This window comes from Bradyrhizobium sp. USDA 4541, from assembly GCF_024171085.1.
In the GTDB taxonomy this organism is placed as follows: Bacteria; Pseudomonadota; Alphaproteobacteria; order Rhizobiales; family Xanthobacteraceae; genus Bradyrhizobium; species Bradyrhizobium australafricanum.
Genome location: NZ_JALJZF010000001.1, coordinates 8,889,741 through 9,005,083, shown reverse-complemented (window position 1 = coordinate 9,005,083; position 115,343 = coordinate 8,889,741). Strand labels below are relative to the sequence as shown.

The 115,343-nt window shown below is 62.9% G+C and carries 91 protein-coding genes, 1 tRNA gene and 13 pseudogenes (1 of these 105 only partly in view); 68 read left to right on the top strand and 37 right to left on the bottom strand.

All coding sequences use genetic code 11. The features are described 5' to 3' along the window. A pseudogene (locus J2R80_RS42470) lies at positions 1-1,150 on the top strand (acyl-CoA synthetase); it begins 460 nt to the left of the window's first position. Positions 1,151-1,333: 183 nt separating this feature from the next. Here J2R80_RS42470 and J2R80_RS42465 read toward each other — a convergent pair. Genes J2R80_RS42465 through J2R80_RS42450 form a run of 4 tightly spaced genes read right to left on the bottom strand, consistent with a single transcriptional unit; the run spans position 1,334 to position 3,113 of the window. Beyond that, a complete protein-coding gene (locus J2R80_RS42465; RefSeq protein ID WP_057018078.1) occupies positions 1,334-1,849 on the bottom strand; it encodes an SRPBCC family protein in 516 nt (171 codons plus the stop codon). Positions 1,850-1,881: 32 nt separating this feature from the next. Next, positions 1,882-2,349: an SRPBCC family protein gene (locus tag J2R80_RS42460; RefSeq protein WP_057018077.1), complete on the bottom strand. Its 468-nt coding sequence runs from the start codon at positions 2,347-2,349 to the stop codon at positions 1,882-1,884. Next, positions 2,342-2,806 carry an SRPBCC family protein gene (locus tag J2R80_RS42455; RefSeq protein ID WP_229191368.1) on the bottom strand — a complete coding sequence of 155 codons (465 nt, stop codon included), beginning with the start codon at positions 2,804-2,806 and terminating at the stop codon, positions 2,342-2,344. The genes J2R80_RS42460 and J2R80_RS42455 overlap by 8 nt, the downstream gene beginning before the upstream one ends. Then, positions 2,799-3,113, bottom strand: coding sequence for a helix-turn-helix transcriptional regulator (locus tag J2R80_RS42450; protein ID WP_253640918.1), 315 nt, complete (start codon positions 3,111-3,113; stop codon positions 2,799-2,801). Before J2R80_RS42450 ends, J2R80_RS42455 begins: the two co-directional genes overlap by 8 nt. Before the next feature lie 120 nt (positions 3,114-3,233). Between J2R80_RS42450 and J2R80_RS42445 the strand changes: the two genes are divergently transcribed. The 4 genes from J2R80_RS42445 (at position 3,234) to J2R80_RS42430 (ending at position 8,022) form a co-directional block, all read left to right on the top strand. Continuing rightward, a complete protein-coding gene (locus J2R80_RS42445) occupies positions 3,234-4,673 on the top strand; it encodes an LVIVD repeat-containing protein (RefSeq protein ID WP_375162642.1) in 1,440 nt (479 codons plus the stop codon). 7 nt (positions 4,674-4,680) lie between these two features. Beyond that, on the top strand, positions 4,681-5,223 hold the full coding sequence (locus J2R80_RS42440; protein ID WP_253640916.1) for a hypothetical protein: 543 nt from the start codon (positions 4,681-4,683) through the stop codon (positions 5,221-5,223). Between the two features lie 244 nt (positions 5,224-5,467). After that, complete coding sequence (locus J2R80_RS42435; protein ID WP_028333127.1) at positions 5,468-6,085, top strand: LysE family translocator; 618 nt, start codon at positions 5,468-5,470, stop codon at positions 6,083-6,085. Positions 6,086-6,249: 164 nt separating this feature from the next. Continuing rightward, the gene (locus tag J2R80_RS42430) at positions 6,250-8,022 is read left to right on the top strand and encodes an adenylate/guanylate cyclase domain-containing protein (protein WP_253640915.1); all 1,773 of its coding nucleotides are present in this window, start codon (positions 6,250-6,252) and stop codon (positions 8,020-8,022) included. A gap of 64 nt (positions 8,023-8,086) precedes the next feature. On the opposite strand, the gene J2R80_RS42425 is transcribed toward J2R80_RS42430, so the two are convergent. The 3 genes from J2R80_RS42425 to J2R80_RS42415 are packed head-to-tail and all read right to left on the bottom strand — an operon-like array spanning position 8,087 to position 12,371. Next, positions 8,087-9,010, bottom strand: a complete 924-nt coding sequence (locus tag J2R80_RS42425) for a xanthine dehydrogenase family protein subunit M (protein ID WP_057018074.1) — start codon at positions 9,008-9,010, stop codon at positions 8,087-8,089. Continuing rightward, complete coding sequence (locus J2R80_RS42420; RefSeq protein ID WP_253640914.1) at positions 9,007-11,688, bottom strand: molybdopterin-dependent oxidoreductase; 2,682 nt, start codon at positions 11,686-11,688, stop codon at positions 9,007-9,009. Before J2R80_RS42420 ends, J2R80_RS42425 begins: the two co-directional genes overlap by 4 nt. Next, positions 11,685-12,371, bottom strand: coding sequence for a TetR/AcrR family transcriptional regulator (locus tag J2R80_RS42415; protein ID WP_253624861.1), 687 nt, complete (start codon positions 12,369-12,371; stop codon positions 11,685-11,687). The genes J2R80_RS42420 and J2R80_RS42415 overlap by 4 nt, the downstream gene beginning before the upstream one ends. A gap of 193 nt (positions 12,372-12,564) precedes the next feature. Between J2R80_RS42415 and J2R80_RS42410 the strand changes: the two genes are divergently transcribed. Further along, on the top strand, positions 12,565-12,798 hold the full coding sequence (locus tag J2R80_RS42410) for a DUF6894 family protein (RefSeq protein ID WP_028333132.1): 234 nt from the start codon (positions 12,565-12,567) through the stop codon (positions 12,796-12,798). Between the two features lie 9 nt (positions 12,799-12,807). Beyond that, positions 12,808-12,987 carry a hypothetical protein gene (locus J2R80_RS42405; protein ID WP_076827959.1) on the top strand — a complete coding sequence of 60 codons (180 nt, stop codon included), beginning with the start codon at positions 12,808-12,810 and terminating at the stop codon, positions 12,985-12,987. Between the two features lie 12 nt (positions 12,988-12,999). On the opposite strand, the pseudogene J2R80_RS42400 reads toward J2R80_RS42405, so the two are convergent. Beyond that, positions 13,000-13,931, bottom strand: a pseudogene (locus tag J2R80_RS42400) (helix-turn-helix domain-containing protein). A gap of 369 nt (positions 13,932-14,300) precedes the next feature. On the opposite strand from J2R80_RS42400, the gene J2R80_RS42395 reads away from it, so the two are divergent. The 6 genes from J2R80_RS42395 to J2R80_RS42370 all read left to right on the top strand — a co-directional run bounded on the left by J2R80_RS42395 (position 14,301) and on the right by J2R80_RS42370 (position 20,968). Next, entirely contained in the window at positions 14,301-15,251 is a 951-nt protein-coding gene (locus J2R80_RS42395) for a helix-turn-helix transcriptional regulator (RefSeq protein WP_253641112.1), read from the top strand. Positions 15,252-15,348: 97 nt separating this feature from the next. Continuing rightward, positions 15,349-15,684: a hypothetical protein gene (locus J2R80_RS42390; RefSeq protein ID WP_057018069.1), complete on the top strand. Its 336-nt coding sequence runs from the start codon at positions 15,349-15,351 to the stop codon at positions 15,682-15,684. 117 nt (positions 15,685-15,801) lie between these two features. After that, positions 15,802-17,007 carry an NAD(P)/FAD-dependent oxidoreductase gene (locus J2R80_RS42385; RefSeq protein WP_057018068.1) on the top strand — a complete coding sequence of 402 codons (1,206 nt, stop codon included), beginning with the start codon at positions 15,802-15,804 and terminating at the stop codon, positions 17,005-17,007. Between the two features lie 336 nt (positions 17,008-17,343). Then, a complete protein-coding gene (locus J2R80_RS42380) occupies positions 17,344-19,605 on the top strand; it encodes a TonB-dependent siderophore receptor (RefSeq protein WP_375162675.1) in 2,262 nt (753 codons plus the stop codon). A gap of 9 nt (positions 19,606-19,614) precedes the next feature. Then, positions 19,615-20,778, top strand: coding sequence for a PepSY domain-containing protein (locus tag J2R80_RS42375; RefSeq protein ID WP_256527908.1), 1,164 nt, complete (start codon positions 19,615-19,617; stop codon positions 20,776-20,778). Positions 20,779-20,785: 7 nt separating this feature from the next. Beyond that, positions 20,786-20,968, top strand: coding sequence for a hypothetical protein (locus tag J2R80_RS42370; protein WP_057018065.1), 183 nt, complete (start codon positions 20,786-20,788; stop codon positions 20,966-20,968). 191 nt (positions 20,969-21,159) lie between these two features. Here the strand turns inward: J2R80_RS42370 and J2R80_RS42365 are convergent, their stop codons facing one another. The 3 genes from J2R80_RS42365 to J2R80_RS42355 all read right to left on the bottom strand — a co-directional run bounded on the left by J2R80_RS42365 (position 21,160) and on the right by J2R80_RS42355 (position 25,033). Next, positions 21,160-22,899, bottom strand: a complete 1,740-nt coding sequence (locus tag J2R80_RS42365) for an adenylate/guanylate cyclase domain-containing protein (protein WP_253640911.1) — start codon at positions 22,897-22,899, stop codon at positions 21,160-21,162. Positions 22,900-23,027: 128 nt separating this feature from the next. Continuing rightward, on the bottom strand, positions 23,028-24,146 hold the full coding sequence (locus tag J2R80_RS42360) for an IS630 family transposase (RefSeq protein WP_141343495.1): 1,119 nt from the start codon (positions 24,144-24,146) through the stop codon (positions 23,028-23,030). An 89-nt stretch (positions 24,147-24,235) separates the two neighbouring features. Further along, positions 24,236-25,033 carry an N-formylglutamate amidohydrolase gene (locus tag J2R80_RS42355; protein WP_253640910.1) on the bottom strand — a complete coding sequence of 266 codons (798 nt, stop codon included), beginning with the start codon at positions 25,031-25,033 and terminating at the stop codon, positions 24,236-24,238. A gap of 104 nt (positions 25,034-25,137) precedes the next feature. Here J2R80_RS42355 and J2R80_RS42350 point away from each other — a divergent pair, with 104 nt between their 5' ends. The 3 genes from J2R80_RS42350 (at position 25,138) to J2R80_RS42340 (ending at position 27,360) form a co-directional block, all read left to right on the top strand. Then, on the top strand, positions 25,138-26,037 hold the full coding sequence (locus J2R80_RS42350) for a transglutaminase family protein (protein WP_168855223.1): 900 nt from the start codon (positions 25,138-25,140) through the stop codon (positions 26,035-26,037). Between the two features lie 2 nt (positions 26,038-26,039). Next, a complete protein-coding gene (locus tag J2R80_RS42345) occupies positions 26,040-26,852 on the top strand; it encodes a transglutaminase family protein (protein WP_229193082.1) in 813 nt (270 codons plus the stop codon). A 109-nt stretch (positions 26,853-26,961) separates the two neighbouring features. Continuing rightward, positions 26,962-27,360, top strand: coding sequence for a gamma-glutamylcyclotransferase (locus J2R80_RS42340; protein ID WP_057018063.1), 399 nt, complete (start codon positions 26,962-26,964; stop codon positions 27,358-27,360). A gap of 155 nt (positions 27,361-27,515) precedes the next feature. On the opposite strand, the gene J2R80_RS42335 is transcribed toward J2R80_RS42340, so the two are convergent. Beyond that, positions 27,516-28,070, bottom strand: a complete 555-nt coding sequence (locus J2R80_RS42335) for a chlorite dismutase family protein (RefSeq protein WP_076827947.1) — start codon at positions 28,068-28,070, stop codon at positions 27,516-27,518. 210 nt (positions 28,071-28,280) lie between these two features. Here J2R80_RS42335 and dnaG point away from each other — a divergent pair, with 210 nt between their 5' ends. After that, on the top strand, positions 28,281-30,302 hold the full coding sequence (gene dnaG / locus J2R80_RS42330) for a DNA primase (protein WP_253640909.1): 2,022 nt from the start codon (positions 28,281-28,283) through the stop codon (positions 30,300-30,302). A gap of 366 nt (positions 30,303-30,668) precedes the next feature. Continuing rightward, positions 30,669-32,801 carry an RNA polymerase sigma factor RpoD gene (rpoD, locus tag J2R80_RS42325; protein WP_225159702.1) on the top strand — a complete coding sequence of 711 codons (2,133 nt, stop codon included), beginning with the start codon at positions 30,669-30,671 and terminating at the stop codon, positions 32,799-32,801. Between the two features lie 159 nt (positions 32,802-32,960). Here rpoD and J2R80_RS42320 read toward each other — a convergent pair whose 3' ends face one another. Together J2R80_RS42320 and J2R80_RS42315 are read right to left on the bottom strand one after the other, a co-directional pair. Next, positions 32,961-33,197 carry a hypothetical protein gene (locus J2R80_RS42320; protein WP_026192271.1) on the bottom strand — a complete coding sequence of 79 codons (237 nt, stop codon included), beginning with the start codon at positions 33,195-33,197 and terminating at the stop codon, positions 32,961-32,963. A 174-nt stretch (positions 33,198-33,371) separates the two neighbouring features. Beyond that, positions 33,372-36,188: a CHAT domain-containing protein gene (locus J2R80_RS42315; RefSeq protein WP_253640908.1), complete on the bottom strand. Its 2,817-nt coding sequence runs from the start codon at positions 36,186-36,188 to the stop codon at positions 33,372-33,374. 517 nt (positions 36,189-36,705) lie between these two features. Here J2R80_RS42315 and J2R80_RS42310 point away from each other — a divergent pair. From J2R80_RS42310 to J2R80_RS42295, 4 genes are all read left to right on the top strand, one after another. Further along, entirely contained in the window at positions 36,706-37,116 is a 411-nt protein-coding gene (locus J2R80_RS42310) for an ester cyclase (protein ID WP_168855220.1), read from the top strand. Between the two features lie 168 nt (positions 37,117-37,284). Beyond that, the gene (locus tag J2R80_RS42305; RefSeq protein ID WP_253640907.1) at positions 37,285-38,091 is read left to right on the top strand and encodes a lytic transglycosylase domain-containing protein; all 807 of its coding nucleotides are present in this window, start codon (positions 37,285-37,287) and stop codon (positions 38,089-38,091) included. 13 nt (positions 38,092-38,104) lie between these two features. Beyond that, entirely contained in the window at positions 38,105-38,323 is a 219-nt protein-coding gene (locus tag J2R80_RS42300; RefSeq protein ID WP_253640906.1) for a hypothetical protein, read from the top strand. Between the two features lie 24 nt (positions 38,324-38,347). Then, positions 38,348-39,196, top strand: a complete 849-nt coding sequence (locus J2R80_RS42295; RefSeq protein WP_076827937.1) for an FRG domain-containing protein — start codon at positions 38,348-38,350, stop codon at positions 39,194-39,196. A 226-nt stretch (positions 39,197-39,422) separates the two neighbouring features. On the opposite strand, the gene J2R80_RS42290 is transcribed toward J2R80_RS42295, so the two are convergent. After that, positions 39,423-40,292: an SDR family oxidoreductase gene (locus tag J2R80_RS42290; RefSeq protein WP_057018056.1), complete on the bottom strand. Its 870-nt coding sequence runs from the start codon at positions 40,290-40,292 to the stop codon at positions 39,423-39,425. Positions 40,293-40,452: 160 nt separating this feature from the next. Here J2R80_RS42290 and J2R80_RS42285 point away from each other — a divergent pair, with 160 nt between their 5' ends. From J2R80_RS42285 to J2R80_RS42255, 7 genes and pseudogenes are all read left to right on the top strand, one after another. Continuing rightward, positions 40,453-40,857, top strand: coding sequence for a response regulator (locus J2R80_RS42285; protein WP_168855217.1), 405 nt, complete (start codon positions 40,453-40,455; stop codon positions 40,855-40,857). A gap of 114 nt (positions 40,858-40,971) precedes the next feature. Continuing rightward, the gene (locus tag J2R80_RS42280; protein ID WP_229189161.1) at positions 40,972-41,583 is read left to right on the top strand and encodes a LysE family translocator; all 612 of its coding nucleotides are present in this window, start codon (positions 40,972-40,974) and stop codon (positions 41,581-41,583) included. Between the two features lie 791 nt (positions 41,584-42,374). Next, entirely contained in the window at positions 42,375-43,580 is a 1,206-nt protein-coding gene (locus tag J2R80_RS42275; protein WP_168855216.1) for a GGDEF domain-containing protein, read from the top strand. A gap of 34 nt (positions 43,581-43,614) precedes the next feature. Further along, positions 43,615-44,235 carry a peptidoglycan recognition family protein gene (locus J2R80_RS42270; protein ID WP_057018053.1) on the top strand — a complete coding sequence of 207 codons (621 nt, stop codon included), beginning with the start codon at positions 43,615-43,617 and terminating at the stop codon, positions 44,233-44,235. 1,025 nt (positions 44,236-45,260) lie between these two features. Next, positions 45,261-45,842 (top strand): annotated as a pseudogene (locus J2R80_RS42265) (L,D-transpeptidase); the annotation flags it as partial. A gap of 90 nt (positions 45,843-45,932) precedes the next feature. Further along, complete coding sequence (locus tag J2R80_RS42260; protein WP_057015551.1) at positions 45,933-47,108, top strand: IS481 family transposase; 1,176 nt, start codon at positions 45,933-45,935, stop codon at positions 47,106-47,108. Beyond that, positions 47,071-47,409, top strand: coding sequence for a L,D-transpeptidase family protein (locus J2R80_RS42255; RefSeq protein WP_375162641.1), 339 nt, complete (start codon positions 47,071-47,073; stop codon positions 47,407-47,409). The genes J2R80_RS42260 and J2R80_RS42255 overlap by 38 nt, the downstream gene beginning before the upstream one ends. Positions 47,410-48,559: 1,150 nt before the next feature. Here J2R80_RS42255 and J2R80_RS42250 read toward each other — a convergent pair. The 5 genes from J2R80_RS42250 to J2R80_RS42230 all read right to left on the bottom strand — a co-directional run bounded on the left by J2R80_RS42250 (position 48,560) and on the right by J2R80_RS42230 (position 53,990). Further along, positions 48,560-49,372, bottom strand: a complete 813-nt coding sequence (locus tag J2R80_RS42250; RefSeq protein WP_253640905.1) for an aminoglycoside phosphotransferase family protein — start codon at positions 49,370-49,372, stop codon at positions 48,560-48,562. 178 nt (positions 49,373-49,550) lie between these two features. Further along, the gene (locus J2R80_RS42245; RefSeq protein WP_253640904.1) at positions 49,551-50,570 is read right to left on the bottom strand and encodes a hypothetical protein; all 1,020 of its coding nucleotides are present in this window, start codon (positions 50,568-50,570) and stop codon (positions 49,551-49,553) included. 430 nt (positions 50,571-51,000) lie between these two features. Beyond that, positions 51,001-51,408, bottom strand: coding sequence for a hypothetical protein (locus J2R80_RS42240; protein ID WP_253640903.1), 408 nt, complete (start codon positions 51,406-51,408; stop codon positions 51,001-51,003). 449 nt (positions 51,409-51,857) lie between these two features. Further along, positions 51,858-52,754, bottom strand: a complete 897-nt coding sequence (rpoH, locus tag J2R80_RS42235) for an RNA polymerase sigma factor RpoH (RefSeq protein WP_024581019.1) — start codon at positions 52,752-52,754, stop codon at positions 51,858-51,860. A 216-nt stretch (positions 52,755-52,970) separates the two neighbouring features. After that, positions 52,971-53,990: an RluA family pseudouridine synthase gene (locus J2R80_RS42230; protein WP_244435987.1), complete on the bottom strand. Its 1,020-nt coding sequence runs from the start codon at positions 53,988-53,990 to the stop codon at positions 52,971-52,973. 21 nt (positions 53,991-54,011) lie between these two features. On the opposite strand from J2R80_RS42230, the gene J2R80_RS42225 reads away from it, so the two are divergent. The 3 genes from J2R80_RS42225 to J2R80_RS42215 all read left to right on the top strand — a co-directional run bounded on the left by J2R80_RS42225 (position 54,012) and on the right by J2R80_RS42215 (position 56,919). Next, complete coding sequence (locus tag J2R80_RS42225; RefSeq protein WP_028333161.1) at positions 54,012-54,347, top strand: hypothetical protein; 336 nt, start codon at positions 54,012-54,014, stop codon at positions 54,345-54,347. 126 nt (positions 54,348-54,473) lie between these two features. Next, the gene (locus tag J2R80_RS42220; protein ID WP_057018048.1) at positions 54,474-55,121 is read left to right on the top strand and encodes a ubiquinol-cytochrome c reductase iron-sulfur subunit; all 648 of its coding nucleotides are present in this window, start codon (positions 54,474-54,476) and stop codon (positions 55,119-55,121) included. A gap of 67 nt (positions 55,122-55,188) precedes the next feature. After that, entirely contained in the window at positions 55,189-56,919 is a 1,731-nt protein-coding gene (locus J2R80_RS42215; RefSeq protein WP_038387773.1) for a methanol/ethanol family PQQ-dependent dehydrogenase, read from the top strand. Between the two features lie 178 nt (positions 56,920-57,097). On the opposite strand, the gene J2R80_RS42210 is transcribed toward J2R80_RS42215, so the two are convergent. The 3 genes from J2R80_RS42210 to J2R80_RS42200 are packed head-to-tail and all read right to left on the bottom strand — an operon-like array spanning position 57,098 to position 60,194. Next, a complete protein-coding gene (locus tag J2R80_RS42210) occupies positions 57,098-57,370 on the bottom strand; it encodes a hypothetical protein (protein WP_253640902.1) in 273 nt (90 codons plus the stop codon). Between the two features lie 54 nt (positions 57,371-57,424). Further along, the gene (locus tag J2R80_RS42205) at positions 57,425-59,740 is read right to left on the bottom strand and encodes a molybdopterin cofactor-binding domain-containing protein (RefSeq protein WP_225647995.1); all 2,316 of its coding nucleotides are present in this window, start codon (positions 59,738-59,740) and stop codon (positions 57,425-57,427) included. Between the two features lies 1 nt (position 59,741). Further along, positions 59,742-60,194 carry a (2Fe-2S)-binding protein gene (locus J2R80_RS42200; protein WP_028333166.1) on the bottom strand — a complete coding sequence of 151 codons (453 nt, stop codon included), beginning with the start codon at positions 60,192-60,194 and terminating at the stop codon, positions 59,742-59,744. A 585-nt stretch (positions 60,195-60,779) separates the two neighbouring features. Here J2R80_RS42200 and J2R80_RS42195 point away from each other — a divergent pair. Further along, positions 60,780-60,854: transfer RNA gene (locus tag J2R80_RS42195), tRNA-Glu, on the top strand. 189 nt (positions 60,855-61,043) lie between these two features. Here J2R80_RS42195 and J2R80_RS42190 read toward each other — a convergent pair. After that, positions 61,044-61,496, bottom strand: a pseudogene (locus J2R80_RS42190) (tyrosine-type recombinase/integrase); the annotation flags it as partial. 9 nt (positions 61,497-61,505) lie between these two features. On the opposite strand from J2R80_RS42190, the gene J2R80_RS42185 reads away from it, so the two are divergent. Continuing rightward, on the top strand, positions 61,506-61,772 hold the full coding sequence (locus J2R80_RS42185) for a hypothetical protein (RefSeq protein ID WP_253624834.1): 267 nt from the start codon (positions 61,506-61,508) through the stop codon (positions 61,770-61,772). A gap of 711 nt (positions 61,773-62,483) precedes the next feature. Here the strand turns inward: J2R80_RS42185 and J2R80_RS42180 are convergent. Further along, positions 62,484-62,816: a hypothetical protein gene (locus J2R80_RS42180; protein ID WP_253640901.1), complete on the bottom strand. Its 333-nt coding sequence runs from the start codon at positions 62,814-62,816 to the stop codon at positions 62,484-62,486. Between the two features lie 393 nt (positions 62,817-63,209). Between J2R80_RS42180 and J2R80_RS42175 the strand changes: the two genes are divergently transcribed. The 4 genes from J2R80_RS42175 (at position 63,210) to J2R80_RS42160 (ending at position 66,424) form a co-directional block, all read left to right on the top strand. Then, positions 63,210-63,416 carry a hypothetical protein gene (locus tag J2R80_RS42175; RefSeq protein ID WP_253640900.1) on the top strand — a complete coding sequence of 69 codons (207 nt, stop codon included), beginning with the start codon at positions 63,210-63,212 and terminating at the stop codon, positions 63,414-63,416. 700 nt (positions 63,417-64,116) lie between these two features. Then, on the top strand, positions 64,117-64,527 hold the full coding sequence (locus J2R80_RS42170) for a hypothetical protein (protein ID WP_253640899.1): 411 nt from the start codon (positions 64,117-64,119) through the stop codon (positions 64,525-64,527). Then, on the top strand, positions 64,496-66,088 hold the full coding sequence (locus J2R80_RS42165; RefSeq protein WP_253640898.1) for a methyl-accepting chemotaxis protein: 1,593 nt from the start codon (positions 64,496-64,498) through the stop codon (positions 66,086-66,088). The genes J2R80_RS42170 and J2R80_RS42165 overlap by 32 nt, the downstream gene beginning before the upstream one ends. 153 nt (positions 66,089-66,241) lie before the next feature. Further along, complete coding sequence (locus tag J2R80_RS42160; RefSeq protein ID WP_076827915.1) at positions 66,242-66,424, top strand: hypothetical protein; 183 nt, start codon at positions 66,242-66,244, stop codon at positions 66,422-66,424. Positions 66,425-66,643: 219 nt separating this feature from the next. Here the strand turns inward: J2R80_RS42160 and J2R80_RS42155 are convergent. Then, a pseudogene (locus J2R80_RS42155) lies at positions 66,644-66,771 on the bottom strand (DNA ligase); the annotation flags it as partial. Between the two features lie 184 nt (positions 66,772-66,955). Here J2R80_RS42155 and J2R80_RS42150 point away from each other — a divergent pair. Next, on the top strand, positions 66,956-67,147 hold the full coding sequence (locus J2R80_RS42150; RefSeq protein WP_253640897.1) for a DUF3606 domain-containing protein: 192 nt from the start codon (positions 66,956-66,958) through the stop codon (positions 67,145-67,147). A 4-nt stretch (positions 67,148-67,151) separates the two neighbouring features. On the opposite strand, the pseudogene J2R80_RS42145 reads toward J2R80_RS42150, so the two are convergent. Together J2R80_RS42145 and J2R80_RS42140 are read right to left on the bottom strand one after the other, a co-directional pair. Beyond that, a pseudogene (locus tag J2R80_RS42145) lies at positions 67,152-67,428 on the bottom strand (hypothetical protein). A 322-nt stretch (positions 67,429-67,750) separates the two neighbouring features. Further along, positions 67,751-67,882: pseudogene (locus tag J2R80_RS42140) on the bottom strand (phospholipase effector Tle1 domain-containing protein); the annotation flags it as partial. A 726-nt stretch (positions 67,883-68,608) separates the two neighbouring features. Between J2R80_RS42140 and J2R80_RS42135 the strand changes: the two are divergent. The 10 genes and pseudogenes from J2R80_RS42135 to J2R80_RS42095 all read left to right on the top strand — a co-directional run. Further along, the gene (locus J2R80_RS42135; protein WP_253640896.1) at positions 68,609-69,811 is read left to right on the top strand and encodes a cytochrome P450; all 1,203 of its coding nucleotides are present in this window, start codon (positions 68,609-68,611) and stop codon (positions 69,809-69,811) included. 94 nt (positions 69,812-69,905) lie between these two features. Beyond that, positions 69,906-71,195 (top strand): cytochrome P450, encoded by a 1,290-nt coding sequence (locus tag J2R80_RS42130; protein ID WP_253640895.1) that lies wholly within the window; start codon positions 69,906-69,908, stop codon positions 71,193-71,195. A gap of 1 nt (position 71,196) precedes the next feature. Continuing rightward, complete coding sequence (locus J2R80_RS42125) at positions 71,197-71,505, top strand: ferredoxin (RefSeq protein ID WP_076827908.1); 309 nt, start codon at positions 71,197-71,199, stop codon at positions 71,503-71,505. Continuing rightward, positions 71,492-72,337 (top strand): SDR family oxidoreductase, encoded by an 846-nt coding sequence (locus J2R80_RS42120; RefSeq protein ID WP_253641111.1) that lies wholly within the window; start codon positions 71,492-71,494, stop codon positions 72,335-72,337. Before J2R80_RS42125 ends, J2R80_RS42120 begins: the two co-directional genes overlap by 14 nt. Continuing rightward, positions 72,337-73,680: a cytochrome P450 gene (locus J2R80_RS42115; RefSeq protein WP_253640894.1), complete on the top strand. Its 1,344-nt coding sequence runs from the start codon at positions 72,337-72,339 to the stop codon at positions 73,678-73,680. Before J2R80_RS42120 ends, J2R80_RS42115 begins: the two co-directional genes overlap by 1 nt. Positions 73,681-73,813: 133 nt before the next feature. Beyond that, positions 73,814-74,812, top strand: coding sequence for a polyprenyl synthetase family protein (locus J2R80_RS42110; protein ID WP_253641110.1), 999 nt, complete (start codon positions 73,814-73,816; stop codon positions 74,810-74,812). Between the two features lie 280 nt (positions 74,813-75,092). Continuing rightward, a complete protein-coding gene (locus tag J2R80_RS42105) occupies positions 75,093-76,643 on the top strand; it encodes a hypothetical protein (RefSeq protein ID WP_253640893.1) in 1,551 nt (516 codons plus the stop codon). Then, positions 76,640-77,542: a hypothetical protein gene (locus J2R80_RS42100; RefSeq protein ID WP_253640892.1), complete on the top strand. Its 903-nt coding sequence runs from the start codon at positions 76,640-76,642 to the stop codon at positions 77,540-77,542. Before J2R80_RS42105 ends, J2R80_RS42100 begins: the two co-directional genes overlap by 4 nt. 19 nt (positions 77,543-77,561) lie before the next feature. Next, positions 77,562-77,714, top strand: a pseudogene (locus tag J2R80_RS43610) (type 2 isopentenyl-diphosphate Delta-isomerase); the annotation flags it as partial. Beyond that, positions 77,714-78,004, top strand: a pseudogene (locus tag J2R80_RS42095) (IS5/IS1182 family transposase); the annotation flags it as partial. The pseudogenes J2R80_RS43610 and J2R80_RS42095, both read left to right, overlap by 1 nt. Positions 78,005-78,423: 419 nt before the next feature. On the opposite strand, the gene J2R80_RS43920 reads toward J2R80_RS42095, so the two are convergent. Then, entirely contained in the window at positions 78,424-78,639 is a 216-nt protein-coding gene (locus J2R80_RS43920; RefSeq protein WP_375162640.1) for a hypothetical protein, read from the bottom strand. 29 nt (positions 78,640-78,668) lie between these two features. After that, complete coding sequence (hisN, locus tag J2R80_RS42090) at positions 78,669-79,460, bottom strand: histidinol-phosphatase (RefSeq protein ID WP_253640891.1); 792 nt, start codon at positions 79,458-79,460, stop codon at positions 78,669-78,671. An 822-nt stretch (positions 79,461-80,282) separates the two neighbouring features. On the opposite strand from hisN, the gene sfnG reads away from it, so the two are divergent. The 14 genes and pseudogenes from sfnG to J2R80_RS42025 all read left to right on the top strand — a co-directional run bounded on the left by sfnG (position 80,283) and on the right by J2R80_RS42025 (position 97,787). Continuing rightward, complete coding sequence (sfnG, locus tag J2R80_RS42085) at positions 80,283-81,383, top strand: dimethylsulfone monooxygenase SfnG (RefSeq protein ID WP_253640890.1); 1,101 nt, start codon at positions 80,283-80,285, stop codon at positions 81,381-81,383. A gap of 25 nt (positions 81,384-81,408) precedes the next feature. Beyond that, the gene (locus tag J2R80_RS42080; protein ID WP_375162639.1) at positions 81,409-82,317 is read left to right on the top strand and encodes an ABC transporter ATP-binding protein; all 909 of its coding nucleotides are present in this window, start codon (positions 81,409-81,411) and stop codon (positions 82,315-82,317) included. Continuing rightward, positions 82,317-83,207, top strand: a complete 891-nt coding sequence (locus J2R80_RS42075; protein ID WP_253640889.1) for a branched-chain amino acid ABC transporter permease — start codon at positions 82,317-82,319, stop codon at positions 83,205-83,207. The genes J2R80_RS42080 and J2R80_RS42075 overlap by 1 nt, the downstream gene beginning before the upstream one ends. A gap of 3 nt (positions 83,208-83,210) precedes the next feature. After that, positions 83,211-84,254: a branched-chain amino acid ABC transporter permease gene (locus J2R80_RS42070; protein WP_253640888.1), complete on the top strand. Its 1,044-nt coding sequence runs from the start codon at positions 83,211-83,213 to the stop codon at positions 84,252-84,254. Between the two features lie 26 nt (positions 84,255-84,280). After that, a complete protein-coding gene (locus J2R80_RS42065) occupies positions 84,281-85,612 on the top strand; it encodes an ABC transporter substrate-binding protein (protein WP_253640887.1) in 1,332 nt (443 codons plus the stop codon). Positions 85,613-85,673: 61 nt separating this feature from the next. Next, the gene (locus J2R80_RS42060; protein ID WP_253640886.1) at positions 85,674-86,462 is read left to right on the top strand and encodes an ABC transporter ATP-binding protein; all 789 of its coding nucleotides are present in this window, start codon (positions 85,674-85,676) and stop codon (positions 86,460-86,462) included. A gap of 22 nt (positions 86,463-86,484) precedes the next feature. Next, complete coding sequence (locus J2R80_RS42055; RefSeq protein ID WP_253640885.1) at positions 86,485-87,681, top strand: acyl-CoA dehydrogenase family protein; 1,197 nt, start codon at positions 86,485-86,487, stop codon at positions 87,679-87,681. Between the two features lie 2,294 nt (positions 87,682-89,975). Further along, the gene (locus J2R80_RS43395; protein ID WP_256527907.1) at positions 89,976-90,107 is read left to right on the top strand and encodes a hypothetical protein; all 132 of its coding nucleotides are present in this window, start codon (positions 89,976-89,978) and stop codon (positions 90,105-90,107) included. After that, a pseudogene (locus J2R80_RS42050) lies at positions 90,083-90,532 on the top strand (SOS response-associated peptidase family protein); the annotation flags it as partial. The gene J2R80_RS43395 and the pseudogene J2R80_RS42050, both read left to right, overlap by 25 nt. A gap of 78 nt (positions 90,533-90,610) precedes the next feature. Then, a complete protein-coding gene (locus J2R80_RS42045) occupies positions 90,611-91,204 on the top strand; it encodes a hypothetical protein (RefSeq protein ID WP_253640884.1) in 594 nt (197 codons plus the stop codon). 185 nt (positions 91,205-91,389) lie between these two features. Further along, positions 91,390-92,475: a hypothetical protein gene (locus J2R80_RS42040; RefSeq protein ID WP_253640883.1), complete on the top strand. Its 1,086-nt coding sequence runs from the start codon at positions 91,390-91,392 to the stop codon at positions 92,473-92,475. 479 nt (positions 92,476-92,954) lie between these two features. After that, positions 92,955-96,059, top strand: coding sequence for an efflux RND transporter permease subunit (locus J2R80_RS42035; RefSeq protein WP_253640882.1), 3,105 nt, complete (start codon positions 92,955-92,957; stop codon positions 96,057-96,059). Positions 96,060-96,292: 233 nt separating this feature from the next. Then, positions 96,293-96,520 carry a hypothetical protein gene (locus J2R80_RS42030; RefSeq protein WP_253640881.1) on the top strand — a complete coding sequence of 76 codons (228 nt, stop codon included), beginning with the start codon at positions 96,293-96,295 and terminating at the stop codon, positions 96,518-96,520. 346 nt (positions 96,521-96,866) lie between these two features. Then, positions 96,867-97,787, top strand: coding sequence for a sulfite exporter TauE/SafE family protein (locus tag J2R80_RS42025; RefSeq protein ID WP_253640880.1), 921 nt, complete (start codon positions 96,867-96,869; stop codon positions 97,785-97,787). A gap of 367 nt (positions 97,788-98,154) precedes the next feature. Here J2R80_RS42025 and J2R80_RS42020 read toward each other — a convergent pair. Then, a pseudogene (locus J2R80_RS42020) lies at positions 98,155-98,355 on the bottom strand (IS5/IS1182 family transposase); the annotation flags it as partial. 324 nt (positions 98,356-98,679) lie between these two features. Between J2R80_RS42020 and J2R80_RS42015 the strand changes: the two are divergent. Beyond that, on the top strand, positions 98,680-100,935 hold the full coding sequence (locus J2R80_RS42015) for a hypothetical protein (RefSeq protein ID WP_253640879.1): 2,256 nt from the start codon (positions 98,680-98,682) through the stop codon (positions 100,933-100,935). Positions 100,936-101,114: 179 nt separating this feature from the next. Here the strand turns inward: J2R80_RS42015 and J2R80_RS42010 are convergent. Then, positions 101,115-101,582, bottom strand: a pseudogene (locus J2R80_RS42010) (IS5/IS1182 family transposase); the annotation flags it as partial. After that, complete coding sequence (locus tag J2R80_RS43915) at positions 101,559-101,714, bottom strand: hypothetical protein (RefSeq protein WP_375162676.1); 156 nt, start codon at positions 101,712-101,714, stop codon at positions 101,559-101,561. The pseudogene J2R80_RS42010 and the gene J2R80_RS43915, both read right to left, overlap by 24 nt. Before the next feature lie 1,030 nt (positions 101,715-102,744). On the opposite strand from J2R80_RS43915, the gene J2R80_RS42005 reads away from it, so the two are divergent. Then, positions 102,745-103,884 (top strand): MFS transporter, encoded by a 1,140-nt coding sequence (locus J2R80_RS42005; protein WP_253641107.1) that lies wholly within the window; start codon positions 102,745-102,747, stop codon positions 103,882-103,884. A 230-nt stretch (positions 103,885-104,114) separates the two neighbouring features. Here the strand turns inward: J2R80_RS42005 and J2R80_RS42000 are convergent, their stop codons facing one another. Next, on the bottom strand, positions 104,115-105,125 hold the full coding sequence (locus J2R80_RS42000; RefSeq protein ID WP_305884573.1) for a GDP-L-fucose synthase: 1,011 nt from the start codon (positions 105,123-105,125) through the stop codon (positions 104,115-104,117). Continuing rightward, entirely contained in the window at positions 105,106-106,191 is a 1,086-nt protein-coding gene (gmd, locus tag J2R80_RS41995; protein WP_253640878.1) for a GDP-mannose 4,6-dehydratase, read from the bottom strand. The genes J2R80_RS42000 and gmd overlap by 20 nt, the downstream gene beginning before the upstream one ends. Positions 106,192-107,117: 926 nt before the next feature. Here gmd and glmS point away from each other — a divergent pair. From glmS to J2R80_RS43905, 3 genes are all read left to right on the top strand, one after another. Beyond that, positions 107,118-108,944, top strand: a complete 1,827-nt coding sequence (gene glmS, locus J2R80_RS41990; RefSeq protein WP_253640877.1) for a glutamine--fructose-6-phosphate transaminase (isomerizing) — start codon at positions 107,118-107,120, stop codon at positions 108,942-108,944. 1,014 nt (positions 108,945-109,958) lie between these two features. Next, positions 109,959-110,930: a beta-L-arabinofuranosidase domain-containing protein gene (locus J2R80_RS43910; protein ID WP_253640876.1), complete on the top strand. Its 972-nt coding sequence runs from the start codon at positions 109,959-109,961 to the stop codon at positions 110,928-110,930. Next, positions 110,876-111,604, top strand: a complete 729-nt coding sequence (locus tag J2R80_RS43905; RefSeq protein WP_256528146.1) for a beta-L-arabinofuranosidase domain-containing protein — start codon at positions 110,876-110,878, stop codon at positions 111,602-111,604. Before J2R80_RS43910 ends, J2R80_RS43905 begins: the two co-directional genes overlap by 55 nt. 427 nt (positions 111,605-112,031) lie before the next feature. Here the strand turns inward: J2R80_RS43905 and J2R80_RS41975 are convergent. Both J2R80_RS41975 and J2R80_RS41970 read right to left on the bottom strand, forming a co-directional pair. Further along, positions 112,032-113,374: pseudogene (locus J2R80_RS41975) on the bottom strand (IS5 family transposase). 454 nt (positions 113,375-113,828) lie between these two features. Further along, positions 113,829-114,635 (bottom strand): effector protein NopP, encoded by an 807-nt coding sequence (locus J2R80_RS41970; protein ID WP_305884572.1) that lies wholly within the window; start codon positions 114,633-114,635, stop codon positions 113,829-113,831. Between the last annotated feature and the right edge of the window lie 708 nt (positions 114,636-115,343).

Here is a 115,343-nt window from a genome sequence, read left to right as displayed (position 1 = left end):
TCGTCGGCGATAAGACGCCGGCGGGGACGAAACCGTTCTGGAGCGCGGTCAAGTCGGCATCGCCCGAGTTCGCGACCGTCGACACCTCGGCCGAGATCCCGCGCTGATCATCTACACGTCGGGCACCACGGGTAACCCGAAGGGCGCGCTACATGCGCATCGCGTCGTGCTCGGCCATCTGCCCAATGTCGAGATGTGCCACAACTTCCTGCCGAGGCCCGGCGACCTGATGTGGACGCCGGCCGACTGGGCCTGGATCGGCGGCCTGATCAACGGCCTGTTCGCATTCTGGTACCATGGCATCCCGATGGTTGGACACCGCGCCCGCAAGTTCGAGCCGCAGGCGGCGATGCGGATGATGGCCGAGCTCGGCATCCGCAACGTGTTCCTGCCGCCGACCGCGCTGAAGCTGATGCGGCAGGCCAATGTAAAGAATTCCGGCGTCAGGCTGCGCAGCATCTTCACCGGCGGCGAGTCGCTCGGCGGCCAATTGCTGGATTGGGTGCGCGACACCTTCGGCATCGACGCCCATGAGGTGTTCGGGCAGACCGAATGCAATCTCGTGATCGGCAGCAATTCCAATCTGTTTCCGATCCGTCCGGGCTCGATGGGCCGCGCCACGCCGGGCTTCGACGTCCGCATCGTCAACGACAAGGGCGCGGAACTGCCGCGGGGCCAGCGCGGCATCATCGGCGTGCGCCAACCGTGCCCCTGCACCATGATCGAGTACTGGCGCAATCCGGAAGCGACCGCGAAGAAATATGCCGGCGAGTTCCTGCTGACCGGCGATCTCGGCGTGCAGGATGAGGACGGCTATTTCTGGTACGTCAGCCGCGAGGATGACGTCATCACCACGGCCGGCTATCGGGTCGGCCCGTCCGAGATCGAGCACACGCTGATGAAGCATCCGGCGGTCGCGATGTCGGCGGTGGTCGGCATCCCCGACCCGATCCGCACCGAATCGATCAAGGCCTGGATCGTGCTGCGGCCGGGCTACGCGCCGGGCGATGCCCTGGCGCGCGAGATCCAGGAGTTCGTCAAGGTCCAGCTCGCCGCCCACGAATATCCGCGCTTCGTGCAGTTCGCCGACAGCCTGCCGATGACGGCGACGGGCAAGGTGCTGCGCCGGGAGCTGAGGGCGCTGGGGTAGTTTTCTCCGTCGTCGTCCCGGGCAAGCGCAGCGCGGCCCGGGACCCATAACACAAGGTAAAGTTGTTGTGCGACGCTATGGCCCCAGCGAACTCTAAACGTTTGGAGCGGTGGTTATGGGTCCCTGCTTTCGCATGCGTTCGCAGGGACGACAGCGGAGTATGGAGCGGCTGTATCGCCAACCTCACGTCGGCATCGCAATTCCCAATTCCTTCAGCGCGGCCATCATGCGCGCTGGCGGCTGCATGGGGATCACCATGGCCTTGCCGGTCTCCACGAGGCTCTTGAGGCTGGAGAGGATCGCCGGCCAGCCGGTGCGGCCGCCTGCGAGAATGTCGTCGCTGATCGGACGGTCATGCGATTGCAGGAGCGTCAGCTTCACGCCGTCGCCTGCCGGTTCGATCTCCCAGGTGACGAGCGTCGGCCCGAGCTTTTCGACCAGCTGCGGCCAGTTGACGTTGAAGGTGACGGTCAGCCGCTTCAGCGGATCGCACTCGATCACCTCGCCGGAGATGTGCAGCGCGCCGTCGGGCGTCCGCACGACGTAGGCGCCGCCGATCCGAAGGTCGACCTCGACCGCGTTGCCGGAGAAATACTGCCGGCTGAGTTCGGCAGTCGTCAAAGCCTGCCACACCTTCTCGGGCGTGGCGGCGATGTAGATCGCGTAGACGATTGCCGGTTTGAATTTCTCGATGTTCATGTCTGTACGCACCCGTCGATAGATTTTCATTGTCATTCGAAGCCGTCGATCCCGAGCGCGGCCGGCGGGATCGTGACCGCCTTGCCGGTCTCGAGCAGGCTCTTGAGTCCCGACAGGATCGCCGGCCAGCCCTTGGAAATGCCGTCGAGCAGCTTGCTGCCCGCACCGAAGCCCTCATGAGTCACGGTCAGCTTCACGATCTTGCCATGGGCCTCCAGCGTGAAGACCACCTTGGTTGCCGGCTCCTTGCGCATGTCCTCGTCGAGCACGTGCTTGAAGGTGTAGGCGAGGCGTCGCGGCCGGTCGGCCTCGAGGATCTCACCGGTGTCGGTGGTCTTGCCGCCCATCACCAGCGCGAGCGGCGAGCCGACCTTCCAGTCCGATTGCAGCTCGGTGTCGAACCAGTATTGCCGCGTGAACGCGCTCTTGGTCAGCGCGTCCCACAGTTTGTCCGGCGTGGTCTCGATGTAGGTGACGTAGGCGAATTCGGGCTTAGGCATGGTAGGCCTCCCTGGCGCCGCTGGTGAGCAGGTCGGCCGGCAGCTCGCGCCCGGTCTCGAGGAAGCTCTTCAGGCTCGCGATCACCATCGGCCAGCCGCCGGAGATGTCGCGCAGCGTCTTCGGGCCGAGATTGTCGTGCGTCACGGTCAGCTTGACGACCGTGCCGTGCGGTTCGATGTCGAAGGTCACGCGCGAGACCTGCTCGCGCTCGACGCCTTCCTTCACGACGTCCCAGCTGTAGGCGAGCTTGTTCGGTGGATCGGCGATCAGCACCTCGCCCTGCACGCTGCGTCGCCCGTCCTTGGTGAGGTGGTAGGGGGAGCCGACCTTCCAGTCGGAGCTGACGCGATAGCCGAACCAGAAGCGTTCGGTGAATTCGCTCGAGGTCAACGCGTGCCACAGTTTGTCGGCGGTGGTCTCGATATAGGTGACGTAGACGTAGTCCGGTTTACTCATCACGCTTCTCCAATTGTCTTTTCAACTCGCTCAGCGCGGCGAGTTTCCCGTGCTCGAACTTCCTGATCCACCGCTCGCCGATCTGATGGATCGGAACCGGGTTGAGATAGTGCAGCTTCTCGCGGCCATGCTTGATCGTGGTGACGAGGTTGGCCTCCTCGAGAATCACAAGGTGCTTGGTGACGGCCTGACGCGTCATGTCGAGGCCGTCGCAGAGCTCACCGAGCGTCTGCCCGTTCTGATCGTGAAGCCGGTCAAGCAGCGTTCGCCGTGAGGCATCCGCGAGGGCTTTGAAGACTTCATCCATGGGTCGGATAATAGGCAACCAAATGGTTGCATGTCAAGAGCGTGTGTTTTGGCATCGGCAGCGCCGTGCTAGCCTTGCCGGCAGCCAACGCAGATTGGTGTGGAACATTGGGTGGTGCGCATGGGCGGTCGCGTTACGGCAGTTTGCTGCACGTTGGTTCTTGTCCTGCTCGCGAATGGTGCGAGTGCCCAGCCAAAGATCGGCGATCCGCCCGAGGCCTCCAACATGAGGCTGGTTGGAACCAACGATTTGCAGGCGCGCAGCGCCTATCAGCCGACCATTCATCATCAGGGCGACAGATGGATCGCCTATATCGGTCATCACGGCGGCACCGACGACATTCCCGATCCCGTCAACCCGATGACCGGCAAGGCCGAGCCGAACGGCACCTCGATCGTCGACGTCACCGATCCCGCGCACCCGAAATATCTGCGGCACATTCCCGGACAGGAAGGCAAGTATGAATCCGGCGGCGCGCAGATGGTGCGGATCTGCGACGGCAAGGATTTGCCGAAGGGCGATCGCAACGCGGTCTACATGCTGCGCACCTTCGGCAGCGAGGCGCACGAGATCTGGAACGTCGCCGATCCCGCCAATCCGGCGCTCGTCACCCGGATCGGCGGGCTGAAGGACACGCACAAGAGTTTTTGGGAATGCAGCACCGGCATCGCCTTCCTGGTGTCGGGCGCGCCGGACTGGCGCACGCGGCGCATGACGCAGGTCTATGATCTCTCCGATCCCGCGCAGCCAAAGAAGATCCGGGATTTCGGCCTGCCCGGGCAGGAGCCGGGCGCGACCGGCGCGGTGCCGACCGAACTGCACGGGCCGATCTCGACCGGGCCAACGGGCAATCGCGTCTATTTCGGCTACGGCACCAACAAGGGTGGCTTCCTGCAGATCGTCGACCGCGACAAGCTGTTGAACGGACCGAAGGAGCCGACGCCGGACAATCTGAAATTCCCGGAGATCGCGCGGATGCCGCTGTCCGCCATGAACGGCGCGCATACGGTGTTTCCGATGCCCGGCATGCCGATCGCCGAGTTCGCCCGCGACAAGGATGGCAAGAGCCGCGACATCGTGATGATCGTCGACGAGGCGATCCAGAACGAATGCGGCGAGGCCCGGCAGATGGTGTGGTTCGCCGACGTCACCACCGAGGCGCGGCCGATGCTGATCTCGAGCTATACGGTGCCCGAGGCCTCCGGAGCGTTCTGCGAGCGCGGCGGCCGGTTCGGCTCGCATTCGTCGAACGAGAGCATGGCGCCGGTCTACTACAAGAAGCTGGCCTTCATCGCCTTCTTCAACGCCGGCGTCCGCGCGCTCGACATCCGCGATCCCTACCATCCCAGGGAAGTGGGGTACTTCATTCCCTCCATCACGGCGGCGACCGACAAGCGCTGCGTCACCATCGACGGCAAGGACCGCTGCAAGGTCGCGATCCAGACCAACAATGTCGAGACCGACGAGCGCGGCTACATCTACGCGGTCGACCGCACCAACACCGGCCTGCATATTCTCGAACTGACCGGCGCGGCGCGCGCCGTCGCCGGTCTGCCGTGAGCGCGCGATGATGCGCTCCTGGCCGGTCATCGCGGCGATGGTCCTCGTGCTCGGCGGGCTCTCCGCAGTTGCGGGCTACGAGATGGCGCCGCCGCGCGCGGCCGCGTGGCGCGAGATCGCCTGGCCGTTCCCGCGCGACGGCTGGCCCGCCGGCCGCGCCTTCCGTTGCGGCGCGGCGGAGTGCGGTGACGACCTCGAGGTTTATCTCAGGCCAAAACTCGGCTTCTGCAACTGCGACAGCGGCGTCGCCGATGACGACGAGGTCGACCGCGTTTCCGACGTCGACATGATCAGCCCGCGCTTTGTGCCGCTGAAGGCCGGCGATGTCGTTGCTGTCGCCGATATGCCGGGGCGGATCAGGGTCTATAACCTCGAGATGCCCAACGGGAAGCGCACTGCGATCGGCATCGCGGTATCGCATCGCTGCGACCTGATGGCGGTCGCGGCGCAGGGCAGGGGAGATGCCGCAGGGGTGCAGCGGGCGACGTTGAAATTTCTGGAGGGGCGAGAGATCAGGTCATGGATGATCGCGGCAATGGAAGGCCGTTGAGCGTGATCTCTCTTCACCTCGCCCCGCTTGCGGGGAGAGGTCGGATCGCATCGCCAGATGCGATCCGGGTGAGGGGTACAGGTCTAACGACTCGCACCGCCTGGCGGAGAAAGCCTCTCACGCCACCCTCTAAGAGCGAGCTTCGCTCGTCTCGACCCGGTGAAGAGCGGGGCGAGGGGGCAGACGCGCTTCCATGTCTGCCACTCTCGTGCATAATGACGATAAGAAACAAACGAGCTCTCCCATGTCCCTGCAAGCCTATTTCGCCTTCGTCGCCGCCTGCATCGCGCTGGCGCTGCTGCCCGGTCCGATCGTCACGATGGTGATCGCCAACGGGCTGCGCTACGGCACGCGCGCCGCGCTCACCAACGTGCTGGGCGCGCAGGTGGGGCTTGCGATCGTGATCGGCACCGTCGCGGTCGGGCTGACCTCGCTGATGGCGACGATGGGCTACTGGTTCGACTGGGTGCGCTTTGCCGGCGCCGCCTATCTGGTCTGGCTCGGCTTCAAGCTGATCCGCTCTCCGGTCGAGGGCGTCAGCACCGACGACACGCCGCCGCCGCCGCGCGGCGGCTTCTTCCTGCAAGGCTTTCTGGTGCTGCTCTCGAACCCGAAGGTGCTGGTGTTCTTCGGCGCCTTCATCCCGCAGTTCATGGATATGGACAAGCCGCACGTTCCGCAGGTGGCGCTGCTCGGCCTCACCTTCATGGCGACCGCCGTGCTGACCGACGCCGCCTACGCCTTGGCGGCCGGCCGCGCCCGCAAATTCTTCTCCAAGGAGCGGACCCGGCTGATGTCGCGCATCTCGGGCGGCTTCATGATCGGCGGCGGCATCTGGCTGGCGCTGACCCGGGCGCGATAGACCCGCTGGGCGATAGCCTCAAGGTCGTCGTTGACAATGCCGCCGATTTCCAGCCTGGGCAAGCAGCGCAGACGTTTGCTCTAGCCCGGAGGCCGTCAGCCGTGCTTTGATCGGCGACGAAAATTAACCCCTCGTCCGGGGGCATGTCTTTGACCACCGATAGCATGGATCGGCGTCTGGCAGCGGTTCTGGCGGCCGATATCGCCGGCTACAGCCGGCTGATGGGAATCGACGAGGAAGGCACTCTGGCCAAGCTGAAGTCGGTCAGGCGAGCGTTGCTGGATCCAGCGCTGGCGGCACATCGCGGCCGCGTCGTCAAGACGACCGGCGACGGAATCCTCGTTGAATTCGCCAGCGCCGTCGACGCGGTGCGCAGTGCCGTCGAAGTGCAGCGCCGCATGGCCGATCAGAATGCTGCCGTGCCGACGGAGCAGCGGCTCGAATTCCGAATCGGAATCCACGTCGGCGACATCATCTTTGATGACGACGATATCTTTGGCGACGGCGTCAACATCGCAGCGCGCCTGGAGGGGATTGCCGAGCCGGGTGGCGTCTGCATTTCCGATGACGTGCAACGGCACATTCGCGGCAAGGTCGATGCAACCTTCGAGGACATGGGGCCGCAGGTCCTGAAGAATATTGCCGAGCCTATTCGGACATGGAGAGTTCGCGTCGGCGGCGCCTCCGCAGCGGCCGCGATCGCGAAGCACGCGTTCACTGCACCGGCTTCCCCAGCCGCGATTGCCGAGAAGGCCTCCATCGCGGTGCTGCCGTTCCAGAATATGAGCGGTGATCCGGAGCAGGAATACTTTGCCGACGGCGTCGTCGAGGACATCATTACCGCGCTGTCGCGCTTCAGATCGCTGTTTGTGATCGCGCGCAATTCAAGCTTCACCTACAAGGGGAAGTCCGTCGACATCAAGCAGGTCGGGCACGAGCTCGGTGTGCGATACGTGCTGGAGGGATCAGTGCGCAAGTCGAGTGGGCGCGTTCGGATCACCGCGCAACTGATCGAGGCCGGCAGCGGTACGCATCTCTGGGCGGACAGGTTCGACGGCGAACTGAGGGATGTGTTCGACCTGCAGGACCAGGTCACCGCGAATGTCGTCAGCATCATAGCTCCGAAGATCCAGCAGAGCGAAATCGAACGAACCCGAACCAAGCCGACCGACCGTCTCGATAGCTACGATCTCTTTCTGAGAGGCATTGCGGCCTATGCAGATCGCTCCAAGTGGGGCGACGCTGAACTCGGCGAGTGGTTCAACAAGGCCTGCGGGCTTGATCCGAACTATGCAGCCGCTCAGGTCATGCTGGCCTATTCGTCGCTGCTGAAACAGACCACGCGCGGCACGCCCCCCGGCGCGGAGGAGTTGGCGGAGGCGCTGCGGATCGCCGAATTCGCCTGCGTGCTGGCCAGCGACGATCCGTTCGTGCTGGCGCGCGCGGCTCACATGTTTGCCTATCTCGGCCACGACTACGATCGCGCCGAGACCATGATCGAAGAGGCGATCTCGCTCAATTCGAACGATGCTGCGGCATGGGGATATCGTGGCTGGATTTCGCTCATGTGCGTCCAGCCGGCACGCGCGATCGAAAGTTTTGAGCACAGACTCCGGCTCAGCCCGATCGATCCCGGGCGTGCGTCGATGTGGAACGGAATCAGTTTCGCGCATTTCATGCTCGGTCAGTATGAGCAGGGCCGCGCGGCCGCCGCCAAGGCGCTGGTGATCGGCGAAGACGCACACACGCTCAGCGCGTTGATCATGAACGAAGTCGGCTCGGGGCGCCTCGACGAGGCGCGCGTCATCGCCGGCCGCCTGCTCAAGCTGCGACCCGATTTCCGCGCGTCCTACGCGCGGCAGAATTTTCCGACCAGGACCGTCGAATGGGGCGAACGCATGGTCGCCGTGCTGTGTGAGGCCGGCATTCCGGCGTAGGAATTCCTGGATCTATGCATTCTAGACGCGACGTTGCCTCGAGGCCGCGAATGGGCGCTTGATCCTACGCCACGATCCGCTCGACCACGTCGCGCACCAGGCCCGTCAGCAGCTCGAGCTTGTATCCGGTCATCGGCAGCGGCCTGGCTCCCGAGATCGCCAGCTCGGTGGCTTGCGCGATGGTCGCCGCGTTAATCTGCTTACCCTGCAGCGCCGCCGCGGACGCGGCAAGACGCAGCGGGACCGGGGCGATGCCGCCGGCGGCGATGTGGACCTGCTGGAACGCGCCGCCGGAGATCACCGCACGCACGCAGATCTCGACCAGCGGCCATTCCGCATGCGTCCGGCTGATGGCGCGCTTGTACAGCGCGCGCTCGCCGGCCAGCGGAACGGGGAGCTCGATCCGCTCGATGCGTTCGCCCGGTGCAAGCAGATTGTCGGCCGCGCCGTTGCTGCCGTCGCCGAGCAGCTCGGAGATCGACAAGCCGCTGCGCCGATCGGTGGTGACCTTCGCATCATAGGCGAGCAGCGCCATCGCCATCGTCGACGGATGCGGCGCGACGCATGGGCCGAGATCGAACGCGACGTGATAGAGGTGGTTGCCGGATCGCGCCGGGCAGTCGGGGCCGCCCTTCTTGAGACAGGCGATCTGCGGATTGCGGAAATACCAGCAGCGCGAGCGCTGGGCGAGGTTGCCGCCGAGCGTCGCCATGTGCCGGATCTGCGGCGTGGCGAGGCCCTGCGCGGCTGCGGCGATGCCGGGGTAAGCCTCGGCGAGCCGCGGATCGGATGCGATCGCAGCGATCGTGGTCAGGGCGCCGATGCGGGCCGAGCCGTCCGCATTCCACGCAACGCCGATCGTATCGGGACTGGCGGCGAGATCGATGATCGAGCCGCACGACAGGCCGCTGCGGCGGCGCTCCGACAGATCGGTGCCGGCGGCGCGGAATTCGGGCGCGGAGATGACGTCTGCAGTCGCGACACTCATGCGGCGTCCCTCCCCTTCAGCGCGGCGACGATGCGGTCGGGCCGGATCGGAATCTCGGTGAGGCGGACGCCGATCGCGTTGTGGATCGCGTTGGCGACGGCGGCCGAGGTCGGCACCGTCGACGCCTCGCCGATGCCGACGCTGTTGCCGAGCACATGGTCGAAGCCGGCTTCGTCGAAATGGACCTCGATCTCCGGCGTGTCGGCGATCCCAGGGATACGATAATCCTCCATTCCCGCGGTCAGGACGTCGCCGCTGGTCGGATCAAGCTCGCGCGCCTCGTAGAGCGCGTAGCCGAGGCCCTGGATCACCGCGCCGCAGGCCTGGCTGCGCGCCAGCGCGGGCGCTGCGATCTTGCCGACCGCGATGCCGGTGTGCACGTTGAGCACGCGGACATGGCCGAGCCAGGTGTCGACCTCCACCTCGATCACCTGCACCGAGCTCGGTACGCCGGCGCCGACGGCGATGTTCGAGAAGCGGCGCATCATCCAGCCGAACACCATGCCCATCAGGCCGACTTCGCGCAGCGGCGAGCGGATGCCGGGCGCAGTGTTCTTGCCGTCCTCGCCGCGCGTCTCCACCATTGCGATGTCGGGCGAGCGCGCGATCAGCTCGCGCCAGGGCGCGTTCGAGCCGGGCGCCGGCTTTCGCGTGGCCTGTTCGAGCATCGCGGCCTTCAGCTTCCGCACTGCCTGCAGCGTCGGCGGCATCACCGAGGCGGTGACGCGGCTGCCGCCGGAGCCGGGGCCTTCGGGCAGCGAGGAATCGCCGATCCGCACATCGATCTCACCGGGTTCGAGATCGAACTCGCGCGCGATCGCGTCGGCAAGCACGCTGCGGGTGCCGGTGCCGATGTCCTGCGTCGCCGTGCTAGCAACGATGCGGCCGCCCCTGACCGCGACCTCGACCTTCACCTTCGGCTGCCACAGATAGAGCCAGTAGCCCGTCGCGACCCCGATGCCGCGGCGATAGCGCCCGTTCTGCGCCGGCTTGTGGTTGCGCCAGATCTCGAGCCCTGATGCCCAATCGTAGAGCCGCTGCCGGTTGGGATCGGGATCCCAGCGCTTGCGCAAGGCGATCGGATCGACCTTGAGCCGCAGCGCGGCCTCGTCGATCGATTGCTCCACGGCGAATGCCATCGGCGGACCGCCGGGGCCGCGGAAGGCGGCGCCGGGCGGCAGATTGCTGATGACGTCAAAATCCGAAAGGTCCTTCGCCTCGGCCGGATAGATCAGCCGCGCCAGTCCCGCGATGGTCGAGTTGGTCGCGGCCCCGGTATCGGCATGCGCGGTGACCGAGAGCGCCTTCAGGCCGCCTTGCTCGGAAGGTAGCAGCGCGACCTTCAACTCCGCGGCCGGCCGATAACCGGCGACCGAGAGTTCTTCCTGGCGATCATAGGCGACCCGCACCGGCGCTTTCGCCGCGCGGGCCAGCTCGATCGCGGCGATCGTCTCGGTGCCGAGGCTCGCTTTCGAGCCGAAGCCGCCGCCGACGTGCTCCGCGATCACGCGGACCTTGTCGTGATCGAGCTTGTAGCGTTTTGCGATCTGCTCCTTCAGGTGAAACACCTGCTGGGTCGAGGCGTGCAGGGTCAGCCGGTCGCCGTCGAAGCGCGCCACCGCGGCGTGGGGCTCGAGACAAGCATGCTGCTGCGTGGCGGTGCGGAAGGTGGCTTCGACGAGTAGCTTGTTGTTGGCCTGGCGCGCCTCGTCCACCCAGTTGCGGGCCTTCTTGGCGCGGGTCGAGAAAACAGCGGTCGGCCCGCGGATGTTCTGCTTCCAGGGCGCCGGCCCGCCGGCCGCCTCCGAGACGTTGCCGGCCCGCTTGCGGCTCGCCTTGTCGAACACCACGGGCGCATCATCCTTGCGTCCGGCGTCGAGCCCGACCACCGCGGGCAGGCGCTCGCTGGTCAGCTTGATCGCGGCGAGCGCGGCCAGCGCCGTCTTGCGGTCCGGAGCTGCAACCGCCGCAATCGGCTCGCCGACATAGCGCACGATGTGGTCGTCGCCGAGCAGCGACACCGCACTAACGCCGGGGAGCGCGCGTGCCGGCGCCAGATCGAGCGTGGCGATGCGTGCATGCGCCTCGCGCGAGCGCAGGATCAGGCCTTCGAGCTGGCCGTCATGATGGATGTCGACGGTGTATTTCGCCGCGCCCGTCACCTTGTCGCGCGCCTCGATGCGGGGCGCCGTGACGTGATCGCCGTCGAAGCGGCCGGCACAGGCATCCGCCACCGCGCGGTAGATCCCGTCATAGGCGCCGCAGCGGCAGAGATGGCCGGACAGCGCCGCGCCGATCTCCTCGCGCGACGGCACCGCCGTTCCCCTAGTCGCGCGCCAATGGTCGCAGAACGCGGTCGCTTCCACGATGAAGCCGGGCGTGCAGAAGCCGCATTGCAGGGCGTCATGCGCCATGAACGCCTTCTGCACCGGATGCAGCCCGGACGCGCCGATGGCTTCCACCGTCGTCACCGATTTGCCGGCGGCGGCGTGTGCCGGCATCAGGCAGCTTGCGACCGGCGCGCCGTCGACCAGCACGGTGCAGGCGCCGCAGACGCCGGCGCCGCAGACGAGCTTGGTGCCGGTGAGCTTGAGCTGGTCGCGCACGATGTCGATCAAGAGCGCATCGGGATCATCGGGCAGGGATTCGACGCGGCCATTGACGGTCGTCGTGCTCATGGATGTCCTCCAGTTGTCCTGCGTGTCGGCCTCTTGGGGATTGCCGCCCTCTTGACGTACGGCTTCTGCGGTTTCGGCAAGGATTTGGACTTGAATTTCGGCTCGGCGCCGGCGCAGAGCGTCCGCACGATGATCGCCATGTCCTTCAGGAACGCTTCCGCCGGCTGCATCGCCGGATACTGCGACTTCGCTGCGTGAATCGACATTTCGACCAGCCGCGCGAACTCGGCCGGCGTCAGGTCCTGCGGCAGTGCAAGCTGCTGCTTGCGCACGACCCGCGCGACCGTCGCGACCATGCGCTCAGCATAGCGCGCAGCGTAGGTCTGGAAGAGGTCGCGCGCATGCACGAGGTGCTCGGAATACAGTTCCTCGAGATGCGGCGAGCCGTCCAGCGACCCGATCATGGTCGACATCCGCGCGGTCATGCCCGTAGCGAGGATGTCGCCGAGATCGCTGCCCGCCGCCTCCGCCTCGGCAATGGCGGTGTCCTCGGCTGCGATCGCGCTCTCATGCACGCGCTCGATCACGGCGCGGAACAGCGTTTCCTTGGATTCGAAGTGGTGATAGAGCGCCTGCCGCGTCAGGCCGGCCGCCTCGGCGACCTGCTCGATCGAGGAGCGCCGAAAGCCGTGCCGGCGGAACACCAGCATGGTGGCATCGAGAATGCGGGTTTTCGGTCCCATTTGACGATTTTGACAAATATAGAAAAACTGTCAAATCGCGATTTGGTGAGGAGGCGGTGCTGGGGCTTGATCACCATTCCGCGAGGCCGCCGCGCGGCCGGCGCCCATGTGAACCGCCTTGCGAATGGTCGCGTCGAAGAAACGTGGAGCTCCAAAGATGACCTTCTGGTCCGGAGCTTGCGAGGATACGCACATGACCCAGGTCTTTTTCCATTGCTCGACCACGCACGGGGTGCTGATGGATCGCCGCGGCACCTCGGTGACAAGCCTCTCGGAGGCCTGCGAGGCGGCGACGTGCATGATGCGATCGCTGGTCGCAACGGTCAGCCTGGAAGACTGGCGCGACTGGGTCGTGCATGTCAGCGACGAGTCCGGCGAGGAGATCGTGATCCTGTCCTTCGCATCCGTGCTCGGCAAGCCGCACTGAGAGGGCGCCATGCTGTCACCGCACGCATCATTGCTCTCTCTGCACGACAGCTGGAACGCGATTACGGCGGGCTTGCAGAATCTGATCGCGCGAATTCGCGATCCCTACCGGCCCGAGCTGCACTACATGCGCGGACCGGGTCCCAAATGGCATGCGAAGCACGCCGTTCAAGCTGCGCCCGCCGGTTGAGCGCGGCGCTGTTCAGCTCTCGCTTCTCGCCGGGCGGTACATCTCGCGCCGCCACGCCGCCGGGCTGACGCCGACCACGGTGGAAAACACCCGCGTGAAGTGGCTTTGATTGGCAAAGCCGGCCGAAATCGCGATCTCGGACAGCGACAGGTCGCGCGCCGCCATCAGCTGCTTGGCCACCTTCAGGCGCTGCTGAAGCAGCCATTGGTGCGGTGGCAGGCCGGTGGAGATGCGGAAGGCGCGCGAAAAATGGCCGACCGACAGATCGAGCTCGGCCGCAATCTGCTTCAGCGAAATCTTCCCGCTGAGGTCGGATTCGAGCTTTCGCAGGCGCGGTTGATCTGCCAGGCGGCGAGGCCGCCACGGGTCGGTCCGGTCGGATGTTGTATTCCGTCATAGGTCCGGGTGACGTGCGCGGTCAGCGCCAGCATCATGTGATCGATGAACAGCTGGTTGGTTTCGTCCGGCCGGTGCAATCCCTCGCGCAGCAGCGCCCCGACATGACGAATGACGCCGTCGTCGTGACCGGTGCCGATTTCGCAGGCCAGTTCGCCGATGCGCGGCGAGCCGGTCTGTTCGGCGAAGTCAGTGAGCGCCGAGCGCGGCAGATAGAAGAACAGCGAGTGGAACGGCTTGTCGATCACGTAGCGCGGATCGCGTTTGAGATCGTAGAGATAGGTCGCGCCCGCCGGGATGTCCCGCTTCATGAGGCACTTGCCGCCCTCCCACAATTCGCAGTCCGGATAATCGTGCAGCTTCAGGCTGACCAGAAAGGCATCCTCGGCGGTGAGCGATCCGGACAGCCCGGGCACCGGGTTGTCGTCCCGGGTTTCGGTGACCGCGAGTTCGGCGCTGCGCAGCGTGCGCGTGATCAGCGCCGGCGGCGTATCCCTCAGGCGTAGGAATTGCCCGAGCCGCTGCCCGTAGGCGCCCGCCTGTGCCATGCGTGTTGAGTCCATCATTGATGTGCAGCCGGGCAGGGACTTGTCAGTCAGCCTGCGAAGCCGTCACTCATTATCCGGGATTGCTGCGGCGCAGTCCAGTTGTCTCACGCGATCATGAACGATGCTGCCGGTCGTTCAGCGCAATGCGATTCCGGGATGAATTCAACTGCTTTGGTCCAATCAACCGTGCCGGACGCAGAAATGTCGCAGCCGCGCGCTTGGCGCAGAATTGGGCAAAGCATGGCCGTTTCAGGAAAGACATTCGAACTGCGCGGCGCTTAGGTCCGGCGGGCAGTTCCGCGCCTCATGGGTCCGACAGACCGGCCCGCAAGGAGGGAGCGCATGAGCCTTCAAACGCGAGTACAGGTGATGAGTAAGCCGATCCTGCACGATCCTTTGCGGGATTCGCCCGCCGCATCCGAAGCGCGGCCGGCCGAGGCACCGGCCGGTCCGCGCTGCCCGGCCGGCCAGGAGATGGCCCGCGTGCTCAAGACGCAGCCGCTTCGCATGGCGGCCGACCCGTCGAGCGGCGCGATCGCCTATTGGAAGCATGACGCCCTGCACGACGTGGTCAGGCCGATGGTCGACCACGTCGTCATGAGCTATCCCGCAGGTTCGCAGCGGCTGGAGCGGCGCACCGGCAGGGTGGCTTCGATCGGAACGGCCCGGTCCGGGGTCGTGACGATCATCCCGGCCGGCTCGAGTTCGCGCTGGGATATTCACCAGTCGGTGCATGTCGTTCAGCTCTATCTTCCGCATGCGACGCTGGCGCGCGTCGCCGGCGAGGCCGACACCGCCGCTCCCGGCGATCTGCTGGAGCGCACCGGGCATCCCGATCCGATTACATCGCGGTTGCTGCTGAGTGCCGCTGATGCGCTCGAGGGCAGCGCGGCGCTGGATGCGCTGTTCCGGCAGCAACTGACGGATCTCTTGGCCACGCGCCTGCTGTCGGCGCACGCCGGCGTGCCTGCGACCGTGCAGGTGACCGTAGGCGGTCTTGCGCCGACGGCGCTGCGCCGCGCCATCGAGCGATTGCGCTCGGACAGCGATGCGGACGTCTCGCTCGCGGCGCTGGCGGCGGACGCCGGCCTGTCGCGCTTTCACTTCTGCCGCGCCTTCAAGGAAAGCACCGGGCTCTCGCCGCATGCCTGGCTGCGCCAGCACCGGCTCGAGCAGGCCATGAACATGCTGCGCGACACCGACGCATCCGTGGTCTCGATCGCGGCGGCGCTCGGCTACAGTTCGCAGACCGCGTTCGCGGCCGCGTTCAGGAAGCTGACCGGCGAAACCCCGAGCGATTGGCGGCGCCGTCTGCGGTAGCCGCAATCGCTCTTCAGGTCGGGCAATCGCTCTGGGGCACTCATAAGGCCAATTCGCTAGATCACCGTGGCGCCGACGCCAACAACGGAGACAAGCGATGGCCTGGAAGGATTTCGGTAGCTCCCTTGCAGTGACACGGCGACGCCGGGTCCTCGCGACTGCACTGATGTACGGGCTTACGCTCACCGTGCGCTTCACGTCGGCAACCGGCGAGGATGCCGATGCGCCGGCGCAGGCCGTTCAGGGCGCCGATGCCATGACGTCGGTGATGATCAGCGACGCCGCCCAGGCGCTCTACCGGGACTGGCTCCCGGGGGCCGCGCTGCCGATCGGCCTTCAGCATGGAGCGCTGTCGGGCGCGAGAGGCTGCCGCGCAGCCTGCATGCCCGGGGCGCGCACGCCGTTCCTGTCGAGCTGCGCCGCCCGGCAATAGGCGCTCGCTTTTCGTTTCACCTCTTCGCGTCGCCGATCGCGACAGGCTTCGCCGCAAGCGGCAGGCAGCGGCGGCAACGCGCGGACATCAGAGACTGCCAACCCAGAGGAGATACCCATGCGAATTGTCATCATCGGCGCCGGCTTTGCCGGCATGTACGCCGCGCTCTCCGCAGCCCGCCTGCGCGACATCAAGGGCGTTTCGCCCGAGGAGCTCGAGATCGCGCTGGTCGCGCCGGAGCCGACCCTGGTGGTGCGCCCGCGGCTCTACGAGCCGAAGCCGGAGACACTGACCGCGCCGCTGCTCGACGTCTTCAACGCGATCGACGTCGTCTATGTGCAGGGCAGCGCCGAAGCCGTCGACACCAAGGCCCGCACCGTGCAGATCGTCACCGCCAAGGACGCGCGCAAGACGCTGCCTTATGATCGCCTTGTGGTGGCGACCGGCAGCCGGCTGTTCCGTCCGAACGTACCCGGTCTCGCCGAGCATGGCTTCAGCGTCGACAATCTTGCGGATGCGATCGCGCTCGATCGCCATCTGCACGACCTCGCCAGGCAGCCGGCATCAGTGGCACGCGACACCGTGGTCGTTGCCGGCGGCGGCTTCACCGGCATCGAGGCGGCGACCGAGATGCCGGCGCGGCTCCGGGACATTCTCGGCAGCGACGCCAAGCCGCGCGTCGTGATCGTCGATCGCAACGTGGCGATCGCGCCCGACATGGGCGAGGGCCCGCGCCCGATCATCGAGGACGCGATGCGCAAGCTCGGCGTCGAAGGCCGCTTCGGCGCCGGCGTCGCCGAGGTCAGCAAGTCCGGCGTCACGCTCTCCAGCGGCGAGCATATCGAGGCCGCGACCGTGGTCTGGGCGGCGGGCATTCGCGCCGCGCCGCTGACCACGCAGATCCCGGCGGAGCGCGACAATTTCGGCCGGCTGCTGGTCGATCGCGATCTGCGCGTACCGTCGGTCGCGGGTGTGTTCGCCACCGGCGATGCGGCGCGTGCCGCATGCGACGATGTCGGCAATTACGCGCTGATGTCGTGCCAGCACGCGACGCGGATGGGCGCCTTTGCCGGCAACAACGCCGCGGCCGAGCTGCTCGGTGTCCCGACCAGGCCGTATCACCAGAAGGCCTATGTCACCTGCCTCGACCTCGGCGAGGCCGGTGCGCTGTTCACCCGCGGCTGGGAGCGCAAGGTCGAGATGGTCGGCGATGTGGCCAAGAAGACCAAGCGGGAGATCAACACCGTCTGGATCTATCCGCCGCGCGCCGAGCGTGCCGCGGCGCTGGCATCGGCCGATCCGGAGCACGTCACCGAAGTCTGACGCTGAGCTCGGCGAGAGCACCGCAACTGCGATCATCGCTTCCGCGCACGGCGTCGTTCGATCGCTGTGCGCGGAACTGACTCGAAGTATCGCGGAGCGAAACGCAGTTTAGAATCGTCCTTAGAAGCGCTCGAAAAATCTGAGGCGCATTGACGCAGTTTCGCTGCGTTCACGTTGCGAGCTCGCAACACCATCGGCGATAAGCCCAACACTGGATGTGTTCTAATCACCGATCAGCTGCGTACGTCTTTCATCGTGTTAGTGACGGCGAGGATGAAGGCGATGTGAGTTGACGGGGGTCGGATGTTTCGTCGCACTGCGCTGGCGGCCGGGTACATGGCCGGCAGCGGTTTGTTCGTGCTGAGTGTGGTGATGCCGCGAGAAAGCGTTGCGCAATCGGCGCTGCCGCCGGTGACGGTCGAGGCGCCGAAACAACAGCAGCAGGCGCGGCGGACGCTGCCGGCGCGACGCGCGGCGCGTCCTGCACGTACGACGCCGCGATCGATCGCGAACCGGGCGCCCGCGCAGAACGTTCCAGCACCGGGGGCAGGTGGCGGCGGAGAGCGCGGCAACGGGCCGGTCACCGGCTATCTCGCCAGCCAGAGCGTCACCGCAACCAAGACCGACAGCCCGGTGCTGACGACGCCGCAGTCGATCTCGATCGTCACCCAGGACCAGATCCAGGCGCAGGGCGCGCAGAACATCACCGAAGCACTGCGCTACACGCCCGGCGTGACGATCGAGAGTTTTGGCGCCAACGCGTTCTTCGACGAGTTCAAGCTGCGGGGGTTCACCGCGCCGCGCTATCTCGACGGGCTGCGGCTGCCGACCGACACCACGACCTTCGCGGTCCCGCGCATCGAGACCTATGGTCTCGAGCGCATCGAGGTCCTGAAGGGCCCGTCATCCGGCCTGTATGGACAATCCGATCCGGGCGGCCTGTTGAACCTGGTCAGCAAGCGGCCCACCGAGACGCCGCATTACGAGATCGAGGGATCGTTCGGCTCGTTCGATCGCTTCCAGGGCGCCTTCGATATCGGTGGTCCGGCCGACAAGGACGCCCGGTTCCTTTACCGCATCGTCGGCCTTGGCCGCGACAGCAACAGCCAGACCGACTTCGTTCAGGACAACAAGCTGTTCATCGCGCCGAGCTTCACCTGGCGCCCGACCTACGACACCAGCTTCACCGTGCTCTCGCAGTACCAGAAGGTCGACAACAAGGGTTACCAGCAATACGTCCCGGGACAGGTGTCCTTCCTGCCCAACCCCAACGGACATATTCCTTACAGCCGTTACCTCGGCGAGCCCGGGCTGGATGGCTATCATCTCGAGCAGTTCGCGGTCGGCTACGCGTTCGAGCATCGCTTCGACAACATCTTCCAGTTCCGGCAAAACCTCCGCTACACCCAGGTCAGCAACGACCTCGCATCGGTGCGGACCGAGGGCATGGTGACGGATCGTCTGGTCGCGCGCACCTACAACTACGTCAAGGCCAACGCCGCCAATGTCGCGCTCGACAATCAGCTGCAGGCGGATTTCGCCACCGGGCCGCTGGTCCACAAGGTGCTGGCCGGCGTCGACTACTTCGATCTGTGGGCGAACACGGACTATCGCACGACGCCGATTGCGCCGATCGATGCCTATAGCCCGGTCTACGGCACCGCCGTTCCGTTAGCCAGCTCGCTGGCGCCTTTCATTCTGCGCGACGACAGGCAGTCGCAGCTCGGCGCCTATCTGCAGGATCAGATCAAGCTCGATCGCTGGACGCTGACCATGAGCGGCCGCCAGGACTGGGTCAGCTCCGGCTTCACCAGCATGGCGTTCTATCCGCCGGCCGGCCACTATTCGCGCGATGACTCGGCGCGAACCGGGCGCATCGGCCTGAGCTACCTGTTCGATATCGGCCTCGCGCCCTATGTCAGCTACGGGACCTCGTTCACGCCCAACCTCGGCGCCGACAGCGCCGGCCGGTCGTTCAGGCCGACGACGGGCGAGGGCGCGGAAGTCGGCGTCAAGTTCAAGCCGAACGGCTCGAACTTCATGGTGACGGCGGCAGCGTTCGATATCCGTCAGCAGGACGTGCTGACCGCCGATCCGTTGAACCCGCTGTTCAACGTGCAGACCGATGCCGTGCGTGTCCGCGGCCTCGAGCTCGAGCTGAAGGGCAATCTCACGCGCGAGCTCGAGATCACGGCGGGATACACCCATCTCGATCCGCGGGTGACGACGAGCATTGCCGGCTATGCCGGCAAGTACATGATGAACACGGCGCAGGACCAGGTCGCGGTCTGGGGCAAGTATACCTGGTATGACGGCGCGCTCGCGGGGCTTGGGCTCGGCCTCGGCGTGCGCTATGTCGGCGAGACCTACGGCGACAACTTTAATACGTTTGTCATTCCCTCCTACGCCTTGCTCGATGCGTCGGTCAGCTACGACTTCGCCTATCTGCGGCCGGACCTGAAGGGATGGAAGGCGCAGGTCAACGTGACCAACCTGACCGACCACTTCTACGTTGCATCCTGCCTGACCGGGCTTCCCTATTGCGGCCTCGGCAATGGCCGCACGGTACTGGGCACGATGAAGTACACCTTGAACTAGGTAACGAAATTGACTGCGACGACCAGATCCTTACGGCGATGGGGCGCTGTCCATAAATGGACCAGCCTCATCTGCACGTTGTTCATGCTGCTGCTCTGCATCACCGGCCTGCCGCTGATTTTCCACGAGCAGATCGACGATCTCCTGCACAGCCAGGTCAAGCCGGCCGACGTGCCGCCAGGCACGCCGCCGGCCAATCTGGACCGTCTGCTCGGCAACGCGCTCGCGCAGGCGCCCGGAAAGGTGCCTCACTTCCTGATCTGGGATCGCGACGATCCGAGCGCGATGTTCGTCAGCGTCGGCCCGACGATCGATGCCGATCCGACCAACAATTTGCTGATCCGGATGGATACGCATACCGGCGCCTATCTCGATGCGCCCGATGTGACCGGCCGCTTCACCTACATCATGTTGAAGCTGCACACCGACATGTTCGCAGGCCTGCCCGGCAAGCTGTTCCTCGGATTGATGGGGATCCTGTTCTGCGTCGCGATCGTCTCCGGCATCGTGGTCTATGCGCCGTCGATGCGGAAGCTGCGCTTCGGCGCCTACCGCGCGCAGCGGACCCGCGTCGTGCGCTGGCTCGACGTCCATAATCTCGCGGGCATCCTGCTGGTCGCGTGGACGCTGGTCGTCGGCTTCACCGGGGTCATCAACACCTGGGCCGATCTCGTGCTCAAGATGTGGCAGTTCGGCCAGCTCGCCGAAATGACCGCGCAGTACAAGGACCGGCCGGTGCCGTCGAAGCTGACCTCGCTGAATGCGGCGGTCGAAGTGGCCACCCATGCGGTGCCCGGCATGACGCCGAGCTTCGTCGCCTTCCCGGGAACCCTGTTCAGCAGCAAGAGCCACTACGCGGTGTTCCTGCACGGCGATACGCCGCTGACCTCGCGGCTGCTGAAGCCGGCGCTGATCGATGCGGAAACCGGCAAGCTGACCGACACAAGGGACATGCCCTGGTATGTGACGACCCTGTTCGTCTCGCAGCCGCTGCATTTCGGCGACTATGGCGGCATGCCGCTCAAGATCGTCTGGGCGCTGCTCGACATCCTGACCATCTTCATCCTCGTGACCGGCGTGTATCTGTGGATGCGTCGCCGCAAGGCGGGCGTGAGCCAGGAACGCGCGATCGCCAACGCCGACTCCCTCGACAACCCCGCATTATCGTCGTGACGTCAGCATGGTCTCGCATCGTTCATTGACCCAGATCTTCGCTGCCCCGCTCGTCATCGCGATCGTGAGCACGGTCGGATTGATCAGCGCGCTGGTTGGCGACGGCTGGTGGGATGCGGTCTCGTGGGCCGGGCTCGGCCTGCCTCTCCTGCTCTATCTGGTGTTCATCTGGCGGCGCCAGCCGAATTGATCGGGTTTGCCTGATCGCGCTTCGAACCGGCCGGGCAATCAGCAAAGCCGGTCCAATCGGAATATGCCGATCCCTGCGGTGTCTCATCCGCGGAGATGCGCAAGAAGCCGAACGAGCAATCGAATAAGCAGTCGCGGCCGCGCAGGTGTCTGGCGTGTGGCGTCGCGCCGGCATTGTAAGATGACAGGTCTTCACTCCGGGAGCCCCGCCATGCGTAGCGGGTTGACCAATGCATCCAGGTCGCCTTGTCGGCGATACGGAAGCAGCCTGGCCCAGCGGGCCAGGCTGAAATTGGGGTGGCCCGCCAGCAAGTCGCTTGAGATCATGCGCGCTTCATCTTGCCGGCCGAGATTCCAAAGCGCCGCTATGAGTGTCGACTGCGCGGTCAGCCAGAGCGGCCGCTGCCTCAGAACGCGGGAGGCTATATCGTGCGCCGCCGCGAAATCTCCGAGATGAAATCTTGCGCGCGCTTCGTCCACCATGGATTCGTTGCGCTCAATCGGACTGAGCCGTTGGGCGTGTTCCTCGTAGAGGACGGCTTTTCGGAAATTGCCGGCGTAGCCGTGGTACATGCCCGCCATGTGATGTGCGTCAGAGCTGCTGGGAGCGAGGCTGATCGCGGTTTCTCCTGCTGCCACAGCCTCATCATGACGGCGTTGATAGGTACGAACATAGCCGATCACCAGGTATGCTTCCCCGAAGCTGGGGTCGGCGGCGAGAGCCCGATCAGCGCAGCCCAGTGCGGCTTGATACGCTTCATTTTCATCCTTGATCCAACCGAAGCGCGCCTGGTCAGTCAGGGTCAGACCCAACAAGTAGAGCGCAGGCATAAACGAGCCGTTGATCTCCAGCGCCTGTTCAAAAAGCTTCCGGGCCTGTGCGTGAGTTTGCCTTGCGAAATTAACGTACAGGGCGCGCCCCTTCAAAACATACTCATAAGCCAGCGGACTGCCCGAGCGCTTTCTCCACACCCTCGCGCGTTCGCCGACCGTCAACTGGACCTCAAGCGCTTCGACGATCTCTTGCGTAATTCGGTCCTGGAGATCGAACACGTCGTCCAGGTCTCCGTCAAAGCGATCCGCCCAGAGATGACCGCCGTCTCGACCATCAATCAACTGCGCCGTCAACCTGATGCGATTGCCGATCTTTCGAACGCTCCCCTCCAGCAGATAACGAGCACCCAGGATCTGCCCGATTTCGCGAATGTCCCTGTTCTGCCCCTTGAACGCGAAGCTCGAGTTGCGAGCTATCACCATCAATTCCTGAATCTTTGACAGGGTCGTAAGGACGTCTTCCGCGATCCCATCCGCGAAATACTCCTGCTCGTTGTCTCCGCTCATGTTCTGAAACGGCAGCACCGCGATGGAGGGCTTTCCCGAAAACGGGCGCATGTGATGCGATTCGGCAGGAGCCGGATGGCGCTCAGGCGAAGGTCTGGCGCCAATCTTCATTCGCCAGGCGCGGATCGGTTCAGTGATGTTTTTCAGATTCTGTTGGCCCATGTCTTCGAAGGCTGCATCGACCTTGCCCCGGATCTGCCGGTAGGCGTCGTCGGACAGGCATATGCCGCCCAGGTCCGCGATGTTCTCCAGCCGCGCGGCGATGTTGACGCCGTCGCCGAAGATGTCGTCGTTGTCGATGATGATGTCGCCGACGTGAATGCCGATGCGAAATTCGATCCGCTGCTGTTGCGGTGCGGATGCGTTAATCTCTGCCATCCTGCTCTGGACTTCTACAGAGCTGCGCACTGCATCGACGGCGCTGCCGAATTCGACAAGCATGCCGTCGCCGGTCGTTTTGACGATGCGGCCGCGATGAGCGGCGATCGTTGGATCAATGAGATTTTTTCTGGCCGCCTTGAGCCGCGCGAGCGTGCCTTCCTCGTCCGTTCCCATCAGGCGACTGTAGCCGGCGACATCTGCCGCCAGCACTGCTGCCAGTCGCCTTTCCACTCGCTCGGGCGCCACGGACTACCCTAACTTGGAAGTTCAACCCGGCCAATTAAAGCACGTCGAGCCGCCTTCGGGCTAGAGGCCACGCCCTGGCTGACCGTTAGTCGCTAGTGTCCTGAACCAGAAGTTCGCAACATCGGGGCTTGTTTTGCCGGGGCATTGTAACGGCAGAAGCGCTCGATGGAAGCAAGGATATCATCGGCGGATTTGGTCCATCGGAACGGTTTTGGATCGGCGTTGTGTCGTTCGATGAACGAGGCGATGTCCGCCCTGAGGGCGGCTACGCTGCGATAGACGCCGCGCCTGATCTTCTTATCGGTGAGGAGCGCGAAGAAGCGCTCGACTTGGTTGAGCCATGACGAACTGGTCGGGGTCAGGTGCACGTGCCAACGCGGCCTTTTGGCGAGCCATCTCCGGATCATTGGGGTCTTGTGCGTGACGTAATTGTCCATGACGAGATGGACGTCGAGTTCGCGCGGTACGGCAGCCTCGATCTCGTCAAGGAACTTGCGGAACTCGGCGGTGCGGTGGCGCCCGTAGCATTTGCCGATGACCCGTCCCGTCGCAATATCGAGGGCGGCGAACAACGATGTGGTGCCATGCCTTTTGTAGTCATGGCTCCTTCGGGCCGCCTGGCCGGGACGCATCGGCAGCAACGGCTGGCTGCGGTCCAGCGCCTGGATTTGGGACTTCTCATCCACACACAGAACGATGGCGTGCTCGGGTGGTGAGACGTAGAGGCCCACGACATCGCGCACTTTGGCCACGAAGTTCGGATCGGTCGAGAGCTTGAACGTCTCCATCCGGTGCGGCTGGAGCCCGAAGGCCCGCCAGATGCGTTGGACCGTCGATACCGATAGGCCGCTGGTCTTGGCCATGTCGCGGGAGCTCCAATGAGTGGCGTTCTCAGGGCAACTCTCCAACGTCCTCACGATCACGGCTTCGATGCGGGCATCGTCAATCGTGCGCGGCGCGCCGGAACGCGGCTCGTCGTGCAGCCCGGCCACACGCTGTGCCATAAAGCGCCGCCGCCACTTGCCTACGGTCTGCCGGTCCAGCCCGAGCTTGACCGCCACTTCCGTGTTCTGACCACCTTCCGCACAGGTCAGCACGATCCGGGCTCTCAGAGCCAGCGCCTGAGCCGTCTTCCGCCGCATCGTCAGCGACGTCAGTTCAGCCCGCTCATCATCACTCAATATCAGGGGGGCAAGTTGCTGGACCGCCATTGGAGACTCCGCCGCTGTTTGCCTCCATCCTTGGCACAGCGACGCGAATCTACTGCGAATCTATGATTGCGAACTTGTGACTCGGGACACTAGATCAGCGCTTCCGTGCGCAGCGTCGCCTCGATCTCTCTGAGGATGCGCGCCAGCCGTTCGGCCCACGCCGTCTCGCCGGCCTGGTCGGAGATCAGGTCCTGGCGGATCTCGATGCCCGAGTTCATCAGGCCGCGTGCCTCGCCATGCACGGGGATCGTGTAGTCGGTCTCGTCGCTGACCGCATAGGGCTCGTTGTCGCCGACCACGAGATCGCCCTCGGCGCGCAGATGCTTCAGCAGCAGCGGCGGCAGCACCGTGTCGCGGTGGTAGAGCGTGCCGATGTGCCAGGGTCGCGCGATGCCGGCGTAGATCGGCGTGAAGCTGTGCAGCGACACCAGCAGCGTCGGCAGGCCCCGACGCGCGCGCGCGTCGATGATCTCGTCGATGCGTTTGTGATAGGGATCGAAGATCTGCGCGTGGCGCATCTCGGTGGCCTCGCGCGACAGGCCTTCATTGCCCGGCACCGTGGTGGCCTCGCTGATCAGCGGAATCGAGCTCGCGACATGCGGCGGACGGTTGCAGTCGATCACGAGCCGCGAATAGCGCTGCGCGATCAAATGCGCGCCGAGCCGGTCCGAGAGGCGGGTTGCGACGCCGGCGATGCCGATGTCCCAGGCGATATGCCGCACGAGCTCGTCTTCGGGCAGGCCGAGATCGCCGAGCGGAGAGGGAATCAGCCTGCCGTAGTGGTCGCAAGTGAACAGGAACGGCGAGCGGCCGCCGGCATTGTGTTCAAGAACCGGTGAAGCGTCGGTGCTCGCGAGCAGGAACGATGGACCGCCTCCGTAATTCAAGGGCTTTTTTCCTCAACTTTGCCTATTCAGGCGGCATGCTGATCTGGAATCGGGCAGCTTTCTCTATAGATTATGCAGCCCGAAATCACGATGATTGTTTGAAGATGCCGCTGCTGACTATTCATCACAAGACCGTTTATCGCTACGCGCGCCCGGTGGCGTTCGGCGAGCACCGCATCATGCTGCGCCCCCGTGACGGCCATGATCTGCGCGTGCTCGACAGCGCACTTGTGATCGATCCACAGCCGATGTCGCTGCGCTGGATCCACGACGTGTTCGGCAACAGCATGGCGATCGCCGCCTTCGACGAGCGCGCCGACATGCTGTCCTTCGTCTCGACCGCGACGGTGGAGCACAATCCGGCCGATACGTTTGCGCTGACGCCGGACGATCCCGCCTATTTCTATCCGTTCCTCTACGACGATGAGGAATTCCCCGATCTGCAGCAGTTCATCACGCCGCAATATGGCGACCCGAACGGCGAGCTGTCGGCCTGGGCGCGGCGCTTCCTCGATGTCGAGGCGCCGACGCCGACTTTCAAGATCCTGAGCGGCATGACCCACGGCATCCGCGAGGCGTTCAGCTATCGCAAGCGCTATGAGCAGGGCACCCAACATCCGCTCGACACGCTGCGCACGCAGTCCGGCACCTGCCGCGACTATGCGCTGTTCATGATCGAGGCGCTGCGTCGGCTCGGCGTCGCCGCGCGCTTCGTCTCCGGCTATCTCGCGATGCCGCCCGGCAGCGCGCACGGCTATGTCGGCGGCGGCTCGACCCATGCCTGGGTGCAAGTCTATCTGCCGAGCGCGGGCTGGATCGAGTTCGATCCGACCAACGGCATCGTTGGCACGCGCGATCTGATCCGCGTCGCGGTGGCGCGCGACCCGCGCCAGGCGATCCCGCTGCACGGCGTCTATCTCGGCGCGGCGGACGCCTTTCTCGGCATGGATGTCGACATCAAGGTGGTCTCGGTCGGCGAGAACGCGGAGCAGGAGACGGCCTGACGATGCAGATCAAGGTCGGCTTCGAGATCACCTACACGGCGGCGCAGCCGACCCCGATGGTGATCATGCTGTCGATCCATCCGTCGCGCTACGCCGACATCGTCGGCACCGAGCGCCTTTCGACCGAACCGGACGTGCCGATCGGCCTCTATCGCGACGGCTTTGGCAATGTCTGCGGGCGGCTCGTTGCCCCCAGCGGTGGCGTCACCTTCCGCGGCAGCGCGCTGGTGCGCGATTCCGGACTGCCTGACATCGTCAATCCGGCTGGACAGCAGCTGCCGGTCGAGCAATTGCCGGACGACATGCTGCTCTATCTGATGCCGAGCCGCTATTGCGAGACCGACAAGCTGACCGATGTCGCCTGGTCGCTGTTCGGCAACACACCGCAGGGCTGGGCGCGGGTGCAGGCGATCACCGATTTCGTGCACCACCACGTGACGTTCGGCTATCAGCACGCCCATCACATGAAGTCGGCGCACGACGTCTATGAAAGCCGCGCCGGCGTCTGCCGCGACTTCGCGCATCTGGCGCTCACCTTCTGCCGCTGCATGGGCATTCCGGCACGCTACTGCACCGGCTATCTCGGCGACATCGGCGTGCCGCCGGACCCGGCGCCGATGGATTTCTCCGGCTGGTTCGAGGTCTATCTGTCGGGCCAGTGGTACACCTTCGATGCCCGCCACAACACGCCGCGGATCGGCCGCATCCTGATGGCGACCGGCCGCGACGCCGCCGACGTCGCCCTCACCACGAGCTTCGGCCGCATGACGCTGACGAAGTTCGTCGTGGTGACGGACGAGGTGGCGGCGGCCTAGCGTCCCCCGGGATTTTCTGTCATTCCGGGATGGTGCGTTAGCACCAGACCCGGAATCTCGAGATTCCGGGTCTGGTCCTTCGGACCATCCCGGAATGACAACTGAACCTATGACCTCCGATATTCTTTTCGTCTACGGCACGCTGATGCGCGGCTTTGACCATCCGATGGCGAAGCTGCTCGCGGGCAATGCCGAATTCCTCGGGCCGGCGCAGTGCCGCGGCCGGCTCTATCTGGTGAAGCATTATCCGGGCCTCGTGGTGTCGGACGATCCGGCCGACATCGTGCATGGTGAGCTGTTCCGCTTGCGGGAGCGTGAGGCCATGCTGCGTGAATTCGACATGTACGAAGCCTGCGGCGAAGGCTTTCCGCCGCCGACCGAATATGTCCGCGAGATGCTTGCCGTCACGCTCGCCGACGGCAGCGTGAGCGAGGCGTGGACCTATCTCTACAACTGGCCGGTCACCGAGCTGCCGCGGATCGCGTCAGGAAAATTCCTCGAGCATTAGCGCTCGGACGTACCGCATGTTTCGTCATGCCCGGGCTTGACCCGGGCATCCATCTCACTTCGCAATAGTCATTCTTTTGATGGATTGCCGGGTCACAGGCGAGCGGAAGCGACGCCGTCATTCTGACGGCTGTGCCGGCCACCACGAAAGAGAAGTCAATCCTCCCGCACCACGCGGATGTCGACCTCGCGCTCGACATAGCTCCATTCCTCGGTCGCGCGCAGCATGCCGACCAGTTCGTCGAACAAGGTGACGTGGTCGGGGGCGAATTCGAACCAGGTCAGGAAGTCGAAGGGCATGCCGAGGTCGCGCGAATGAAACAGCTGGCGGGCGATTGCGGGGAGGAATTTCAGGGTGCCTTCGATGTGGTGCGACTTGTCCTCGAAGATCTTGCGGCGCTCCTCCTGCGTGAGCTCCCACCACGCCGCGGATTTCCGGATCGGGATCAGCGCCGCGTGCGTTGCCTCGCTGCGGCCGAGCCCGGCCTGCACGGCCAAGAGCTTCTCGCGCTCCTCCTTCTCGGTGTAGCGCAGATGGCTGGCGACGCCGGCGAGCCGCCAGGAGGTCTGCGCCGGCAGCAGCGGCAGCGCGATCGATTCGCTCGCAACGATCGACAACGCCGCGACCTTCGGCAGCGTCTCGCCCTTCACCCGCGTGATGGACGTGACCTGCCAGCCGCCGCTCTGTCCGCCTCTGAATGTCGTGAACATGGCCTATCCAATCCCGGAAGGGGGGAGGGGGCAAGCTTGCCGCACAGGCTCTCCACCGTGGATTTGGGGGTAACCCGCTCGACGGAGCCGCGACGGGCCAGACCTGTGAATAGCCCGGAAAAGCCCCACATTGTTCGGCATGGCGGGCCGTGCCGCTATATGGCTAACCGGTTGTCCGCGATTCGCCGCCCGAGCCCAAAATCCTGACTGATGCGTTTCACGCCCGAATTCCTCGATGAGCTGCGCGCCCGGCTTCCGGTCTCGGAAGTCGTGGGCAGGCGCGTCAAGCTCAAGAAGGCCGGCCGGGAGTGGAAGGGGCTGTCGCCGTTCCAGCAGGAAAAGACGCCGTCGTTCTTCGTCAACGACCAGAAGCAGGCCTGGTTCGACTTCTCGTCCGGGCTGAATGGCAACATCTTCGACTTCCTGATGAAGACCGAGGGCGTGACTTTCCCCGAGGCGGTGGAACGTCTCGCCGCGATGGCGGGTGTCCCGCTGCCGGCGGTGACGCCCGATGCCGCGCGACACGAGCAGCACCGCCGCACCCTGCACGACGTGATGGAACTGGCGACCAAGTTCTTCGCCGACACGCTGGCTTCGCGGGGCGGCGCCAAGGCGCGCGGCTATCTTGCCGACCGCGCCATCTCGCCGGCGACCCAGCTCCAGTTCCGGATGGGCTATGCGCCGCCGGATCGCTTCGCGCTGAAGGAGCATCTCGGCGCACTAGGTATCTCCACCGACGACATGGTAGAGGCCGGGCTTCTGGTGTCCGGCGAGGACAAGCCGGTGCCGTTCGATCGCTTCCGCGACCGCGTCATGTTCCCGATCACGGATGCCCGCGGCCGCGTCATCGCATTCGGCGGGCGTGCGCTGGAGAAGGACGTTCCGGCAAAGTACCTGAACTCGCCGGAAACCACGCTGTTTCACAAGGGCGACAATCTCTACAATCTGTTCACCGCGCGGCAGGCCGCGCATGACGGCGCACAGCTGATCGTCGTCGAGGGCTATGTCGACGTCATTGCCATGGTCACGTCGGGCTTTCCCGGCGCCGTCGCGCCGCTCGGCACCGCGCTGACCGAGAACCAGCTCGGCCTGCTCTGGAAGATGGTCGACGAGCCGATCCTCTGCTTCGACGGCGACCGCGCCGGCCAGAAGGCGGCTTATCGTGCTGCCGACCTTGCATTGCCGCAGCTCAAGCCGGGCAAGAGCCTGCGGATTGCGCTGCTGCCGGAAGGGCAGGACCCCGACGATCTCGCCCGCTCCGGCGGCCGCGGCGCGATCGAGGACGTGATCTCGGCCGCGCGTCCGCTCGCCGAAATGATCTGGTCGCGCGAGATCGAGGGCGGCAATTTCGATACGCCCGAGCGCCGCGCCGCGCTGGAGGCGCGGATCGGCGAGCTCACCAATGGCATCCGCGACGAGGTGGTGCGCCGCTATTACCGGCAGGACCTGCAGGAGCGGCTGCAGCGCAATTTTGCGCCCGAGGGCGGCCGCGGCGGTTATGGCCGCGGCGGCTACGGAAGGGGCAATTTCGGCGGCGGCCGCGGCGGCGAATCACCCCGCCAGTTTGTCCCCCGGGGACCTGCCCAAAACGGCCGACAGGGAGGCCCGCAGGGCGGCCGGTTCGGTGTCACCCCCGGGATTTCACGGGGTCCCTATCAGGCCGCCAGCCCCCAATTGGCCAACAGCCCGATCATGCGCGGCCAGCGCAGCGCGGTCTCCCGCCGCGAGGCCCTGATCCTGCAATCGCTGATCAACCACCCCTGGCTGCTGCACGACCATCTCGAGGAGGTGGCGGCGCTGGAGCTCGCCCATCCCGAGGCCCACAAGCTCAGGGCCGCCATCATCGCCGCCTTTGCCCACGACCATCACCATTCCCCTGACGCCGAGGAGCAGGCCGAGAAGATGCGGGCCGACCTCGAAGCGGGCGGATTATCCCCGATTCTTCAAAGGGTTGAGCGGGCGATCACAACCCAGGCGGTGTGGGGCGCGCAGGTCGGCGCGGCGCGCGAGGATGTTTTATCAACCTGGCGTCAACTCGTTGCCTTGCATCAGAAAACCCACGCCTTACTTAGGGAAAGAAAAGATGCGGAAGCGGCTTTGGCTGAAGACTCCAGCGAGGCCAATCTGGCATGGTTGCAGGATATCCAGGCCCGGATGGCAGAAGCCGACGGGACCGAAGCCCTGATTGAAGGGTTCGGCGAATTATCGGGCCGGTTCCAGCGTAATGTCTGATAACAAAAATGCTGCGGACGGCGCTGGCCGCACCCGCGAAAAGACTCGCCAAATCCATGGTTTGGCTGCAAAAACAGGGTTAAGCGAAACTTAATAGCTACCGTAGCATTTTCAGGCGAAGTGGTTCCGGGTTCGCCGTCAGAAAATGCGTCAGATCTAGATCTGTCGCGTCTTCCGATCGTAAAACCGGTGTCCACTTTTACGGAAGACGCAACGGGCTATTGCAGATTGGAAACCGTCGAGACGGATGACAGGGGTGGCGAGATATTGCGCCGCCCTTTGTGCGTCGAGAGAGTAAATCTAGATTTCGTGCGGATGCGCGTGCGTGGCGCCATTTTGCATGACCGCGTTTCGGGAGCTTAGTGAATGGCCACCAAGGCAAAGACGCTGCAGGTTAAGGACAAGGAAAAGGACGACAAGGCAGCGGATGCTCCTGAGAAGGATGCCGCTGACGCGCCGTCGCCGTTGCTCGACCTGTCGGATGCCGCGGTGAAGAAGATGATCAAGCAGGCCAAGAAGCGCGGCTTCGTGACCTTCGATCAGCTCAACGAAGTGCTGCCCTCCGATACGACCTCGCCCGAACAGATCGAAGACATCATGTCGATGCTGTCCGACATGGGCATCAACGTCACCGAGGCCGACGATAGCGAGGGCGAGGACGAGAAGGACGACGGCGACGACGAGACCGATAACGAACTCGTCGAGGTCACGCAGAAGGCCGTCACCGAGGTCAAGAAGTCGGAGCCCGGCGAGCGCACCGACGATCCCGTCCGCATGTATCTGCGCGAGATGGGCACCGTCGAGCTGCTCTCCCGCGAAGGCGAAATCGCGATTGCAAAACGCATCGAGGCCGGCCGCGAGGCGATGATCGCGGGCCTCTGCGAAAGCCCGCTGACCTTCCAGGCCATCATCATCTGGCGCGATGAGCTCAACGAAGGGAAGATCTTCCTCCGCGACATCATCGATCTCGAAGCCACCTATGCCGGCCCCGAGTCCAAGGGCGGCATCAATCCGAACCTGATCGGCAGCAACGGCGCCGAGGGTGCCGCCGCTGAGGGCAATGGCGGCGACGCGCAGGCCGGTGCGCCGGCCCATGTCGCGCCGCCGGCAGCGCCGCCGTCGCCGACCCCGTTCCGCGCCGCGCCCGCCGGTGGCGAAGCCGCCACCGAGGAGAAGGATCCCGCCGAGGCCGCCGCCGAAGGCGACATGGACGACGACGAGTTCGAGAACCAGATGTCGCTCGCCGCCATCGAGGCCGAGCTGAAGCCGAAGGTGGTCGAGACCTTCGACAAGATCGCATCCGAGTACAAGAAGCTGCGCCGCCTGCAGGAGCAGGACATCGCCAACCAGCTGCAGAGCGAGTCTCTGTCGCCCTCGCAGGAGCGCAAGTACAAGAAGCTGAAGGACGAGATCATCGTCGAGGTGAAGTCGCTGCGCCTCAACCAGGCCCGCATCGATTCGCTGGTCGAGCAGCTCTACGACATCAACAAGAAGCTGGTCTCGTTCGAGGGCCGCCTGCTGCGCCTCGGCGACAGCCACGGCGTCGCGCGCGAGGACTTCCTGCGCAACTACCAGGGCTCCGAGCTCGATCCGCGCTGGCTCAACCGCGTCTCCAAGCTGTCGGCCAAGGGCTGGAAGAACTTCGTCCATCACGAGAAGGACCGCATCAAGGACCTGCGTCACGAGATCCAGTCGCTTGCGGCGCTCACCGGGCTCGAGATCGGCGAATTCCGGAAGATCGTGCACGGCGTGCAGAAGGGCGAGCGCGAGGCCCGTCAGGCCAAGAAGGAGATGGTGGAAGCCAACCTCCGTCTCGTGATCTCGATCGCCAAGAAGTACACCAACCGCGGCCTGCAGTTCCTCGACCTGATCCAGGAAGGCAATATCGGCCTGATGAAGGCGGTCGATAAGTTCGAATATCGCCGCGGCTACAAGTTCTCAACCTACGCCACCTGGTGGATCCGGCAGGCGATCACCCGTTCGATCGCCGACCAGGCCCGCACCATCCGCATCCCCGTGCACATGATCGAGACGATCAACAAGATCGTCCGCACCTCGCGCCAGATGCTGAACGAGATCGGCCGCGAGCCGACCCCGGAAGAGCTCGCCGAGAAGCTCGGCATGCCGCTCGAGAAGGTGCGCAAGGTCCTCAAGATCGCCAAGGAGCCGCTGTCGCTCGAAACGCCTGTGGGCGATGAAGAGGATTCGCATCTCGGCGATTTCATCGAGGACAAGAACGCGATCCTGCCGATCGACGCTGCGATCCAGTCCAACCTGCGCGAGACCACGACGCGCGTACTGGCCTCGCTCACCCCGCGCGAGGAGCGCGTGCTGCGCATGCGCTTCGGCATCGGCATGAACACCGACCACACGCTGGAAGAAGTCGGCCAGCAGTTCTCGGTCACCCGCGAGCGCATCCGCCAGATCGAGGCCAAGGCGCTGCGCAAGCTGAAGCACCCGTCGCGGTCGCGGAAGCTGCGGAGCTTCCTGGACAACTAATATTTCCGATTGTCGTTGCCGGGCTCGACCCGGCAATCCATCGAAACAACAACGGCGGGCCTGGGCCCGCCGTTTTCATTTTGATCCGTCTCCGACGTCATCGCGAGGAGATTGCTTCGCTGCACTCGCAATGACGTGGATAGAGTTGTGTGGCCGCCGCTACTTCTTCTTCGCGCCGACGCGCTCGATGGACTTGATCTCGAGCGGCGGGCGGCCGCCCTTTTCGGCGATCTCGCGGTCCTGCTCGCGCAGGAAGGCACGCACCGGCTCGTCGCCGTCGAGCCCGCCAATGAGCTCCGACGGCACGCGGCGGTTGGAGCGCTGCGAGCCGTCTTCATAGAAGACGTTGAAGAAGGCGAATTCGCCTTTGGGATTGGTCCCGGGTTTTTTCGGCATGCGCGGCTTGTCCTCGATCGGGGCGCCGCTGTCAAAGCAAATCGCCGCCGGTCTGCCCTGCGCCGACCTGCCCTGCGCAATCGGGTTGCGTGCGGCCCTTGCGCAACGCCGGGCGCAGTTCGGCCCGGCATGCGCTCGCGGCGCCCGTCCGATCACATCAACGACATATACGGCTCAGCCCTCGAACAGCACGAACGCCGCCCACACGCTGGCGTCGCCCGCGCCCGCGACCTTGCCGTCGCGCGCATCGCGCCTCGTCTGGCGCAGCGCATCCGAATAGGTCAGGCCCTCCGCGAGGTGCTCGTAGAACCGCACAGTGAAGTTCGCGGTGCCCTGGTCGGCGACCGGCCACAGCGTCAGCAGCGCGCGCCGCGCGCCGGCGATGCCGAGCGCGGTCGGCAGGCCGCGCAGGCCGCTGACGAAGCTCTCGTCGCCGCGGCCGGTCTCGCAGGCCGACAGCACCAGGAGGTCGAGACCGGACAGGTCCCAGTCCATCAATTCGAAGCCATAGAGATAGCCGTCGTTCTCGTCGCGCAGCGGAAATCGGCTGTCGCCGGCGCCCGACAGCACGATGCCGCTCTGCCAGAGCGTATCGAGGCCGGAGGCCGTGCCGTCGCGATAGAAGCCGTGCGTCGCCAGATGCGCGATGCGCGCCTTGCCGATCGCCGCGCGCAGCGTGCCTTCGCTGACGCCGCGCCCGGTCAGCATCTCGACCGGCGCGCCGCGCGCGCGGGCGAGTTTGGCGATCGCCTCGATCTCGGTCCGGGTCGCGGGCAGCGGCATCGGCCCCGGCTCACCGTATTCGATGCCGCCGGCGAGCAGCATCGCGCCCCGCTGATCGAGCGTCTCGCGCGCATGGATCGCGATCAGCGCATCGGGGCTGGTCAGCATCCGGATCGTGAACTTGTCCTCCAGCAGGCCGCCGCCACTGCCAGGCAGCAGCGCGAACGGCACGGCGAACAGGAAGCCGTCAGGCACGACATAGAGCGTGGTCTTGTCCTTCAGCAGCGGCTCCAGCGGCGCGAACAGCCGCGCCCGGAGGTTCTGGAAGCGGCCCTTGACGTCGGGCGTGTGCGTGTCGGGATCCGGCGCAGCGGCCCGTGTCGCGCGCAGCCGCGCGATCTCGGTGCGCACGCCGGTGTCGACCATCCGGCCGGGATCGCCGAGATCGACCACGCGCGGCTCGCTCGTTGCGGTCTCGACGATGGCGTAGAGCACGGTCGCCGCCAACGGGTCTTTCGCCTGGCGATCCGCCTTCCATTGCCGGGTGATGAAATAGTTGACGACGGCTTCCCGCGCCGCGAGCAGCTGCGACGGACGGATCGGGTCTTGCGGCAGCTTCGCACCGATCGCATCGAGCCGCTTCTGCAGCGCCTTCTCGGCGGCGTCCTGCCGCCCCCACACCGACCTCGCCCAGTCGTCGATATTGCCCGACGAGAACAGCTCCTGTTTCTCGCCGTTGAGCCGGAGCGCCGTCCGCAGCAGCGTCGCGGTCTCCTCGTCCTTGCCGGCGACCTCCGTCTCGAGCTGGCGCAGCGCCGTGGCGTCGGCGCCGCCGAGCGTCTTCCAGCGCAGCACGGCGGCGGCAAAGGCCGGCTGCGCCACGGCGGAGCCGGCGCCGGTGGCGAAGCGGCCGAACGCGAACAAGAGATGGTCGGCATGGGCGCGGATCGCTTCGGCGACGGCGCGATCGCCCGATGTGCCGACCTCGCGCTTCATCCAGTCGAACATCTCGCGGTCAAGCGCGGCGAAGGCCTGCACCGCGCGGCTCGGATCATCAGCGATCAGGGCGGTCGCGATGCCGAGCTTGATCTCGAAGCTGATCGGATGCTGCGCGGTGAAGGCGCGGGTCGAGATCGCCAGCGCGGTCTCGCGCAGCCGCATCCCCTTGTCCCGCTCGCGGCGCTGCTCGCGTTGGCCGGCAGCCAGCACCGCGGATTTGATGCGCAGGAAATCCGCATAATTCGCCTCATTGGCGACGATCGCCTCCAGCCGCCCCAGATCGGCCGGCGCGATCGCGGCATCGCCGGCGGCGAGCATGTCGGTGTAGAACAGCCAGCCGTCGGCCTGTCCGGCAAAGCTCGGATCCTTCGGCGCCATCGCGGCCGCGATCGCTCGGTGGCGGCGGAAGTAGCGGCGGGCGTCGTCGAAGCGGCCGAGATTGAGGAAATCCTGGCCGGCGTTGTTGACCGTCACCAGCGTGTTGAGATGGTTCTCGCCATAATGTCTGGCGCGCTTCTCGATCGCGAACAGATCGAGCTCGAGCGCCTTCGCCGGCGCGCCGATCTCGCGCAGCATGTCGGCATAATTGTTGGCGAGCTTCCAGGTGGTGCGATGGTCGGGCCCCAGCGCCTTCTCCGCGCGCTCGAAATTGTGCCGGCCCAAATTGGTCGCCGACGCCGCCGAGCCGTTGGCGGACAGCGCGACCGCGAGCTTGTCGCTCGCGATCAGCGATTCCTCGGAGCCTTCGCCCCAATAGGCGTTGAACGCCGCGATCGCCTTCATGGAGAGCGGAACGGCTTCGGCGATCCTGGCGTGGTCGGACAGCAGGATCGCGTACATCAGCAGCACGTCGGCATTGCCGGGCGGCCGTTGCGCCGCCGCCTTGCTCTGGAACGCGCGCACGAACAGTTTTTCGGCGAGATCGTCGCGCTTGACCGCGCGCAGCGTCGTGGTCGCGTCGAAATACTGCTCCATGACGAATTGGGCGTCGTCGAGCTTGTCGGCGGCATCCAGTGCTGCAAGCAGCTGTGCATAGCCCGCGTCGAACTTGCCGCCGCGCGTCAGCGCGACGGCGTTCTTCATTTGTGCGGCGATCGCCTGCGTGCTGCCGGCGCCTTGCGCCGGCGCGCGCTTGGCGGGGGCGTTCTGCGCGGCGGCGGTGTCGATCGCTGCGCTCAAGAAAGCGCCGAGCGCGAGCACGACACCGATCGATGCGGCAGCCCTGCGCGCGCGTGCGAAACCCAAGGGGAAGCCCAAGGCGATCGTCATCGGCAGCACATCCTCATCCCCAAACGCGTCATCGGATGGCATCCCCAAATGACGGCGGCGTTGCAGCCGGCGTGCCTGGCTTTAGCGGCGCGGCTTTGCATGAACTAGACAGCGCAACCGGCCGCCTGCCGGCGGAAGCGGCTTGCCCGGCCCGCGCTTCTTGGTCGCGGCCGGCGGCTTCGGCGTTCATGCGTCGTGTCCTCAAATGCTTGCCGTGCGGTGCGTCGCTCGCCCGGGCACCGCCGCTTGCATGCCACCGGCAGTCAAGCCAACGGACGATGTTACCGCCGGCCCGCCGTTCGCGCAGAGGCGAGGGCAGAGGTGAGGGAATGGCTGGCGGTGGAGCCTCGCGCGCCAGCGCACTTTTCCGGCAGCGGTCTTTCGTATCGTCGCGCAAACGAACGACGGCCGAAAGCCGAGCTTTTTCTGACCATCGTCACTTGCGTCATGCCGTCCGATTCGCGTATGAGGCGCATCATTCTATTTCTACAACCTTTCCTTCGAGAATCGATCGCCGATGTCCAACGCCACAATCGACGCCAACAAGGCGCTCGTGCTCGCGCATTACGACGCCGTGACCAACCGCCACGATCCCGAGGCGATCCGCGCGCAGCTGGCGCCCGACTTCTTCGACCATGCGGTGGGCAAGCGGCTGAGCGCCGAGGACGTGATCGCGCATTCGGCCGCGATGCACGAGACCTTCGCCGACCTGTCGGCGGTGGCGGAATGCCTGGTGGCCGAGCGCGACATCGTCGCCGGCCGCTTCGTCTGGCGCGGCCGGCACCGCAGCCCATGGCGCGGCATCCAGCCAACCGGCCGCCACGTCGAATTCCGCGGCATGACGTTCTGGCGGATTCAGGACGGCAGGATTTCCGAGCGCTGGGCGGAGATCGATTTCGTCGGGTTGGAGCGCCAGCTCAAGGATTGAGCTTCAGCTACGTGCCGATCGGTTGATGGATGCGCCGTGGTCATTCACCGTGCGAACATGGATTGAGGCGGCCAGCTGCGGCAGCGATGGATGGAGCGTCGTGCCGACACTTTGACTGCCTCGTTTGCTCCATGGCATGATCGGCCAATCGAAGCAGGGGATTTTTGCATGCTCAGGTGTCGTTTGGCGGTTGTGTTCGGCGCCTTGCTGCTTGCCACCCCCTCCTATGCCGCGCGCTGCGGTGGCAGTTTTCCGACCTTCGTCCAGTCGTTCTCGCAGGAGGCGGCGAGCGCCGGCATCCAGCAGGATGTGATCTCCGCGGCGCTCGGCGGCGTGCAGCAGGATGGCGGGGTGCTCGCCTTCGACCGGCGGCAGCGCTACACCTTCAACAAGACGTTCGAGCAGTACGTCGCAACCCGGGTCGGGCCCGGGCGCATCAATGGCGGCCGCGCGATGCTGCAGCGTCACGCCGCGCTGCTCTCGAAGATCGAGCAGCAATATGGCGTGCCGCGCCAGATCCTGGTCGCGATCTGGGGGCTGGAGACGGATTTCGGCAAGGGCGACATGGGCAAGCTGCCGGTGTTTCGCGTGCTCGCGACGCTGGCGCATGATTGCCGCCGCACCGACCTGTTCCAGGGCGAGCTGCTCGCCGCGCTCAGGATCGTGCAGCGCGGCGATCTCCGTCTCAACGACATGATCGGCGCCTATGCCGGCGAGATCGGCCAGACGCAATTCCTGCCGTCGTCCTACATCAAGTACGGCGTCGATTTCGACGGCGACGGCCATGTCGACCTGCGCCACTCGGTCGCCGACGTGCTGGCCTCGACCGCGAACCTCCTGCACACCAGCGGCTTCAAGATGGGCGCGCCCTACGGCGAGGGTACCGCGAATTTCGAGGCGATGCGCGAGTGGAACAGGGCGGTGATCTATCGCAAGACCATCGGGTATTTTGCCGATCAGCTCGTGGGGCGGTGAAGGCGCGGCGGCCTTGTCCGTCATTGCGAGCGGAGCGAAGCAATCCATCTTTCGGCACATGCGAGACGATGGATTGCTTCGTCGCTTCAGCGCAAAATTGCTTCGCAATTTTGTCGCCGAGCTCCTCGCAATGACGATCGTTTCCATCGGGCCGCATTACGCATGGAAAAATGGATTCCGGGTTCAGCCCTGCGGGCTGCCCTCAGATGCGCAACTGCGCATCGGGGAATGACGGGTTGAGAATTCTGGTGTCTCCATGGAAACCATCGGCAGCCAAAAAATCTGGTCGTTCTTCGACCGCCGCGGATGCCAGGTCGCGAAGAACTCGGCGGTGCGGGAGGGGCCGGGCCATCGCGTCGGCTCCTATCTCGAGCTCGCCACCAAGATCGCCGAGCTGCAATTCCTCAACCGCGATCATGTGCTGCTGTTTCGCGGCCAGGGCGCCGACTACAGGAACATCAAGCGCAACTCGTCGCTGAAGCCGACGCTGTTTCGCGGCGGCCGCGGCAATCCCGATCAAGCGACGCTGGTCGGGCGGTTCGATGCGCTGCAACGCGCCGAGCGGATCCTGATCGCCGAATACGCCAGGGAAAAGCTGCTCGGGCTCGAGCGGTTGAAGCGGCATCGCATCCTGCGCTGGTCGATCCTGCAGCATTACGAGGTCTGCACCACGCCGCTGCTCGACGTCACCCATTCGATCCGGATTGCCGCCTCCTTTGCCTCGCTGGCGGAGACCGGCACCGCCTTCCTCTATGTGCTCGGCGTGCCGAATCTGAGCGGCGCGATCACCGCGAGCGCCGAGGCCGGCCTGCAGATCGTGCGCCTCGCCAGCGTCTGCCCGCCGTCGGCGGTGCGGCCGCACATCCAGGAGGGCTATCTGCTCGGCGAGTATCCGGAGATGTCCGGCACCGAGCAGAAGGAAAACTACTTTCCCTACGAGATGGATTTCGGCCGGCGGCTGGTCGCCAAATTCTCGTTCGCGCCGGCGTCGTTCTGGAAGAATGATAATTTTCCGCAGGTGGCGAGGAGCGCGCTCTATCCCTCGGAGCGGAGCGATCCGCTGTTCCGGCTGGCGCTCGGGGTGAAGAAGCAGCTGGGCGGGTAATCTCGTGTCGCGATGCCGCGCAGGCGTGACTCGCAGGCATGGTATGACCCGCGGGCCGTGCAACATCCCCGGTGTCGTCCCGGGCTTGACCCGGGACCCATAACCACAAATGTCCGTGTTGCACGACGCTGCGGCCCCCGGCGTGCCTCACCAACCCAATCCTGTGGTTATGGGTCCGGCTTTCGCCCGGACGACGGCGGTGCGCGGGTTACTCCGCGCTATCGTGCTACTGGCTCGCACTCGCGGCATCGCGCGCGATCCGCCGCGCCGCCGTCTTCTCCATCATCCGTTGCATCGTTTTCCAGTAGGTCGCCGGGCGGAAGCGTTGCAGCAGGTCCATGAAGTATGCGTCCTTGCCGATCAGGATGCGCGGCTGGTTCTTCTCGATGCCGGCGATGATGCGCTGCGCGGCCGCGGTCGGCGTGGTCCTGGCCAGTGCGTCGAAGCGCTCGATCGATTCGGCGCGGCGGGCATTGTCGGTGACGCCGGTGCCGGCGCGCGAGTTGCGCGCGATGCTGGTGGCAACGCCGCCCGGATGCACCACGGACAGACGCACCGGGCTGTTCGCCACCGCGAGCTCGTGGCGCAGGCTTTCCGAGAAGCCGCGCACCGCGAACTTGGCCGCGCAATAGGCGCTCTGGCCGGGCGGGGCGATGATGCCGAAGATCGACGAGATGTTGACGATATGCGCCTCGCGCCGCCGCGAAAGCTGCGGCAGGAAGGCGCGGGTGCCGTGCACCACGCCCCAGAAATTGATGTTGAACAGCCACTCCATCTGCGCCTGATCGAACTCGCCGAACTCGCCGAGCAGCGCGACGCCGGCATTGTTGACGACGATGTTGAGCGAGGGGTGCGCTGTAACGGCGGCCTCCGCGAACGCCGTGATCTGGTCCGGCTCGCTGACATCGAGCCGATGCACGGTGACCTTGCGCGGGCTCGCTTTCGCGATCTCCGCGGCGGCGGCCTGCAGGCCGGCCTCGTCGCGGTCGGCGATCGCCAGATCGCAGCCGCGCAGCGCCAGTTCATGCGCGAGCGCGCGGCCGATGCCGCTGGCGGCTCCGGTCACGGCAGCGGCGGATCCAGGGATCGCGGTCATGTCGGGTGAGCTCCATCTCAACGGGGGTGGTGGTTGCCAAGCGAGGAACACGGCATTTCCACGCTTTTCTCAAATTGGAACTGAACCATCCAGTGATTTTCGGCTTTTAATCTATGTTACGCGCTCGAAGCGAAGCATTCAAACCAAGGGAGCCACACCCATGGGACAGTCAAAGCCCTATCGTGCGAAGGCCCTGGTGGTTGAGGACGACCCGATGCAGCGCGAGATGATCGGGCTGCTGCTGGAGGAAAGCGAGTTCGACGTCATCTCCTGCGAGAGCGCCGAGGCCGCCGAGCTCGTGTTGCAGGGCAACGGCGACAACGTCGTGCTGATGATGACCGACGTCGAATTGGCCGGACACATGACCGGCATCGAGCTCGCTTATGCCGCGAAGAAGTACAGACCCGATCTCGACGTGATCGTCACCTCGGGCAAGCCGCTGCGGCAGCGCCTGCCCGAAGGCGCCTTGTTCTGGGCCAAGCCCTGGGCGCCGCTGGACGTGATCCGGGTCGCCGAGATGAAGGCGTCGGAGCTTTCGCATCGCGGATGGCGCAGGTCGTCATAACGGGGTGTCGACGCTGGCGCCGGGCGGAGGCCGGCAGCCGCTTCCGCCGTCCCCGTCGCCGTGATATTGGCGGACGATGTCCCGTCCGCCTGTCCCGCCCGCCGAGGATTTGAAGTGACCTGGTCCTTTCTGCTGACGTCGCTGATCGTGGTGGCCTCGCCCGGCACCGGCGTGCTCTATACGCTGGCGGTGGCGCTGACCCGGGGAGCGCGGGCGAGCGTCGCGGCGGCGTTCGGCTGCACGCTCGGGATCGTGCCGCAGATGATCGCGGCGATGCTCGGGCTCGCCGCCATCCTGCACACCAGCGCCGTGGCGTTCGCGGCGCTGAAATGGGGCGGCGTCGTCTATCTGCTCTACATGGCTTGGCAGGCGCTGCGCGAGCGCGGCGCGCTTGCCGTCGACACCGAGATCAAGCCGCGCTCGCGCCGGCGGGTGATCGTGACCGCGATCCTGATCAACATCCTCAATCCAAAGCTGTCGATCTTCTTCCTGGCCTTCCTGCCGCAGTTCATCGCGGTCGACGAGCCGCACCCGCTGGCGCGGATGGTCGAGCTCAGCGGTGTCTTCATGGTGATGACCTTTGCGGTGTTCGCGGTCTACGGGCTGTTCGCCGCCTCGGTGCGCGACCGCGTCATCACCCGGCCGAAGGTGATGGCCTGGCTGCGGCGAAGCTTTGCCGCGGGCTTTGCCCTGCTCGGCGCCAGGCTCGCCTTGGCGGAGCGCTGACGTCGCGGCCGTCACGCCCGGACGCAGGCAATAAAAAAGCAGGCGTTGCGCCTGCTGCCTTGCGCCCCGTCAGTTCGGGGCCGATCGATGTAGGGTGGTGATTTCGAGGTTGACGTCGCTGCGACCGGTTGTCCCGGTCCGGGTGCCCGGGCAGGGCAAGCGCCGCTACCCGGGCTGGAATTCGTTACTTCTTGGCGGCCTTCTTTTTGGTGGCCTTTTTCGCCTTCGCCTTCTTCGCCTTCTTCGCTTTCTTAGCCATAGTATCCTCTCAGGGTTTCATGGATTGAACGCGACTCCGAGGCATGCTTGGCGGAGGGCCAGCCTCGCAACATCCTCGATATCAAACTCAGCAGATTCGGAGGCTGCTGCCGCGTGCTGTCACGGCGCCGTCATCGTGTTATCCACAACTGTTACGCGTTTTCGCCAGCTTTTTCGCAAAGCGTTGCGCATCTCGCGCGTCGCGGCGTCGCGCATCCGTCATGCTTAACGATGCGCAAACGGCGGATGCGCAGATCTTCATCAATTCAAAACCACGGCGCGGATTGGCACGTTGTGGGTGACGCTCCGTTAAGCGGCGCGGCCGCATGCTGTTCCGTAAGACAACGGGGATTGTCATTTGAGGAAGCGCCCCGGGGGGCATGATCCGGACAAGTGCGAAGCGGTTTTCCGAAAAGATCATGCCAAAACAAGAATCTAACGCGCGATGATGATTCAGCCTGATCTCATCGCGCTTTAGCGGCAGACGGTCATTTCAGGAGAGGCGAGGCCGATACGGCTCTCGAACAGGGGCGATGTTGAGCGTTCCGACGCTTTGGACGGTATTCATTATCAATTTTCTCGCGCTCGGGCTGATCTGGGCCTATGTCGCGCGCAGCTATCCTGCTTTCGGCGCGGCGCGGTTCTGGACCGCGTCGGCCCTCGTCGCCTCCGCCGGGGCCAGCTGCGCGATGCTTCGCGTGATGCTGACGGACTCGCTGCTGCCGCTGCTTGCGGCCGGGACCTTGATGGTGTTCGCCGCCGGCCTTGCCGCGATGGGCATCGAGCGGTTCTACGACAAGCCTGCGACCTGGCGCGCCACCCTGCTGACCACGGCGCTGGCCTTCGCCGGTCTCGGCACCTTCATCTTCGCCTATGACAGCATGCCGATGCGCATCCTGGTCTACACCATTGCCCAGGTCACGCCGTTCGCGCTGACGCTGAAGCTGTTGCTGTCGTCCGAGAACGGCCGCGTCAGCCCCGGTGCCCGGCTCGCCGGCATCGTCGCCTCCGTGCTGATCGGCATCTATGCGCTGCGTGCCATCGGCGCGCTGCTGCAGCCCGGCGAGTTCTCCTTCGTCCGCTTCTCTGCGGGGCAGTCGCTGGTGATCCTGCTGATGGTGTTCCTGTCGATGGCGCTCAATTTCGGCTTCCTGCTGATGGCGATCGACCGGCTGCGCAACGAGGTCGCCGACCTCGCGCTGCTCGACGATCTCACCGGCGTCGGCAACCGCCGCCATCTCTTGCAGCGGCTGACCGAGGAATGCGCGCGCTCCGACCGCAACGGCGAGGCGTTCGCGCTGCTGGTGATCGACCTCGACGGCTTCAAGGGCATCAACGACACCCATGGCCACGCCGCCGGCGACGCCTGCCTGCAGCATTTCACGCTGATGGCGCAGACGCGGCTCCGCCCGGGCGACATGCTGGCCCGCACCGGCGGCGACGAGTTCTGCATCGTGTTGCCGTCCTCGACGCTGCGCGAAGGCGCGATGATCGCGCGCCGCGTGCTCGAGGTCTGCCGCGCCGATGCCGAGCAGTGCACCGGCAGGGACATTCCGATCGCGGTCTCGATCGGCGTCGCGCAATGGACCCGCGAGATCGGCCTGCATCCCGATCGCCTGGTCGCCGCCGCCGACCACGCGCTCTACGACGCCAAGAAGGGCGGCAAGAACGGCTACGCGACCTACGAGCCGAAGCCGGCGCCCGAGACGGTCGAGGCGAGCCTGCGCAAGCGCGCCTGAGCGTGCTAACGAGAGACGACACCGGATCTCCGTGATGATGCCTCGCCTGCTCACCGCACTTCTTGTGCTTGTCCTGTTCGCTGCCGCATCGGCCGAAACGCCCGATCTCGCGGCCATCGCGCGATCGCAAGGCACGCCCGAGATTCCCGGCTTGAAGATGGTCTGGCTGGCGCCCTGGGGCGACGTCGCCAAATCGCATCCCTGGCGCAATATCATCGTGCACCAGACCGAGGGGCCGCAGGGCTCGGCGCGATACGGCGCCGAGGCGCAGCACAAGAACCCGACCCGGCGCGGCGTCATGATCTGGGTCGAAACCGACGGCACGGTCTATTGGGCGGTCGCCGACAGCCTCGTTCCGACCCACACAGACGGCGCCGATCGCAACGACAACAAATACATCGACAACAGCAAGACCTATCACCAGGTGAACAAGGACACGTCGATCGGCGTCGAGTTCTCCGGCAATTATCCCGACGTCACGACGGGCCCGACCGACGCACAGGTCGCGGCCTGGCGGGTGCTGGTGAAGCTGCTGCGCGCGCGTTACGGCATCCCGCCGGAGCGCGTCTACGCCCACAACTGGATCGACTTCAAGGATGCCCGCTACTGCGAGGGCTGCGCGCTCGCCACCATGGCGCGGCAGTGGGGCGAGTAGGGCGGGTACTCATCAAAATCCCGGACGCCTGCGTTCGGGGACGAAGCGGCAACCGGACCGGACCTCGGCGATATCGCCTTCTGAGCCCCTAGCCGACATAGCCAAGAGCGCCTGTTTTGTCCGCTTCGTAGGATGGGTGGAGCGAAGCGATACCCATCAAGCTTGTGCTGCGCGGTGGGATGATGGGTATCGCTGCGCTCCACCTATCCTACGGACTGGCCAGGTCAGCCTTGATCCATCGCGGACATTTTCTCGTCTTCATCCATTGATCTGGATCAATGCGTCCCCTCGCGTTCGCGTTGGCATCGTTCGTTCTGCCAATCCATACGGAGGGTACTATGGAAAGCGCATGCAGGTATCCCTTAGCGTTGATCGTCTTTGCGTTGGCACCGTCTGCTTTCGCCGCCGAGCTCCCAAAAGAAGGCAACTTCGATTACACGGCGTGCTGGTCGGGCACGAGCAACACTATCTCATTTTCCAAGACCCACATCGCGCGAAGCTATGAGCATACCGGCTCTATCCGAAGCAATCCTCCGGGTGGGCTTTTCGACAAAGATACATTCCGGTGCGTAGGGGTTAGTGCATCTCTTGGTGGGAAGATTACTGGCACCACGGTCTGCGAGTCCATTGACCGAGACGGTGATAAGCGACTTTCGTACTTCTCGACGTCAGAAGGAAAGGTAACCAGAGAGACAGTCGCGGGGACTGGGAAGTACGACGGCATGGTCATGACCGCAACGATACAACCCTTAGGGCCTTTCCCGGTCATCAAAGAGGGAACCTTTCAAGACTGCAATCACCAGACTGGTACCTATACGTTGAAGTGATGTTGCATCTTTGCGCGAGGGCCGCCTTTGGGCGGCCCTTGCTTTGCCCGAACCGGCGATCGAATGTGGACGATGGGTGTTGCAGCACAGGGGCTGGCGTTAACGACGCTTGACGATTTCCAGCCTAGGCGACATCGCTTCGAAGCTTGTTAAAATTTGCCGGGTACCCCTTCCGGGCATTGCGATCAGGGGAGAAGTATGGGTAAGCGGGCCAAACGTGGAAAGACCGAGACGCTCGCGCTACCAGTGGCCGGAAGAGTTGTAATTGGCGTCGTGGCCGCTGCCGCATTGGGGTACGGCTTGCTGTGGCGGCCGGCGGGCGTTCAACCGATACGGAAGCAAGCCGCGCACCAGGTGCCGGCACCATCTAGTCCTACGCCGTCGACTCCCATTCACGTAGCGGCGGCGGTTCAGGCGCCAGCGCCAGCTCCGGTTCCGATCCCGGTCCCCGCGCCCCGGATCGAAACACCAAAAGCCGCTGACGCTCCCGGAAAATTTGCTCGGCAGGTGGTTGACTACGTCAGTCACCAGCCGCCGGGCACCGTCGTCATCGATACCGGAAACACATTCCTCTATCTGGTTCTGAATGGCGGGCAGGCGATGCGCTACGGCATCGGTGTCGGCCGCGAAGGTTTCACATGGTCCGGTGAGCAGGTCGTGGCCCGCAAGACAGAATGGCCGGATTGGCGTCCGCCGGCAGAGATGATTTCGCGCCAGCCTTATCTGCCGCGGTTCATGGCGGGCGGTCCTGGCAATCCGCTCGGTGCCCGGGCGATGTATTGTTTAGCCCGGACAGATCACTGACGGGTGTTCGGAGACATAGCTGACACATCAACATTGGCTGGATTGGTCCGATTCGGGAGGCCGTCCATGCCGTGGAGTGAGGTGTCAGTAATGGATCAGCGCCACGAGTTCGTGCGGCTGGCATTGCAGGAAGGCGCCAACCGGCGCGAGCTGTGTCAACGGTTCAACATCAGCCCTGACGTTGGCTACAAATGGCTGCGGCGCTGGCAGGCTGGTGATCGGGAACTGGCTGACCGCTCCCGGCGTCCGCATGCGATGCCCAAGCGCAGTGAGGCTGCCATCGAGGAGCAGGTGCTTGCGGTGCGCGACAAGCATCCGGTCTGGGGCGCGCGCAAGATCGCCCACTGCCTGAAGCGGGACGGCAAGACGGTGCCTGTGCCCTCGACGGTGCACCGGATCCTGTGCCGGAACGGCCGCGTCAAGCCGAGCGAGAACGCGCCGCCAAATCCAGGGCACCGCTTCGAGAAGGAAGCTCCCAATCTACTGTGGCAGATGGACTTCAAGGGCCACCTGCCGCTCGCCGACGGAACGCGGTGTCATCCGCTAACGATCGTCGACGATCACTCGCGCTATGTCCTGTGCCTGAAGGCCTGCGCCGACGAGCAGCGTTTCACCGTGCAGGATCACTTGACGACGACGTTCCGCTGCTATGGTTTGCCGGAGGCCTTCTACACCGACAACGGCTCACCATGGGGCGATACGTCCGGCATTCGCTGGACCGGATTGAAGGTCTGGCTGCTCAAGCTTGGCGTCAGGGTGGTGCATGCCAGGCCTTGCCACCCGCAGGCCCGCGGCAAGAACGAACGCTTCCATCGCACCCTGAAGGCCGAGGTCTTTGCGATGCGCCGCTTCCGCACCCTACCGGAAGTCCAGCGTGCCTTGGATGCCTGGCGGCCGATCTACAATCTGCAGCGCCCTCACCAAGGCCTTGATATGCACGTTCCCGCCGATCGCTTCCGACCCAGTGCCCGCGCTATGCCGGCCCGCGTCCCGAAAATCGAGTACGACAGCGGCGAGACCGTGCGCAGGGTCTCATCGACGAGGCCCTACATCTCCTTCAAGGGACGCTTCTGGAAGGTTCCACAGGCCTTCGCGCGCGAACGGCTTGCCATCAGGCCGCTGGATCGCGACGGCCATTACGGCGTCTTCTTCGCCAGCTGGCAGGTCGCATCAATCGACTTGACCAACCGCCAACCTGTCAGTGATGTGTCCGAACAGGTGTCAGCCATGTCCCCGGACTAAACAGTATCTGGGCGATACCGAATACAGAATCCACGGCACCAACAAGCCCGATACGATCGGGAAGCGGGTTTCATCCGGCTGCATCCGGCTGACCAATGACGACGTCATGGACCTCTATGATCGGGTGAAAGTCGGCGCGAAAGTGATCGTGCTTCCGGCACCAGCTGCCCATCGACCATCCCCGGGCGCGCCGCCCGACGCCGCCGTCTCATCGCAGGAACCGGCGTCGCCGTCGAGCCGGCCCTCGGCAGTCAACGCGCAACCGCAGGCTTCTCGATCGAAGATGGCCGACGCCCAGTAACTCAATTCTTCTGTCCCAGATCTACAACTTGAGAAGCAGCCCCGTTCAAAATGGGCTGGGTGGCCGCACCGTAACCTGCGGCATGCCAGGCGTCGGTGCGCTGTATGAGACCGTATGATCGCGTGCGTGGGGCATTGGTAGTAGCGCGCTGCAGCAACAGCGGTTTCTTGTGGATCAAATTTGGGAAAGTCGTAGCGTCGTGAGTAGAGGCTGTGCCGCTACAGCCTTCCAGCCCCGGCAGCCCCAGCTCACCCCCTGAGCTGGGGCTTGCTTGGTTCCTCGTTCGATGGTCGATCGGGATGGATGGCGTCGAGTACGGCCTGATAGGTCTAGCGATCGTTTTCTTCGTCGTCGGCGGGGGCGCTCTTCTGCTCGGATGATCAGCGCTACAACCCCCACACCATCGCGATGGCCAAGAGCACCAGCATGCAGGGACCGCGGTCACAGCCGCCCTTTCGCGTTAGCGATCACGTCTCACTGAGCACATCGTAAATCGGCAAATGCCCGCGGCAATTGCCATTCGGAACTGGTCCTAACCAACAGACGGGCAGGCAAATCGCATGCGCAAAAGTAGTAGCGCGCCGCAGCATTGCGGTTCGTAGTGGATAGAAATTGGGAAAAAGGCGCAATGTAACGTCGTGGGCGGAGGGCGGCCGCTACAGCCTCCGAAGCCGCGTCAGTCCCAGCTCAATCCGCCTTCCAGCTGGGCGCACCGGACGGGGAGGGAGATCTCATGAGGGCAGCGCTCTTGGCATTATCGCTCGTTGGTCAGCCGCCCGTACAAATTTCAGACAGTGTTCCCAACTTCGACATCAAGTCGCTTTGCGCGGACGTTTCCGTTGACGATAAAGCGTCGGGACTTCCCCAGGACGCGAGCAAGTGCGTGAGTGACGAGGCGGTTGCGCGGCAGCAGCTAAACTCGATCTGGCTAACTGCCCCGGCGGGACCGCGAGAAAGTTGCGAACTCATGGCAGGGTCAGGGCAAGTACAAAGCTATGTCGAACTCCTCATTTGCTTGAAAATGATTGACTGGGACTCGCCATCGACAGTACCCTCTCAGAGGCCCAGGCAAGGTTCGAAAACGCCAGGCAATTAACCCAGTTCGATGAATTGCGACGGAGCGCTGTGAAGCGTGCGGAGAGGTCACCATTCAGTCTTCCGAGCGCAGAGTCGCTTCGATGCGCTGGATCAGCCGCTCCCGCAGCGAAGGCACCGCGTTGCCGAGAACGGCGAAGGTGCGGACGATGGGCAAATACGGCTCCATTGCCGCCGTTAGATCCGCGAGAGACATGCCGTTGAGCCGGGCATATTCGGATTGCGCCGCCGCATTGGTCGCGCGCGGCCGCTCCGGATTGTCGGCGACTTCCGGCCCGAGCTCGGACAGGATCACGCGCAAGAACCCAAGCTCGAGGACGGCGGGCCCGCGCATCGCGCTGACCCAGTCGACCAGCTTTGGGCCTTCCGCTGTCATGATCACGTTACCGGGGCTCAGGTCGGTATGGCAGAGCCCGTCGCCCGGCGGCAGGCGATCGATCAGCGCGAGGATTTCAGTGGCGATGTGCTTCGGTAGCTTGCCGTCGTCGTGCTCCAACTGAGCCTCCATATACTCGCGCATGGAGAGGACCTCCGGCGGCAGGGGCGTCTTGTGAATGGACATGGCGAGAGCCGCGACGATCGCGCCGGCCTGTTCGAACGTCACCGCGCCGGTTCGGGTTAGCTGCAGCAGGGTCGGTCCGTCGAGGCGCTGCAGCACGATGCCGAAGCGCCCGTCCAGGGTCACCTCTCCGAACACCTCCGGCACCGGAGCGCCGGCGGCGTGGACGGCGCGGATCATGTGCACCTCGAACCAGGGCATCCGCCGCGGCAAGCCGGGCTTGAACAGTTTGACGACTCGCCCCGGCGCCCAGGCGTAGGCTTCGGAGTAGGCGCCTTCACCGATCTTTTCCCCCAGCGATCCCTGCATGCCCGTTCTCCGCCGTGCAGAGCAAACACCGGCGGCGAGCAAAAAGGAACCCCTCCCGTCGCGGGGCCGCCGGACACCATCGCTGACGGCCTGCGTGACCATCGAGAACGCCGGGTCTTCGAGGTGAACCGGAAGTCCCTCGGTAGCGGCAAGGCTTTGGCGAGTCTCGTCCGAGCCTTCAGCTCGGTTCAATCCAATGGGAAGGATTCGAGACGTACATGGTTCCTCGCGTCAGGAAAGCGGACAATTCAAGTCCCACACCTAAAAACGGCAAGTCGAGCACAATGACGCCCGAGCCCTTGGCTGCCTCGAATCCTCCGTACAGCGTGTGGAGTGCATTTCTCACGTTTTGAAGTAAGCCAATAGCCGTAAAGGTGTTACGCGTATTCAGCGCGGGTGCCACGTACCTGCCGTTTTTCAAGCCATCGATGAAGTACTTGCTGTTATGGATCGATTGTAGTGCCGATTTCGAGATCAGCTTTTCGGTAAATGCGACATTGACGCCCCAGTCATTCAGGGGTTCACGGTGCAACTCATATGGAACGCTGAAACCAAAGCCGATAACAGCAACCGCCCCTCCGCTGCCTCCAAGACCCAGTCCCCACCGGCTGCTAATAATCTGGAGATCAAAGGTCTCCAAATCTCCCAGGTTCACGACGTACGCGGTCGTGCTCTCGATGCCGCCGATCAACAACTGTCCGCCAGACTTGACGCCGAAGCCAAGCCAACGTTTGAAGAACTTGCGTTCCTCCGGATAAAATTGAGGTTTCGGTTGAGGCGGCGGTGGTGGCGGCGGCGGCGGTGGATTTGGCTTATTCCAAACCGAGATGATCACACCACGCCAGGCTTCGTTTTCCACCCCATCCATTTCACCTGCATACTTGGCCGCGCGTTCCCCTTTCGCCACCTCGAGCGCAACTTTGAAATTGTTGGGCACTTGCTTGCGAAGCAGATCGATTACGGACCGCAGCCTGTTATGCGACAATTCCATGTTGAAATCGTCGCTGCCGGTACGACTCGCAAGTCCGATAATTGTAAGGCTTCCTCCGCTCCTCAATTTTGGAGCGACGACACTGATCAGCCAATTGGAATGTTCCGGCTTTATGGCGAACTTGCCGACTTCGAAGTTGAATAACTTCGCCGCAATCGTATCCGGTGCCTGAGATCCGTACTCCTGGATTTTTCCAGGTGATGCCATGTTGACTATCTCCCAACGGAGAGACCGATGCGGAACGGGTAGGACCCGGATTGAAATATCCGCGTATCAATGGGTCGCTTTGGAGTTTATGCCGGTTCATCGTCGCCCTCGGATTCCCGGCGGCTACTTGAAGGTGCCGTCGAAGTCGGTGAAGGCGAAGCCATAGGACACTCCGTGGTTTTCGGTGGAATGAGCGTGGGCGGCTCGGGTTTCATCGCGATGTCGCGGCGAAGCGCGGCAGTGGGCGATTAGGGCCGCGTACTCCATCAAAATCCAGAACGCCTGCTTTCGGGGACGAAGCGGAAACCCGATCCAAGTTCACGGATATCGCCTTCTGACCCGAAGCGGTCCTGCACGCGGATGGCGTCGTCGCGTGCGCCATCCGCTCCTGCAATCTATCTCTTGCTATCTCTTGCGAAGAAAAAGAGCCTCAGGCCTTCAGGTCCGTGATCCGCATGATCGCGACCACATTCCCATCATTGTACGCCTGCTCTTTTGTTTCCTTGTTACAGGTCCAGACAAAATTCTTCTTGCCCGTAAAGGTCTTTCCGTCCTGCTCAAGCCGAAGCTCCCCTTCGGTGATATGGCAGATCATGGCATTCATCATCGGGGGGCCCATGGTCTTCGATCCCGGCTGCATCATGACATCGCGCATTGAGACCGTCTTAAATCCTGGGATCAGGGATGGTGTCTCGCCTTCATATTCACGCACCACGACACCTGGCCAAGGTGCCGCATCCTTGTAGCCCGTGGCTTGAGCCTTGGCGGGCTTGATCATGGCAGTCGAAACCGCTGCCAACGCGATTCCCAGTGCGGACCTTCGATCGACCTTCCTCATCGCTTTTCTCCCGACGTTACCGAACGAGCGGCCGCAAATGCAGCGCGCAAAGTTCGTGGTGAACGGTGGTGCGAAACCGAAAAAAGAACGGCCTCTAGGAGAGCGTGTGCCTGCCGATAGCACCTGTGCTGCTCGTTTGCCCGGACGGTGATTTCGGCACGTCCCGCTTCAAGGGCCACGACATTCTACGGCACCTGACGCATCCGGGGAACAGGTGGCGTTGCACGAAGACACTGCAGCCTGTCGGGAAGGTCCGAAACTGGCCCCTTAGCCGGCATGACCGAATGCGCCTCGCGAGTCCGCACCCGAGGCTGATGCGGACATTCGTCGGCAGGCGGATTGATGGCTACACGCCCCGGATCGAGGTGCGTGCCGAGCACCACTTTGCAAACAACAAAAAAGCCGGCGTTGCCGCCGGCTTTCGTGTCTGTTGGCTCGCTGCTGCGCGATCAGTGCGCGGCTTCGAGCGCGGCTTCCTGCCGGGCAATTGTGCCCTTCACGGCCGACTGCACCTTCTCGAACGCGCGGACCTCGATCTGCCGCACGCGCTCGCGCGACACGCCGAACTCGGCGGCGAGGTCTTCCAGCGTCATCGGCTCATCCGCCAGACGCCGCGCCTCGAAGATGCGGCGTTCGCGCGGGTTGAGCACGCCGATCGCACCGTTCAGGGCCTGGCGGCGATGATCGAACTCCTCGCTCTCGGCCATCAGGGCTTCGGCGTTGGGCGAGTTGTCGACCAGCCAGTCCTGCCATTCGCCGGCTTCGCCGTCGTCGCGGATCGGGGCGTTGAGCGACGCGTCACCGCCGAGGCGGCGGTTCATGTCGATCACGTCCTGATCGGTCACGCCGAGGCGCTTGGCAATCAGCTTGACCTGGTCGGGGTGGAGATCACCCTCTTCCAGGGCGGAGATCTTGCTCTTCGCCTTGCGCAGGTTGAAGAAGAGCTTCTTCTGGTTCGCGGTGGTGCCCATCTTCACGAGCGACCAGGAACGCAGAATGTACTCTTGTATTGACGCCTTGATCCACCACATGGCGTAAGTGGCGAGACGGAAGCCCTTCTCCGGCTCGAATCGCTTCACCGCCTGCATCAGGCCGACATTGCCTTCCGAGACGACCTCGGAAATCGGCAAGCCGTAGCCGCGATAGCCCATGGCGATCTTGGCCACGAGCCTGAGATGGCTGGTGACGAGCTTATGCGCCGCGTCGCGATCGTCATGCTCGCGCCAACGCTTGGCGAGCATGTACTCCTGCTGGGGTTCCAGCATCGGGAACTTGCGGATCTCGGCGAGGTATCGAGAGAGGCCGGATTCTCCATTGAGGACCGGCAACGTAGCTGTACGGGCCATTTGAGCGCCCTCCAGTGGTTCAGGCCCCCGATAGCGGCGGGCCCGGCAGGTGGCCGCTGGGTTAAAGCCGGCCATGCTGCGATGTTCCGCGCTGGATATTCAGCGCAGGTGCAACATACACCAAACTGTCCGTGATAGGGAAGGATTGCTGACGTCACGTCCCCGTGTGGCAGGTATAACCTATTGTCATAACGCGGCTTTTCCGGGAGGGGTGCGTCATACCGCCGCTTCCAGCGCCCGTTGCAGAAGAAGCAAATCCTCCGGCAAAGGCGCCTCCCAGTGCAAAAGTTCTCCGGTCCGGGGGTGCTCCAATGCCAGCAGATAGGCGTGCAGGGCCTGCCGGCCCAGCGCAGTGAGTGTGTCCTTACCTTCCGCGCCGAGCTGCCCGGCCTTGGTCTTGAAGTGGGCGCCGTAAACGCTGTCGCCGAGCAGGGGATGGCCGAGATGGGCGAGGTGCACCCTGATCTGATGGGTCCGCCCGGTCTCGAGCCGGCACGCCAGCAGCGAGGCGACCGGCTTGCCGTCGCGGCCGGCGAAGCTCGAGAGCACCTCGAAATGCGTGATCGCCTCGCGGCCGCCCTGGCGCACCGCCATCTTCTCGCGGGCGTGCGGGTGACGATCGATCGGCGCGTCGATCGTGCCGTGGGGCCGGTTCGGCACGCCCCAGACGAACGCCATGTAGCCGCGCTCCATCGGCCCGGTGCGGCCATGGTCGGCGAACTGCGCGGTCAGCGACTGGTGGGCGTGGTCGTTTTTGGCGACCACCATCAGCCCCGTGGTGTCCTTGTCGAGGCGGTGCACGATGCCCGGCCGCTTGACCCCGCCGATGCCGGACAGGCTCGAGCCGCAATGGGCGATCAGCGCGTTGACCAGCGTTCCGCTGGCGTGGCCGGCGGCGGGATGCACGACGAGGCCCCTCGGCTTGTCGATGACGATGATGTCGTCGTCCTCGAACACGATATCGAGCGCGATGTCCTCGCCCTGCGGCTCGGCGGGCGCGGCCTCCGGCACGTCGATTATGATCGTATCGCCCTTGGCGACATGATAAGCGGGGTCGCGGACGACGGCGTCCTTGACGGTCACGGAACCGGCGAGGATCAGCGCCTTCAGCCGGGACCGGGACAGCTCGGGACTGCGCTGCGCGAGCACGCGGTCGAGCCGGGCCGAGCCCTCGTCGCCGGCGACGACGACCTCCAGCTTCCGACCGCCATTCGAAGAGACTTGTTGCGAAGACACTTGCAAAGATAGAGCCTTGTGATGACCGACACCGCTGTGACCGAACCGACCCCCGACCAGGCCGCGCTGATCGCGCGGGTGCGGCGCATGATGCTGATCGCGGGCCTGACCTCGGCACTGGCCGTGGCCGTCGTATTGATTGCCATCGGCTACCGCCTTTATCGCAGCGAGGGAAGCCCCGTTTCCGTTTCCGACGTCACTGCTGCGCTGCCGAAAGGCGCGCGCATCGTCGCCACCGGTGTCGCCGGCGAACGATTGGTCCTCACGCTTGACGTGGGCGGTGCAACAGAGATTCGCACATTTGATGCAAAGACGCTGAAACCTGTCGGCAGGCTGAGCTTCGTCAACGAACCCTGATCGCAGCAATCGCGAAGCCGCGCGGTCGATCAACCGAAAGCTGCAGCGTATTTTTTGCGCATGCGTTCGCGCATCGAGAAGGTGTGCCGCCATCTTTTCGGCCGAGTTGCACGTTCAGCTTGCGCCATGTCGCGATCCAACCCGAGCGCTTCCATCGAACAGTCTGGTGAGTCCGATCTGTCGGGCTCGTGCGCCGACCAGACGCGCCGCGCGGTGTTGACCGCGCTCGCAGGCTGCGCCTGCCTCGCCGCGATCGAGCCTGCGGCCGCCGATGATGACGAACAGCCCGGCGCCAATGAGCGGCCGCAAAAAGCGGATCGGCTCGTGCGCGCCGAGGGCGACAAGGCGGGCCAGGTCATCAAGTCGGAAGATCTGACCTTGGGCGGCCCGCCTATTCGCGCCTGGCCGCAGGACCCGAACACCTCGGTCGTTCGCAAGGGCTCGCGGCTGAACGAGGTCGTGCTGGTCAAGCTCGATCCCGCCGAACTCGACGATGCCACGCGCGCCCGCGCCCCTGACGGCATCGTCTGCTACTCGGTCATCTGCACGCATGCCGGATGTCCGATCACTGCCTGGTTGAAGGAAGAGCAGGGCGACAAGAGCGTTCTGAAATGCCTCTGTCACAACTCCGAATACGATCCGCGGCAGAATGCGCAGGTCGTGTTCGGGCCGGCGCCACGTCGCCTCGCGGCATTGCCGCTGACGGTTGCCGACGGCGCGATCACGGTCGCAGCGCCATTCGTCGGAAAGGTGGGTGCTCAGCAGGGAGGATGAGGCCACATCGGGATTTCTGCATGACCTAAACTGAAAAAATCAAAACAGAGCAGGGAGGTAGCATCTCATGACAAGCAAGCAGTGGTTACTGTCGAGTTGTGTCGCATTCACGTGCCTCATTTCGACCTATGCCGTCGCGGGGCCGATCGAAAACTACAGTTCGGTGACCTCGGCGCGTCTCGAAAATCCCGAACCCGGCAACTGGATGCTGTATCGCCGGACCTACGACGGACAGGGGTATAGTCCGCTCAACCAGATCAACACCTCCAACGTCAAGGACCTCAAGCCGGTCTGGACCTTCTCGACCGGGGTCATCGAGGGCCATGAGGCGCCGCCGATCGTCAACAACGGCGTGATGTTTGCCGCGACCCCGATGGGGCAGGTGATCGCGCTCAACGCCAAGACCGGCGAGGAGTACTGGCGCTACAAGCGGCAGCTTCCCGACGATCTGTTCCAGCTGCACCCGACCAGCCGTGGCGTCGGCCTGTGGCAGGACAAGGTCTACTTCGCCACCACCGACGACCATGTCGTCGCGCTCGATGCCAAGACCGGCAAGGTGGTCTGGGACACCAAGGTCCAGGACTACAAGAAGGGTCAGTATCTGACGCTGATGCCGCTGGTGGTCGACGGCAAGGTGATCGTCGGCGGCTCCGGCGGCGAATTCGGCGTGCGCGGCTATGTCGTCGCCTACGATGCCGAGAGCGGCAAGGAGCTCTGGCGCACCTTCACCATCCCCGGCGAAGGCGAGCCCGGGCACGAGACCTGGAGTGGCGACGACTGGAAGTCGGGCGGTGGATCGGCCTGGATGACCGGCACCTACGACAAGGACAACAAGACGATCCTCTGGGGCGTCGGCAACGCTGCGCCGTGGCCGGGCTCGGCTCACGCCGGCGACAACCTCTACACCAGCTCGGTGATCGGTCTCGATCCCGAGACCGGCAAGATCAAGAAGCACTTCCAGTATCACCAGAACGATTCCTGGGACTGGGACGAGGTCGATGCGCCGATGCTGGTCGACCTGCAGCGTGACGGACGTTCGTTCAAGAGCCTGATCCACCCGGGACGCGACGCCATCTTCTGGGTGCTCGAGAACAAGCCCGACAAGATCAACTACGTGTCCGGCTGGCCGTTCGTGAAGACCAATGTCTGGAAGGGCATCGAGGCCGAGACCGGTCGGCCGATCGTCGATCCCGAGCACAAGCCGGTGATCGGCAAGCGGGTCGAGTTCTGCCCGTCGCTGTGGGGCGGCAAGGATTGGCCGTCGGCGGCGTACAGCCAGAGCACCAAGCTCGTCTACGTTCCCGCCAACGAGAACTTCTGCGGCGGCTTCACGGGCGAGAAGCAGCCGCTGGTACCCGGCCAGCTCTGGCTCGGCACCAAGCCGGAGGACATCGGACTGACGCCGGCACCGAACGCCGATCATTTCGGCGAGTTGCAGGCGTGGGATCCGGCCACCGGCAAGAAGGTCTGGCAGCACGACTTCAAGACCTCGCAGCTGTTCGGCTCGGTGACGGCGACCGCGGGCGATCTGGTTCTCGCCGGCGGCACCAACGACCGGATGTTCCGCATCTTCAACGCCAAGACCGGCGAGCTGTTGTGGGAGCAGAAGACCAACTCCGGCATCATGGCGATGCCGATGTCCTATGAGGTCGACGGAACGCAATACATCGCGGTCCAGTCGGGTTGGGGCGTCGACGCGCAACGCATCCAGGATGCTCTGGCCGGCAAGGTCAAGGGCTTCGAGAACAACGTCCCGCAAGGCGGCGTGATCTGGGTGTTCGCGCTCGACAAGAAGTAAGCCACGTGATCCGAGCTTCGGTCCTGATTGAATCAGGACCGAAGCTCGGCTTGTTATGACGCGTTTTCTCCAAGCGAAACGGTGTTCGTTCCGTTCGAAAACGCTTCTCACCTATAGGGGGCGATGCGATCGGGAAGCGGCGGATGGGGAGACCGCCGCTTCCCGGTCCGCGCTTGCTTTATTTGCCCTTGGTATCGACCTTCCGCTTCTCGTCGTCGTTCATCTGCTTGATCGTGGGGTCGCGGCTTGCCTCGCCGGTGGTCTGGCCGGTGGTCGATGGCGGGCCGCTGCTCGGAACCGACGTCTGGTCGGGCAGCACCCGCGCCGGACGGGTCGCCGTTGCGTTCGGCGGCGAGGCGGTCTGGGCAAGCGCCGTCTGTGTCGCAAAAAGCAAGACGCCCGCGGACAGGGTTGCCGCGAGCGTCCCGAATGTTTGAGGTGGGGTTCTCATCGATCTGCTCCAGTGGATCGATGAGAACGACCTATCTCGTCCGACGTTCCAGCTTCAGGTCTCCAGCTGCTTGCCGATCGGAAGGGCGCGGATGCGCTTTCCGGTCGCGGCAAAGATCGCGTTGATCAATGCCGGCGCGAACGGCGGCACGCCGGGCTCGCCGACGCCGCTCGGCGGGGTGTCCGCGCCGGGCGGCACGATGTAGACGTTGGTGATCACAGGCGACTCGTCCATCCGGATCACCGGGAAGTCGTCGAAATTGCCCTGCTGCACCTTGCCGTCCTTGAAGCTGATCTCGCCGTATTTGGCCAGACTCAGCCCCATGATCGCGGCACCCTCGATCTGCGAGTGGATCCGTTCCGGATTGACATAGGTGCCGCAATCGATCGCGGTGTCGACCCGCGGCACCGAGAACTTGCCCTTGTCGTCGACCGCCACCTCGACGATGGTCGCGATGTAGCTGACGAACGAGCGGTGCACCGCGATGCCGAGGCCGTGGCCCTTCGGCACCTTGCGGCCCCACTCGCCCTTCTCGGCGACCAGCTCGACCACCTTGCGCAAGCGCGCGGTGTCGATCGGGTAGCTGTCATAGGGCTCGCCGTAGTTCCAGGGATCCTTCACCGAGGACAGGTTGACGATCCGCGGGCTTCCGATCAGCTCCAGCAGCATCTCCTTCTGGTCGCGGCCCGTCGCATGCGCGATTTCCCCGACCATGGATTGCACCGCGAAGGCGCGCGGGATGTTGGAGACCGAGCGGAACCAGCCGATCCGCGTGAACGCGGCCGCTTCCGGATTCTCGCACTGCAGGTTGGCGATCTCGAACGGGTTGTCGATCAGGCCCATGCCGAGCTCGAACGGCGCCTCGTGATTGGCGCCGGCGGCGAAGGTCGAGGCGATGGTTGGCGCCACGCTGCGGTGCCGCCACGCAATCACCTTGCCGCTCTTGTCGAGACCGGCCTCGATCCGTTCCACCGAGACGGTGTGCAGGAAGTCGTGATGCACGTCGTCCTCACGGGTCCACTGCACCTTGACCGGCGCGCCGAGCTCCTTCGACAGCAATGCCGCCTCGAGCGCGAAGTCGCATTTCGACTTGCGGCCGAAGCCGCCGCCGAGCAGCGTCACGTTGACGGTGACATTGTCCTCGGGGATGCCAAGCGTCTTGGCGACATCCTCGCGGGTGCCGCCGGGGCTCTGCACCGGCGCCCAGATCGTGGCCTTGTCGCCCTTGACGTCGGCCACCGCGACCGGCGGCTCCATGCTGACATGGGCGAGATGCGGCAAATAATATTCGCCCGTGATCACCTTATCGGCGGTCTTCAGGGCCGCATCGGCGTCGCCTTCCTTGCGCACCACGAGGCCGGGTTTGCGCGCGGCTTCCTCGAGCGAGGCACGATAGGTGACGGAGTCGTATTTGGCGTTGGCGCCGTCGTCCCAGACGATCTTCAGCGCGTCGCGGCCCTTGATTGCGGCGCCGGTGTTGCGCGCGATCACGGCCACGCCGCCGAGCGGCTGGAACTTGGACGGCCACGGCCAGCCCTTGACCTCCATCACCTTCTCGACGCCCGGCACCTTCTTGGCCGCGCTGTCGTCGAACGACTTGAGCTTGCCGCCGGTGACCGGCGGACGCGCGATGACGGCGTATTTCAGGCCGGGCAGCCGGACATCGGCGCCGTAATTCGCCTTGCCGGTGGTGATGTCGTGCAGGTCGACGATCGAGACCTGGCCTTTGCCGAGATAGCGGAAGTCCTTGGGGTCCTTCAGCTTGAGGCCCTCGACGCTCGGCACCGACTCCTTTGCGGCGTCGGCCGCGAGTTCGCCGAAGCCTGCCTTGCGGCCGCTCGCGCTGTGCACCACCTCGTGGTTCTGCGCCTTCACCTCGGTGACCGGCACGCCCCATTTCTTGGCGGCGGCAGCTTCCAGCATCGAGCGCGCCGAGGCGCCGATCTGGCGCATCGGGATCAGATAATGCCGCGTGCTGCGCGAGCCGTCGGTGTCCTGGTTGCCGAACTTGACCTCGTCGCCATGCGCCTGTTGGACATGGACGCGCGACCAGTCGGCCTCCATTTCCTCGGCGACGATCAAGGGCAGGCTGGTGCGGACGCCGGTGCCCATCTCGGAGCGGTGCGCCAGGATGGTGACGATGCCGTCGGGGGCGATCGCGACGAACACGCGCGGGTCGACCACGACGCCGTGCGGCATCTTGCCGGCGCCGGTTTCATAGGCGAACGCCTGGCGCGTCATCACGGGCGCGGCGAGCACGAAAGAGCCGGCGATGCCGAGCCCCTTGAGGATGCTGCGGCGCGAAACGTTCTCGACCTTCACGTGCTTCTCGAAGCCGCGAAGCTTGCTGGGATTGGTGCGGATATTCATGTCACACCCCCGTCGATGCGAGATGGACGGCATTCTCGATCCGCTGGTAGCAGCCGCAGCGGCAGATATTGCCCGCCATGGCTTCGCGGATCTGGTCGTGGCTGGGCTTCGGGTTCTGGTCCAGCAGCGCCGCGGCCTGCATGATCTGGCCGGCCTGGCAGTAGCCGCACTGCGGCACGTTGACCTGGCGCCAGGCCTTCTGCACCGGATGGTCGCCGGTCGGATGCAGCCCCTCGATGGTGGTGACCTCGCGGCCGACGACGTCGGACACCGAGGTGATGCAGGCGCGAACCGCCTCCTTGTCGACGATCACGGTGCAGGCGCCGCACAGCGCCTGGCCGCAGCCGAACTTGGTGCCCGTGAGGCCTGCTTCGTCACGGAGATACCAGAGCAGCGAAAGATCCGGGTCGCCGTCCCAATTCTGTTCCTGGCCGTTGATTTTTAGTTTGATCATGGTCTGTCCTCGCTCTGCTTAAGCTATTGACCTGTGCGGCGCGAGGTGCGGAACGTCTTCCATGGCCTGCGACCGCGCTGATGTTTGTTGTGCCAAGATATTCGTGAGCCAAATCTGCCGTGCGCCAAGGCCGTCAAGCGCTTGCGCTTTGTTCCAAGCACTCCTCTCGCTTGTCCGGCGCCGTGCGGGGCGAAGCATGGTGAAGGGCTGCGATGTTAGCAGAGACGGACGCCGGGTGACTTCACAGCCAAGTGTTTTGCATTGCCATTTGGCGAAAGCAGGGCCGTGCACGACGACGACATGACATCTCAGGGTGGCCATCATGCGATCGCGCGGGCGGTGCCACTGCAGCGTGCAGGTGCGACGCGCTCGGCAAAGGCACGCGCGGCATCTCGCCCGGCCTCGTCTTCCCGGGTGCGCGATTGCACACCTGAGGGCATCGCGCGGCGATGAACCTGGAATCCAGCGCTATGGCGCCGGATGCCCCCGGGGGCGTTCGTAAAGCATGCGTGACAAAATCCCCGCCGCAATGCACAAGGCATCTTGCGGCGGCCGGATTTCAAGGCTATTGCCTTGCCTCTCAACGCTCCCTTCGTCTAGCGGTTAGGACGCGGCCCTCTCAAGGCTGAAACAGGGGTTCGATTCCCCTAGGGAGCGCCAGCCTGACACCTTTCGGCTTGATTTCCCTTTCATTTTCGGCTTTTTCCCCAAACTCGCGGAAGTGGTTTGGGGAATCCTGTTCGCGTTGTGTCCTTCAAGCTTGATCACCGCGTCTTCAGCGAGGGCCGCCTGATCAGCCTCCTCCGTATAGCGCTCAGCTTCAGCTAGCGTCGTGTGTCCGAGGACAGACATGATCATCTTCGCCGTTGCGCCGGCTTCGGCGAGCAAACGTCCGGCGGCTTTCCGTAGACCATGCGGCTTGCAATCGAGAGGCAGTCCGGCCTTCGAGATAGCGTCGCGCATCCATCCACTGAAACCATCAACGGTGAAGGACTTGCCATAAGCAGTAGTAATGATCACGACGCGTTGCATGTCATATGCGTCGAGCGCCTCGACGGTGTCCCGATGCAACGGGATGAGAAGCTCGCGCCCGGTCTTCTGTTGCCTTATCCTGATCTTGCGTTCTGGCGTGATGTGCGTCTGCGCCATCCTGACTACGTCGGAGCGACGCTGGCCCAGATTGAGGAACAGGTGAAACGCAGTGCGCTGTTTGGTGCCGAGCGGCCAGCATTCTTTGAATTGCTCAATTTCGTCGTCGGTCCACGACCGAATTTTCTTGATCTTCGGCCGTTTGATACCCAATGACGGATCATGCTTCAGCCATCCGATATTGATCGCGTGACGGATCAGTATCCGAAGCTTCTTCAGTGTATCGAGTGCCGCACCTGGGCGATTCGCATAGGGTTGAAGAATGCCGGTGACGATTCGCTCGCGCGAGAGCCCGGCGATTGTGCGATGACCGTGTTCGATCCGGAGCGTCTCAAGACGGCCAATGTAGCCCGTCTTGCTTGTGTCACGGAGGCCAATGTATTCGGCGCTCTTCATGTAGGAAGCAATGAGCGCCGCGATAGTGCCTGACGCGGCCGGCACAAACCGATTTCGGACCGGTACAAATTGGCCTAGCAACGCGGCTTGGTACGCCACCATAAATTCTTCGCTCGTGGGATCATTCGGCAAACGAGAGCGGGGTCCTTTGCCACGACGAAACGATAGATAGGTATGGCCCTTGACGTGATTACGCTCGACGTAAGGCGGCAGCTTGCGGGGCATCGACATCATTCCACGTGTCATCAACGCGAGTATTATTGCCATCGGAAGGCAGTTCATCAATGGCGATGTCTAGTTGACGGACATCCCAAGCCCGACGCCGCTCCCCGAGCAATCGTGCTCGGGGCATTTGGCCGTTTTTCACCATCTCATCAAACGTGTTGGGTGACACGCAGACGTAAGCGGCGGCGGCTTCGCGACTGATGAGCCGTGGTGCAAGTGATGGCGGTAGCGCTGTTTGCCGTGGCATCGCGATGCCCTATGCTAGGCGATCCATTCCGCCGATCTGTGCATCGCAACATGCTTGGCTCGTCCAAACAAGGGCACGCGGTCCGATTCGGAAGCCCATGCGTGCAGCGGCGCACAAATCGGATGGTTGCACGGGACAATGCGTGTTCAGCCTCAAAATTCTCGTCGATGGCCCGGAGGAGTTTACGTTTACGCATTTTTACTTAGCTTGACTGCGTAAATTGGCAGATTTCAAACCTTGAGCCAGGTGTGGCTAAGCAAGCGAACAGAAAGCTAAACCACCTCGAAGTGACTCTTCCGCAAGGACTCTTGGTCGACGCCGTTTGGATGGAGCGCCATGGATGATCGGATCGCGTCTTTTCCGCGTTGTTTTGGATTTTGTGGCTGAAGCCACAGTTGGCTTTCTTGCTCGTGTCCTCGTACTGCATTCGACGGAGCGTTCATCACGCCTACAAATTCCAGTAACGGATTGATATCGTCCTTGTCCGCTGCCTTAAGCGGAGCGATATATGCCGTTCGGCGTTCATTCATTTTTTGAAGATCCTGCCCGCCCGCCCAATCAATCGGCTTTGCGTTGTAGACACGGTCCAGAACCGTAGCCGCCATGATGCGGGCATGCCTTCCGTTGTCTTAAGAAACGGATGAATCTTCACCAGGCGATGGTGCAAGCGAACCGCAGCCCTCTGCAGGCGAGTAGGTTTTGTTGTCAGCCTGGTACTTCGCATCGCCCATGAGGGTACGAAGTGGTGCACGCTGTGGCAAACGCGACAGGACGCCTGGCCGCCGGCGGTGGATCAACATCGCTACCGGTGATGATCTCATCGGGGACTACCTCGATGCCATCGCGACCGAGTTCGTTCAGAGCGGGCGCGCGCCAGATGCCAGATTTTGGGCAGTGCGGCAGCCGCCTGCCAATTACATCTTCGAGCGCATGATTACAGGTCCGACCTCGATGATCTTGGCAGGGGAGCCGCAGCTGCAGGTTTCGTCGGAGCATATATGTCGCCGATTCCTCCTGATTGGCCTCACCTTGACGCGATCTTGCCCGCCATCGACGGCTGGGTCACTGCCACGGCCTACTCCCCGTCGGCAGCTCTTGCGCTCCTGCGTTTCGCAGAGCGCTTCGACACAAAGCAGCGGACAAAATGGCTTGTGAAGTGGCTCGGGTTCTACGTCGACAAACATCAAACCGATCAGCAATTCTGAGGCTATGGATCAAATGGCGACCGCGCCGCGGCGCTGCTCAAACCGCTGCAGAACGCGGACATGTCCACGCGGCGTGAAATCCGGCGTCTGCTTGGCGTGATTGCGGACGCAGGCTCGCTCGGCGCGCCCGTCCATAGGCGCCTGCCGCGTTACTTGCAAACAACCAACGCACTATCTACTCCCCATCTTTGTCCATTGCGCACGATTGTATGTACTGAGCGGTGCAGTGCGTCGCAGAAATCTCCGTGCAACGAAAGGGCGTATTATCGCCAAGTGCCAATGACGCACGTCAACATCAACCGAAGATGATTATCACGATGATTCGACCGGAAGTATCCAGCCCGCAGCCAGTTGGATCTTATTACGGCCCCCAATTGCGCGAGCGGTTATAGCGATATCGATGTCTCACGCCGGTTGACGGCGAATTTCGCGCAAGGCTCGCATCTTTTCTGCAAAAGCGATCGACGAGTCCCACCTTGCGGGCATGCTGTTGCAATCGCCGGAGAGTGCTCGTCGTTCACGCCGACCAGCAGGTACAGTGCAAGTTCAGGATTTCGAAATCAATCTGACCTATTGAGCCGGTCAACATCGACCGAACGAACCAGGTCAACAACTCCCGTTCAGCCAATACTGGCCAACGTCTGTCGGCGCCGTGTTAACCAACACGGCCACCGGGGCACGAACTCATTCAAGGGGTAACATGAGAGATGTTGTGACAAGGAACGGCAAGCCATCGAAGCGTTTCCGCATCGGGTTGCGCAGCCAAATGGCGCTGCTCGGGATATCAGGGGGCCTTGTCACCGGCGTTATCTGCGCCGGCGCACTGACTTACGCGCGTCTTGTTCAGAGCGAATCAAACGACAGCAACAAATTGAAGGATCATATCGCATCCTTGTCACAGAGCTTCCTGGAGTCGCGACAAATCGCAAACGACTTCATCCGCAAACCAAGTGATGTCTTGATCAAGAACCATGCCGAGAATTATGAACGGCAGCTTTCAGACCTCGGTTACGTTGAAACATTTGCGACGATGTTGCCCGATAACGACCCGCTCAAAGCAGGTGACGTCCCTGCGCTCGGTGATCGGTCTCTACGCAACGCGCTTTCATAACATTGTCTCCGCCCAACGCAATCTCGGCTTCAATGAGAATGAGGGATTTCAAGGCAAGCTGCGCAATGCCGTTCACGACGTCGAGCAACGGCTGAAAGAGCTGAGCCAGCCGCGCCTCACGACCTTGATGTTGATGATGCGCCGGCACGAGAAGGATTTCATCCTGCGCGGCGAGGACAAATATGGCGATCAACTGGTCGATCAAGAGGCGATATTCGAGACCGCGCTTGCTCAAGCCAACCTGCCAGAGGAGGCGAAATCCCAGATCCTCGACCTGATCCGCGCATACAAGTTGAGTTTCGTTGCGTTCATGGTCACGCAGCAAGCGCTGAATGACCAAGTGGACGATCTTGGACACATCTACGACCGTGTCCGTCCGGCGCTCGTGAAGATCATGGCTTCGGCCGGCGCGCGTTCGCAGGTTGCTGAAGTCCATGCTGAAGAGATCCGGCAGACGCTCATCTGGGTGATTGGACTTTCAACGGTTCTTGTGGGGCTCACCGCAGTGCTGTTCGGCCAGCGCATCGCCGAAACAGTGGCTTCGATGACGGCGGCCATGCGCCAGCTCGGCGAGGGGCGGTTTGACGTGATTTTGCCAGGACTTGGCCGAAAGGACGAGCTCGGCGAGATGGCCGAATCGGTCGAAATGTTCAAGCTGAAAGCCCGCCAGAGGGCGCGGGCCGAGCTCGATGCGAGCGCCGAACTGGATCGTGTCGCTGCCGAACGGCGTAAGGCCGATATCGCGCGGCTCGCCGGTGAGTTCGAAAGCGCCGTGGGTCAGATTATCGGCGCCGTCTCATCCGCATCATCAGAGCTCGAAGCGTCCGCGCGCAGCCTTACCGGCGCGGCCGATCGCGGCAGGCAACTCTCCGTCGAGGTCGCATCTTCATCGGGGGAGACCTCCGCCAACGTTCAGCGCCTCGCTGAGGCTACCGGCGAAATGGCGGGAACGATCGCCACCATCGGCCGGCAGGTTGACCAGGTGGCCAGTATGTCGCACGAAGCGGTCCGTATGGCGCAACTGAGCGACCAGCGAATATCCGGTTTGGCGGTCGCGGCGGAGCGGATAGGCGGCGTCGTTCAGCTGATCGCCGCGATCGCGCGGCAGACAAATCTGCTCGCGCTGAACGCCACTATCGAGGCTGCACGCGCCGGAGGCTTCGGCAGGGGATTCGCGATCGTTGCACAGGAAGTGAAATCTCTCGCGACACAGACCGCCCATGCCACCGCTGAGATCAGCGAACACATCGGCGGAATACAGGCTGCGACACGTGATTCGGTCGGAACTATTGCCGAAATTGGCGGCCTCATCGGACGCATCTCGGAGATTGCGGGGACCGTGGTGGAGGCCATCGGAAAGCAGGAGACGACCAGCCAAAGCATCGCACTCAATGTGCAGGAAGCCGCAGCCAGGACGACGCTGGTGGCGACAAGCGCCGGTGAGGTCACTAAGGGCGCAAAGCTGACCGAGGAGGCTTCGGCGGGCGAACTGCTTTCTGAGGAAGGTACTCGGCTGAAGCGCGAGCTGGACGACTTCCTCGCTAGAATCCAGGCGGCCTAGCTTGGGGGAGGCGTAGACCGAAAAGCATCCAGACCAGCATGCGAATTGCAGACAGGCGCCACTTGGTGGTCACAATGGCCGTTGTGACTGGCGGCTTCTCGCCGACTCAGGCTAAGCAGTTTGTGCGCAAAATCCAATATGAGACGAAACAAGATGGTTGCTACCGCCCGCAAGATGCCGACTTCAGGCTTCGCGATCGAAGTCGATGGCCTGTTAAAAACTGAGTTTGCAACGAAAGAGGGCGCCAGGGCTGGCGGAGAAGAACTGAAGAGACGCTTTCCCAAGCTTCGGGTCAGGATCTATGACGCGCAGACGCATGCGCGTGAGGAAATCTAGACCCTCAGATTCAAGCCCGGGTCACTTCTTCCGCTTGGCGCGTGCGGCCGATGCCGCAACGGGCTCTCCTGAACCGAGCCGCGCAGCGTTTCGGCCATGCGGGTTCGATCCCTCGCGCAAGGACTCATGAAGCTCCTCGCCGGGGGCACTCGGGAAAGGGGCCCGCCGTCATGGCGTATGCCGGCGTGGCTATCACTGCCCGTTCCCGGGTACCGCTATTAGGATCTTCTTAAGTTCGGCTTTGCGCTGAAAGAGCAGGAGTCGGATGTCGCGGGGCTGTTCAGATAGAGCAGATCGAACGCTACGAGGACGATGCTCTTCGATTTGCCCTTGAGCTCGTTCTGCAGGACCGAGAAGTCGGTCGTCCCGTCGGCCGCCGGTAGCTATTGGCTTTACGCTGAAACGGCACAGGAAGAACTCCACGTTGCAGCCGATTCAAATTGGCACAGTTCGAATCGTGCCGGAACCTGCGCATCCCTGTCGCAGTGCTTTCAATGTCACAACAGGAGGCACCGATGGCGGCAGCGAAGAATGCGACACGGCGCGCGAACGAAGCAGGACCGGCCGCGGGTGGCAGGCGGGCAGGACTACGAAGTGCAGTACGAGGCGAAGAAGACCGGAAAGTCGGCACCGGTGGTGAAGAAGGCCGTCAAAAAGGTCGGCGACGCGCGCAAGCGGATGGAGAAACAGTTAGGCCGCAGAGTCAGAGACGAATTGGCGTAGACGCTTAGTGCCGGTCATCCTCGTTGGGGCATTCTGGACAGGTGTCTCCAATCGAGTCCAGCACGTCGCGAACAGCGGCTTCCGCTGCACCAGCGGATGCGCCTATTGGCGGGTCTCGACGGGCGATATTGAAAGGCCCGCTCTCGTGCACGCGGATCGGCGCGGTCCTGCATCCAACCGTGCTCCTCGCACTCGCTGATGGCGCCCGCTTCCCGGAGCACGTGGATCTCCCATCCGCGCAGCGTCCGTATTGTCGGCCTTCGTTCAGTAGTCATCAGCATTGAAGTAGGCTCCGAATACGACGAATCCTGTGGTCCGCCATCTGTTCCGGCTCCTCGCACAAGGCTGGATTCCCAGTAAGCAGAGGACAAGGTTTCCCCAATTCCGAGATCCCTGTGAAAGATGCCGGGCGGTTCTTGTAGAATGACCTGCATCACGTGCGCTTAGGTCTTTGCGCGTGCAGGCAGAGCCGCACCGCGCTCTCGTGTTGGGATGGACGGCCCCTGACTTGCAGTCAAATGTGACCGAGTTCGCGCTCGTCGTGCCAGGGACCAAGCGATCCGCATTCAGCTTCAGAAATCTATCGTGTACCTTGATGCCGAATCCGTCGGGTCCCTTGCGGTCCGGAAAGGTCTCGGCCGCATGCGCCATCCAACTCAGCGAGATGTCGGAGAGGCGGGTTTCATTTTCGGGATAGCTACCGCCGACATCGAAGTGGTTTCCTGCGAACCACATTCCACAGCCAATCCGGTTGCTTGAAATCCGTCCAAGGCCGCCCGGCACATTCAGCGCGAGAGCAGGCCTTTGTCGGGCACTTGCTTCGCCGTTGTCGGCATTGAGACTCAATGCCAGAAACCTGACATCCGCGCGCTACGAAGTGCCTGCTGAGCCTGCGAACTCAACTCGGCACGCGATTTGCTCTGTTCACGGCATCATCACCAATCGCGGTGCGATGATCTTCGGGACGGACACGGCGCGCGTCGCCGTTCGCGTTTGGTCCGTTCCGACGGTTTGCTGTGGCATGACTTGGCGCTCGGTAGTGGACCGAGAAATGCAGGGAAGGGTTGGATGCGATCTAGAGTTCTTCTTTTGGGAGCCAGCGAAACTGCCACCGGAAAAGTGCGACTGCTCCGCAGGCTAAATTGGCGGGCTAGTTGGTGGCGGGTACCTCGAGGCTCCTTCACCAATCCCTACGGTCAGTCGATCTTTGGCGATGCCGACAGGTTCGATGTCATGCGGCGGCACAACCCGCACCTGCCGTTCGGCTAGGGGCCGCCCTTCTGCCTGAGCGTGCGCTGGGACGCCTGGAATTGCGATGGGCCTTCTTCGCGCCACTCGTGCGGATGGGGGATCTGGTGCGGACCAACGTCGCGGAGGCTGTCGTCTATCTGCCGTCTTCGCTGCCTGCGGCTCCTATCGGTCGCCTTCCGCCTTTCATCGCTTAGAGAGTGATGTGCCACCATGTCCGAACAATCCTTGCCGACGCTGCCGATGTGGCGCGTCGATCACATCGAGCCTTCGCCGGAGATGTTGGCGCTACGCGCCAACGGTCCGATCCACCGCGTGCGCTTCCCGTCCGGACACGAAGGCTGGTGGGTCACAGGCTATGACGAGGCCAAGGCAGTGCTGTCCGACGCGGCGTTCCGGCCCGCGGGAATGCCGCCGGCGGCGTTCACCCCGGATTCGGTGATTCTCGGTTCGCCGGGCTGGCTGGTCTCGCACGAGGGGGGCGAGCATGCCCGGTTACGCACGATCGTGGCGCCGGCCTTCAGCGACCGCCGGGTGAAGCTGCTCGCGCAGCAGGTCGAAGCGATCGCCGCGCAGTTGTTTGAGAAACTAGCGGCCCAGCCTCAGCCCGCCGACCTGAGGCGCCACCTCTCCTTTCCGCTTCCGGCCATGGTCATCAGCGCGCTGATGGGCGTGCTCTACGAGGATCACGCTTTTTTCGCCCGGCTGTCCGACGAGGTGATGACGCACCAGCATGAAAGCGGCCCGCGCAGTGCGTCGCGCCGGGCTTGGGAAGAACTGCGCGCCTATATGCGCGGCACGATGCGCGACAAGCGCCAGGCTCCGGGCAACAACCTGCTGACGGATCTGCTCGCGGCGGTCGACCAGGGCAAGGCGACCGAGGAAGAGGCGGTCGGCCTTGCGGCGGGCATGCTGGTGGCGGGGCACGAGAGCTCCGTCGCGCAGATCGAATTCGGCCTGCTGGCCATGTTCCGCCATCCGCAACAGCGCGAACGCCTGGTCGGCGATCCATCCCTGGTGGACATGGCGGTGGAGGAAATCCTGCGCATGTACCCGCCGGGCGCGGGCTGGGACGGCATCATGCGCTATCCGAGGACCGACGTGACCATCGCGGGCGTGGATATTCCCGCGGAGAGCAAAGTGTTGGTCGGCCTGCCGGCGACGTCGTTCGATCCGGGCCATTTCGATGACCCGGAAATCTTCGATATCGAACGCCAGGAAGAGCCGCACCTGGCGTTCTCCTACGGGCCGCACTCCTGCATCGGCGGGGCGCTAGCCAGGCTGGAACTCAAGGCGGTGTTCGGTTCGATCTTCCAGCGCTTTCCCGCGCTGCGTCTGGCCGTGGCGCCTGAAGAACTGAAGTTGCGCAAGGAGATCATTACTGGCGGCTTCGAGGAATTGCCGGTGCTCTGGTGATGCACGGACGCCAACGCTGATCGCGATCCTCTCCGCAATTTGCCGGCGCGCCTGGGGCGCGCCGGTCAGATCAAGCCGCCGACAGGTAATCAGGATGGACGTGCAAGAAACCACGGCAGCATGCCCGGATGCTTTCGCCGAACTGGCGTCGCCAGCGTGCATCCACGACCCATATCCGTTCATGCGGTGGTTGCGCGAGACCGATCCGGTGCATCGTGCGGCGTCGGGCCTCTTTCTGTTGAGCCGCCACGCCGACATTTACTGGGCGCTCAAGGCCACGGGCGATGCGTTTCTGGGACCGGCGCCGGGCGAGCTGGCGCGCTATTTTCCGCATGCGGCGACCAGCCTGTCGCTCAATCTGCTGGCGTCCACGCTGGCGATGAAGAACCCACCGGCGCATACGCGTCTGCGCCGGCTGATCTCGCGCGATTTCACCATGCGCCAGATCGACGACCTGCGGCCGAGCATCGCGCGCATCGTCGCCGCGCGCCTGGACAGCATGGCGCCCGCACTGGAGCGCGGGGAGGCCGTGGACCTGCATCGGGAATTCGCGCTGGTCTTGCCCATGCTGGTCTTCGCTGAACTGTTTGGCATGCCCCAGGACGACATGTTCGGGCTCGCCGTCGGCATCGGCGCCATTCTGGAAGGCCTGAGCCCGCACGCCAGCGATCCCCAGCTCGCCGCGGCGGACGCGGCCAGTGCCAGAGTGAAGGCCTATTTCGGCGGCCTCATACAGTGCAAGCGCACCGATCCCCGCCACGACATCGTGTCGATGCTCGTCGGCGCACACGACGATGATGCCGACACGCTGTCGGATGCGGAGTTGATCAGCATGTTGTGGGGCATGCTGCTCGGCGGCTTCGCCACCACTGCTGCCACCATCGACCATGCGGTCCTGGCGATGTTGGCGTATCCCCAACAGAGGCACTGGCTGCAGGGAGACGCCGTGGGGGTGAAGGCGTTCGTCGAAGAAGTCCTGCGCTGCGACGCGCCCGCGATGTTCAGCTCCATTCCGCGTATCGCCCAGCGCGACATCGAACTGGGCGGCGTGGTGATCCCGAAGAACGCGGACGTGCGCGTGCTGATCGCGTCCGGCAATCGCGACCCGGACGCCTTCGTCGATCCCGATCGCTTCGATCCGGCGCGGTTCTACGGCACCAGTCCAGGTATGTCGACCGACGGGCAGATCATGCTGAGCTTCGGCCACGGCATTCACTTCTGCCTCGGTGCGCAACTGGCCCGGGTGCAATTGGCCGAGAGCCTGCCGCGGATCCAGGCCCGTTTCCCCGCGCTGGCGTTGGCCGGGCAGCCGACCCGGGAGCCCTCCGCGTTCCTTCGGACGTTCCGCGCGCTGCCGGTGCGGCTGCATGCGCAGCGGAGCTGAGATGCGCGTCGTGGTCGACCAGGATCTGTGCGGAACCAGCGGGCAGTGCGTGCTGACGCTGCCGGGCACCTTTCGCCAGCGCGAATCGGACGGCGTGGCCGAAGTATGCGTGGCGACGGTCCCGCAGGCGCTGCACGCCGCCGTGAGGCTGGCGGCGAGCCAGTGCCCAGTCGCCGCCATTCGGGTCATCGAAAGCGACGCTGGCGATGACGAGCGCGGCAGCGCCGACCCTCCGCCTTCTCCACCGGAGGCCGAGCGGCATGCCGCAAGAGACCAACGCCATCCAGGAGGACACGATGGGACGGTTTGAAGACAAGGTGGCCGTGGTGACCGGTGCCGGCGCCGGCATCGGCAAGGCATGCGCCCTTGCTATCGCGCGCGAGGGAGGCAGGGTGGTGGTCGCCGACATTGATGGCTCGGCGGCCACCGCCTGCACCGCGCAAATTGCATCCGAGGCGGACCGGGCGCTTGCCTCGGCCACAGACATCGCCGATGCGCAGGCGGTGGCTGCGCTGTTCGAAACGGCGGAGCGACACTTCGGTGGGGTCGACCTGCTGGTGAACAACGCGAGCGCCATGCATCTGACTCCGCGCGACAGCGCGATCCTCGACCTGGACCTGGCGGTCTGGGATCAGACAATGGCGACCAATCTGCGCGGCACGTTGCTCTGCTGCCGGCAGGCCATCCCACGGATGATCGCCCGCGGTGGTGGCGCGATCGTCAACATGTCGTCGTGCCAGGGGCTCAGCGGTGACACCGCGCAGACGTCCTACGCCGCGTCGAAGGCGGCGATGAACATGCTGTCCGCCTCGCTCGCCACCCAGTACGGTCATGCGCAGATCCGCTGCAACGCGGTTGCGCCGGGTCTCATCATGACCGATCGTCTCCTCGCCAAGCTGGACGAGTGCACGCAATGGCATCTGCGCCGGCACCAGCTCCTGCCGCGCGTCGGCCGCCCCGACGACGTGGCCGCGCTGGTGGCGTTCCTGCTCTCCGACGATGCTGCGTTCATTACTGGCCAGGTCGTGTGCATCGACGGCGGCATGCTGGCGCATGTGCCGACGTACGCCGATGGTGGCAACAGCCGCGCCGCGCGGCCTTCCGGCAAGACCGCCGAAGCGGACGCGTCGCGGGGCTGCTGATGGACATGTTGCTCAACCCGCTGAACCGTCGGCATCGGCTGCGGCACGACATCCCGGTCGTGCCGGGCGCTTTCCCCTTGGTCGGACATCTTCCCGCCGTCGTCTGCGACCTGCCGCGCCTGCTGCGGCGCGCGGAACGGACGCTGGGCAGCCACTTCTGGCTGGATTTCGGCCCTGCCGGACATCTGATGACCAGTCTGGATCCGGACGCTCTCGCACTGCTCCGGCACAAGGACGTGTCTTCGGCGCTGATCGAAGACATCGCGCCCGAATTGTTTGGCGGAACGTTGGTTGCCCAGGACGGCATCGCGCACCGGCAGGCGCGCGATGCGATCCAGGTGGCGCTTCTGCCCAAGGGACTGACCCAGGCCGGCATCGGCGAGCTGTTCGCGCCCGTCATCCGGGCGCGCGTGCAGAGGTGGCGCGACCGCGGCGACGTAACCATCCTGCGCGAAACCGGCGATCTGATGCTCAAGCTCATCTTCAGTCTCATGGGAATCCCCGCGCAGGACCTGCCGGGATGGCATCGCAAGTACCGGCAACTGCTGCAGCTGATCGTCGCGCCCCCGGTCGACCTGCCCGGACTGCCATTGCGGCGCGGCCGCGCCTCCCGCGACTGGATCGATGCACGGTTGCGCGAGTTCGTCCGCGCCGCGCGCCAACATGCCTCGCGCACCGGGTTGATCAACGACATGGTGAGCGCCTTCGATCGCAGTGACGATGCGCTTTCCGATGACGTCCTGGTCGCAAATATCCGCTTGCTGCTGCTTGGTGGTCACGACACCACCGCCTCGACGATGGCCTGGATGGTGATCGAGATGGCGCGGCAGCCTGGGCTGTGGGACGCCCTGGTCGAGGAGGCGCAACGCGTGGGTGCGGTGCCGACCCGGCACGCGGATCTGGCGCAGTGTCCGGTCGCCGAGGCGCTGTTCCGCGAGACGCTACGCGTGCATCCGGCGACGCCGCTCCTGGTGCGTCGCGCAGTGCGTGAATTGCGAGTCGGCCAACGGCGCATTCCCGCGGGCACCGATCTGTGCATCCCGCTGCTGCATTTCTCGACCTCGGCGCTGCTGCACGAGGCGCCTGATCAGTTTAGGTTGGCGCGGTGGCTGCAACGCACCGAGCCGATCCGTCCGGTGGACATGCTGCAGTTCGGTACCGGCCCACACGTCTGCATGGGCTACCACCTGGCATGGCTGGAACTGGTGCAGTTCTGCATCGCCTTGGCGCTGACCATGCACGAGGCCGGGGTGCGGCCGCGGTTGTTGAGCGACGTCGAAAAAGGCCGGCGCTATTACCCGACCGCACATCCGTCCATGACTATCCGCATCGGATTCTCATGAGCTGGCACCGCATGCCCCTGTGGCGAGGCAGCGGTGCCAGCGACGCGCGGCATTGCTGCACTCGGCGCGCGCGCACGGTGCGATCGGACAACACCTCGGCGGCTCGCCTGTCAGGGACAAGGACATGAACAGCATGCAGACCGGTTCCACGCCCCAGGACGACAGAACTGGTGATTCCGCGCTCGGCGGATTGGGCGGACAGGCGCGCAGCGCATCCGGCGGGCTGCTGCCCGAGATCTGGATGCAGGACGGCGCAAAGCGGGTCGAACAGGTGCTGGCGCGCCTTCTCTGCGCCGAACGTGACGGTGAGACCGAGCTGATGACGGCGATGCGCTACGCCACCTTGCATGGCGGGAAGCGCACCCGCGCCTTGCTCTGTCTGGCTGCCGGCGCACTGGCCGACAAGCCGGCGCACATGCTCGACGACGTCGGCGCCGCCATCGAGATGATGCACGCTTGTACCCTGGTCCACGACGATCTGCCCGCGATGGACGACGACGTGCTTCGTCGCGGCCTACCGACCGTGCACGTCAAGTTCGGCGAAGCTACTGCGATCCTGGTCGGAGATGCGCTGCAGGCGCACGCCTTCCTGACCCTGGCGAGCTTGGATGCGCCGGGCGACTACCGTATCGCGCTCGTGCGCGAACTGGCGCAGGCGGTGTCCGCCGAGGGGGCCGCAGGCGGGCAGGCCATCGATCTGTCGCTGGTCGGAAAGCACGTGGAGCTGGACAGGATCGTGACGATGTACCGGATGAAGAGCGGAGCACTAGTGCGCGCATCCGTTCGCATGGGCGCGCTATGTGCCATCGCGGAGGATGCCGCGCACGCTGCGCTGTACTGTGCGCTCGATCGCTACGGCGCCTGTTTCGGCCTGGCGTTGCAGGTGATCGACGACATTCTCGACGTGACAGCGGATGCCGCGACGCTGGGCAAGACCCCCGGCAAGGACGCGGCGACGAAGAAGCCGACCTGCGCGTCGATCATGGGACTGCAGGCAGCGCGCCAGTTCGCGCTGGATCTGTTGCGCGATGCCGGGGAGGCCATCGCGCCGCTGGGACCGCGTGCAGAACGGTTGGCGCAAATCCTGCAGCGGGCCAACGCGTATCTGTTCAAGCACGCGCCATGCGCATGAGCGTGCCCGTCCGCTTGGAGACGCTCCTGTGCCGCTGCGATCGGCCGGCAGCAGCGGTGCATGCTGCACTATGTGCGAAGTCTCCGGCGCCGATCGCAGCGGTTGCCCAGCACGGCCGCGGCGCACGCGGGCGCGCTGCCCGCAAGCCTATGCGGCGGGCCGGCGCCAGCATCGGGGTGGTCGCCGCGCGGGAGCGGGACGGCCGTCCGGCACTGCCTATGCGACGGCCTGCGGCGACATGCGCGCGACGTTTGCCCATCCGTCTGAAGGAGCATCCCGCGTGAACGCGCTGTCCGAACAGATCCTTTGCGAATTGCGTCGCCTGCTGACCGAGATGAGCGATGGCGGCAGCGTCGGTCCGTCCGTCTACGACACGGCGCGAGCTCTGCGGTTCCATGGCAACGTCACCGGTCGGCAGGATGCATACGCGTGGCTCATGGCGCAGCAACAGGCCGATGGCGGATGGGGAAGCGCGGACTTCCCGCTGTTCCGCCATGCGCCTACTTGGGCGGCATTGCTGGCATTGCAGCGGGCCTATCCTCTTCCCGGCGCTGCCGACGCAGTCCAGGCTGCAACCCGGTTCCTCCAGCGCCAGCCCGATCCCTACGCGCATGCGGTCCCGGAAGACGCGCCGATCGGCGCGGAGCTGATCCTGCCGCAGTTTTGCGGCGAGGCCACATCCTTGCTGGACGGCGTGGCGTTTCCGCGCCACTCGGCGCTGTTGCCGTTGCGGCAAGCGTGTCTGGTCAAGCTGGCGGCGGTGGTGACGTTGCCGAGCGGCCATCCGTTGCTGCACTCCTGGGAAGCCTGGGGGACGTCGCCGACCACCGCGGTCCCGGATGAGGACGGCAGCATCGGCATCAGTCCGGCGGCCACCGCCGCGTGGCGCGCGCACGCCGTGACACAGGGGAGCACGCCGCAGGTCGGGCGCGCCGACGCGTATTTGCAGACGGCATCGCGGGCGACGCGCAGCGGCATCGAAGGTGTCGTTCCCAACGTCTGGCCGATCAATGTGTTCGAGCCATGCTGGTCGCTGTACACCCTGCATCTGGCCGGGCTGCTCGCGCATCCCGCGCTCGCCGAGGCGGTGCGCGTGATCGTCGCGCAGCTTGACGCGCGTCTGAGCGGGCGCGGTCTGGGCCCGGCCTTGCACTTCGCGGCCGATGCGGACGACACCGCGGTTGCGTTGTGCGTCCTGCGCCTTGCTGGCCGTGACCCTGCGGTCGATGCGTTGCGCCATTTCGAAATCGGCGAGCTGTTCGCCACCTTCCCCGGCGAGCGCAATGCCTCGGTGTCGACCAACATCCATGCCCTGCATGCCTTGCGACTGTTGGGAAAGCCCGCCGCCGGCACCAGCGCCTACGTAGAGGCCAATCGCAACCCGCACGGTCTATGGGACAACGAAAAATGGCACGTTTCGTGGCTGTATCCCACCGCGCATGCGGTCGCTGCGCTGGCGCAAGGCAGGCCCCAGTGGCGCGACGAGCGCGCGCTGGCGGCGCTGCTACAGGCGCAGCGCGACGACGGCGGCTGGGGCGCCGGTCGCGCGTCCACATTCGAGGAAACCGCCTATGCCCTGTTCGCGCTGCGCGTGATGGACGGGAGCGAAGAGCCGACAGGGCGCTGGCGCATCGCGCAGGCGGTCGCGCGTGCGCTGGAGTGGATGCTCGCCCGCCATGCGGCGCATGCATTGCCGCAAACGCCGCTGTGGATCGGTAAAGAACTGTATTGCCCCACGCGGGTCGTGCGCGTGGCCGAACTCGCCGGGTTGTGGCTGGCGTTTCGTTGGGGGCGGCGCGTCCAGGCCGAGGGCGCAGGAGCGGCGCCATGATCCAGCCCGAACGCGCGCTGCAGCAAGTGCTGGAGTGGGGGCGTTCCCTGACCGGGTTCGCCGACGAGCATGCCATGGAAGCCGTCAGGGGCGGCCAGTACATCCTGCAGCGCATCCACCCGAGCCTGCGCGACACCAGCGCCCGCACCGGCCGCGACCCGCAGGACGAAACGCTGATCGTGGCGTTCTATCGCGAATTGGCGCTGCTGTTCTGGCTCGACGATTGCAACGACCTTGGCCTGATCGCGCCGGAACAGCTCGCCGCGGTGGAGCAGGCGCTGGGGCAGGGCGAGCCGTGCGCGCTCCCCGGATTCGAGGGCTGCGCTGTGCTGCGCGCTTCGCTGGCGGCGCTTGCCTACGATCGTCGCGACTATGCTCAGCTTCTCGACGATACCCGGCGCTACTGCGCGGCGCTGCGCGCCGGACAGGCGCGGGCGGCAGAAGCGGAACGCTGGTCCTACGCCGAGTACCTGCACAACGGCATCGATTCGATCGCCTACGCGAACGTGTTCTGCTGCCTATCGTTGCTGTGGGGGCTGGACATGACGACCTTGCGCGCGCGTCCGGCGTTTCGTCAGGTCCTGCGGCTCATCTCCGCGATAGGGCGCTTGCAGAACGATCTGCATGGACGGGAGAGGGACAGGTCGGCCGGCGAGGCCGGCAACGCGGCGATCCTGCTGCTGCAGCGCTATCCGGCTATGCCTGTGGTGGAGTTCCTTAACGACGAGCTGGCCGGCCATACGCGCATGCTGCACCGGGTGATGGCGGAAGAACGCTTTCCCGCGCCGTGGGGCGCGTTGATCGAGGCCATGGCGGCCATCCGCGCCGAGTACTACCAGACCTCGACCAGCCGCTACCGCAGCGACGCTGCGGGGGAAGGCGAGCGTGCGCCGGCTTGAACGCGCGCGAGGCGATGGCGTGCGCGCACTGCCGTCGGGTCCGACCCGGCGCAACGCCGTCGCCCGATGCGACCGACGGAGCGAACATGAGCGACACGGCGCCCTGAGCCGGCGTAAGGACGGCCATCTGGACCTCGTGCTGGGTCGGCAAACGGCGCCGGCCACGGTTGCAAGAACTGCGAGCGATTGATCGAACACGATGCGGTGATCGCGCTGTTCAACAAAGTGGTGGAGATCGCCAATGACCGGGGCTGGTTGTCGGGCGAATATTTCAGCATGGATCGCACGTTGATCTAGGCTTGGGCCGGGCAGAAGAGTTTCAAGAAGGACGGCGATGACGAGGGCGGCAGCGACTTCCGCGGACAATCGCGCAGCAACCATGCGCACGTGTCCACGAGCGATCCGGATGCGCGGCTGTATCGCAAAGGCAGCACGGCGCTGCGCTACATCGGACACGCGCTCCGCTCACTTCTGAGCAATTCGATGGCGGCACAATGGCGAGCCGCAAGCGGTCGCTAAGTTTTTACAAATTTGGAATCTAGGTATGTCGGGGATGGCGGAAATGCCTCACGTGCCTCTCGATGCGCCGCAGTCCCTAAGCGACAACTACGTTCGGATTGACTGAGCACAGTTGCGGAAACATGGCGTTCTGACGGGCCCTGACATCGACGATCACGCAGTCTGCGTCTACCAGCGCGCGCAATTGAAACCCGGCTAACGGCACCCACTTTGGAACAGTCGGCGAGAATAACGCGCTTCCACGCATGAGCAAACATCGCTCTTGCTATCTCTACTTCGTCGGGATGAAGCTCATCGCATCAGCGGTCGCATCGAGACCGAACGGAGAGACCATCGCGAAATCTTCTCGGTAGCGAGCTTTCTCATTGACGGTAATCGCCCCGATCGTTGCGGGCGGATCGTCTGTCCCCACCCAGGATCACACCTCTGTTTCCGCGCTGCGTGCAATCACCCGCGGAAGTCAAGCACTTGGCGGCATTCAGAGAGTTGGTGACGACAATGAGCCCTTCCATCTGAGCTAAGCGTTGGGCCAGGGTGGTTGTCGTGCTTCCCGCGTCGAGAAAGATCGTCTGAGTCACTGACCGGCTCAGCCGCGCTTCTATCGTTTCTAGAGCAACGGCAGAACTTCGGCGTGAAGTTCTGCCGTGCTTGCAGCGATGACCCGCTTGCCGGAGGTAATCGTGAGCGGCTTGCCCTCCCAGTCGGTGACAATGCCGCCGGCTTCTTCGATCACCGGCACCAGCGCCATGAAATCGTAAGGCTCCATCCGCGTCTCGATGACGAGGTCGATGTGTCCAGATGCAAGCAACCCATAATTATAGCAATCGCCGCCGAAGCGACACATCCGGGCAGTTTGGCTGATGCCCAGGATTTGATCGCGTTCTGATTCTGCAAAATAGAGGGGCGACGTGGTGTAGAAGTTCGCGTCGGCGAGGCGCCGGCAGTCGCGAACTTGGCATTTTGTGCGAATGCCGCTCGAGTTGACAAACCAGCTACCCAGGCCGGTTGCGCCCGTCCAGCGTTCCCGCAATGCGGGCATCTCGACGACGCCAATCTGTGAACGTCCTTGGATAGCGAGCGCGACCAGCGTTCCCCAAAGCGGAGACCCGGAAATGAAGCTGCGCGTGCCATCTATGGGATCGACCACCCACGTAGGCGAATCGAGATCACCCTGGATCCCGTATTCTTCACCGAAAATCGAATGCTCTGGAAATCGAGCGGAAATCGCCTTTCTGATGGCTTGCTCGACACGCCGATCTGCCTCCGTAACGGGGCTCTCGTCATCCTTCGTGTTGATGTCTATCGGCCGTCGAAACCATTCGGTGGCGTGAGAACCTGCGCTTCCAGCGATCTCAAACGCGAAATCGACCAAATCAGACATCGAGTCTGCACCATCCATGCTGGCAACCTCCTGAGCATTACAGATCCAGCTTAAGGTACAAAAACACATATTGCCAGATCGCTTTTGATACCGTGGCTTCGGTTGCCACGCAGAAACCCAAAAACAAAAAAGCCATCCCGATTAGCGCTCGTATCTCTAACCGGACGACCACTCCGGCCTACCATGCGGTAATTGATATTGGCTTCGACAGAGAAATGCTTTTGGCTTCATCGGCAATTACCAATCGCTGGAAGAATTTGCCGACACCTCCTGGAGGCGCGCAAAACCCACATTGGTCCGCGATAGTCAGCTCCTCATCTCTTCGCGCATGCATGCTCGCCTTACCGAATGGAGCAGCAAGGCTCGGGGCTAGACGCAATACCAGCGCGTTATAAGCGTCGCTCGGTGTTTAGCGGTGCGTTCAATCCGAAGAAAATCGACCGCTCAGCATCAAACGATGCATTTTGCATCAAGAAAAGAATACCGCTTTCCCGGACTGGCTGAAAAAGAGATTGCCTTGGACTCGCTCGTCTCTGCTTTCTCTGAGACTATTGATCGTTCGCCGATGCTGCCTGCGAGGGGAATGCGGATGACTTGCAATGGCCCGTTTGACCGATCTCGAAGTCGCGCCGCGCCGCTGACATCGTGTCGAACGGTGTGTTGTTGACGCAGCGAGCGTGTGCCGGCACGTATCACGGATACTGATCGGCCACCCTTCCCCTAGTTCAAATCTGCCGGCAGCTCGCATGAGCCGCGCTGTAACCCGCTGGATGGGCGCCCGCGCGAACGCTTCGTGCTGCCTTCCTCACCCCTTCACGTCCAATGTTTGAGGCAAATCCAATGACTACCAGCCATGATCAGGTCAAATTCGCTTACTGGGTTCCAAATGTTTCCGGTGGCCTTGTAATCAGCAAGATCGAACAGCGAACCGGATGGGACATCGACTATAACCGCCGCCTGGCGCAGATCGCGGAGCAGGCTGGCTTCGATTATGCGCTGAGCCAGATCCGCTTCACCGCCGGTTATGGCGCCGAGTTCCAGCATGAGCCGGTCGCCTTCAGCCATGCGTTGCTCGCGGCGACCAAGAAGCTGAAGGTGATCGCGGCGCTGCTGCCCGGACCGTGGAATCCGGCGGTCGCCGCCAAGCAGATCGCGACCATCAGCCAGCTGACCGAGGGGCGCGTTGCCGTCAACATCGTCAGCGGCTGGTTCCGCGGCGAGTTCGCTGCGATCGGCGAGCCCTGGCTCGACCACGACGAACGCTATCGGCGCTCCGAAGAATTCATCCGCGCGCTGCGCGGGATCTGGACGCAGGACAATTTTACGTTCCGCGGCGATTTCTACCGCTTCTCGGACTACACGCTGAAGCCGAAGCCGGCGCATCCCTTGCCCGAGATCTTCCAGGGCGGCAGCTCGCGCGCCGCGCGCGACATGGCCTCGCGGGTGTCGGACTGGTACTTCACCAATGGCAACTCGGTCGAGGAGATCAAGAAGCAGGTCGACGACATCAGGGCCAAGGCGCGCGCCAACAATCACTCGGTCAAGATCGGCGTCAACGCCTTTGCGATCGCGCGCGACAGCGAGGCCGAGGCGCGCGCGGTGCTGGACGAGATCGTCGTCAAGGCCGATCCCGATGCGGTCAACGCCTTCGCGCATGAGGTGAAGAATGCCGGCAAGGCCTCGCCGGAAGGTCAGGGTAATTGGGCGAAGTCGAGCTTCGAGGACCTCGTCCAGTACAATGACGGCTTCAAGACCAATCTGATCGGCACGCCTGAGCAGATTGCCGAGCGCATCGTGGCACTGAAGGAGGTCGGCGTCGATCTCGTGCTGCTCGGCTTCCTGCATTTCCAGGAAGAGGTCGAATATTTCGGCCGCCGCGTCATTCCGCTGGTCCGTGCGCTGGAGGCGAAAACCGCCGCGCACGCCCAGGCCGCCGAATGATCGGGAGCCTTTCGACGTGACGGCGATGGCGACGAATGCTGACGTCCTTGCGCTGGAGGCGGCTCCAGCGGAAGGCAAGCCGCGGGCAACGGCGATGGCCGATGCTCCCGATCGGCGGCTCGCGCCGGCCGCCGATCGCGCGGCACGGCCGGTGCTGGCGTTGAGCGACATCGCGCTGACATTCGGCGGCGTCGCGGCGCTGCGCGACGTCGACCTTGCGGTCGCGCCGGGTGAGATCCGCGCCGTGATCGGGCCCAATGGCGCCGGCAAGAGCTCGTTGCTCAACGTCATCAGCGGGCTCTATCGGCCCGACCGCGGCCAGGTGTGGCTCGGCGAGCATGCGTTCGTTCAGGTGCCGACGGCGCGATTGGCTACGCACGGCGTCGCGCGCACGTTCCAGAACCTCGCGATCTTCAAGGGGCTGTCGGTTTTCGACAATGTCCTGATGGGGCTCGCGCATCGTGTCCGCACAGGTTTCCTGCGCCAGATCATCGGCTCGCCACTGGCGCGCCGGATCGAGGCGGAGAACCGCGCCGCCGCCGACGACGTCATTCGCTTCCTGCATCTTGGCGATGTCCGCGAGCGCGCAGCCGGAACTTTGCCCTATGGTTTGCAGAAGCGGGTCGAGCTGGCGCGGGCGCTGGTGGCGCGACCGACGTTGCTGCTGCTGGACGAACCGTTCGCGGGCGTCACGTCGAGCGAGAAGCTCGAGCTGTCCGAGCACGTGCGCAACGCGCGCGACAGCTACGACGCCACCATCGTGCTGATCGAGCACGACATCGCCGTGGTAATGGCATTGTCCGATCGCATCGCGGTGCTCGACAACGGCCGCAAGATCGCCGACGGCACGCCCGACGAGGTGAGATCCAGCCAGGCGGTGATCGACGCCTATCTCGGCGTCGCGCATCAGGACGTCACGGAGCTCGCGGTCTGATGTTCGACTATCAGTTTCTGATCGAGGTGCTGGTCGGCGGCCTGCTGTCGGGGGTGATGTACTCGCTGGTCGCGATCGGCTTCGTGCTGATCTACAAGACCTCGGGCGTGCTCAATTTCGCGCAAGGAGCAATGCTGCTGTTCGCGGCGCTGACCTTCGTCAGCCTGATCGAGCGGGGCATCTCGTTTCTGGTCGCGTTCCTGGTCACGCTCGCGATCATGGTCGTGCTGGGCGTGAGCGTCGAGCGAACCGTGCTGCGGCCGCTCGTCAACCAGCCGCCGATTACCCTGTTCATGGCAACGCTCGGGTTGTCCTACGTGATCGAGGGCGCGGCGCAGCTGTTGTGGGGCACGCAGGTTCACGGCCTCGACATCGGGATCAGCGACGTGCCGCTCGACATCGCCGGGGTCTTCATCAGCCGGTTCGATCTGTTCGCCGCAGCAGTCGCAGGGAGTCTGGTGGCGCTGTTCGCGCTGTTCTTCCGCTACACCCGGACCGGGCTCTCGTTCCGCGCGGTTGCCGACGACCCGTTCGCGGCACTTGCCATCGGCCTGCGGCTGCCGCGGGTCTGGGCCAGTGTGTGGACCGCCTCCGGCATCGTCGCGCTGGTCGCGGGGCTGTTGTGGGGCGCGCGTCTCGGCGTCCAGTTCTCGCTGTCGCTCGTGGTGTTGAAGGCGCTGCCGGTGCTGGTGCTCGGCGGCTTCGATTCGATCGCCGGTGCGATCATCGGCGGTCTATTGATCGGCGCCATCGAGAAGCTAGCGGAAGTCTATGTCGGGCCGCTGTTCGGCGGCGGCATCGAGGCCTGGGCCGCCTATGCGGTGGCGCTGGTGCTGCTGCTGGTGCGGCCGTCCGGGCTGTTCGGGCAGAAGCTGGTGGAAAGGGTCTAGGCGATGAGCACAGCAGCACCGGGAGGACGGCTCGCGCCTGGCGTCGAGACCGTTGCGATCGCCGCCGCGGCGGTGATCGCCTTTGGCGCCGTTCCACTGCTTGGTTCCGACTATCTGATGGACGCGGTGCTGACGCCATTTCTGGCGCTGGCGCTCGCCGCCGTCGGGCTCAACGTCCTCACCGGCTATGCCGGGCAGGTGTCGCTGGGCTCCGCCGCATTCCTCGCGGTCGGGGCCTACGCCACCTACAACCTTCACCTCCGGCTTCCGGAGCTGCCCCTGATCGTCGATCTGGTGATCGCCGGCCTGATCGCGGCCGCGATCGGCATCGTGTTCGGATTGCCGAGCCTGCGCCTGCGCGGGTTCTATCTCGCGGTCTCGACCTTGGCCGCGCAGTTCTTCGTGCAATGGGCCCTCACCAAGTTCGGCTGGTTCTCCAACGACAATCCGTCCGGCGTGATCGATGCTCCGGTGCTCAGCGTGGCTGGGCTCACCTTCACGAGCCCGGCGGGGCGCTATGTGTTCTCGCTGAGTGTCGTCGTGGTGGCGACGTTCCTGACCTTGCGGCTGCTGCGCGAGCAGAGCGGCCGCAACTTCATCGCGGTGCGCGATCACGAGCTCGCGGCCAAGGTGATCGGCGTGCCGCTGCTGCGCACCAAGCTCCTGGCCTTCGGCGTCTCCTCGTTCCTGATCGGCATCGCCGGAGTGTTGTGGGCTTTCGCCTATCTGCGCACGGTCGAGCCGGCCGGATTCAATCTAGACCGCTCCTTCCAGATCCTATTCATCATCATCATCGGCGGGCTGGCCTCGCTGCGCGGCGCGTTTCTCGGCGCCGCCTTCATCGTGGTGTTTCCGCTGATCCTGTCACGCGCCGGCATGGCCTTGCTCGGCGGCGTGTTCGATTCGGGCGTGCTGGAGATGAGCCAGCGCATCGTCGTCGGCGCGCTCATCATCGCCTTCCTGATTGCCGAACCGCGCGGCCTGGTCGCGCTGTGGGATCGGCTTTGGCGCGCCGTCACGCGGCCGGCCGCCATCAGCAACACATGACATTTCGCACCACTGGAGAGTTCAAGATGATTAAATCGAGATTTCTGAAATTTGCCTTCGCCGCGGCGGTCGCCTCGGTGCTGGCCGGGCTACCTGCCGCGCGGGCCGACGAGCAGTTTTTTCCCCTGCAAAGCTACCGGGTCGGCCCCTATGCGGCCGGCGGCACCGGCTTCTTCGGCGGGTTCATCGACTATCTCAACCTGATCAACACCCGCGACGGCGGCGTCAACGGCGTCAAGCTGACCTGGGACGAGGGCGAGACCCAGTACGAAGTCGAGCGTGGCGTCGAGGTCTATGAGCGGCTGAAGGGGCGGCCCGGAGTTGCCGCGTGGAACCCGCTGTCGGTCGGCATCGCCTATGCCATGATCGACCGCATCACCAAGGACAAGGTGCCGCTCATCACCATCAATCACGGCCGCACCGATTCGACCGACGGTCGTGTGTTTCCCTACGTCTTCCCATTGCTGCTCAATCCCTACAGCGAGACCTCGGGCATCGTGAACTACATCGCGAGCCGCGAGGGCGGGGTCGACAAGCTGAAGGGCAAGAAGCTCGTCGTGCTCTACCACGGCTCGCCCTACGGCAAGGAGACCATCCCGATCTACAAGTTGCTGGCCGACAAGTATCAGTTCAGCCTGGAGCAGATCGAGGTCCCGCACCCCGGCAACGAGCAGCAATCGCAATGGTTGTCGATCCGCCGGGCGAAGCCCGATTACGTGGTGCTGCGCGGCTGGGGCGTGATGAATCCGGTGGCGCTGAAGACCGCGCAGAAGGTCGGGTTCCCCGCCGACCACATCATCGGCAACGTCTGGTCCAATTCCGAGGAAGACGTGATTCCGGCCGGCGACGCCGCCAAGGGTTATATCGCGATCACGACGCAGGCATCCGGCGAGCAATATCCGGTGCTGCAGGAGGTGATCAAGACGGTCTACGGCGCCGGCAAGGGCAATCTCGACGACAAGAAGCGAATCGGCAGCGTCTACCACAATCTGGGAATCGTGAACGGCATCCTCAACGTCGAGGCGATCAGGATCGCGCAGAAGAAGTTCGGCCAGCGCACCCTGACCGGTGACGAAGTGCGCTGGGGCTTCGAGCACCTTCAGCTCGATCCGGCGCGGGTCGAAGCGCTCGGCGCCAAGGATCTGTTCCACTCGATCAACGTCACCTGGGACAATCACGAAGGCGACGGCCGGGTCACCTTCCAGCAGTGGGATGGCAGCAAATGGAAAGTCGTCTCGGGCTGGATCGCGCCGGACTGGGCCTTCCTTCGCCCGATCATCGAGAAGTCGGCCGCCGCCTATGCCAAGGAGCACGGCATCAAGGTGCGAACCTCCGGCGACGACGCGGTCAGCAACTGACGCCGCGACAGGCCGCGGGAGCTATCCGGCTCCCGCGTCCTGCAACGCCATGGATCAACATATGAGTGAAATCCTGCTTTCGGTCGAGGCACTCGCCGCCACCTACAACCACGCGATCGCGGCGGTCAGCGACGTCTCGCTCGCGGTGCGTCGCGGCGAGATCGTCGCCGTGCTCGGCGCCAATGGAGCCGGCAAGTCGACCACGTTGCAGGCCATTTCGGCGCTGCTCTCGGCGCGTCGCGGCCAGATCACCGCCGGGCGGATCATCTTTGACGGCCGCGATGTCGCGGGCACGTCGGCGGCGACGCTGGTTCGCGCCGGCCTCGTGCCGGTGCTCGAGGGGCGGCACTGCTTTGCCTCGCTGACGGTGGAGGAAAACCTCATCACCGGCGCCATGGGGCGTGATGCGCGGCGGACCGAGATCGCCGCAGACCTCGAGCGCATCTATCAGCTCTTTCCGCGCCTGAAGCAGCATCGCCGCGCGCTCGCCGGTCTGACCTCCGGCGGCGAGCAGCAGATGACGGCGATCGGCCGGGCCCTGATGTCGCGCCCTCGGCTCCTGGTGCTGGATGAACCATCGATGGGGCTCGCGCCGCTGGTCGTCGAAGGGATCTTTCGCGCGCTCAAGCAGCTCAACAGCGAGCAGGGGCTGTCGATCCTGGTCGCCGAGCAGAATTCGACCGTGGCGCTGCGCTTTTCCGACCACGCGGTGGTGCTCGAGAACGGGCGCAGCGTGCTGGCAGGAAGCGCAGCCGAGCTGCGGCAGCGTGCCGACATCAAGACCCATTATCTCGGCGGATCGTCGCAGGGCGATCTCAGCCGAAAGCAGCCGACGCAGGCTGTCGCATGATTGCAACCCGGAGAGACTGACCATGGCCAACGACAATCTCGCACGCAAGATCGACGACGACGTTTATGCCAGGCTCGATGCCGCCATCGACGCGACGGTGAAAGTGAATGCCGACCGCAACGATCGCGAGAGCCGCTTCCCGCGCGAGAATCTTCGCGCGCTGGCGGAGGCCGGCTGGACCGGCGTGCTGAACGAGACCCAGTTCGGCGGGCTCGGCCTCGGCCATCTGGATTTCGCCGAAGCGGCCTACCGGATCGGACAGGCCGATGCGTCCACCGGGCTCATCTATGTCATGCATGTCGGTGCGGCGCAGACCATCAACCTGTTCGGCAACGCCGACCAGAAGGAGCGCTGGCTGAAGGCGAATAATGGCAGCCTGCTTGGCACCTATTCGACTAGCGAACGCGCCACCGGCGGGCACTGGTGGTACAATCTGTCCGAAGCCTCGCGCGACGGCGACGACTATCGCGTCAACGCCGAGAAGTCGTTCACCACGAGCTCGGGCCAGGCCGATTATTACGTGGTGCAGACGCGCACGCCCGGCGCCAAGGACCAGGCCGATATCATCTTCTTCATCGTCGACGGCAAGGCGGAGGGGATCGAGTCCCGGCCCTGGGATGCGCTCGGCGTGCGGGCCAACCATTCCGGGGCGATCCGCTACAGCAACGTGCATGTGCCGCAGCGCGACCGGCTCGGCGCCGAAGGGCAGGGCAAGGAAATCATCTATGACGGCGTGTCGCCGGTCTATCTGATCGGGCTCGGCGCGGTCTGGGAAGGCGTCGCGCGCGGCGCGTTGAGCGCCGCGATCGCCCACACCACGAGTTTCGTGCACAAGGACAGGAACAAGAGCCTGTCGGACTATCAGGCGATCCGTCAGGAACTCGGCGCGGCCAAGGTGCTGATCGAGACGCTGCGGCCGTGGCGCAACGAGCTCGCGGGCAAGCTCGACGCGCTCTGGCGCGCCGGCAAGCCGCAAAGCGAAATCCTGATCCCGCTGACCGAGTTCAAGGTGCACGCTGCCGAAGTCGCCAACAAGGTCGCGGCGACGGCGCTGACGGTGACCGGCGGCTATGGCTATCATCGCGGCCCGATCGAGCGCGCCTATCGCGACGCGCGCGCGGCGATCGCGATGGGCCCGTCCAATGTCATCGCACGCGACTGGATCGGAAAGGCAGTGGTCGGTCTGCCGCTGGAGCTCTTCTACGAGGGGGGAGAGTAAGTCGAATAGGGGGACATCCCCAACCTTGGCGCACATGAGATGTCTCTCTTGTGGAATAGCTCTCCATTGCCGGTGGCGATGCTAGAGCGACCGGGACGTGTGCTGTCGGGAGGTCAACGGTCTCGATCAGACCAGCGGCGTCCATGTCCACAGCAAGACTCCCGCCGTCTTCTCAGGGCGCCTTAAACGGAGCCTTATCTGTCGAATGGCAGCTAGGGCGCGTCCGAGATCAAGAGCGATCCTGTTGGCGATAATTGGATCCGCCATTTTGCTTTGATATCGAGGTCGATAAGGATATTCATCATCGCCTGCCTTCCCGAACTCGCTATTGAGGGCCTCCCGAGAGAGGGGCAGATAATGTAATGGCGCCATCGGGACATCCAGGATTCGAACAAAGGACCGGCGGGCGCCGGCGCTAGCGCTACGACTGTACGGTCCCGAGTCGGTCTGGCAGGAGGTCGGCCAGCGGCTCCTCAACGATGCCTGCGCTCGGCTGACCGGCCGTCAGGAAGATGAGGTCGATCCCGACGAGCCTGATCCGGATGATTTCCCGGCCGGTCCGAAGTGGCCGTGATCGCGCTACATTCGTGCTCAAGATTTTAATGGTTCGGCCTGCAAGACGCGGGCGGCGCGAAAAATCAGCCGAGAGCGTGCAGTCGGGCGTGGCAGCCGCGACGCCAGAGACGTCGGCGGGTCCGCAGGATATCCGAAATGCGCCTGCTGCGGCGAGACAGGAGATCCGTTTCCAAATCCACCGCGATCGAGGCCAATCGGTACGCTCCCCCGACCATCCGCGTGACTTCCTCGTCCCCGATCGGACGATCGTACCAATCGGCGATCCGAGCGTTACCGACGAACGTGCCGGTCTCGACGTCGACACAGGTGACGGTGCCCAGGCCCGCCGGATCTTCCGGTCCTGAGACGATTACGTGGCAGTCCCGATAAGGCAGTTTCCGCCTGCAGATGCTTGAGGGGGCCGAGGACACGTCGCATTTCCATTATTGGCGCCGGCCAGGCACGTCGCCTGCGGCAAAGTTTCTTCGTGCGCGGGAGAAGCTCTCGCGTGTGCTTCGAGGATTGGCCGGCGGCGGTGAACGAGTGCCGCGAACGATCGCTACAATTTGAAACGTTCCGGCGAAGGGCGGGGCCGGTTCATTTAATGGGAAAGAATCCGTTGCCTTCGAGACCTCGGCTCTGGCGATTTCCCAAGGATTCGTTGAGGAAGACTCGAACGAGCATTCCGTCAGGATCGCAGGCGTCGTTCCAGCTTAAGCTTCTGGAGGGCAGAACGAGTCACCAGCGGCATGGATACGGCGCCGATGTGAGAACTATGGGCTTATGGCGTTGGTGAGGCAGGTGATGCGTCCCCGGGGCTGAAGAGTGGGATCGTAGAGGTGGTCGAGAAGCATCAAGACCTTGCGTTATGTTCAACCGGAAGGTTCTTCTATCGGAACTGGTCGACTGCCATCTATGATACCGGGTTGCATTTCGTTTTGGTCTAGTTGAGCTGGAGGAAATGACCGCCGCAGATTCCTTGCGGTTTGGCCTTGCGCATCGTCGGCGACATCCGGCAGTTTGCAGGATCAGGGCGAACTACGAGGGCCGCTTCCTCGAAAAGCGAGGTTTCCTGATACGGACCGCAAGAGGGAACGGCTTGGCGTTCGCCAACAGCGCCGCTGCCGCTGAATTGGACGCGCGTCCCGCGGCCAGACGCGCGATCGACGAACGGGCCCGTCAGGCGCAATCTCGAATTCAAGCGAACGAGGATTACAAGTCTGTTGAGTAGAAATCTGACTCTCAGAGAGTACGTCGGCGTGTCCCGTTGTCAGACCGCGAGCGTTAGTTACCAGTGACCGAAGCGCAAAATGGTACGGTGAAGCAGATATCGGTCTTATGGTGATCGAAAACGAGGCTTTCGATCTCGTTCGACGACAGGATTCTCTCGGATCGGCCTACCAGCCCGATCGCGACGTAGTGCGGCCAAAGTGCCAGATACCCGATGATCAACTGATCATCGGCATATGAGCATGCTGTTCGACGGCATCACCATCATGTTGGCAATGATCATCGACTTACCGATCATCGGCATCGTCGAGTGTCGGCAGTGACCAGCAGCAGCACGAGCAGAAGAGTTGGCTCTCCCCCGCCCGATACAGTCGGGCCGCAGAAATGCGTGGTCGGTGCGGCAATCGTTACATTAGCTTTCAATCTTGATGGATTGAATTTGGCAATCGACAATTTCACTCATTGATATTGCTGGTCGCCATAAGGCTGGTGCAGGGAGCAGCAACGGCATGGTCGACAACGACGTCGCCTCGGTCAGGCTGCTCGGCGTCGAGGCGGGGCGGCTCTCGGATTTGTCGACGGTCGAGCAGATCATTCGAGGTTCGGCCATCGCCGGAACCGCTCTCGAACGAGCTCCCTGACTTCAGGGCGTCGTTGTCGCGGGTGTTTGGGCCCGGAGAACCGCTGCGTGGTGCCGTTCAACTCGTTCAGCGAGTTCAACAAGGCCGAAGGCGGCGACATCTGGTTCGCGCTGGACGAGACACGGCCGCTCGCCTGCTTCGCCGGCATCTGGACCAATTGGACGTCCGTCCGGAAAGTCAAGGAAGGCGAGACCACCAACGACCTCTACGCGTTCCTGACCAAGGCCAACGCCGAAGTCTTCGCCATCCACCCGAAGGCGATGCCGGTGATCCTGACGACGCCGGACGACGTCGAGACCTGGATGACTGCAACGGCGGACGAGGCGCTGAAGCTGCAGCGGCCCCTTCCGGACGGGACGCTCCGGATCGTGGCACGCGGCGTGAAGGAAGACCCCGGTGCTGAGGCGCAGCAGCCGCTCCCCTAAAGGTTGCGTGATGCTCCATGCAACAACTACAATCAAGTTCGGCGCCGCCCCGAGACCTGCCAGCCAGGGAGATCGAATTTGTTCTATCTCATCAAGCTGCCCGAAGAGACCTCGGGCTACGTCAACCTCTCGATCGCCTCCGACTGGCAAATCTGGATCCGTAACTGCCTTCCGGCGGGTCTCCATAACGAAGTGCAGCGACGACTGATCTCTAACCTCAAGCACGTTCTCGTCGCACTGGAGATGAAGGCCGCTTTAATCGTTCCCCACGCGCAGCAAGGAAAACTGCTGTTCGAGTCCTACTTCCACATGCTCAACTTCGAATTCTGCGTCGGTGTGTTCTCGGTATGCGAAGGTCTGGGCTCGGCTCATTGGCTGAGGGAAAACGGCAAAGACGGATCCGACGCCAGTAAGATCGGCATCGAAGATTGGCGATCATCACTGCAAAGAAAATTCGACGCAGAGGCGAAATTCGATCTCGACGCCAATGTCGGGACCGTGAAGAGCGTCAGAGACAAGCTTCACCAAGATCGCTTGGGAGCCCGGGAAAACATCGACTGGCATGCCTTTTCGTATAAGGAGGCATTCGTGCCGGCGGCCAGCGTGATGAAATGCCTGCTCAGCACGAATGTCGCCGATGTTCCGGGCGTAACGAATCTGAACGCCGAGTAGCGGAATCCAGCCCCTGTCGTGCGCGACCTTCTTCCCGCGCCCGGTGGCGTAATGATCAGCCACCCGTCCGGAGCACACCCGTCTCACCACAGACATCGCAAGTGCAGGAGCTGCGGGCCTCGGCGAGGTCGATCGCCCCCTCGACGCGGGCGCTCGCTTCCGGAGAGAGACGGCCGCTCCAATAGATGCGGATCGAGCCGTATTTCTCTCTGATCTGCGTGAACTTAAAGGTCCCGCCCTCGGCTTACCTGCTGGCCGAAAACTTTCGCGGCACTCCGCCGTCCCCTGCCGTCGCTATGCTGAGTAGGTCTGGAGAGGACGATCCGCTGCGGAGCTTCGCCCACGAAATCGGCGCCGAACTCGCAGTCTTTGGAGACCTGGCTCTTCTAGAGCAAGCCTATCGTTTTGCCGTCGCTGAGCCGGGCGCTATCGGCAAAACTATCGCTGCTGTGCGCCTGATCGAACGCTTATCGCCACAACAATCGAGCGGTGAGAGCGCGAAGCAAGACTTGCTCATCCGCCTAACCACTCAAATCGAAAGTGCAACCTGCGAAGATGTGCTGGCTTTGCGCAATCTTGTATTGTCCGCCTACAGGAAGCCTGCATCCTTATGGGCGTCACTTAGCCAGTGGGTCGCGACCAGCTCCTTCCCGCCCGCCCAAGACAATGCCTTTAGATCTATGATCGCGGACACGACTGGAACCGATGCCACCCAGGAGTGGCGGGCCGCGGTAGCTAGTGGCCTGACCGTAGCCGCAGCAGACAAAAGCAATTCTCTCGCAAGAGGCTTGTGGAGATGGATTGAGAGCACCCCCGAGATGATCAAGGCGCTCTGGCCAGTTATCGGAAAGGTGGCCGGAATGGAGGAGCGCCTGGTTGGATCGGCACCGCCTAGGCTGCAGCCTAAAGTGGCGCAGCCTATTGTGGACTTCGCATCGAAAGAGCCTCTTTATAGCTTGCACGCTGTGCTCGTATCTGCATTTTGCAATCCGGTCGAGGCCGCCCGACTTCAGCTCAAGGTCGCACCGCCAGCCACGATCGACAGTATCCGGCTGGCACTAAGGAACGCTTCACCTCGCGAAGTAGTCGCCAGCGCGACAGAGATAGCGGACCCGCGTCTAATTGTGTTGGCCGGAGAGGCTGTTTCAACTACGCCGGGCCTCCTGGTCGATTTTGATCTGACTACGGGTTTCCAACCTAGCGAGCTCTTCGCTGGTGTTGAGGCGGGCGATGAGGCTTCAGCGTTCCGTTTTGACAAAACCTTGGTATAGGTTTGACAGCCCATCCTATATTATCCACTCACCTTTGTAGAGTTGAGCATCCATCAGATCGCTTCTACTTTCGACATCGAAGCCGGATCATTCGAACGAGCGATCGAAGCGAAGCCTTGAGCTGGCTTGATTCCTTGCTGGAAGTCGTTGCGTTCCATCAAGGTCTGAGGACGAAACTACATGGAAACAGGTGAGCCCAATTCCACGTCTCGAGGCGGCCCGCAGGCTGCTTAGGCGCAAAAAAGACATGGATGCTTAACTTGGGAAGTGCTCCCGCAATTCGAGGCCGCGGTCAGTGGTGAGAAGGGTAGGGCCGATGTTCATCCAAGCAACCACGATGTAAGAAGCGCAGGACTGAGCTCCCTGCTTGGGAGCGTGTGCCTTTGGATCAGGCGTTTCCAGTTCCCAAATTTTACGCGCATTAGCCGCGGGCAGCGCGACCTGCTCGCGAATTTGCGTTACCTTGAATGCGAGTCGAGATGGCATTTACCGAACTTTTCATCAAACGCCCGGTGTTGTCTGTCGTCCTCAGTCTCCTGATCCTGCTGATCGGACTTCGTGCGGCCACCGTTCTGCCGATCCGGCAGTATCCCAAGCTGTCCAATACGGTCGTCAATATCACGACTTCCTATCCTGGCGCCTCCGCCGACATGATCCAGGGGTTCATCACCGCTCCGCTGGAGCAGGCCGTCGCTTCCGCCGAGGGCGTCGACTACATCACTTCCTCATCGGTACTCGGTACGTCGACGATCCAAGTCTACATAAAGCTGAATTTCGATCCCAACGAGGCACTCACCGAGGTGCTTTCTAAGGTCAACTCAATCAAATATTTAATCCCGAAGGAATCAAACGATCCAGTCGTCACTAAGGCAACGGGTCAGGCCACCGCTGTCATGTATATCGCTTTCTCCAGCGAGGAACTGACGGCCAGCGCGATTTCTGACTATCTCTCGCGCGTCGTGCAACCGGTTATGACAACCGTTGACGGCGTCGCCGCGGCAGACATCCTGGGCGGCCAAAGTTTTGCGATGCGGCTATGGCTCGATACGGCGAAAATGGCAGGGCGCGGCGTCTCGCCGGCTGATGTTTCGGCTGCAATCGCCGCCAATAACTTCCAGGCGGCGGCCGGCCAGACCAAGGGATATTTCACTATCTCCGACGTCACGGCAAATACCGACCTACGGAGTGTAGATGACTTCAAGCGCATGATCGTTAAAGCCAATAATGGTGGCTTTGTGCGCATTGAGGACATTGCGACCGTCGAGCTTGCCGCACAGACGACAGACGTCAGCGCAGTCATGAACGGCGAGCACGCGGTCGTCATCGGCGTGCAGGCGGGTCCACAAGGCAATCCGCTGAAGATAGTGCGAGGTGTTCGCGCGCTGTTTCCAGAAATGGAGCGTAACCTGCCGCCATCGCTCAAGATGAAAGTGGCCTACGATTCAACGAAATTCATCCAATCGTCGATCGATGAAGTGGAGAAAACGCTCATCGAGGCCATCGTGATCGTGGTGGTCGTGATCTTCCTGTTCCTGGCCTCGTTGCGATCGGTCGTCATTCCCGTCGTCACGATTCCGCTGTCGCTCGTTGGCGTCTGCAGCTTGATGCTGGCGCTGGGGTTCTCATTCAACCTCCTGACCCTGCTTGCGATGGTGCTCGCGATAGGTCTTGTGGTCGACGACGCGATCGTCGTGGTGGAGAACGTCCATCGTCATCTAGAGGAAGGGGCGCCGCCCCTGCAGGCCGCCACGAGGGGAGCGCGCGAGATCGTGGTCCCCGTTGTCTCCATGACGATTACGTTGGCGGCCGTATACGCTCCCATCGGCTTTCTCGGTGGCCTCACCGGTGCGCTGTTCCGCGAGTTCGCGTTCACACTGGCCGGGGCGGTGATCGTGTCTGGCGTGATCGCTTTGACGCTGTCGCCGATGATGTGCTCGGTCTTTCTAAAGAGCGCCGAGGAGGGGCGGTTTGCAAGATTCGCGAATCGCGTGTTCGCTGCCATCACATGCTGGTACGGCCGCAAGCTTGATCGCTCGCTCGACTATTGCCCAGTTACCTGGCTGTTTGCGCTGACCATGCTGGGGCTTGTCGGTTTTTTCTATGTGCATACCTCTAAGGAACTTGCACCCGAGGAGGATCAAGGTATCGTATTCGCACTAACGAAGGCGCCGAAATATGCCAATATCGACTATCTCGACTATTACGGTGCCAAGCTCGAAAAGGCATTCCGGAAGTTTTCCGAGACCGATTTGAGCTTCGTGCTCAACGGAAGTGGCGGCTCGCAATCAGGCATGGCCGGAATGTTGCTGAAGCCATGGGACGAGCGCAAGCGATCATCGATCGTGCTTAGGTCCCTTGTTCAAGCCGAGCTCTCGAAAATCGAAGGCATCAACGCATTTGCTTTTAGCTTACCGGCGCTCCCGGGGGGATCGGACGGCCTGCCCGTTCAGATGGTGATCAATTCGACGCTTGGGTTCCAATCCGTCTATGAGCAGATGTCGAAACTGAAGGACGCCGCGCGCAAAAGCGGTCTGTTCATGGTTAGCGACTCTGACCTCGAATTCAACCAGCCGGTGGTGCGAATCAAGGTCGATCGGTCCAAGGCCAACGATCTTGGCATCACCATGCAGAATATCGGCGACGCGCTCGCCACCCTACTTGGTGGGAACTACATCAATCGCTTCAATCTGCAGGGCCGCTCCTACCAGGTGATCCCACAGGTGCCGCGCGAGAAGCGCATGGCCCCGGAAGCGATTGGGAACTATTATGTAAAGACTGCGACGGGCTCGATGCTTCCCCTATCTACCGTCGTCTCGGTCGAGACTGCGACTGATCCGAACGCGCTCACCCACTACAACCAGCTCAACTGCGCGACCTTTCGGGCCGTGCCGATGCCTGGGGTCACGATCGGTCAAGCCGTGGACTTTTTGGAAGCAGAGGCAAAGAAGCTGCCGGCGGGTTTCGGTCACGACTTCCTTGCCGACGCGCGGCAATATGTGCACGAGGGTGACCAACTTGCCATCACCTTCGCATTTGCACTGATCGTCATATTCTTGGTGCTTGCGGCGCAGTTCGAAAGTCTGCGCGATCCCCTCATTATTATGATCAGTGTACCCATGGCAATTGTCGGCGCCTTGATACCACTATTCTTTGGCTGGGCGACGATGAACATCTACACTCAAGTCGGGCTGCTGACGCTGGTCGGTTTAATTTCCAAGCATGGGATCCTGATGGTTGAGTTCGCCAACGAGCTGCAGCTCAAGGAGAGACTTGACCGTCGCTCGGCGATAGAGATGGCGGCTCGCGTCCGACTTCGTCCAATCTTGATGACGACGGCGGCGATGGTCACAGGTGTGGTACCTTTGTTGGCGGCAACGGGAGCTGGCGCCGCGAGCCGCTTCTCGATTGGGCTGGTGCTCGTCGCGGGCATGTCTATCGGCACACTGTTCACGCTCTTCGTCCTGCCGGCGGTCTATGTCGCGATCGCCTCCGATCACCGTGTCGATGCGAGTGCCGGTCAGGCGAGGAAGGGCCCCAAGTTCGATCTCACCAGCGCTGCCGAGGCCCAGCCGGCCGAGCAATGACGCCAGGATCAGGCCGGATTGACTGATTACTGCTCTACGGTAGGACGTTTCTTGCCAAACGTGGTAACGCGCCCCGAAATTCGTGGCGGGCCCAAAGGACGGTCTCTCGCGGCGGCGCTCCTCTCGACCCATCGTTCGCCCGCGGCAAAGGACTGCCTCATACAGGGGAAGAAGATTATTTCAAGGTGTCAGCGTCGTGAACGGTGGAGCCTCAGGAGGGGCGTAACGCTCCGTTGCATCGAGATCTTCGCGCCAATGCTGCCGAGGTTGCTGCGCATCGGGCGCTCGAAGAACACGTCAACAATCCGCTGTTGCTTCGCCACGATGAATTGCCGCACGTTCACCGCAGCCACGCGCGGCGAGAATTAATGCGTTCTCGAGCGGAATACAGCCTTTTCATCATCCAAATTGATCTTGAAAGAGAATTTACTTTCTTTCGTCTGGCCTCGTTGAATTGCTAGCTGAAAGAGATGAACTCCGGTCTGATCCGCCTTAGGGTGGCTACCGCGCGTGCAATTCTGTGGGGTTGGAGAACTGGTTGTCCACACTTATACGGATGCTGACGCAGTTACGATTTCGATACGAAGACCATTGGTTGAGCAAACCGAGGCGCACGGCTGAATGATTTAGTTAGGCAGCGCGAAGTACAGCGCCGCTTTTTGTTGCACAACTGCAACCCATAACAGGGAGCAAATGTAAAAGCTCTGCACTTGACCACGGCCATCCCCATTATCAAGGCGGCCGGAGCTCGTAAGCGAGTGGTCAGAATCTTTCGCAATCTTGCGTCTGATTCCCTGGCGGGATTGGATGCCCCTCTGGCGTGAGAAAGTTAAGGAAATGCCTGGGTTTGATGCTTCTATCTGGTTCCTGGCCGCAACGACGTGTTTTGCGGCTTTCGTAAACGGAGCCATTGGCTACGGTTTTTCGTCGCTCACTGTGCCGCTTGCGCTGGTTTTCTACACCAATCGCATTCTCAATCCTGCCATTGTCATCGTCGACGTCTTCGTCAACGTTTACGTGCTCCTCATCAATCTGAAGGGCGTACCGGCGATTTGGAGGCGCGTGTTTCCCATCTTGGTTGGACTCTTACCAGGCATCGCGCTTGGCGGCTATGCATTGGCTTCACTGCAGCCGGGCTGGATCAAATTCGCCACCTACACGATCATTTTACCTTTGATCTTGCTGCAAGCCGCCGGTTGGCGCCGCCCTATCGAAGCAAGCTGGCTGATCGGTTTGCCATTCGGATCGATGCTGGGCATCCTCTATTCGGTGACGACTATCTCCGGCCCGCCCTTGGCGATGCTGTTTAACAATCAGGGCCTGGTTAAAAACGAATTTCGCGCCAGCCTAGCCCTGGTGCGCGTGGTGGAATCGAGCGTGACCGCTTTCGTCTATTACAAACTCGGTCTGTTCATTTCCGAAAGCGGCAGTCTTCTGCATGTCTTAATACCCAGCGTTGTGCTCGGCATCCCGCTGGGATCCTACGTCATTCGCCGACTTGATCCGGAGATATTTCGACGCATCTGCATGAGCTTCGATGCTTGGATCGTGGGCTTCGGTTTGTCACGGGTTCTGATCGAGCTCAATCTAGTGCAGAGCGCATGGGCTTATAGCGTGATGGCCGCGACGATATTGATCGATCTTTGGTTGCTATACTCGTTCCTTACCGCGCGCCGTTCGAGCTGGTCAGAACGGCGACCTCGGCAAGCTGCGGGTATAAGCGCTTGAACGATGCCAGCGGGCGCCTATGTCAAAGGCACCCGTCCTGGACCTGGCCAAGCGATCGCAGAGCTAATTGAATTAATGTGCTCGCGGCGCCGCGCTGCCCTTTTTCGGTGTCGACCGGAACGACATGAACATCCAGCTGGTTGCTCCAAAGACAACCCAGCGCACGAGCCAGATATCCAATATCAGAGGAAAGCCCAGAACATTTGGAGGCTGATGTTCTCGCCGTTAGACTCGAAATGGTTGGTGATCTTCGTCAGTGCACACTAACCTTGAAAGACTGGATCACCCGAAATACGAAGACATTTGGCACGACGTAGAGAATCACCAGCCTGAAGCTGGGAATAAATGGAATCTCACAAGTCGTCCGTTAAGAAGGCGAATTGAGCGGGGCGGGACGGCCGAACGTGCGCCATAGCTGTAGCAGGATGAGGCACAAGAGTTCTCCGAGCCAGGCGAGGATGCGGCGGAGGTTGTGGCCGACGGCCGAGAGGATGACATTGGCGGCATCGCCGGCGCGGCCTTTGAGGTAGCAGCGGCCGAGGTGACCATCGGTCTTCAGGTGTCCGATGCGAAAGTCTGAAAATCGACCCTGCGGTTCGCCGTGCTCGACGGCTTTCGGTATTCGGGAATGACTTTGGCAGGGCTATTTCTGGCAGCGCACATTTCCATACTGGTCACGGCGAGGCAACGGAACGCGGACAGGCGCTACAATCGACGATCCCGCACCTTATGGGCCATCCCATATTGCTGCCTCAGCACCACAACAGCTTCCATGAAATTGGAACTCGGACGGCGGGGCTTTGCATCCGGAGAGCATCCTTCGTCAGCCAACCGTCAGCCAGGCGGCCTATCCAGGGACGCTGCGCATTGTTGACCGTATGGGAGATGGAACATGACGGGCATTGGCCGACCTGGCGAACCGCACGTTGGGGCTGCAGGAGCCGACAGCACGTCGGGATCGAGCAATGCGCATTCGGAGCCAAATTTTGTCCCTGCGGAAGGCCACCGAGTTTTCAACTCCGTCTTGGAGCGGATGTGCTTAGCGCCTGAAGATAGAATGGCGATGCTCGCGAGCGTGCCCTCACGTTCGGGTGTGGCTGTCCCCATTTCCTCAAGCGGTGAGGGGATCAACGCAGCGAAACAAAATATGGACGGCCTGCTTGAGGAACTTGATGCTTGCCACAGTGCTGCGATGGGCGCTCAGAGCTCGTCTGAGGCGCAAGAGCTGATCGATCAGGTTGTCAAAGCAGGCGCAGCAGTTCTGGACTACTACGCGAGCCTGTCTCCAGATGTGGCGCGCAGCATTCTGTCCGAAGATCAGGCTCGCCGAGTTCGTGACCGGACTCTGGATGCGGGGAACGAATGCAATGCGCTGGCCGCACCGACCATCTACGCCTTGGAGCAGCGTAGGGAGAATGCGGGAAAGATACTCGAGCGGATGCGCCAATCCAATGCTCCGTCCGACCAACTGATCCGAGTGGCTTCCAGTGCGGCGAAACACTATTTGGGCTGCACGGAGTGGTGGGAAAAGAAGGCATTGCGCTCTGAACGGATGCAGTCCGTCTGCGCAGCCACTGCCAACTTGCCAAGTGCAACGGCCGAAATGCGACAGGCCGAACAGGCGACACTACGGTTGCATACCGGCTGGGCACTGAATACGCGGTGCGTGCATCTGCAATCGCAAGTCCTTCTCGCGCGGGTCATGATTGAGTCGCACGCGAGCACGCTCGACCCGGCCGTCAGGCAAATTCTCTTGGGTGAGAACGGTAGGGCACGTCTACTCGGAACCTTCATGGGCGATGTTGTTCCGGCATTCCTCTCAACGGGCGACGCTGTTCTGCACAGCAAAGGACAAGCTCTCGACGCAGAGCACTGCGCCGTTCTGGAAGGGGTCTTGGAGCGGCTATCGGAATTTGCGTCGGCGTTGCCTAACATGGTTGCGGAGCTAAGGAATAAGGAAGCAAGTCCCGAGCTTCCGTTGGATCTGTTGGATCAGATCGTGGAAGGATCGTGGGTCACCGCCCATGAGGTCATGCGCCTGCTAGCAGTGCAGCCGAAGACACCAGCCATCATTGCACCGCCAACAGGGGCTGGCCTTGCGTTACCGGCCGACGCTGCCGGCAACGACCCGGCGGCCGAAGGCAGTCCAGCGCGCAGGAAAGGGAAGGGCAAACGCAGGCAGGCCGGAGGTGCGGGGAGTTCGGCAGCCGGGCAGCCCGAGCCGCAGCTCGCTAGGCCCGACGCCGACACGACGCGAACCACCAAGGTTATTGTGCTCTCGGATCTGGGCACGAAGAAACTCGCGAGCGCGGAGGAGGCGCATACGAGGTCATCCTCGGCGAGGGAACACTTGGCGATATGGCAGGCTGCGCCATCGAAGGAGACACTGACGCGCCTGCTCGCGCGATTGGACGAACTCTCGCAATTCGATCTGCCTAGTGAGCAAAGAGCCATTTCGCAAGCGCGCCACATGAAGCCCGAAGATGCCGAACACGTCGTGGACACCGTGGTTGAGCGGCTGCACAGCCAATCCGCGGAGATTGAGGCCTGTGTAGCCGCGCTGGACGAACATCGGCAACGCGTCCTACTCACGCCTATGCAAGTACCCGAAGTGCAAAAAAAAATAGTCCGCCTCAAGGCGATGTGGTCGGAGGTTAAGGGGCAGGCACGTACTTCGAAGGCGCAAAAGGCTTCGATCGAGATCGATTGCATGAAGACCTATGCGTTTCCCTCGCAGAAATACCTCGAACGGTTGCAGGCGGCCGAGGAGCTGGCTCCCTTGGAGCCACCGCGGGCGTTGAAGGGCGAGCCAGGAAAGCTGTTCGAGATCAAGCTGCAGCCTGCGCCACTGGACAATGGTACGGTGCCAAATCCGATGTGGGTGCACATCCATACGAAGCGGCCGGCCTATGCGTGGCAGTTAACGACATTGGATGACGCCGAGTTCGCCGCTTGCCACGTGAAATCCAACGAACAGCGCGGCTACAATCGCCTCTGGCAGAACGCTCGAGCCGCAGCGGGTCACGAAGACGTCGTGATCCATCGCGGCAAGCTCACGCCTGCGTTCTGCAAGTCCCTGTTAGGTTCCGCTTTTAGTGGCTATCCAGGGTCTCCTTTTGCCGGAATGGAGCGCGGGGCGCGCAGGTGACTCGATACGAGACTAGTTAAACGACTCGATAGAGTGCCGCTTGTGGTACGGCATCGGTCTTCTTCGCATCCGGATCCAGTGGCCGAATGAACCGCACCTTGGGCGCTCCAACTCCCGAGTTAATAAGCCGGTGTGTTGGAGTGGCGAGCGTTCGCTATCGCAACTCCAGGAAGAGGCCCAAGAGTTCTTGAGCCAGGGAGGATGCGGCGGAAGTTGTGGCCGACGGCTGAGAGGACGACGCTGGCGGTGTCGCCGGCGCGGCCTTTGAGGTAGCAGCGGCCGAGGTCGCCTTCGGCCTTCATGTGCCCGATGATGGGCTCGATGGCAGAGCGACGGCGCAGCTCGCGCTTGATGACGCCGAAGACGCCGCGCTTCTGGCCGGAGATGAAGACGCGACGGTGATTTTGGGCATCGTGGCCGCGGTACCCCTTGTCGACATAGGCCCGCTCGATCGGACAGCCGGTGAGTGCGCTCGATGACTTCCCGCAGGGGGTGCCCATCATACGGATTGTCGGGCATTGCGCTCGCGTGCAGCACGAACAGGCCGCCCGGAGCGCGGCGATTGTTGGTGACGACGGAGGCCTTCACGCCGAACTCGGTGCGGCGGCCTTGGCTTTGCCGATTCACTCCACCTCCGGAGCATGGAAGTCGATGTTGCGACGGATGTCGCGAATGATCCGGCCGAGCCTGCTACGCAGGATGCGCAACTGTCGCTGATGCCGCCTGAACTGTTTGGCGTGAGCGTAGCGGGAAGCCATCACCGCGGCGGCCTTGGCCACGCGAGCAGAACCAGCTCGTGCTTCATGTTGATGATCTGGTTCAGCCGCGCCCGGAACAGATCGTTCGATCCCGTCGTCTTGTGCTTCTTCGGCCGCATCGTCCCCTCCGATGCACCACAGAATTATGGTTCGCAAAAAAGGGAAATCCACAAAGCGAAATCGCAAGGTTTGGCGGTCTTGTACTCCAAATCCTTGCAATCCCAAACGCCCCCTCAGCCGAAAAACAGACTCCCGCTCAATCGCTTAAACTCTTGTTCACGAACGACCCACAAGTATTGGACCGGTCCCCGGCGGCTTCATCGGCGGAGAGGTCTCTTTCGTCATCAGCGGGGACTTAATTGCGTCCCAGCTTGTCCGAGAGATCCCGCGCGCACGCTAAGCCTGCTCAGCTTCTACCACCGTCGCATTCGGCGCAATCTCTCTCAGATAACGAGATGGCAATTCGCTGAGATCATTGGGCTGACGGAAGCGCTTGCGCGGAAGCCAGACGCGCGGCCCGAGGCGTCGCGCACGCCGCACGAATGAAGGGGGTTTTGGCCTCCGCGACAGTGCCGAATAAAGCTGGTGTGTTGATCTGGAAGCCGCTCTGGTGTTGCGCGTTGTATCGATCTTGCAACGCAGTGTCGTTGCTTATGATGAGAGCTTCCGGATTGGCTGAAAAGTGATGTGATAAAAACTGACGATCGTGTTCGAGGTGAGTCAGTGCATGGAAGAACGCGCTGAGCTTTGTATGTTTTCCGACAAGGGTCCTTGAGCTTCGCGCTCCGTCGGGTACCAGCAAAGACGATTGTCACTCGTCGGGCTAGTTTATCCCAGAAAGATTGCGCGACAGGCCGGATGGTGATCGACAATTACTCCCATTTGACGTTCGCGCGCCAGGACTTGGGCCCGTTTTGCGACGGCATAGCTCTTGCAGAGATGAAGATTGTCAACTTGAGGCCGTCATCATCGAGCTTCGGGCCGCTTGCAGGCGTTGCGCACGGGATGAGGAGCGCTGCGCTCGCGAGCCGTTCTCTCAGGAGTGCCCGTGATACCATCTGCTAATTGGTCTGCGGGCCTGCTCGGGACGCGGCTCGCATTTTTTGTGGCCGGCTTCGGCCTCGCGGCCTGGGCGCCTTTGGTGCCGCTCGCAAAGGAGCGGCTCGGGGTGGATAACCGCGTGCTCGGTCTTCTGCTACTCTGTCTCGGAGCGGGGTCCGTCATCGCTATGCTTTTGACCAGTGTGTCGAATGCGCGCTACGGCAGCAAGCCCATCATCATCGCAGGTGGGCTTGGCATCTCGCTCATCCTGCCGTGCCTTGCAGTTGCCGGCACACCTCTCGGCCTCGGTGCCATGCTGTTTGGTTTCGGTGTTTCACTTGGTTCGATCGACGTAGCCATGAATATTCATGCGATCGAATTGGAGCGCGCCACTGGACGTCCATTGATGTCCGGCTTCCACGCCCAGTACAGCATTGGCGAATTCACCGGCTCTGCCGCGGTGACCTCGTTCCTTTCGCTGCAGCGTGGCCCGCTTATTTCGACGTTGGTCTGTTCGGCCTTAATGATGATCGCGATTATGTCAGCTTGGCCGCGGCTGCTCGCCATGAGTGTGAGACCGCAGGAACCGTTGTTTGTCTTGCCCAATCGCAGTGTGTTGCTGGTAGCCGTACTCGCGGCTATCACCTTTCTCGTCGAAGGTGCAATGCTTGATTGGAGCGCTTTGCTTCTCGTTGGGCAAGGCCTCCTCGCAGAGGCGCACGGGGGCGTTGGTTGTATGCTCTTCTCAATTGCGATGGCCGCAGGCCGTCTCAGCGGAGATACCATGGTAGCTCGGCTCGGCGACCGTAACACATTGATGCTCGGGACCGTGCCAATCTTGACCGGCTTCTTGGCCGTGGTGGCCGCGCCGATTGCGTTGATTGCCATGGCGGGGTTCGTGCTTATTGGATTGGGTGTTTCAAATGTTGTGCCCGTACTGTGTCGACGCGCCGGCAAACAGAGAGTGATGCCCGTAGGCGTTGCGATTGCAGTCATCACCACAGCGGGGTATGCGGGTATACTGGTCGGTCCCGCCAGCATCGGGCTCGTCGCACACATGGTCGGCTTGCCGTTGGCGTTCGCGATGTTAGGCGTGCTCATGTGCATCGCGACCCTGTCGGCGCGGATGGTGATGGCAGAGTCTCTCTAAGCATCGGCTCAGAGGGAATAGCGACGCGCGTCGAGCTAATGACCCGTCTCAAGGCGGCGTTCGCGCCGACCGTCGATAGCTCGCAACTTGATGGCTGTGGCCGCGGCTTTGACACACCGGATCACTCGGCGTTGGGCGTCCCACCGAGCGTTGTTGTTAACGAAGTGATGTTGACTGCGCGGCGAGGTTGATTATCTGCGTGAGCGGTTAGCCCGGCTATGTTGGGACATTCACCGCCGGGTATTCTGGGATCGGCCCTGCGCCCGCTTGTCGGGACACGCGGCGACTTTGGCCGTCCATCTGCTGTCGGCGAGATACGCGCGATACGCCAACTGAATGCCCTCCTGCAGTGAGGTCTGGGCGCGCCAGCCGAGCCTGCCCAGTCGGCCGACGTCGAGCAGCTTGCGCGGCGTGCCGTCCGGGCGCGACGTGTCGAAGCTGATCTCGCCGCGAAAGCCGATGGCGGCCGCGACCAACAGGGCGAACTCGGCGATGGTGATGTCCTCGCCGGTGCCGATATTGACCAGTTCGGGCGATGAATAGGTCTTCATCAGATGGATGCAGGCGTCGGCGAGATCGTCGACATAGAGGAATTCGCGGCGCGGCGTGCCGGTGCCCCACACCGCGACGTTGCCGGCGCCCGAAACCTTGGCCTCGTGGAAGCGGCGGATCAGCGCGGCGACGACGTGGCTGTATTCGGGGTGATAATTGTCGCCGGGGCCGTAGAGATTGGTCGGCATCACGCTGATGAAATCGGCGCCGTACTGGCTGCGATAGGCCTCGGCCATCTTGATGCCGGCGATCTTGGCGATGGCATAGGGCTCGTTGGTCGGCTCCAGCGGGCCGGTCAGCATCGAATCCTCGCGCAGCGGCTGCGGCGCCAGGCGCGGATAGATGCAGGACGAGCCGAAGAACATCAGCTTCTCGCAGCCATTGGCGTGCGCTGCCTGGATCACGTTGCTCGAGATCGCCAGATTATCGTAGAGAAATTCGGCCCGCAGCGTGTTGTTGGCGACGATGCCGCCGACCTTGGCTGCGGCGAGGAACACGGCCTGCGGCCGCTTCGCGGCAAACCAGGCGTTAACCGCGGTTTGGTCGCGCAGGTCGACCTTGCTGCGCGACACCGTCAGGAGATCGGACTCCTCGCGCGCCAGCCGGCGCATCAGCGCCGAGCCGACCATGCCGCGATGGCCGGCGACGAAGACCGTCTTGCCCTTCAGCTCAAAGGCCGTGCTTGCCATTGGCCGCGTCCTGCCTGGCCTCGACGAGATCGCTGGCGACCATTTCCTTCACCAGCTGCGCGAACGGCGTCTTCGGCGTCCAGCCGAGCTTGGCGCGCGCCTTGCTGGCGTCGCCGATCAGAAGATCGACCTCGGTCGGGCGGAAATAGGTCGGATCAATCTGTACCAGGGTGTTGCCGGACGCCTTGTCGATACCGACCTCCTCGACGCCCTTGCCGCGCCATTCGATGCTGCGGCCGACCTCGGCAAACGCCAGCTCGACGAACTCGCGGACCGACCGCGTCTCGCCGGTCGCGAGCACGAAGTCGCCGGGCTCGTCGACCTGCAGGATCCTGTGCATGCCCTCGACATAGTCGCGGGCGTGGCCCCAGTCGCGCTTGGCGTCGAGATTGCCGAGATAGAGCTTGTTCTCGAGGCCGACCTCGATGCGGGCAACGGCGCGGGTGATCTTGCGCGTCACGAAGGTCTCGCCGCGGATCGGGCTCTCATGGTTGAACAGGATGCCGTTGCTGGCGAACATGCCATAGGCCTCGCGGTAGTTCACCGTGATCCAGTAGCCGTAGAGCTTGGCGACGCCATAGGGCGAGCGCGGATAGAATGGCGTGGTCTCCTTCTGCGGCACCTCTTGCACGAGCCCGTAAAGCTCCGAGGTCGAGGCCTGGTAGAACCGCGTTTCCTTTTCCATGCCGAGGATGCGAATCGCTTCCAGCAAGCGCAGCACGCCGATGGCGTCGGCGTTGGCGGTGTATTCCGGGCTCTCGAAGCTAACCTGGACGTGGCTCTGGGCGGCGAGGTTATAGATCTCGGTCGGCCGGATCTGCTGCATCAAGCGGATCAGATTGGTCGAATCGGTCATGTCGCCGTAGTGCATCAGGAACGGCACATTGCCGGCATGCGGGTCCTGATAGAGATGATCGACGCGCGCGGTGTTGAGCGAGGACGAGCGACGCTTGACCCCGTGCACGGTATAGCCGAGGCCGAGCAGATATTCGGCGAGATACGCGCCGTCCTGCCCGGTGATGCCCGTAATCAGCGCAACGCGCCGCTTCGAATCCTGAGCCGTCATCGTCTCTCTTAGCTGCGCTGGAAAGAAAGCGTCCCTTCGAATCGTCCTTTGCGAAACGGGCTTCTCGAGAAATCCGCCGGCGCACTTCACCCGCAATCAGAGGAAGCCGATAGTTAGATCTAGTCATACACATCGTGCAGGAATGCACACTATATACATTGATTTATATTGTGCTGGAGGGGGAATACCCATCGAGCTTCAAAATGAAAACCAACGAACCATCGCAGATGGCAAACCCCGTTATGTGCATACGTCAATGAGAGAGGCCGAAAGTCCGTGTTCTCTATCGTTTCATTGGGTGCGTGCGTTCGCTCAGTGTGGCCATGGCGCAAGAGGGTGACTTGCTGAAGCCGCGGTAGTCGATGTTCGTCTGAACTCTGGCACGTAAGCCAGAGCACGACGAAGCCTGCGCATCAACAACATTAGCCCTACAAAATGCTCCGATCCTTCTTCTGAACGGACCCCATAGTCTGGGCGGCAGGATCGTCGACGATGATCATCGCTCTTCTGCTGACGGCCCGCTCTCGTAAGCGGCGGATGGTTGACGCGAGCACGAAATGTGAGAATGCAGCAAACGTTGGTATAGTTCTTCGAACAAGTTCGATATCGAAAGCTTACGTTCGTACAATGGAGCTTCGGTGGCAATCAATTAGTCTCATCCCGACCAACATAGCTGGAAACCGTCAGAGGCTGATGAGCCTATTACACCAGCGCGACAAACCCTAGAACAGTTGCGTGAATGCGAGAGCAGGACGTTGTAAGGTGACGCCACACTACTTGCACGACGTATCCTTTCGGCGGCCTCGTGCGGCAATGACGCCATCGTCGCTATCCAGCGAAAGTCAGTTTTTGTCGAAAGCGAATTTCATGACCAGATTTCCTGTCGGGGACGTCGGGCTCTTTGAACTTGGGCGGCATTAATCGATATGTGTGGAATTGTCGGCATCTTGGGGCGTGGTCCGGTCGTCGGGCAGTTGGTCGCTTCGCTCAAGCGATTGGAATATCGTGGCTACGACTCCGCAGGCCTTGCGACGCTCGAAGGGCTACGTATCGAGCTCCGGCGGGCTGAAGGTAAGCTGAGAAACCTTGAGGAGCGGCTGCGCTATTGTCCGCCAGAGGGTCATACCGGTATCGGTCATGTCCGCTGGGCGACTCATGGGAAACCGACCGAGAGCAATGCTCATCCGCATGCGACGGAAAATGTCGCGGTCGTTCATAACGGGATCATTGAGAACTTCCGCGAGTTGCGAGCCGAGCTGGAGCGGGATGGGGCCAACTTCTACTCAGAGACGGACACCGAGGTGGTGGCGCATCTCGTCGAATCTTATCTCAAGAATGGCTACTCGCCACAGGATGCAGTACAAGCGTCGCTGCCGCGGCTGCGCGGAGCCTTCGCGCTTGCATTCCTCTTCAAGGCTAACGACGACCTTTTGATCGGTGCGCGCAAGGGATCGCCCCTCGCGATCGGACATGGCAACGGCGAAGTATATCTAGGATCGGACGCGATCGCGCTCGCGCCGTTGACCGACACCATTACCTATCTTGAAGACGGCGACTGGGCCGTGCTTACCCGCGCGATTTGCGTGATCTATAGCGCAGACGGCTCCGTCGTGCAGCGGGAGACATCAAAGCCTGGCGTATCGTCACTCCTTGTGGATAAAGAGAATTATCGCCATTTCATGGCCAAGGAAATCCAGGAGCAGCCGAGAGTGGCCTGCAAAACACTGGCGCACTATCTTGATACGGCAGGCGAGCGCGTAGCCCTGCCGCTCACATTGCCGTTCGATTTTAACTCCATTCAGCGCATCTCAATTACCGCGTGCGGAACGGCAAGCTATGCCGGTCACATCGCCAAATACTGGTTCGAGCGGTTAGCTCGCTTGCCTGTCGAGATCGATGTAGCCTCCGAGTTCCGCTACAGGGAGGCGCCTTTGCGTCAGGGCGATCTCGCGATCGTCATCTCACAGTCCGGCGAAACCGCTGACACACTAGCTGCGTTGCGATACGCCAAGAGCCAGGGCCTGCACACAATATCTGTGGTCAATGTCCCTACGTCGACGATTGCGCGCGAGAGCGAATCCGTGCTGCCGACGTTGGCGGGGCCAGAAATCGGCGTCGCTTCTACGAAGGCATTCATCTGCCAGCTGATGGTATTAGCGGTGCTTGCCGTCGCAGCAGGAAAGGAGCGCGGCAAGCTGTCAGAGATCCATGAATCGAAGTTCGTGCGCGAGCTCATCGAAGTGCCGCGGTTGATTGCTGCGGCGCTGTTGACCGAGCCGCAGATCGAAAAGCTCGCGGGTGATATCGCCAACTCAAGGGACGTGCTCTATCTCGGCCGTGGCACGTCGGCCCCCCTGGCGTTGGAAGGCGCACTCAAGTTGAAGGAAATTTCCTATATCCACTCAGAAGGTTATGCCGCCGGCGAGCTCAAGCACGGACCTATCGCCTTGATCGATGAGGCCGTGCCAGTGGTGATGATTGCGCCTTACGACGAACTCTTTGAGAAGACCGTATCGAATATGCAAGAAGTCGCAGCTCGGGGCGGCAAGATCATCCTGATCACCGATGCGAGAGGCGCTTTGGAAGCGACGCTGGACACACTCATGACCATTGTGCTGCCGGAGATGGTCGCAAACTTTACACCGATGGTCTATGCTATTCCGCTTCAGCTCTTGGCTTACCATGCCGCCCTCGTAAGAGGCGCCGACGTAGATCAACCGCGTAATCTCGCCAAATCGGTGACTGTCGAATGAAGCCGCAGTGTTAATGTCGGAGCCTCTCGCCTCGGCATGGGGGTGTTGGATTTGCGTTCCGTTGCGTTGGTTGTGGATGACGGAGCGGACAAGTCCTTGATCTAGTTGCATCCGAAGTTGCTCGTAGTTTCTGCCCGGTTGCGCGCTCAGGCAATGCTGTCGCCGTCGCCCCAGGCTCCGCTGATCGGCCGGACAGGTGGGCTTCGAAGGAGAACGATCCCGGCATCAACGGGTCAATCATGATCAGCTGGACGAGCAGCTTCAGTTTTGCTTGGATCGTAACCCTAACTAACACGATGGGAGTGAGGCCTACCCTCCTACAGGGCGAAATCAGCCCGAAGCCGGTTCAGGACGGATGCTCCTCCTCCTCGCACCTTGCCGAAGGCGACGAGCAGACCAGCGTAGAGAGCTTCGGGCTGCTCCGCCGCGGCTAGCTCATTGGCAGCGCGCAGGCGCGGCAACTTACATTTTTCCAAATGCCAGCATGCGCGCCATGTCGGCCAAGTTGAGCAAGCGCTTCGACCCGTCGGGATTGCCTAGGATTAACGGTCTAGTTTTTCCGTTGAATCCTGCGTAGCAGCTGCCCATTCGATTCGACTTGGGTCCCACGCGCCATTGTGCAGCCCTCCCACCTGCCACGCGTCATCAAAGGATTGTCTGAAACCGGACATTGCCGCGCAGCGTATTGAAGGGCTCGAATCAGGTGCGGGCGGCTAGTCGCGACGAAAGGAGCGGCGTTCCGGCTATATCTGCGGCCGGCGAGTACCGGCCATTATCTGCCCCGGGGACAGCCGATCGGTTCGTATACCAGGATCGACCCAGCGATGCGGCGGCGCGGGATTAGCTCGACTGGAAAATCCGGTTGGTGGACCAGGATCGCAACGGCCGCTTATCGCAGAGCCGCAGATCGGATCGACCAGAACGTCCTCATTCTCGGCATGGGAATTGCTGGCCCGCTCCTCGAACGAGCTGCTGCCAGCACATGTGTGGTCGTGCGACGCCGCAGGAGAACAATTGATTGCAACCGCCCAATGTGGCGATGGCTATCTTAACACCTATTTCATACTGAACGCGCCTCGGGAACGCTGGAGCAACCTAGCGGAGTGCCACGAGCTTTACTGCGCCGGCCATTTGATTGAAGCGGGTGTCGCGTTCTTTCAGGCGACGGGCAAACGGCGATTGCTCGAGGTTGGTTGCAGACTTGCTGACCACGTCGACAGAGTTTTCGGCCCGGAGCGTGATCAGCTACATGGCTACGATGGCCACCCGGAAATTGAACTTGCGTTAGTGCGTCTCTACGAAGTGACTCATGAGCAGCGATATCTCGCGCTAGCCAATTTTTTTGTGGAGCAACGGGGCTCGGAGCCCCATTTTTACGACATTGAGTACGAGAAGCGCCGGCAATCCTGTGCGACCGAATCAGGCGGCCCGCCATGGATGCTAAGAAACAAAGCATATAGCCAAGCGCATTTGCCACTTTCCAAGCAGCGGACTGCCACCGGCCATGCGGTTCGCTTTGTATACCTCATGACCGGGGTAGCTCATCTTGCCCGGCTGCGTCAGAACGATCAGCAACGTCAGATTTGCCTACGGCTGTGGCAAAGCATGGTGCAGCGCCAGATCTATATCACCGGAGCCATCGGCTCGCAAAGCGCGGGCGAAGGGTTTAGCTGCGATTACGATCTGCCGAATGATACGACGTACGCGGAAAGTTGCGCGTCCATTGGCCTAATGATGTTGGCGCGTCGTATGCTGGAGATGGAGCTGGATGGTCACTATGCCGACGTGATGGAGCGCGCGCTCTACAATACCGTTCTCGGCAGTATCGCATTCGACGGTCGTCATTATTTCTATGTTAATCCGCTCGAAATGCATCCCAAAACGCTGAGGTCCAATGGCATTTATAATCATGTCTCGCCGGTGCGAAAGCCCTGGTTGGCTGTGCGTGCTGTCCACCGAACATCGCACGGCTTTTCGCATCGATAGGTCATTATATCTATACGCCTCGCGCCGAGGCGCTCTATGTAAATCTCTACGGCAATAGAGTGGAAATATCGGTCGGCGGGGCTGAGCTGCGACTGCTCATGAGCGGCAACTATCCCTGGAAAGACGAGGTGGAGATCGCCGTCGAATCTGCACTGCCAATCTCCCACACGCTCGCTCTGCGCCTACCACAATGGTGCAGCGCGCCGGAGGCGAGCCTGAACGGGGAGCGTATCAATTGCGAGCCGCGAAATGGCTATTTGCACATTCACCGGACATGGAGGCAGGGAGATCGCGTCAAACTATTGCTGCCGATGCAAGTGCGTCGCGTCTACGGCCATCCGCAAGTTCGCAATTTGGCCGGCAAGGTGGCCATAGAGCGTGGCCCGTTAGTTTATTGCCTTGAGGAAGTCGACAACGGGACCGAGTTACACAACGTTTGGCTTCATGCAGACAGCCGGTTTTCGCTTGTCGACGGAACTGGCCTCTTCAAGGGCAAGATTTTGCTGCAGGCTGACGGAGTGCGACTGCAACACACGCAATCCGAAGAAGCGCCACTTTATCATTACGACAAGGTGCCTGGGCAGCTAGAACCAACGCGGTTGACATTCATTCCGTGGTTCAGCTGGGCGAACCGCGGCGAAGGCGAAATGCGGATTTGGATAAATGAGCGCTGACGCTGACAAGGGGCCTGCTGCCATGAATCTTAGTTAGATAGGCAATGTCGCCGGTCAAAGCCTGGACGTCGTCAATCCATTTAAGTCGGCCCGTCCACGAGCTCCACTGAACTATCAAGCGAAGAACAGGATATGAGCCGGTTCAGCGAGCCGTTGGAACGCGAACGAGCCGCTTGGAGTAAGCAGGCCAACATCGAACGATCCAATTGTTGGTGAAGAGGCACCCTCGGAGTTGCTCTTGGCCTCATCAAGCCGATCAAATGCCGATGGCTTGAGCGTGCCGCCGTGCGTGTTTTGAAGCAAGCACGGCGACAAGCCAAAGTGAAGTTCGATTAGAGGATCCACGTCAGGTTTTTGTAAGCCAGGCTGCCTATCAGCTCCACACGGCCTAACAGGCTTTGACCAAGTGCAGAAATCTAGTCGTCTGTTAAAAAATCGATTTAGACGGCAAACGATCGCTGGCGGTCGCGATGAGGGTGGTCAGGATCAGGCACCAAAGAGCCCTCAGCCAGGCGAGGATGCGGCGGAGGTTGTGGCCGACGGCCGAGAGGATCACATTGGCGGCATCGCCGGCGCGGCCTTTGAGGTAGCAGCGGCCGAGGTGACCATCGGTCTTCAGGTGTCCGATGATGGGTTCGATGGCGGAGCGGCGGCGCAGCTCGCGCTTGATGACCCCGAAGACGCCGCGCTTCTGGCCGGAGATGAAGACCCGGCGGGGATTTGTGCGTCGTGGCCGCGGTATCCCTTGTCGACATAGGCGCGCTCGATCGCGCAGCCGGTGAGTGTCTCGGTGCGGTCGATGACGTCCCGCAAGGTGTGACCGTCGTACGGGTTATCGGGTAGCGCCCTGGCGTGGAGCACGAACAGGCCCCCGGGAGAACGGCGGTTGTTGGTGACGATGGAGGCTTTGACGCCGAACTCGTAAGGCGCGGCTGCTTCGCCCTTGCCCGATGCACTCCAACTCCGGGGCGTGGAAGGAATAAAGCTTGAAGCCGCGCTGGCGCTGCTGCTGCGAGCGGATCTGCGAGTCCCGGCTGAGCGGGAGGGCGAACGTGTTCTCAAGCGCAGCCTGACCTTCGATCTTGCGGCGGATATCGCGGATGATCCGGCCCAACCGGCTGCGCAGGATGCGCAACTGCCGCTGATGCCGCTTGAATTGCTTGGCTTGGCCGTAGTGTCCCGCCATCATTGTCGCGGTTTGGCAGTGCGCAGATAGGACTGCCGCAGCTTGACCCCGTGCTCCCTCGCCAGGCGGTTGAGCCGCTTGATCGCCGCGTGCAGCAGCTTGGCATCGGTCGGGAAGGTGATGGCCTTCGGCTGCACGGTGGTATCGACCGTGACCGGTTTGAGATCCTGGCTGCGTAACGTGCAGGTCTGGTGCGCCACCCGCAGGCTCTCGGCCAATAGCAGCTCCAGCTTCGCCGAGCCGCTTGCGCCAGTGTCTCAGGTCCGAGCGCTCGTGCGGGAAGGCGTGCTGGAAGAACTCTTTGTCGGTGAAGTACTGGAAATATGGGTCGTGACCCAGCGCTCGCACGCCCCCTCATCGGACAGCCCGTAAATGTGCTTGAGCAGCAACAGCCCGATCATGAGGCGGGTCGCGATCCCGGGCCGACCATTCTCACTATAGAGCGGCGCGATCTCGCCGTCGATCCAGTCCCAATCAACCCGGCTGGCGAGTTGAACCAGCTCGTGGTTCATGTTGATGATCTGGCCTAGCCTGGCCCGGAACAGATCGCCCGATCCCGTTGCTTTGGGCTTCTTCGGTCGCATCGCCACCTCCGATGCGAGCACGGAATCATGACTGGCGATTCGGCGGAATCCTGAAAATGAAATTGTAGGGTTCCGATGCCCGAAACACCAAAACTCTGCAATCCCAAAACAGGCCACAACGAATAATGCGATCTCACCTCAGTCGCTTAGCCGCTCTTCACGGTCGACGCGTTAACTGACCGGAAGCGGACACGATGACGCTCGCGCCTGCCATAGGCAACCCGCTCGTGCCGCCCGGCGGCGTCGAAAACCCCGGCGGCAAGCCGGGGTTTTCTGCTGCGCTATTCATAGCCAGCCAACTCTCGTAACCGCCGCGGTGCGGTTAGCTACGGTGCACCTCACGCATTGAGCCGAATTGGATTCGGCTTCGTTCAGTCCCGGGCTCGATCGTAAGCCGCAAGTGTTGGTTGGTCTGCGCTCCTGCACCTCCTTTCATGGAGGTGCAGATCTCACGTCACATAAAGTCTCCGTCCGAGTCGGACTCTGAAGAAGCTTCGGTATCGCTCGCCACTTTGGAGAGATACCTCGAAGAACTGGTTGCACGCTGCCATCCACCATCCCTGTATCGCCATTGGCTGGACTGGGTGGGGTCGAGCACCATATCATTTTGATCCACTTCAACGAAGCCCATTTGTTCTGCACGAGTTCTCGCTTCGTCATTAGCAGGACGCCAGTTCACCAGCGGCCGTTCGCCGTCTTGCCGTAGCTGGTGCTCGAGCAGAATATCGCCAGCGTTGCCGACGAGCGGATGAGCAACCTGAAAATCCACGATCGAGGTGACGTCAGTGCGTCCGGGGAACTGTGCTCGCCACTGTTGGCTGTAGAACTCACTCTCCATAGGAAATCCCGCTTCCGTTCTTTGGAGACCGACGCTCCTGTTTCCTAGTTGATAGCTGTAATATCGGGCGGCGTCAGAATCCCTTCGGATCCCGTAATTGCTAGCGACATCCGCCGTGCGCCTGGCTCTTTCGGATACATAATCCGAGTACTCCTGCGGATTGTTGGCGATATGATTGATTTCATCGCCATAAAAGTTCCTCACCTCTCGCCGGAATCTGGCTTGGTCGATTTCAATGACAGGAGCTCTTGAGCTGAGATAATAATTCGGCTGCGATGATGAGCTGGCACCGGAATCGTGCAATCGCATTCTAGCGAACGCATCGGAAAAGTCGTCGGCATTCCCGTGACTGCCTGAGTGATGATACTCATCATTGGATGGGACATCCGACCAATTGTTAATTCGATTGTACATGACGACCATACTCCTATCGATGTTGCATTTTGTTCAGGTCCCTCGACCTGCCCTGCCTGATACCGAGCTTAGCTGTCCGCAAGCTGACACCGCGTCTTGAAGGAGAACGTGGCCGGAAAGTCACGAATCGAGGTCTGCAGGGCCATAGAATTTCGGATTTTTATGGTCGAGCTGGATTTGCTTCGGCGCAAATGTCGCGCTGCGCCGAACGATCAAACGAGGTCGGCACGTTCGATTGATCCGGCGTTTATGCCGATTTACGGTTGGATCCGTCCGGACTCATGGTCTGAATGCGGTTGGCGCCCACCTCTAGAAAGAACAATCGGCCAATTGCGACTTTGTGATCGAGTGTGGATTTCGACCTTGTCGCGTCAACATCAATCATGCTCCTCGCCTTACCGCAGATCAGTACGGTGCACGAGTGGAGGACGGCCTGCGAGCGAATGAGGACTACGGATTCGATCTCATTCGTTTCACTGGTGACGAAGTGCTTTCGATGATGATCAGCTCTTTGAGCCACTGGCCCGTACCTCTCAAAAGCTGACGACAGTAATGGTAGCGATAACGATAACGCAGTAAGCTCCTCAAGGTCGACTACGAGGACGATTTCATGTGACAAGAGAATCTCACATAAGATCGTCATCTAGACTATCTGGCGCCGCTCTTCGCGAGATCGTCAGTAACTAAGCGGTCTATTGCGGCTCGCAGCCCGAAGAG

Excerpts from the sequence above, each read along its gene's own strand:
- J2R80_RS42065 (WP_253640887.1), top strand. The coding sequence starts at position 84,281 with ATGATTAAATCGAGATTTCTGAAATTTGCCTTCGCCGCGGCGGTCGCC.
- J2R80_RS42025 (WP_253640880.1), top strand. The coding sequence starts at position 96,867 with ATGCCCCTCTGGCGTGAGAAAGTTAAGGAAATGCCTGGGTTTGATGCT.
- J2R80_RS42465 (WP_057018078.1), bottom strand. The coding sequence starts at position 1,849 with ATGAACATCGAGAAATTCAAACCGGCAATCGTCTACGCGATCTACATC.
- J2R80_RS42185 (WP_253624834.1), top strand. The coding sequence starts at position 61,506 with ATGCTTCAGCCATCCGATATTGATCGCGTGACGGATCAGTATCCGAAG.
- J2R80_RS42285 (WP_168855217.1), top strand. The coding sequence starts at position 40,453 with ATGGGACAGTCAAAGCCCTATCGTGCGAAGGCCCTGGTGGTTGAGGAC.
- J2R80_RS42335 (WP_076827947.1), bottom strand. The coding sequence starts at position 28,070 with ATGTTCACGACATTCAGAGGCGGACAGAGCGGCGGCTGGCAGGTCACG.
- rpoD (WP_225159702.1), top strand. The coding sequence starts at position 30,669 with ATGGCCACCAAGGCAAAGACGCTGCAGGTTAAGGACAAGGAAAAGGAC.
- J2R80_RS42260 (WP_057015551.1), top strand. The coding sequence starts at position 45,933 with ATGCCGTGGAGTGAGGTGTCAGTAATGGATCAGCGCCACGAGTTCGTG.
- J2R80_RS42425 (WP_057018074.1), bottom strand. The coding sequence starts at position 9,010 with ATGAGTGTCGCGACTGCAGACGTCATCTCCGCGCCCGAATTCCGCGCC.
- J2R80_RS42255 (WP_375162641.1), top strand. The coding sequence starts at position 47,071 with ATGTGTCCGAACAGGTGTCAGCCATGTCCCCGGACTAAACAGTATCTG.
- J2R80_RS42180 (WP_253640901.1), bottom strand. The coding sequence starts at position 62,816 with ATGGCGGCTACGGTTCTGGACCGTGTCTACAACGCAAAGCCGATTGAT.
- J2R80_RS42245 (WP_253640904.1), bottom strand. The coding sequence starts at position 50,570 with ATGGCATCACCTGGAAAAATCCAGGAGTACGGATCTCAGGCACCGGAT.
- J2R80_RS42435 (WP_028333127.1), top strand. The coding sequence starts at position 5,468 with ATGTCCCTGCAAGCCTATTTCGCCTTCGTCGCCGCCTGCATCGCGCTG.
- J2R80_RS42075 (WP_253640889.1), top strand. The coding sequence starts at position 82,317 with ATGTTCGACTATCAGTTTCTGATCGAGGTGCTGGTCGGCGGCCTGCTG.
- J2R80_RS42315 (WP_253640908.1), bottom strand. The coding sequence starts at position 36,188 with ATGACGATCGCCTTGGGCTTCCCCTTGGGTTTCGCACGCGCGCGCAGG.
- J2R80_RS42240 (WP_253640903.1), bottom strand. The coding sequence starts at position 51,408 with ATGAGGAAGGTCGATCGAAGGTCCGCACTGGGAATCGCGTTGGCAGCG.
- hisN (WP_253640891.1), bottom strand. The coding sequence starts at position 79,460 with ATGGATGGTGCAGACTCGATGTCTGATTTGGTCGATTTCGCGTTTGAG.
- J2R80_RS42215 (WP_038387773.1), top strand. The coding sequence starts at position 55,189 with ATGACAAGCAAGCAGTGGTTACTGTCGAGTTGTGTCGCATTCACGTGC.
- J2R80_RS42220 (WP_057018048.1), top strand. The coding sequence starts at position 54,474 with ATGTCGCGATCCAACCCGAGCGCTTCCATCGAACAGTCTGGTGAGTCC.
- J2R80_RS42380 (WP_375162675.1), top strand. The coding sequence starts at position 17,344 with ATGGCCGGCAGCGGTTTGTTCGTGCTGAGTGTGGTGATGCCGCGAGAA.
- J2R80_RS42310 (WP_168855220.1), top strand. The coding sequence starts at position 36,706 with ATGTCCAACGCCACAATCGACGCCAACAAGGCGCTCGTGCTCGCGCAT.
- J2R80_RS42080 (WP_375162639.1), top strand. The coding sequence starts at position 81,409 with ATGGCGACGAATGCTGACGTCCTTGCGCTGGAGGCGGCTCCAGCGGAA.
- J2R80_RS42455 (WP_229191368.1), bottom strand. The coding sequence starts at position 2,806 with ATGAGTAAACCGGACTACGTCTACGTCACCTATATCGAGACCACCGCC.
- J2R80_RS42000 (WP_305884573.1), bottom strand. The coding sequence starts at position 105,125 with ATGGCAAGCACGGCCTTTGAGCTGAAGGGCAAGACGGTCTTCGTCGCC.
- J2R80_RS42445 (WP_375162642.1), top strand. The coding sequence starts at position 3,234 with ATGGGCGGTCGCGTTACGGCAGTTTGCTGCACGTTGGTTCTTGTCCTG.
- J2R80_RS42130 (WP_253640895.1), top strand. The coding sequence starts at position 69,906 with ATGGACGTGCAAGAAACCACGGCAGCATGCCCGGATGCTTTCGCCGAA.
- J2R80_RS42170 (WP_253640899.1), top strand. The coding sequence starts at position 64,117 with ATGAGAGATGTTGTGACAAGGAACGGCAAGCCATCGAAGCGTTTCCGC.
- J2R80_RS42040 (WP_253640883.1), top strand. The coding sequence starts at position 91,390 with ATGCGGATCGAGCCGTATTTCTCTCTGATCTGCGTGAACTTAAAGGTC.
- J2R80_RS42110 (WP_253641110.1), top strand. The coding sequence starts at position 73,814 with ATGCAGACCGGTTCCACGCCCCAGGACGACAGAACTGGTGATTCCGCG.
- J2R80_RS42135 (WP_253640896.1), top strand. The coding sequence starts at position 68,609 with ATGTCCGAACAATCCTTGCCGACGCTGCCGATGTGGCGCGTCGATCAC.
- J2R80_RS42440 (WP_253640916.1), top strand. The coding sequence starts at position 4,681 with ATGATGCGCTCCTGGCCGGTCATCGCGGCGATGGTCCTCGTGCTCGGC.
- J2R80_RS42405 (WP_076827959.1), top strand. The coding sequence starts at position 12,808 with ATGCTGTCACCGCACGCATCATTGCTCTCTCTGCACGACAGCTGGAAC.
- J2R80_RS42385 (WP_057018068.1), top strand. The coding sequence starts at position 15,802 with ATGCGAATTGTCATCATCGGCGCCGGCTTTGCCGGCATGTACGCCGCG.
- J2R80_RS42015 (WP_253640879.1), top strand. The coding sequence starts at position 98,680 with ATGACGGGCATTGGCCGACCTGGCGAACCGCACGTTGGGGCTGCAGGA.
- J2R80_RS42340 (WP_057018063.1), top strand. The coding sequence starts at position 26,962 with ATGACCTCCGATATTCTTTTCGTCTACGGCACGCTGATGCGCGGCTTT.
- rpoH (WP_024581019.1), bottom strand. The coding sequence starts at position 52,754 with ATGGCCCGTACAGCTACGTTGCCGGTCCTCAATGGAGAATCCGGCCTC.
- dnaG (WP_253640909.1), top strand. The coding sequence starts at position 28,281 with ATGCGTTTCACGCCCGAATTCCTCGATGAGCTGCGCGCCCGGCTTCCG.
- J2R80_RS42055 (WP_253640885.1), top strand. The coding sequence starts at position 86,485 with ATGGCCAACGACAATCTCGCACGCAAGATCGACGACGACGTTTATGCC.
- J2R80_RS42035 (WP_253640882.1), top strand. The coding sequence starts at position 92,955 with ATGGCATTTACCGAACTTTTCATCAAACGCCCGGTGTTGTCTGTCGTC.
- J2R80_RS42070 (WP_253640888.1), top strand. The coding sequence starts at position 83,211 with ATGAGCACAGCAGCACCGGGAGGACGGCTCGCGCCTGGCGTCGAGACC.
- J2R80_RS42225 (WP_028333161.1), top strand. The coding sequence starts at position 54,012 with ATGACCGACACCGCTGTGACCGAACCGACCCCCGACCAGGCCGCGCTG.
- J2R80_RS43395 (WP_256527907.1), top strand. The coding sequence starts at position 89,976 with ATGGTCGACAACGACGTCGCCTCGGTCAGGCTGCTCGGCGTCGAGGCG.
- J2R80_RS42410 (WP_028333132.1), top strand. The coding sequence starts at position 12,565 with ATGACCCAGGTCTTTTTCCATTGCTCGACCACGCACGGGGTGCTGATG.
- J2R80_RS42305 (WP_253640907.1), top strand. The coding sequence starts at position 37,285 with ATGCTCAGGTGTCGTTTGGCGGTTGTGTTCGGCGCCTTGCTGCTTGCC.
- gmd (WP_253640878.1), bottom strand. The coding sequence starts at position 106,191 with ATGACGGCTCAGGATTCGAAGCGGCGCGTTGCGCTGATTACGGGCATC.
- J2R80_RS42200 (WP_028333166.1), bottom strand. The coding sequence starts at position 60,194 with ATGATCAAACTAAAAATCAACGGCCAGGAACAGAATTGGGACGGCGAC.
- J2R80_RS42160 (WP_076827915.1), top strand. The coding sequence starts at position 66,242 with ATGGTTGCTACCGCCCGCAAGATGCCGACTTCAGGCTTCGCGATCGAA.
- glmS (WP_253640877.1), top strand. The coding sequence starts at position 107,118 with ATGTGTGGAATTGTCGGCATCTTGGGGCGTGGTCCGGTCGTCGGGCAG.
- J2R80_RS42205 (WP_225647995.1), bottom strand. The coding sequence starts at position 59,740 with ATGAATATCCGCACCAATCCCAGCAAGCTTCGCGGCTTCGAGAAGCAC.
- J2R80_RS42390 (WP_057018069.1), top strand. The coding sequence starts at position 15,349 with ATGGCCTGGAAGGATTTCGGTAGCTCCCTTGCAGTGACACGGCGACGC.
- J2R80_RS42150 (WP_253640897.1), top strand. The coding sequence starts at position 66,956 with ATGCGACACGGCGCGCGAACGAAGCAGGACCGGCCGCGGGTGGCAGGC.
- J2R80_RS42320 (WP_026192271.1), bottom strand. The coding sequence starts at position 33,197 with ATGCCGAAAAAACCCGGGACCAATCCCAAAGGCGAATTCGCCTTCTTC.
- J2R80_RS42415 (WP_253624861.1), bottom strand. The coding sequence starts at position 12,371 with ATGGGACCGAAAACCCGCATTCTCGATGCCACCATGCTGGTGTTCCGC.
- J2R80_RS42175 (WP_253640900.1), top strand. The coding sequence starts at position 63,210 with ATGTCGCCGATTCCTCCTGATTGGCCTCACCTTGACGCGATCTTGCCC.
- J2R80_RS42295 (WP_076827937.1), top strand. The coding sequence starts at position 38,348 with ATGGAAACCATCGGCAGCCAAAAAATCTGGTCGTTCTTCGACCGCCGC.
- J2R80_RS42125 (WP_076827908.1), top strand. The coding sequence starts at position 71,197 with ATGCGCGTCGTGGTCGACCAGGATCTGTGCGGAACCAGCGGGCAGTGC.
- J2R80_RS42450 (WP_253640918.1), bottom strand. The coding sequence starts at position 3,113 with ATGGATGAAGTCTTCAAAGCCCTCGCGGATGCCTCACGGCGAACGCTG.
- J2R80_RS42100 (WP_253640892.1), top strand. The coding sequence starts at position 76,640 with ATGATCCAGCCCGAACGCGCGCTGCAGCAAGTGCTGGAGTGGGGGCGT.
- J2R80_RS42275 (WP_168855216.1), top strand. The coding sequence starts at position 42,375 with ATGTTGAGCGTTCCGACGCTTTGGACGGTATTCATTATCAATTTTCTC.
- J2R80_RS41970 (WP_305884572.1), bottom strand. The coding sequence starts at position 114,635 with ATGGTCGTCATGTACAATCGAATTAACAATTGGTCGGATGTCCCATCC.
- J2R80_RS42115 (WP_253640894.1), top strand. The coding sequence starts at position 72,337 with ATGGACATGTTGCTCAACCCGCTGAACCGTCGGCATCGGCTGCGGCAC.
- J2R80_RS42420 (WP_253640914.1), bottom strand. The coding sequence starts at position 11,688 with ATGAGCACGACGACCGTCAATGGCCGCGTCGAATCCCTGCCCGATGAT.
- J2R80_RS42250 (WP_253640905.1), bottom strand. The coding sequence starts at position 49,372 with ATGCAGGGATCGCTGGGGGAAAAGATCGGTGAAGGCGCCTACTCCGAA.
- J2R80_RS42460 (WP_057018077.1), bottom strand. The coding sequence starts at position 2,349 with ATGCCTAAGCCCGAATTCGCCTACGTCACCTACATCGAGACCACGCCG.
- J2R80_RS42060 (WP_253640886.1), top strand. The coding sequence starts at position 85,674 with ATGAGTGAAATCCTGCTTTCGGTCGAGGCACTCGCCGCCACCTACAAC.
- J2R80_RS42350 (WP_168855223.1), top strand. The coding sequence starts at position 25,138 with ATGCCGCTGCTGACTATTCATCACAAGACCGTTTATCGCTACGCGCGC.
- J2R80_RS42345 (WP_229193082.1), top strand. The coding sequence starts at position 26,040 with ATGCAGATCAAGGTCGGCTTCGAGATCACCTACACGGCGGCGCAGCCG.
- J2R80_RS42270 (WP_057018053.1), top strand. The coding sequence starts at position 43,615 with ATGATGCCTCGCCTGCTCACCGCACTTCTTGTGCTTGTCCTGTTCGCT.
- J2R80_RS42430 (WP_253640915.1), top strand. The coding sequence starts at position 6,250 with ATGGATCGGCGTCTGGCAGCGGTTCTGGCGGCCGATATCGCCGGCTAC.
- sfnG (WP_253640890.1), top strand. The coding sequence starts at position 80,283 with ATGACTACCAGCCATGATCAGGTCAAATTCGCTTACTGGGTTCCAAAT.
- J2R80_RS42290 (WP_057018056.1), bottom strand. The coding sequence starts at position 40,292 with ATGACCGCGATCCCTGGATCCGCCGCTGCCGTGACCGGAGCCGCCAGC.
- J2R80_RS42210 (WP_253640902.1), bottom strand. The coding sequence starts at position 57,370 with ATGAGAACCCCACCTCAAACATTCGGGACGCTCGCGGCAACCCTGTCC.
- J2R80_RS42120 (WP_253641111.1), top strand. The coding sequence starts at position 71,492 with ATGGGACGGTTTGAAGACAAGGTGGCCGTGGTGACCGGTGCCGGCGCC.
- J2R80_RS42370 (WP_057018065.1), top strand. The coding sequence starts at position 20,786 with ATGGTCTCGCATCGTTCATTGACCCAGATCTTCGCTGCCCCGCTCGTC.
- J2R80_RS42360 (WP_141343495.1), bottom strand. The coding sequence starts at position 24,146 with ATGGCGGTCCAGCAACTTGCCCCCCTGATATTGAGTGATGATGAGCGG.
- J2R80_RS42395 (WP_253641112.1), top strand. The coding sequence starts at position 14,301 with ATGAGTAAGCCGATCCTGCACGATCCTTTGCGGGATTCGCCCGCCGCA.